This is a genomic window from Rhodococcus sp. As11 (assembly GCF_048957735.1).
Taxonomy (GTDB): Bacteria; Actinomycetota; Actinomycetes; order Mycobacteriales; family Mycobacteriaceae; genus Rhodococcus; species Rhodococcus gordoniae.
On the sequence record NZ_JARDJE010000003.1, the window covers coordinates 1 to 113,351 of the forward strand.

The window sequence follows — 113,351 nt, forward strand, 5'->3', positions numbered from 1 at the left end:
GCGCGTTTGCCGGTGCGGGTCCGTCCAACAGGGATGTCGATCATTGGTGTGTTCCGATCCCCACGCTGGTTGCCAGGTGTCTCACGAACATCCTGACAACCAGCGAATTGCTGTGGCGGATGGTCGAAGTCGTAGCGGATCGGGCATGTGTGAACAATTTGTTGACAACAGATTGTTCACACGTCATCCTGGGATCATGTCCGAGGAAGGTTTCATCCCGCCCGATCCGAGTCGCGAACGCGCCCACCGTGAGTACGCGGGGCTGTTCCGGATCGCCGAACGGCACGGCAGCACTCCCGAGCAACGGGCACGGCAGTCGCACCCCGAGATGCTCGACCCGCTCGGCGCCATCCGTCTCGTCGCTGCACTGGCGGGCGGCGTGCACAGTCCCGGTCCCGACGAACCCGACGTCGACGATGCCGACGTCGTCGCCGCGCTGGGCCTCGTCCCCAAGGCGCGCGCCGAGATGGACCAACTCGAGGCGCTGATCCTCCGCATCGCGCGCGAGCGTGGGATGACCTGGCAGGAGATTGCGTTCGGCCTCGGCCTGGGAAGCATTCAGGCTGCCCGGCAGCGCTACGAGCGCCTCGTCAAACGCGTCGACGCGTAACGACGACACCGACGTGGTGTGCGATTTCCCGGAAGATTTCGCGCACGACGTCGGTCTCGACTGGGGCCGTCAGGCCATGAGTGCGGTGAACCGCCAATCCAGGACCGGTGCCGGTTCGGCACCGCCGCGGTCACCATTCGCGGCACCGCCGCGGTCGCCATTCGCGGCACCGCCGCGGTGCGCGTAGACGAGCGACCGCAGGTTCAACACGCCACCACCCTCGGCGAGGGGTTCGGCGGATTCGACGTGCAGGTCGCTGGTGAGGGTGTCGCCCTCCTGTACCGGCCCGGTGTGGTCGCACGACTTCCAGCCCAACACCGTCACGAGATTCGGCAGGGCGCGGGTCGCCTGGGAGAACGCCAGTCCTATGGTGTGTCCGCCGTACACGAGACGACCCGACGCGCCGACCCGCTCGTCGTGGTGCGTTGCCGCGATGTTGAGGCTCAGGCGCGCGAGTTCCGGTGCGCTCGAGACGACGTCGCCGCTGGACTGCAGCACCGCGCCGGCGAGGGCCTTGTCGAAGTGCTCGCCCGGCACCTTCGACCGGTAGACGCCCAGATCCCAGTCGGCGGGTGCCGACCACTGCGGCTCGTCCTGGGGTCCGATGGCCGACAGATCGTCGGAGTACACGACGCGGTCGGGGTCGGGATTCTCGCTCAGCGGCAGCATCGCGCAGCGGTAGAAGTCGAGGACGGTGTTGCCGTCCTGGTCGACGGTGTTCATGCGCAGCGCCGCAAGACCGGTGGGCTTCCGGCCGGGCTTCGCCGAATTCTCCTTCAGGCCCACGACTTCCGTGGTCGTGTAGAGGGTGTCGCCGATGTGGGGGAAGCGATGGAAACGCAGGCCGCGGTAGAAGAGATTGGCCTTGACGTGGTGCGTGACGAGCGTGGACTGGCCGATCGCGATGTCGGTGACGAAGCCGGCATGGGCGACCGGTCCGCCCGCGACGGCAGCGGACAGGTGCTTGTCGAGCGGAAGGCGCAGGCGGTCACCGAGAATGCTCTGGTGCGCGGCGGCGAGACCGTCGGTGAGTGTCACGGCGGGGGCGGTGTCGAAGACCTGTCCGACGGTCAGTTCGTCGAAACAGGGTCCGCCGACGTACGAAGTGGTCATGGTTGTCAGGCTCCGATCTTCGACAGGGTGCGGCGGGCGGCGACGGCGACGGCCTCGTCGAGCATCCGGCCGTCGAGCCGAGCGGCTCCGGCGCCGCGGTTCTCGGCTTCCTCGAGTGCGGCGAGGACCTTGCGGGCGGCGTCGACCTGATCGTCGGTGGGGGTGAAGGCCGCTGCGGCGGAGGTGATCTGCGCCGGATGAATGACCCACTTGCCGTCGAATCCGAGATCGGCGACCCACTGCGCCGAACGACGGAAGGCGTCGTCGTCGGCGATGCCGAGGAACGGTCCGTCGATGGCCTGGACGCCGGCGGCCCGCGCGGCGTGCAACACGCGGTCCTGCACGTACAGCCAGTGCTCGGGCGCGGCGGTACGGGCGCGGCCCAGGGAGGCGCCGAGGTCGGCGTAGCCGATGATCACGCCGGTTACCCGGGGTCCGGCGACGATCTCGTCGATGCGCTGGACGCCGGCGGGTGTCTCGATGAGGGCCTGCACCGGGACGGCCGAATCGGTCCCGAGGATGCGGTCGGCCTCGGCGAGATCGTCGGCGCTCTCGATCTTGGGGATCACGATCGAGGAGAGGGCGTCGCCGAGCGCGGCGCAGGCGCGCAGATCGTCCTCGAACCAGGGGGTGCCGCGACCGTTGACGCGGACGGAGACGGTGCGCGCGGCACCGTGTTCGCGGACCAGTGGAGCCACGAGTTCGCGGGCGGCGTCCTTCTGTGCGGTGGTGACGGCGTCCTCGAGGTCGAGGACGACCTCGTCTGCGGCGGAGGCGAGGGCCTTACCGGCTTTGCGTTCGTCGGAGCCGGGGGCGACGAGAACGGCGCGCCGGCGGAGGTGTTGCTCGGAAGACACGGGGACCTCGGGGAAGTTCGGTCGGCAATGACGGCGCTAAATGTACGGCCATTGTTGATGACATGCCACCCCTCGGGAGGGTGTGGTCATAGGAAGGTGCAGTCGTTCGTATCACCGAAAACTCTGCAATCACGGCGTCGAATGGCGGTGTTCGCGTTGACAACACCGGAACCTCGTCCACAAAATGGCCGTACAAAGTTTCCCGGGTCCGCGTGGCCCGTCCCCAGCGAAGGATCGCCCGTGAGCTACCTGAACGACGAAGAGACCTTTCTGGTCGAGACAGTCCGCGACTTCATCGACCGGGAGGTCAAGCCGTCGGTGCAGGAGGTCGAGCACGCAGGCGAGTACCCCGAGAAGTGGATCGAACAGATGAAGCAGATCGGCATCTACGGGCTCGCCGTGCCGGAGGAATACGGCGGATCACCGGTGTCGATGCCCTGCTACGTGCAGGTCACCGAGGAACTCGCCCGGGGCTGGATGTCGCTGTCGGGTGCGATGGGCGGACACACCGTCGTCGCGAAACTGCTGACGCTGTTCGGTACCGAGGAACAGAAGCGCAAGTACCTGCCCCGGCTCGCCACCGGCGAGATCCGCGCGACGATGGCGCTCACGGAGCCCGGCGGCGGTTCGGACCTGCAGGCGATGACCACCACCGCCAAGCGGGACGGCGACGAACTGGTGATCAACGGTGCGAAGACGTGGATCACCAATGCGCGTCGCTCGGGGCTGATCGCGTTGCTGTGCAAGACCGACCCGACCGCGCAGCCGCGCCACAAGGGTATCTCCGTCGTGCTCGTCGAGCACGGTCCGGGATTGATCGTCTCGCGCGATTTGCCCAAGCTCGGCTACAAGGGCGTCGAATCGTGCGAGTTGAGCTTCGACAACTACCGCATCTCCGCCGACGCGATCCTCGGTGGTGAGCCCGGCAGGGGCTTCGCGCACATGATGAAGGGTCTCGAGACCGGCCGCCTGCAGGTCGCCTCACGGGCACTCGGTGTCGCGACCGCCGCGTTCGAGGATTCGCTCGCCTACGCGCAGCAGCGCGAGAGCTTCGGCCGGCCCATCTGGAAGCACCAGTCCATCGGCAACTACCTGGCGGAGATGGCCACCAAGCTCACCGCGGCCCGGCAGCTGGCGCGCTACGCGGCGGAGAAGTACGACAGCGGTGAGCGGTGCGACATGGAGGCCGGCATGGCCAAGCTGTACTGCTCGGAGATCGCGATGGAGATCGCCCTGAACGCGGTGCGTATCCACGGCGGTTACGGCTACTCCACCGAGTACGACGTCGAGCGTTACTTCCGCGACGCACCGCTGATGATCGTCGGTGAGGGCACCAACGAGATCCAGCGCAATGTCATCGCGAGCCAGCTCGTAGCACGCGGCGGACTGTGACGACCGGCCGCTAGGATCGGTCCGTCATGGACTACAAGGTGCGGGAAACGGAACCGGCCTACGCGCAACTCGCGCGCCTGCTCCGGGAGGCCGTGGAGGCGGGACGGTACAGCGACGGCACTCGGCTGCCCACGGAAGCCGAACTCGCCGAGGAACACGGGGTGAGCCGGCAGACGGTGCGCCGCGCCTTCCAGGATCTCGTCGCCGACGGCATCGTCTACCGCGTGCCCGGACGCGGCACCTTCGCGAACGAGTCGGGCCGGCGCTATCGGCGCCAGCTCGGCTCGATCGAGGATCTGCTCGCTCTGTCGGCCGATACGGTCATGCAGATCGTCTCGCCGTTGCGGCGCGGGGTCGACATCGATGCGGCGAGCCGGCTCCGCCTCGACACCGACGTGCTGTACACCGCGGTGTTCAAGCGTCTGCACGACGGAACCCCGTTCGTCCTCACCACCGTTCATCTGCCCGAGCACGTCGCGGCACATGTGCTCGATTCGCCCGAGCTGCAAGCGGGCGCGTCGAGCCGGAACACGATGATCGGCCTGCTCGAACCCCATCTCGACAGTCCCATCGTCGAAGCCGCACAGTCCATCACGGTCGCCCTCGCCACCGAACAGGTGGCGACGGAATTGAACTGTGCCGTGGGGCATCCGCTGCTGCGCGTCGACCGGTTGTACTCGGACGACGCCGGAGCCCTCACCGAGCTGTCGGTGAGTTACTTTCTGCCCGAGCACTACACCTACCGCGTCACCCTCCGGCGAGCCGGTCTCTGATCGTCGCCGCAACCACACAGGAGCAACCATGCGGGTCATCAACGGAATCGACGAGGTCGAGAAGGCCGTCGGTGAACACCTCGGCTACAGCGACTGGCTCGAGATCGACCAGAAGCGGATCGACCTGTTCGCCGAGGCCACCGGCGACCACCAGTGGATCCACGTCGATCCGGAGCGTGCCGAGGACGGCCCGTACGGCAGGACCATCGCCCACGGCTACCTGACCCTGTCGCTGCTGCCGGTCCTCGGCACCCAGATCTTCTCGCTCGAAGGGCTGAAGATGAAGGTCAACTACGGCAGCAACAAGGTTCGTTATCCCGCGCCGGTCCCCGTCGGTTCGCGGATTCGTGCCGGTGCGGAGTTCACGTCGCTCGAGCGCACCACCAAGGGCGCGAACCTCGTGGTCGGATACACCATCGAGATCGAGGGAGGGGAGCGTCCGGCGCTGGTCGCCGAGACGGTGGTCGTTCTCGTTCCCTGATCGTCAGGGAATGTCGATCCGGAGGATGCGATCGTCGTCGTCGGCCGGGCTGCCGCGACCGTCCCGGTTGGACGTCGTCAGCCACAGAGAACCGTCCGGCGCGGCGACGACGGTCCGCAGCCTCCCGTATTCACCGCGGAGAAGGCTGGTGACGGTCTCTGCCCCGTCGTCTCCGACGCCGATCCGCCACAACCGTTCTCCCCGCAGACCCGCCATCCACAGACTGCCGTCGAACCACGCCAGCCCGGACGGGGATGCTTCCGAGACCGGCCAAGTGAGTACCGGGTCGACGAATTCGTCGGAGCCACCCGTTCCCTCGATCTCGGGCCAGCCGTAGTTCGCTCCGGCCGTCACGAGATTCAACTCGTCGACGTCGTTCTGCCCGAACTCCGACGCCCACAACCGTCCCCGGTCGTCGAACGCGAGTCCCTGCACGTTGCGGTGGCCGAGCGAGTACACCGGCGACGCCGGATCGGGGTTGCCGGGTGCCGGCTCGCCGTCGCCGGTGATGCGAAGAATCTTGCCGCCCAGCGATTCCGGATCCTGGGCGAGTTCGCGCTCGCCCGCTTCGCCGGTGGCGACGTACAGCATCCCGTCGGGGCCGAAGATCATCCGCCCGCCGTCGTGGATCCGGCCGGCCGGGATGCCGTCGAGGATCACCTCCGGTTCCGCGAGGGCGGTGCCGTCGAAGGTGGTGCGCAGTACCCGGTTGTCGCTGTCTGTGGTGACATACAGGTACACGAATCGGTCGTTGCCGAAGGCCGGGGAGACCGCGATCCCCAGCAGTCCCGATTCGCCCTGTGCGAGCGTGTCGTCGATGCGGCCCACCTCGCGGGTCGCGCCCTCGCTGATCTCGACGATCCGGCCGGTGTTGCGCTCGGTCACCAGTGCAGAACCACCGGGAAGAAAAGCAACTCCCCACGGAGTGTCGAGACCGGACGCGACGGTGCCGGTCACGCGCGGAGTACCCGTCCCGGGCGTCGAGGGCTCGGTGACGGTACGGCTCACCCGGGCGGTGCCCTCGTCGACGGACGGACTCGACGGGGACGCGCATGCCCCGAGATGCACGGCTGTTGCTGCGGCGACCAAGCTCGCGAGAAGTGTCCGTGGCATGGGTCGATCCTCTCTTGCCGAGGTCCGTTCCGCCGGCGAATTCCCGGTGCTCGGCGTCAGGACGAGAACGTGAGCCGGACCTGGGTCCTGCCGAGCACCCGCCTGTCGTCGACGGATACCGTGATATCGATGCGTGCGGTGCGCTCCGCCTCGTCGAGGTGGCCGACCTTCGCAGACACCGACAGGACGGCACCGTGCATCGGGTCGACCACCACGGGGCGCGTGAACCGTGTCTCGTAGGAGACGACCGCGGTGGGATCCCCGAGCCACTCCGTGACGGTCTGCAGGGCGAGGGCTGCGGTGAGCATTCCCTGACAGAGCACGCCGGGGAGCCCCTCACCGGCAGCGACGGCGTCGTCGTAGTGGATCGGGTTGAAGTCGCCCGAGGCTCCGGCGTAGCGAACCAGGTCGTTGCGGGTCACCGTCAGCTCGGTCTTCGCGATGATCGCACCGGCCTCGAGCTCGTCGAATCGTCGTGCGGTGCCGAGTGTCATGCGTCGTCTCCTCGGTGAAGCAATGTCGAAGTGACCACCGCGACCGGATCGCCCGTATGGTCCCGGATCTCGCAGACCGTGGACAGGATGTGGCTGCCGGCGCGTTCGGTGACCTCCGTGATGGTGAGCGTCGTGGTGAGATCGTCGCCGGCCACGATCGGGCGCCGGTGCTCGACCTTCTCCGATCCGTGCACCACCCGGTGCAGCTCGAGACCGGTACCCGGCGACTCCAGAAGCTGCGTCACCGAAGGGCTCTGGACGACGGTGGTGAAGGTCGTGGGAGCCACGACATCGGTGAAGCCGGCGGCTCGGGCTGCCTCCGGGTCGAGATGAATCGGATGCGTCGATCGGACGGCGCGGGCGAATTCCCGGATCTTCTCCCGGCCGACGAGATAGGACGTCGGCGGAAAAATGCGTCCGGCGAGGTCGGCGTTCAGCGGCATCAACGCAGCCTAACGGCGTGCGAGGCGGATCGGTGTCGTGTTCGTGACCTACACGAGGTGATCGTGTGGGGACCGCCCCGGAATCACGTGTTGCACCCTCGTGCCGCGACCTTCCATCGCTCGACCACCGTGCCACCGGAGACCGTGATCAACTCGTCCGCGAGATTGACGGCATTGCACACGTGATTGGGAATCACCTGCACCCTCTGCCCGAGATCAGGGCGGGTGGACGGGTTCGGCCACTGCACCGTCGCGTGATGCTCCGACAACGCGGTGATCCGGGCCTCGGGCTCGCCGAGGATGCGTCCGTACCCGGTGGCCCAGGCGGCCCGATCGGCGCCGAGCACCTTCGAACCCGCATCGAGGACGACGATCTCGTCGCGAGCCGAGACGACGGTGGCAAGGACGGTCAGCGCGATGTCCGTTTCGCTCACCGCCCCGAGTTCGAGTTGCTGCGCATCACCGAAGACGTACACGCCGGGGCGCAATTCGGTTGCGACCGTGGGTACCTCGAGTAGCGCCGTAGGGGAGGAGCCACCGCTGATCACGGACGGCTCGATTCCGGCAGCGCGGAGCGACGCGGCGGCGGTTGCCAGTGCGCCGGCCTCCTCCCGGGCGGCGCTGCCCGGCGCGTCGGGTGCGTACGAGTGGCCGGGGAAGGTGAAGACACCGCGTACGTCGAGACCCGCCTCGTGAGCCGCCTGTGCCACGGTTCCGGTCTGCTCGGGCAGCACGCCCGTGCGGTGGTGACCGCTGTCGATCTCGATCAGTACCCCGATCGTCGTGCCGGCGTGTTCTACGAGCTGCCGGGCGCCGGTCTCGGAGTCGATCCCGACGGTGAGCCGCACCCGACCGGCCAGCGCGTGCAAGCGGGCACCGCGAGCCGCGTCGACCCACAGCGGATACGCGACGAACAGATCGTCGAAACCCGCATCTGCGAAGACTTCGGCCTCGGAGACGGTCGCGACGGTCAGGCCGCGGGCTCCGGCATCGAGTTGGCGACGCGCGATCTCGACGCACTTGTGCGTCTTCGCATGCGGTCGCAGCGACAGGCCCCTGGCGCGGGCGGATTCGGCCATGCGCGCGAGGTTGCGATCGAGGATGTCGCGGTCGACGAGCAGTGTCGGAGTGGTGTCGAGATCCATGGCCGAACCGTAGACGTTCGGGACCGGACATTTGGAGAGTGCACGACCTCTTTTTCGTGTTACCCTCCCCCCATGAGTGGTGTGGGTCACAATCCTGGGGATTTCGACGTCATCGTCCGGGGTGGTCTCTGGTTCGACGGGACGGGTGCGCCGGGCATCATCCGTAACCTCGGCATCCGCGACGGTGTCGTCGTCACCGCGACTCCCGACGACCTGCAGGCCGGACCGGACACCGAGGTGATCGACGCGCACGGACGCTGGGTGATGCCCGGCTTCGTCGACACCCACACCCACTACGACGCCGAAGTGCTCGTGGGTCCGGGCTTGCCCGAATCGGTGCGGCACGGTGTCACGACCGTGCTCATGGGCAACTGCTCGATCTCGACGGTGTTCGTGCCGCCGGTCGACGCCGCCGACCTGTTCAGCCGCGTCGAAGCGCTCCCGCGCGAGCACGTCCTCTCGGCACTCGAGAAGTCCCGGACCTGGAGGACGCCCCGCGAGTACATCGAGGCGCTGAACACGTTGCCGCTCGGGCCGAACGTGACCGCCTTCGTCGGGCATTCGGATATCCGGGCGTCGGTGATGGGACTCGGGCGCTCCACGGAGGCGGCGAACCGGCCGACCCGCGCCGAACTCGCCGACATCGACGCGCGGGTCGAGGACGCCCTCGACGCGGGCTTCCTCGGCGTGTCCACGATGACGAACCCGTGGGACAAGATGGACGGCGACCGCTACCGTTCGCGCACCCTGCCGTCGACCCATGCGTCGTGGTCGGAATTCCGCCGCCTGCACAAGATTCTGCGTCGGCGCGGTCGCACCCTGCAGGCCGTGCCGAACCTGAACACCAAGTACGACGTCGCCTTCTTCGCCCTCGCCAGCACCGGCGTCGGACGCAAGCCGATGAAAACGTCGGTGCTCGCAGCGGCCGATACCAAGGCCGAACGGTGGGTCAACCGCATCTTCGGGCCGATCGCGTTCGCGGCCAACCGGATCGGCAAGGGTGCCTTCCGCTGGCAGCACCTGCCCACGACCTTCGAGGTGTACTCCGACGGTATCGACCTCGTCGTCTTCGAGGAGTTCGGATCGGGCCGTGCCGCACTGCATCTGCAGGACGAACTCGCCCGCAACGACCTGCTGAGCGACGAGGCCTACCGTCGCTGGTTCCGGCAGGACTTCGAGAAGAAGTTCTCACCCCGGGTGTGGCACCGCGACTTCGACGACACCCGGATCGTCGAATGCCCCGACGCCTCGCTCGTCGGCCGGTCGATCGGCGACGTCGCGCGCGAGAGGAGACTGCACCCGGTCGACACCTTCCTCGACCTCGTCGTCGAGTACGGACGGAAGTTCCGGTGGCACACCGTGATCGCCAACGACCGCGCGAAAGTTGCGGACCGGCTCATCCGTACGCCCGGTGTCACGGTCGGATTCTCGGATGCCGGCGCCCACCTGCGGAACATGGCCTTCTACAACTTCGCGATCTGCCTGCTCCGCCGCGTCCACGACGCGGAGAAGAAGGGCGTCCACGACGCCGGGAAGAAGGGCAGGCCGTTCCTGACGCTGCCCGAGGCCGTCCGCAAACTCACCGGCGAACTGGGCGACTTCTACGGAATCGACGCCGGTTACCTGCGGGTGGGGGATCGTGCCGACTTCGTCGTCGTCGATCCTGCCGGACTGAACGCCGACGTCGATGCCTATCACGAGTCGCCGCTCGCGGAGTTCGGCGGAATCCGTCGCATGGTCAACCGCAACGATCGCGCGGTGGCGGCGACGGCGGTCGCCGGCCGGGTGGTCTTCCGTGACGGCAGGTTCGTGCCCGGTTACGGACGCACCGTCGGCACCGGCCGGTTCCTGCGCGCAGGGGTGGAAGAGCGGGGACCCGCGCCGATCCGCACCCCGGCGGGCGAGCCCGTCGCGTGAGTGCACCCGCCGTACGCCGTACCCAGCAGGAGCGCAGGGAGCAGACGATCGGTCGCATCCTCGACGCGACCATCGCCTCTCTCGCCGAGCTCGGCTACACCGCGACCACGATCGGCGAGGTGTGCCGGCGCTCGGGGGTGTCGTCCGGTGGGGTGTTCCGGCATTTCCCGACCCGGCTGGACCTGATGATCGCGGCGGCCGACGCCGTCCGGGAACGACAGTTCGCGAACTTCCAGGCGGGACTCGCGGCGCTCGGTGACGAGCGGGCGGACGCCGTCGAATCGGTGCGGGTGTGCCTCGAACTGCTGCGCACCGCGTGCCGGGCACCGATGAACGCCGCCTGGTACGAACTGCTCGGTGCTGCACGCACCGATGCGGCGCTGCGCGACCACCTGGCACCGATGGCGGAGCGATACCACGCCCAGATCGTGGATTTCGGCAGGTCGCTGCCGGTCGCGGCACGGTTCCCGTCCGACGTCTTCGACACCCTCCTGCTCTCGCTCGTCCACATGTTCGACGGCGAGGCACTCGCGTCGACGGTGCATCCGCAGCCGGAACTCGAGGAGCGACGGATCGACCTCGTGGCCCGAATGTTGACGCTCGTCACATCTGACATAGGTTCGGATGATGAGCACTAATGGATCTGCTCCCCGGTGGTTCGTCGACGCCCTCGCTGCGCCCGTCGAGACGGGGAAGGTCGAGGTAGCCGGTGCGGCCATCGCCTACCGGGCGTGGGGCGAATCCGGCCGGGAAGGCGTCGTGCTGGTGCACGGCGGTATGGCGCATTCGGGATGGTGGGACCATATCGGCCCGCAGCTCGCGGCCGGTCGGCGCGTCGTCGCACTCGACCTGAGCGGTCACGGCGACAGCGACCACCGCGAGCACTACACCCTGGAAGCGTGGACCGAGGAGGTCCTCGCGGCGGCCGAAGCCGGCGGGATCAGCGGCCCGCCGGTCCTGATCGGCCACAGCATGGGTGGGATCGTGTCGTTCGCGGCCTCGCACCTGTACGGCGACAGGCTCACGGGCGTGGTGATCATCGACTCGCCGATCCGCGACATGACGCCCGAGGAACTCGAGATGCGTGCGAAGGCCGTCGCGAGCGCGAGGCCGCCGAAGGTGTACGCCGCGGTGGAGGACGCCGTCGCGAGGTTCCGTCTCGTGCCGCCGCAGGACGACGCCGAACCCTACGTGCTCGAGCACATCGCCCGCGGGGCACTGAAGCAGGTGGACGGGGGCTGGTCGTGGAAATTCGACAATCTCCGGATGGGCCGCGAGGGACGCCGTAGCCTCGAGGTGATGAACCCGGGATGTGCTGTCGCCTACTTCCGTTGCGAACGCGGCATCATCGACGATGCGCTCTACGGGCGGATCGTCGACAATCTGGGCCCGGATGCACTTCTGATCGATCTTCCGGCCTCGGGGCACCATCCGATGATCGATCAACCGCTCGCCGTCGTCGCTGCAGCACGCACGCTGCTGGGATCCTGGGGGAGATAGCCGCATGAATCTGCTCCGACCGGTCGCTGTCCGTATCGGAGCGTTGCCGTGGTTGCCACGGTATTCACGGCCGATCATCGGGGTGGACAAGACCATCCAGCGCGTCACCCGCGGCAGGGTGACACTGCTCGCGATCGCGGGATTGCCGTCTCTCGTCCTCACCGTGAAAGGCCGCAAGACCGGCGAACCGCGTTCCACCCCCCTGTTGTGTGTGCCGCACGAGGAGAAATGGCTCGTGGTGGGGTCGAACTGGGGGCACCCGAAAGCGCCGGCCTGGGCGGTCAACCTGCGCGCGGCCGACCGGGCCGAGGTGCTGTACGACGGGCACGAACATGCGGTGTCGGTGCGGGTCGCGGAAGGTGAGGAACGCGAGCGGCTGTGGCAGGTGCTGCTGCGGACGTGGCCGAACTACGCGCTGTACGCGAAGCGCACCGACCGGGTGCTCCCCGTGTTCGTTCTGACGCCGTTCGGATCCTGATCCGGGATCAGAAGGGGCGGTCGGCTTCCTCCACGCTCACCGGTCTGCGCCGTTCGCGCAACAGGTGCCGCGCCGCCCAGTCGAGCCAGAAACCGAGGAAACCGATCACGACGATCACGGCCATGACCTGGTCGTAGGCGAGCTGGTCGCGGGCGTTGAGGATCTGATAGCCCAGACCGGAACGCACACCGAGCATCTCGGCGGGGACGAGCACGACCCAGGCGATGCCGAGACCGACCCGCAGACCGGTCTGCACTTGCGCGCGGATGGCGGGCAGCACGACGGTGGTGAGCAGTTCGAGACGCGTCGCGCCGAACGAGCGGGCGACCATCGGATAACCCTGGTCGATGCCGTGCACGCCGGCCGCCGTGTTGATGACGATCGGCCAGATCGCCGCGGCGGCGATGAGGAAGAAGACCGGCTGGTGCCCGATACCGAACAGCGCCACCGCGATCGGCGCCCAGGACAGCGGCGAGATCATCCGCAGGAACTGCATGATGGGCATCGTTGCGCGCTCGACCAGCGGGTTGAGTCCCATCAACAGCCCGAGCGGAATGCCGAGCGTGGCGGCGATCAGCAGACCCACCAGCAGGCGCCACAGGCTCGCGAGAGCGTCGGGCAGCAGGACACCGCGCGCGAGCAGATCCACGATCGCCGGGAAGACGTACTGCGGGGCGAACTCCCGCACGAGCGAATCCGGTGCGACGAGCACCGTCGTGACGAACCACCACAGAGCGACGGCGATGACGATGGCGACGGCCTGGGGGACGAACGGCAACCGCCGGGCGGTGCGGGCGGCTTCCGGCGCCGTGCGGGTCGGGGCGCTCACGAAGGATCGACCTCCTCGGTGCGGGTGAGATCGGTGGGAAGGCCGAAGGCATCGGTGCCGTCGACGCGGGTGAGGGACGTGCGGACGAACCGGTCGTCGACGAGATCGCCGTGCACGGTCGCAGGATCGAGACGCGACAGGAAACGCGTGTCGCCGTCGACGACGGTGTCGTGCATCGCCTCGATCAGCGCCGCGGTGAAACTCGGGAACGGGAACGGTTGGTACCCGATACGCTGCGGCTGCCACTGCGGGTGCACAGTGCCGGCCTCGCGATCGGGATAGGTGAGCGCCTCGGTGATCGCGGGCAGCGGCTGCGGCAGATAACCGGAGGACAGCATCGCGGCGGCGGCCCGACGGTCGGCACCGATCTGCACCTGGGCGGAGACCACCGAGTCGGTGAGGGCCTGGACGGCGACGGGGTCGCGTTCGATCAGATCCTCGTGCACGAGCAGAGCGCAGCACGCATGGTCGCGCCAGACGTCGCCGAGGAACCGATGGATCCGGCCCACCCCGCGGACCTCGGCGGCGGCGTTGAACGGATCGGCGACGGTGAACGCGGCGATGGACCCGTTCGCCAGGGCCGGGATCATGTCGGACGGTCCCATGACGACGAGTCCGACGGTGCGGGCGGACTTCGACGGCGCCTCCCGCACGACCGGTGTCAATCCGTGCGCCCGCAACAGCTGCTGCAGGGCGATGTTGTGGATCGACCACCAGAACGGGATCGCCACCTGCTGCCCGGCGAGATCGCTGAGGTCGGTGATGTGCGGCGCGACCGTCAGCGCCGAGCCGTTGGTGTGGTTCCAGCCGAGGATCCGCACGGAACTGCCCAGGCTGTACCGCAACTGGACCGCCATGGGCATGAGCAGGTGCACGACGTCGACGCGGCGGCTGACGAACGCCTCGGCGAGCGACGCCCAGCTGCGGAAGAGCACCGGCTTCGCCGCATCGACCACACCGGCGGGATACAGGCTCGACCCGTGCGCGACGAGCAGCGGTGCGGCGTCGGTGATCGGGAGGTAGCCGATGCGCAGCCGTCCCGTGCGGTTGGTGCGGTCGGCGGTCGCGGTGCGCGCGAGGTCGACGACCCCCGCGACACCACCGGCAGCCGCAAGCCCGAGCGCACCGCGCATCAGGGTGCGACGGCTGAACAGACCCGGATCGGTCATGTCGTGGACAGCGACGAATCGCGGTAGTGCGCAAGGATCGCCGGGCGCAGAGCATCGCGGTCGAGTGCCGACATGTCGCCGAGCGTCCATTCCTGTTGCACCACACCCGAACTCCCGAACAGTGCGATGCGGTCGGCGAGTTCGAGCGCCTCGTCGATGTCGTGGGTGACGAGGACCGTCGTGAAACCGAGATCGCGCGCGAGTTCGCCGAGCCACGACCGCAGGTCGGATCGGGTGGCCGGGTCGAGGGCACTGAACGGCTCGTCGAGCAACAGGAGCCGCGGACGCACCGCGACGGCGCGGATGACGGCGATGCGCTGGGCCTGACCTCCGGACAGCTGATCGGGGTAGTAGCCGGCGAGCGAGGAGAGACCGAAGCGTTCGAGGAGCGAATCGGCGTAGGTGGTGTCGAACCGCTCGCGGTGAGCGGCGAACCGCCCGCCGAAGGCGATGTTCTCGCGAACGGTCAGCCACGGCATCAGGAAGGGCTGCTGGAAGACCATTCCCGTGTGCGGACGATTGTCGCCCTCGGTGTCGGGCCAGTCGACGGAGCCGCGGTCGAGGTGATCGAGACCCGCGACGATCCGCAGCAGCGTCGACTTGCCGCTCCCGCTGCTGCCGAGCACGACGAGGAACTCGCCGGTCGCGATGTCCAGATCCACTCCCTGGAGGACCGGGGCGCGGCGACCGGCGAAGCTCTTGTACCCGTTAGTTATTCGTACTGCGACAGTTCCCACCGCAGCTGTCCTTCCGACGGCGATTGAATGGGCAGGAAGGCCGCCTCACGGAATCGGCGGTTGGTGGCGCTCGCCGTCGCGTATCCGGCACCGCCGCGCAGCGTCGCCTCGAGGCGGGTCGCGGCGACCGCGACGACCGAACCGTCGAGGCGCAGACGGATGAACTCTGCGGGAGCGATCGCGCCGGGGTCGGTGGCGAAGCGGTACAGCCGTTCGCGCAGCGAGTCGTATCGGGCCGAGAGTTCTTCGTACTCACCGGTGAATTGTTCGCCGAGTCCGTGCAGGCGGCCTGCGGCCTCGGTGAGCGACGCGCGTGCGATGCCCACGCAGAACGAGGTCTGCAGCATCATGAAAGTGGGCCGGATCGAGCCGCAGAAGCCGGCGAGGTTCTCGGTGAGGATGTGCGACCGAGGTATCCGCACACCGTCGAACTTCAGGGAGGTCGACGCCGTGGCACCCAACGCGAGCAGTTCGGGTGAATCCGCGATGGTGATGCCGTCGGTGTCGGCGCGGACCACGGCGACGAGGCGATCCCCGTCCGCCGTGCGGGCCGGGAAGACGATCACCGAATCGGGAAAGACGTTGGACGCCCAATGGATCGGTCCGGTGACGGTGATCCCGTCGTCGGTCCGCTCGGCGGCGAGGGGAAGTTCGCCGAGTCCGGCGAGGTGCTTGAGGGCCGCGGCCATGGCGGTGACGCCGATCGTGCGGCCGGACGCGAGATCGTCCCGATACCGGTCGCGCAGGAACTGCGGTGCGCGATCGATGTATTCGAGTGCCATGCGTTGTGCCCACAGCGAGAAGCCGACGGTGAGCGATGCGGCGGCGACCTCGTCGATGACCGCGACCATCTCGGAGAGACACTCCCCATCCAGCCCCTTGTGGAGCAGGCCCAGCTCGCCCGTGCGGGCGATGTCGGTGCGGATGTCGGTTTCTCCGCGATCGAGAGCAGCGGCGCGATCGCGTACGAATTCTGCGATCGCCGCGCGCTGGTGCTCGCTCGTTCGGTCAATGGCCGCGGTCATCGGGTGCTTATCCTTCGAGGGAGTGGAGACGGTCGATGGGGGTGCTGACGACCTCGCGGGCGCGGACGACCGCGGCCTCGTCGGGGGCGTTGTAGAAGCACAGGCACTTGTCCATGTCCTCGCGGACGTAGGTGCGCAGGAAGCTCACCTCGGGGACGTCGGCGTACTTCGGCGAGTTCGCCTTCTTGCGGGCGAGGTAGGTCTCCATGTCGATCGTGTCGGGGATGTCCCATTCGACGAGGTAACCGGCCTCGGGTCGGGTGGCCTTGATCTGATCGAGCTCGGCGCCGACGAGACGGACCTCGTTCGGCCCGACGATCTCCGCGACGTCGAGGGAGGCGGACTCGAGCTGGGCGGGGCGGCACGCGTCGAACTCGGCGATCGCGAACACGCGCGTGCCACCGGTGGTGACCTGCGATTCGATCAGTTCGCCGCCGGCGGCGACGACAGCCTCGCCGAAGGCCTTGATGGCGGCCTCGGCCCGGCCTTCGGTGGGGACGAGTTCGTAGAGATACAGCGACATGAGGTCACCTTCCGGGAAGTGGAATCGGAACTGTGACCGGTCCGGGCACGGCGGGTCGCCGTTCCGTCTTCGGACGAGGGGGCGACTACGGCATGCGGCACACGCGGGCGAGGCCGGTCAGAAAGGGGAGTGACAACACGCAGCAGTCGACACCCGCACGAGATCCACGTGCAGGCGTCGAGTCAGAAGGCTGTGTGTCACGTGCTCCACCGTACTGTGAATAGAACGGTCTGTCTATCGCGCCGTGTCCGTTACTCTGGGCTCGTGCGTACGTTTGCCGAGGATCGAGCGACCGGCACTCCGAAGGGAGCGGCCGAGCGAGCACCGTCCAAGCCCTCGCCCGCCACCCGTCTGCTCGACACCGCGAGCGCGCTCTTCGCCGAGCACGGTATCCGCGCGGTGGGGATCGACCGCATCCTCGCCGAGGCAGGCGTCGCCCGTGCGAGCCTCTACTCGTCGTTCGGGTCGAAGGACGCACTGGTGCTGGCGTATCTGGACGACCTCGACCGGCGCGACCGGCGGCGATGGCACGCCGCCGTCGAACCGCTCGACGATCCGATCACGAAGATCCTCACCTTCTTCGATCTCGCGATGCAGTCGGCACCGAAGAAGAACTTCCGCGGATGCCAGTACGCCAACGCCGCGACGGAGTTTCCGCAAGAACTTCTCGAACCCGTACTCGCACACCGGGAATGGCTGAATTCGACGCTCGTCGACCTGCTGAATCTCGCCGGGGCGACCGAATCCGAGGTGGTGGCCGGGCGCGTGCAACTGATCTACGACGGTGCCTTGTCCGGCAGCAAGTTCGAGCACTCCGTCGAACCGATCCGGCTCGGCCGCGACATGGCTGCAGCGATCATCGAGACGCACCTCCCCCGCTGACCCGGGGTCCGCGTCGACCCGTGGACTCAGCCTGCCGAGTTGCTCCGCTGCTGTGTGCGGCGCTCCGTGGTCGCGGAGATTGCCGGCCGCGGCACGAGAGCGCGGAAACACACGCTCGCCAACACGAAGGTGCCGAGCGCTCCCAGCACCGCGGCAATGCCCGTCGAACCGGGCCGGCCGTCGATCGTGTAGTCGGCGAGCGCGCTGTCGGCGAGCCGGTGTTCCTCGACCTCCCGTGCCATGCAGTCGCCCGAGAGGGCCTCGGCGAGCGCGTCGATCTCGCAACCGCGCGTGGTGGCCACCTCGAGAGCGCCGGGAGTGTCGACGGCGAGCGGCGCCAGGATCCCGGCCACGACGAGCGTGGTGAATGCCAGCCCCACGAACAGCGTCCCGCGAGCGCGCGGATGCGGCGGTGGGGGCGGCGAGGCATTCGCGTCGAAAGGATCGACCGGCAGCCGCGTCAGATGGACCGATTCCGGGGAGACCCGCGCGACGGCGAGCACGACGGCGGCCGTCACCAGCCCTTCGACAACCCCGACCGGAACGTGGGTCGCATACAGGAATCCGATGTTCGACACCGGCACCGTGGAGGTGCCACCGAGTGCGTATTCGACGACGAAGCCCGTCACGGCGGCGAGGACCGAGACGAACCCGCCGACGAACGAGACCAGGCCGAGCGTGACGAACGGTCGAACGCCGCGGTGTTCACACAGTGCGCGCAGTGCCGTGGCGGTGAGAAAACCGGCGGCGACCGCGACGAGCACCATGTTGGTGACATTGGCGCCCAACGCCGACAGGCCGCCGTCGGCGAAGACGAAGGCCTGCACCACCAGGACGATCGTCAGCGCGACCGCGCCCACGAACGGGCCGAGCAGAATCGCCGCGAGTGCGCCCCCCACGACATGCCCGCTGACCGCGGGCAGGACGGGTACGTCGACCACCTGCAGGGCGAACAGCAGGGCGCAGACCGCCGCTGCCGTCGGCACCGTCCGCTTGGTCAGATCGTTGCGCGCGTACCAGGCGGCGATGCTGATCCCGATCACGGCGATGACGAAGAACCACGCGGATGCGCGGCCGGCGATCAGGCCGTCGCCCATGTGCAGGGCGAGGACGTCCGTGCCGGCGAACCCACTCGTATCGACCATCTCCGATGTCCCTCCCACCGACGGAGTGCTCTGCGGCGAAGGCTAGTACCGGCATCGGGGGAGGCGGAGCGTTTTCGAGAGCTCGGCGGGACGGGAGCCTGGGCAAAAAGTGAAACCCGTTCTATATTTGCGTCATGTACGAGTGGTCCGACACAGACCTCATGTTCCGCGATGCGCTTCGCGGTTTCATCGAGAAGGAAATCCGCCCGCACGTCGACAGTCTCGAATCGGGAGAACTGCCGCCGTACGACATCATCCGGAAGTTGTACGCGACTTTCGGCATCGACGAGATGGCCCGGGAGTCGCTCGACCATGCCCTCGCGAAAGAGGAACGCGGAGAGAAGTCTTCGGGATCGTCCGGTGGAACCGGCGGGTCGCCGGGGATGGCGGCGTTGCTCAATATCGAGATCGCCGGGGTGAGTCTCGGGCTCATCGCCTCGCTCGGCGTCAGCCTCGGCCTGACCGCGGGCACGATCCGCAGCCGCGGAACCCTCGCGCAGAAGAAGCGGTGGTTGCCGGAGTTGGTGACCTTCGAGAAGGTCGGCGCATGGGCTATCACCGAACCCGATTCGGGCTCCGATGCGTTCGGTGGGATGAAGACGACGGTGCGCCGCGACGGGGAGGATTACATCCTCAACGGGCAGAAGACCTTCATCACCAACGGTCCGTACGCCGATGTGATCATCGTGTACGCGAAACTCGACGAGGGGGATCCCTCGATCGATCGCCGCGACCGCAAAGTGCTCGCATTCGTGCTGGACAAGGGCATGGAGGGACTCATCCAGAGCCCGCCGTTCAAGAAGATGGGCATGAATTCCTCGCCGACGGGCGAATTGTTCTTCGACAATGTGCGCCTGACCCGCGACCGGTTGCTGGGGGAGACCGAGGAGGGTGGCCGCAGCGACGGCAAGGACAGCGCGCGGGAGTCGTTCGCCGCCGAGCGCATCGGTATCGCCTATCTGGCCCTGGGCATCATCGAGCAGTGCCTGAAGCTGTGTACCGAATATGCGAAGTCGCGGAAGCTGTGGGGCAAGGAGATCGCGCAGTTCCAGTTGATCCAGCTCAAGCTCGCCGAGATGGAGATCGCGCGGGTGAACGTCCGCAACATGGTCTTCAGTGCCATCGAACGCGCGCAGGCGGGAAAGCCGGTGGGTCTGTCGGAGGCCTCCGCGATGAAGCTGTACTCGTCGCGGGCGGCGACCGAGGTGGCGATGGAGGCCGTGCAGTTGTTCGGCGGGAACGGATACATGGCCGAATATCGCGTCGAACAACTCGCCCGGGATGCGAAATCACTGATGATCTACGCCGGTAGTAACGAAATTCAGGTAACACATATCGCGAAGGGATTGCTGGCGCAGTAACCTCCGGATGCAACCGCTCGAAATACGCAAAAAGGACAAATCTCGAGCGGGGGATGACAATTCACCCGATGTGTCGACTATTGTTCGCCATGAGCAAAGTTATGCCGGTCGCCGACGAGGGGAGCGACCGGTTCCAGAGGGGAATCCGAGCGGAAATCGGGGGAGCGATGTACGCGGAACGAAAGGGCGGCGAAAAGCCGTCGGTGACAACGGACGGCCGGAGCGCTCGTGCAGAGCGTACCCGGCAGGCCGTCATAGAGGCTCATATCGCGCTCATCCGAGCGGGAGAGCTCAAACCCACAGGGGCGCAGATCGCGTCGCGGGCCGGGGTGTCCCTGCGATCGTTGTGGGGACACTTCGGCGATCTCGAGACGTTGTTCGCCGCAACCGGAACCGAACTGATGCGGCGCCAGGACGACGCCTACGAGCCGATCGATCCGGCGCTGCCGCTCGACGAACGGATCGATGCCTACTGCAGGCAGCGGGCAGAACTGCTCGAGTACATCGCGCCGTTCGCGCGGTCGTCCGAGATTCGCGCCCCGTTCTCGCGCGAGCTGCAACGCAACCGCATGCGCTATCTCGACAGGGCGCGATACGAGATCAGGGCGCTGTTCGCCGACCAGCTCGAGGGCGTCGACGACGCCGTCCGCGCCGACATCGAGAACCTGCTGGGCGTGTCCACGACGTGGCCGACCTGGGTCTCGCTGCGGGACGTGCTGCGACTGTCCGTGCCGGAAGCCGTCGAGGTCATGAAACGGGCGGTGTCGGCGCTGTTGATGGAGGCCTCCGGCGCCGCCCGGCAGCAGACGGTCGCCCGCGCTGCGCAGGAGAAGGCCGCGATGGCGGTGCACCGGATCGCTCCGCAGTCCCGGACTGCCGCGACGATGGCGCCGCGCGAACAGGTCGTCGTCCCGGCCTGACCGGGCAACGCGCCGGTCAGCTCCGGCGGGCGTGTGCCGAGAGGAAGGTCTCGACCGCAGGTAGTGCGGCCGAGACCGTCTCGGCATGATCCACCCCACGCAGGATCGCGAGTCGCGCACCGGGCACGGTGCGCGACAACGCGCGGGTGTCCTCCACCCGCAGGCGATCGTCCGACCCGACGACGGCGAGGACGGGCACGTCGATACCGGCGAGTGTGTCGTCGTCGATCCCCGGTTCCCGATCCGACCGGCGGAAGTAGGCGGCGAGGGCACGCGCGTCGTTCTTCAGGAACGCCGAGCGTGTCGCGGGATCGACAGGCCTGCGACGTCGTTCCTCCCAGACACGGACGAAACCGTCCATGCCGTCGCGTTCGAGCACGTCGACGGTGCCGGGGAAGAACATCGCGTCCATCGACCCCTCCTGGGGCCGGGCACTCCCACCGAGCAGGGTCAGGCTCGCGAGCCGCTCCGGCGCTGCGACGGCCAGTGCGAGACCCGCACGGGCACCGAAGGAATAGCCGACGTAGTGCGCCCGGTGGGCTCCTGCTGCGTCCAGGACGGCGAGCAGATCCCCGACGATCGCGTCCATCGCGTAGGCGTCCTCGTCGTGAGGGGTGTCGCTGCGGCCGTGCCCACGCAGATCGGGCATGACCAGCCGGAAATCTCTACCGAGCGCCGTCACGTAGCCGAATGCGCGCCATACCGCCGACGACAGGGCACTGCCGTGGACGAGCAGAACCGCCGGTGAATCCTCGGCGCCCGCCGTGGTGAACCGGATCCGGGTGCCGTCGGCGGGGTTCGTCGCGTGGCTCATCCCAGCAGTATGTCCGAACGGCTCATCCCAGCAGTATGTCCGAACGGCTCACCCGCCGAGTTCGACCGACCGATCCACCTGCACCTCTTCGAGGAATCGCTCGTCGTGCGAGACCACCACGAGCGCACCGTTGTAGGCGCGCAGGGCCTGGGTCAGATGCGCGAGGCCGGCCAGGTCGAGGTTGTTGGTGGGTTCGTCCAGCAGGAGCAACTGCGGGGCGGGATCGGCCGCGAGCACGATCGCGAGCGCCGCCCGCAACCGTTCGCCGCCCGACAGCGCGCCCACGGGCACCTCGGCGTGACGGCCGCGGAACAGGAAGCGCGCCAGCCGTGCCCGCACCTGTTGCGGAGTCAGGTGCGGAGCACGGTCCTCGGCGTTCTCCGCGACCGAACGGTCGTCGTCGAAGATGTCGAGGCGCTGTGGGAGCACTGCGAAGGGAACGAGCGGGCCCGCGTCGACGATGCGGTGGAGCAGGGTCGTCTTGCCCGACCCGTTGGGGCCGCGCAGTGCGATCCGCTCCGGTCCGACGATCTCGAGCGGTGCGTCCGCCACCCGCCGGCCGGGTGGGACCGCCGTTCCGGGCAGGTCGATGCGGATCTGCGGGTCGTCGCGTACGGCGTCCTGCGCCCGATCGAGGTTCTCCCGCGCCGTACCGAGATCCTCCTCGTGCTCGCGGCGGAAGCGTCCGGCGGATTCCTGCGCCTGCCGCTTGCGCGCACCCATGACGATCTTGGGTTCGCGCTTCTGCTCGTACATCTTCTGCCCGTAGCGTTGCCGTCGGGCGATCGTGACGTGCGCCGCCGCCAGTTCGCGTGCCTGGCGCCGCACGTCGTTGCGGGCGTCCCGCACCGCGGCCCGCGCCGCCTCCTGTTCCTCCGCGACGATCCGTTCGTACTCGCCGAAACCACCGCCGAACAGGCGCAACGACCCGTTGCGCAGTTCGGCGATCGAATCCGTCCCCTCGAGCAGTTCCCGGTCGTGTCCGGCGACCAGCACCGTACCGGGGAACCGGTCGAGCGCGTCCTGCAGTCGCGTACGGCCGTCGGCGTCGAGATTGTTCGTCGGCTCGTCGAGCAGCAGCACGTCCGGTTCGTCGAGCAGGCGTGCGGTGAAGGCGAGCAGCACGGTCTCTCCGCCGGAGAGCTGACCGACGGTGCGATCGAAATCGCCGGTACCGTAAAGGATCCGGTCGAGACCCACGCGATGCATGAGCGCGAGCGCGCGGTCCTCGATGTCCCACCGGTCGCCGACGATCTCGAAGTCCCGATCGTCGATCGATCCGGATTCGATGCGTCGCAGTGACTTTCGGATCTCGCCGATGCCGAGGACGGAATCGACCGGAACCGCCGGATCGAGCGTGACGTCCTGGGGGAGGTAGGCGACCCGCCCCCGTACGGTCGACGAACCCGAGGTCGGGCGGAGTTCGCCCGCGATCAACCGGAGCAGAGTGGTCTTCCCGCTTCCGTTACGGCCCACCAGGCCGATCCGCCCGGCCGGGACGACGGCATCGAGATCCTGTACGGCGGAGGTGCCGTCCGGATGGACGTAGGAAAGTGCGGACAGCGTGATACCGGATGAAGACATGGTGGCTCCCGAAGGGTGAGGGTCGGCTGCGCGAATGCGCGGGGACGGAACCGCTCACAGGAGCAACGGACTTCTCCGATCGACGGGTACGGGATGCGGACACCATGGTGGATCCTGCACCGTCCGGGATGCAACCGAATATTTCACCCCGGCGCCTACCTGCGGTAACAGGCACGGGACCGAAAGTGCGGGCATGATCGGGACCGTGCGGATCCGACTGCTGACCCTGGGTGTCGCGACAGCGACGGTGCTGTCGCTGCCTGCGTGCGCGACCGGCCCCGATCAGCCGGAGACGATCGCGGAGGAATTCGCGGCCGCTCTCGACGTGGGCGACGTCGCGGGGGCGGCCGCGCTGACCACCGACCCGGCGGCGGCAGAAACCGCCATCGGCGCCCTCTTCGAGGGGCTCGGCAACGACGATCCCTCCGTGAGTGTCGCGGGGACGGGCGACGGCGACACCTTCGACCTCGACGTGAGGTGGACCTTCGGGGAGGGCCGCGACTGGTCGTACCGGACCACCGGCAGCGCGACGGAGGATCCGGCGGCCGACGCGTGGCGTGTCCGCTGGGATCCCGCCGTGCTCTCGCCGGAACTGGCGGGCGGCGCATCGCTGCAGTACCTGACCACGGCCGGTGCCCCGCCGACGATCTTCGACCGGGCAGGGCAGCCGCTCATGGGGGAGCAGGTCGTCACCGTCGTGAACCTCGACGCCACCGCCGACCCGGCGGCGGTCGCGCCCGTGCTGGCCACGGTCGTCCCGACCATCACGGCGGAGAGCCTCACCGAGCAGGTCGCGGCGGCCGGTGGCGGTGCCGCGGGGGTCATCACCCTGCGTGAGGACGACCTCGCACCCATCGAGGAGCGCCTCGCTGCGCTGCCCGGCGTGACGCTCGTGCCGCAGACCCGTCTGCTCACCACCGAACGTGCTCTCGCCTCGCCCGTGTGGTCCGGTCTCGCCGAACTCTGGCAGGAGGGACAGGACGCCTCGGCGGGCTGGGTGGTCCGGCGGGTCGCGGCGGACGGTGCCACCACTCGGGTCTCAGGTGAGTCGGGACCGGAGGCCCCCGACCTGACCAGCACGATCGATCTCGGCCTGCAGCGACGGGCCGAGGAGGTCCTTGCGACCTTCGACACTCCCGCGGTGATCGTCGGGATCGAGCCCGCGACGGGCGCGATCCGCACGATGGCCCAGAACGAGGCGGCCGACGCCGAGGGCCCGGTGGCCGCGACGGGTCTCTACCCGCCGGGTTCGACATTCAAGGTGGTGACGACGGCGGCAGCGCTCGGTGCCGGTCTCGCCGAACCGGGCACCGTGCTGCCCTGCCCGGGGGTCGCCTCGATCGGCTCGCGCACGATTCCGAACGACGAGAACTTCGACCTCGGGCCCGTGCCGCTGCACACCGCGTTCGCGTTCTCGTGCAATACGACCATGGGGCGGCTCGCCCTGGATCTGCCTCCCGACGCGTTACGCGCGACGGCCGAACGGCTCGGTCTCGGCATCGATTACGTCACGCCCGGTCTCGTCACGGTCACGGGTGATGTGCCGGTCACCGACACCGATGCGGCCCGCGTGGAAGCAGCGATCGGGCAGGGAGAGGTGACGGCGTCGCCGTTCGGGATGGCGCTGGTCGCGGCCTCGGTCGCGAACGGCCGGACACCGGCTCCGATGCTCGTCGAAGGGCAGCCGGCCACGCCGGATCGGGACGCCGAAGCGGTGCCGGAGAACGTGCTCGCGGCACTGCGAGAGATGATGCGCGAGACTGTGATCGAGGGTACAGCCGGTACGTTGCGCGACATTCCCGATCTGACGGGGAAGACGGGGACGGCGGAGTACGGTGACAACGTCGGGGCGCACGGCTGGTTTATCGGCTCACAGGATAATCTTGCCTTCGCGGTGTTCGTGGCAGGGGCGGACGGCTCGGCCCCCGCAGTCGAAGCGGCGGGGCGATGGCTGAGGGGGTAGGGCGCGTGGCGCAATTGTGATTGGTTCGTGCACAACGCGTGCTGGTATCTCGTGTGACTGAAGTGAAGGTTGTTACATATGAGATTTCGTGAGTGGCGGGGGAAACGAGGGCGTATCGTCGCGCTCGCCGTATGCCTCGTCGTGGCTGTCGTCGCTCTGACGACAGTTGTGTTCTCGGATTCTCGAAGCGAGGCGCAACGCCTCGTCGACGACTTCGTCGCCGCTCTCGACGATCGGGATGCAGCCACAGCGGCTGCCCTGACCTCCTACCCGAACGCGGCGGAGGAAACGATCGCGCAGATGTACGACGGCCTGTCCGACGGCACCGTCGACTACGACGTCACCCAGCTCGTCGAACTCAACGACGAGTCGGGATACTTCACCCTCTCCGCCGGATGGAACTTCGGCGAAGGTAAGGACTGGTCGTACCAGGTCACCGGAGCGGTACGGAAGCTCGCCGTCGGCTGGCGCGTGTCCTGGGACCCGGAGGTCGTCGTACCCGACCTGTCGGGCGGGCGCACCGTCCACCACGTGCGCACCGACGCCGCGCCGCCGAAGATCTTCGACCGCACCGGCCGTCTCCTCATGGAGGAACAGACCATCAACGCCGTGGTGCTCGATCCCGCGGCGATGCCCGATCCCGCCGACACCACCAACCGCCTCGCCGCGGTTCTCGCGCCGGTCGCACCCGTCGTCACCGCCCAGCTGATGCAGGAGCGGATGGACGAGAACCCCGGCAACCGGGTCACCGCGGTCAAGCTCCGCGACCAGGACTACCAGTTCCTCCAGGACGACATCGTGTCCATCCCGGGTGTCGAGGTGCTCACCACCCCCACCCTGATCAGCGCCGATCGCCGGATCTCCACACCCTTGCTCGATTCGCTGCGTTCGGCCTGGCAGCTCGAACGCGACCGGACGGCAGGCTGGGCGGTCACGCTCGAGGATCCCGAGAGCGGCCCCATCCAGGTGGCCGGTTTCCAGGGCCCGCCGCCTCCGGATCTGCAGGCGACCGTCGACTCCCAGGTGCAGCTCGCCGCGAAGGAAGCGGTCGTCACCGCGGGTACGCCGGCCGCGGTGGTCGCCATTCAGCCGTCGACCGGCGGCATCCTCGCCGCCGACGTCAACAACTGGGCCATGGAACTCGGCCCGGTGCTCACCCACGGTCTCTACCCCGCCGGAGGTGTCCTCGATCCGCTCCGGCTGGCAGCCGGTCTCGAGCGCGGAGTCGACCCGAACGACGTGAGCTCGGACGACATCGCCACGACGGCCCGCAGCCTCGGGCTCGGCGTCGACTACGAGGTACCGGGCTTCGAATTCGAGACCGCGCAGATCGGGCACAATCCCTCCGGAGTGGTCCAGTTCGCCGGATCGGACTCCGACGAGAACCTGATCACCCCCCTCGGGGCCGCGGTGCTGGCCGCCTCGGTCGCTCGGGGCAGCGCCGCTGTCCCCACGATCGTCCAGGGGCAGGAGACCGTCGTCCACGACGCCCCCGAGGCGCTGCCCGCCTCTGTGATCGACGCTCTGCGCGGCATGATGATCGACAACGTGCAGAACGGTCCCGCGTCCTACCTCCGCGGCCACGCCGGTCTCGCGGGTATCGCCGCGGCGAGCGGCGACGACCGGTGGTTCTTCGGTTACACCGGTGGCGACCTGGCCTTCGCGGTCTTCGTCGCCGATGCGGACGGTGGCGACCGCGCGATCAAGATGGCCGACACGTTCCTGCGCAAGCTGAGCGAACCGCTCGTCGGAGACTGATCCGCCGCGCTCGGTACACCGAGGGCGATCGGGACCGCCCCCGGCCGCGTGGCCGAGGGCGGGTGCCCGAGTCGGTGTCTACTGCACGCCGTGCATGAGCTTCTTGATGCGCGGCGAGAACAGGGCGAGCACGACACCCACCGCGATCGACGCTCCACCGATCCACAGGTAGTACGGCACCTCGTCGGTCTCGTCGTAGAACCCGGCGAGAGTACCGGCCATGGCCGTGCCGCAGGCGACGGACAGGTAGAACAAGGCGACCATCTGCGTGTGGAAGTTCTTCGGCGCGAGTTTCGTCGACAGCGACAGTCCGACAGGGGACAGGAACAACTCGGCGAAGGTGAACAGCAACAGGATGAAGACCAGCCCGAGCAGGGGAGCGCTGTTGGCACCGCCACCGGCCATGGGGATGAAGCACAGGAATGCGATGCCCATGATGATCGTGCCGGCCGCGAACTTGATGGGCGACGACGGCTGGCGCGGTCCGAGCTTCGTCCACACGGCGGCGAAGACACCCGCGAACAGGATGATGAAGACGGGGTTGATCGACTGCACCCAGGACGGGGGGAACTCCCACCCGAACAGGTCGCGGTTCAGGCGCGTGTCGGCGTAGACGGCGACCATCGTGAACTGCTGCTGGAAGAGCGACCAGAAGACGGCGCTCGCGATGAACATCGGGATGAACGAGAGTACCCGGCTGCGCTCGATCGACGTGATCTGCTTGCTCGTCAGCATGATGACGAAGTAGGAGACGGTCGCGACGAGCGTCAGGACGACGACGATGTCGGACATGTTGCTCGTCGTGACGAGGCCGGTGAGCGCGGCGACCGCGATGAGGACCACGGCGATCAGGCCGATTCCGGCCGCCTTGGTGCGTGTCTCCGCCGGCAGGGGATGCGGCGGCACCTTGCCGATCTCGCCGAGGTGCTTGCGGTAGATCGTGTACTGCAGCAGACCGAGGAACATACCGACTGCGGCGAGACCGAAGCCCCAGTGGAAGCCGTGGCGATCGGCCAGGAAGCCCGTGAGCAACGGGCCGACGAGCGCGCCGAGGTTCACACCCATGTAGAAGATGGAGAAACCGGCGTCGCGTCGAGGATCCTGCTCGTCGTAGAGATCGCCGACGATCGACGTCGCCGTGGCCTTGAGACCACCGCTACCGAAGGCGACCAGCACCAGGCCTACCCCGACCCCGACGAAACCGGGCAGGACGGCGAGCGCGATATGGCCGAACATGATGAGCACGGCACTGTAGAACAGGGTGCGTTCGGAACCGAGCAACCGGTCGGCGATCCATGCCCCGAGAATCGTCGACAGATAGACCGTGCCGCCGTAGGCACCGACGATGGAGGTCGCGGCCACCTGGCTGATCCCCAACCCACCCTCGGATGCCGAGTAGTACAGGTAGTAGATCAGGATGCCCTGCATGCCGTAGAAGGAGAATCGCTCCCACATCTCGACACCGAACAGATTGGCCAGGGGCAGGGGCTGGCCGAAGAACCGATGGTCGGATCGGGACCCGGTCAGGGTGGGTGGTTCCAGCGTGGACATGATCTCCACTGTTGCACCGCGCAGGGCGCGAGCGCGAAATATTCGCATATCCCGCGGTCGCATTTCACACTTCGGGTGCGAGTGTGAGACCCGAGACCCGGAGAGACGTTATGCGTCGACCTTGCGGCGCTGGAGGAGTCCGACGACGAGACGCCAGCCCACCAGGAAGAGACCGAGGAAGATCGTGGCGACGATGATGAAGGCGGTCGCGGTGCCCTGGCCGGTGACGGCGCGCAGCAGCATGCCGACCACGAGGGTGCTCACCCACACCAGCAGACCGGTGGGGACGGCGGCGAAGGCGTCGAACTTGTCGCGGTAGAGCCATGCGGTGAGGAACCATCCGACGGTGAGACCACCGAGGAACGGCCACGCCGTTCCTGCGAGCCCCACGAGATCGAGCACTTCGTCGTGACTGGAACGACCGAGCACGGCGAATACGACGACGAGCACGACGTCGGCCACCAACGCCGGGATGTACTTCTTCACGGCTCCAGAGTAGCGGCGACGTGGAAGGAGCAGGAACGCCCGACGCGTGCTCTCGAGCACGATCCGGGCCGGTAGAGCCCGGAACGCCCCTCCCGGAGGAGGGGCGTTCCGCGTGTGAGGGGGCTCAGGCCTGCAGGCCGGCCTCGATCTCGAGAGTGATGGTGATCTTGTCGCCGACGACGGCTCCGCCACCTTCGAGCGGCATCTCGATGCTGATGCCGAAATCCTTGCGGTTGATGACGGTGGTGGCCTCGAAGCCGGCGACCGGACCCTGGCCCATGCCGGGGTTGACGCCGTTGAACTCGAGCTTCAGCTCGACCGGGCGGGTGACGCCGTGGAGGGTGAAGTCGCCCGTGACGATGTAGTCCTCGCCGTCGGCACGGATGCCGGTGGAGGCGAAGGTGGCGACGGGGAACTGCTCGGCGTCGAAGAAGTCGGCGGAGCGGACGTGCGCGTCGCGGTCGGCGTTCTTGGTGTTGATCGACTTCACGTCGATCTCGGCGTTCACCGATGCGGTGCCGTCCTCGGCGACGGTGATGGCGCCGGAGAAGTTCTCGAAGGTGCCGCGAACCTTGCTGACGACGAGGTGCCGGACGGTGAAGCCCACGTTGGAGTGGACGGGGTCGATGGCCCAGGTGCCGGTGGTCAGGCCGGGGAAGGTGGTGGTGGCGGTCGTCATGGTGGTCCTCCTCGATGATTCAACTTTCAACTTCTTGCCTGCAACCATGCCACCGAATAGTTGCTTGCGCAACTACATTGTGATGTGAATCACGCAGGTTCCGGATTCTCGACCGGACGACGTCGCCGTTCCAGGGTGCTGCGCTCGTGTTCTGCGCGCTCGGCGATCGGGTCGATCTCGTCGCTGCCGTTGCCCCGGTACATCGCGGCGACCGTACTCCAGCCCGCCAGCGCGACGAACGCGAAGCTCACCATCCGGTACACGAAGACCGCGGCCAGCGACTGCGAGGCGCTCAACCCCGCAGCGGTGAGCGTCGCGATGAGGGTGCCGTCCACGAATCCCAGGCCGCCGGGTGCGAGGGGCACGCTCCCCACGGCCTTCGCCGCAGCGAACGCGATGAACAGGCCGGCCACGGACGGAGAGCCGCCCACTGCCCAGCACGCCAGTCCGAGGCACGCCACATCGGCCGCGCGGTGCACTGCCGACCACGCCACAGCGGCCACGCCGTCGCGACGTGCGAGTTCGACCGCCTCGAGTTGCGCGAGGGTGCGTTCGAAGACGTCGAAGCCGGTGCCCCTCGGCTTCCTCGTGACGCGATTGACCCGGTGGAGAACCCACGCGCCCGCCGACTCGATCGACGTGGGATTCTTCGCGACGTATCGCAGCCCGAACACCAACGCGACCGCCCCGGCGAGCGACAACACGAGGGTCACGGGGCTGATCCGGCTACCGACGGCGAACGCACCGATCATGCCCACCGACGCGAGCGTCGCCGCCGCGATGACGCCGGAGACGGCGAGCTGCCACGACGCGACCACAGGCGTCGCGCCCCACTTGCGCGTCTGCTTGTAGGTGAACGCGGTGGAGAAGACCGGCCCTGCCGGCAGGGTGACCGCCATGGCGGTGCTGCCGTAGATCACCGACGCCGAGCGCCAGTGCCCGACGCGTACTCCGCCCGCCCGGAGCAACCGTTGCTGCACCCCGGCGAAACCGCTGAGGGAAATCATCTGGGCCAGCACGCACGCGGCGAACCAGCCCCAGTGCATCTCGGTGACAGCGCGCCACGAGTCGCTCATCGTCGGCCACAGGTAGATCGCCTCGACGGTCAGCAGGGCGACGAGCGCGACTGCCGACACCCACTTGAGCCACCGGAACGAGCCCCGGCGCGGCGTGGCGTCGGGGCATGGAGGATCGTCGTGCGGCTGCGCCACGCTGTTCACCGTAACCGACCGCAGGGTCGCGGAGAGGGTGCCAGGGGCGTTCCGCCTCGTCGGCAGCTCCCGCGGAACGGGCCGTCACTCGTCCGTCGAACCCTCCGATTCGTCCGTCCGGTTCGCTCCTCCGGGAACACCGGGATAGCGAACCGGCCACGCGAGATGGGTCATCCGCCGCCTGCCGCGCAGCTGCACCTCGTCGCCGAGTTCCCAATGGCTGCGTTCCTCGTCGTCCGCGAAATACAGCGCGCTCGACGACGCGAGAACCCTGCTCGGACGCAGTTTCGCCAACTCGGTCAGACGCGAGGCCTCGTTGACGGGATCGCCGATCACCGTGTACTCGAAGCGCTCGGACGCACCGATGTTACCGGCCACGGCGAGTCCCGCGGACACACCGATTCCCACGTCGAGCCCGGTGATCTCGTCGAGCGCGAAACGAAGTTCGCGTGCGGCCGCGAGAGCCGCCGTGGGGGCGTCCGGCCGGTCCAGGGGAGCGCCGAAGATCACCAGAGCGGCGTCGCCCATGAACTTGTTGACGAAGCCGTGGTGCCTGTCCACCACCTCCACGACGACACGGAAGAATTCGTTGAGCAGCTCGACGACCTCGTTCGGTGGTCGCTCGGCAGCCGTCGCCGTCGACCCCACCATGTCGACGAACAGCACCGCGACGTATCGGGTCTCGCCGCCGAGTTCGGTGCCGTACTGCAGGGCGCGGCGCGCGACGTCCTCACCGACGTGCTGACCGAACAACTCGCGCAGGCGCCGGCGCTCGTCGGACTCGGCCATCATCCGGTTGAAGCCGACCTGCAGGCGGCCGATCTCGCTGCCGTCGAACACCTCGACCCGCACCCCCGAAGCACCGCGCTGCACGCGTTCGATCGCCCAGCGCAACTGCTTGATGGGGTCGGAGATCTGCGCCGACGTGAGCAGCGACAGCACGAGGGCGAGGCCGATCGACGTCACGGCGAGCGCGAGGACGGACAGGGCCAGAGCGTCGGCGTCGAAGTCGGTGTTCGCGCTCAGCTGGGTCACGCACAGCAGCACGATCCCGGCGACCGGCATGAGCGTGCCCAGCCCCCAGGTCATGGCCAGGCGCGTGCCCACGCCCGGAGCCATCGTCCGGTCGAAGTTGCCCTCGCTCAGCGCCCGCGCGGCGACCGGCCGCAGGATGCGTTCGCCGAGCATGTAGGTGAAACCGAAGGTGCTGGTCGCGGCCATCGCGACGGTGACCGAGACCGCCACTGCGAGCGACGGCATCTCCTCGGCGGTGAGGAAGACGAACAGCACGCCGCCGAGCAGCCACAGTCCGAGGTGGACGATCGCCTGTCGCAGCGGGGCGTGCAGGGCCGCCATCTGTTCCGCCCGAGTGGGCGGGCCGCCGCGGAGCTGCCACCGCACGACAGAGCGCAGCGTGATCGCTGCGGCGCCGAGGCTCACGATGCCGGCGAAGACCAGGTACACCGCGAAGACCGCGAAGTTGCGGACGCGATCGGCGACGATCGCCTCGGTCTCGCCGATAGGGATCCCGTAGCGGACGAAGGCGAACACGAGCAGCGCGCCGAACAGATTCGAGGCGCCCATCGAGGCCATGTAGAGCGGCCAACGACTCCGCAGAGTGGCGGCGACAGCTCGGTACGACCTCAGCACGACTTCAAATCAAACCACTGTGCGGACGGTCACAGTGTGGGGCGGTCACCGTAGGGGGTGCGGAGTGGTTGGATTCACTCGCCACCTACCGAGACGAAAGGTGCGAAACGTACAGATGAGATCGTCTCCGACCGGTCCCGATGCGGATGCACCCTTGTGGCGGGCCGCCCAGGTGTTCCGGCTCGTGACCGTCGTATACGCCGTGGGATCGCAGTTCTCGACCGTCGTGAACTACACCCGTCCGGGTCTGTCGTGGTTCTTCGTCGGGGTACTCGTGGCGTGGTCGATCGTCTCGGCGATGCTGCTCTCCCACCGGGTACGTCTGCGCCGGACGGTCACCGCGGTGGACCAGATCCTCGCCGTGGCCCTGATGGCGGCCACCAGGCTGGTCGCCGACCACGACTGGTACAGCAACCACCAGACCATGCCGACCACGTTGTGGGTCGCCAACGCCGTGCTGTCGGCGGCGATTCTCGGCGGTCCTCTCACCGGCATCGGATCGGCGCTGCTGATGTCCGTCGTCAGCGCGGTCGTGCGCGACCAGATCACTCTGGATCTGTGGCGGGACGCGACGGCGCCCGTGCTCGTCGCGTGCGGCGTGGCGATGGGATTCGCGACCACCGCCGCGCGCAGCGCGCACCGGCAGCTCGAACAGGCCGTGCGGGTCGCAGCCGCCACCGAGGAACGGGACCGGCTCGCCCGTCAGGTGCACGACGGAGTGCTGCAGGTGCTCGCCCTCGTGCAACGGCGCGGACTCGAGCTGGGCGGGGGCGCGACGGAACTCGCGGAGCTGGCACGGGAGCAGGAGGCCGCGCTGCGGCAGCTGATCTCCGAACAGGACACGCATGTCGACCGCGGTGGCGAGGACGCCGACCTCACAGCCCTCGTGCGGGCCCGCGCCGGTACCGCCGCGACCGTGTCCGCGCCGGCCGATCCGATCATGATCCCCCGCGACCGGGCCGAGGAACTCGCGGCGCTCACGACCGCGGCCCTGTCCAACACGCACTTGCACGCCGGTGCCGGAGCCGCCACGTACATCCTTCTCGAAGATCTCGGCGACGAGCTCGTCCTCAGCATCCGGGACGACGGTGTCGGGATCGGGCCGGGCCGACTCGACGAAGCTCGCGACCAGGGACGCATGGGGGTGTCCAAGTCGATCGTCGGGCGCGCGGAATGGCTGGGCGGCGTCGCGCTGCTCGACAGCGCCGCAGGCGAAGGAACCGAATGGGAGATCCGGGTGCCGAAGGGGGAAACGAATGGCGGAGATCAACACGGAAGCACACGAGAACACCGCACACGAACGTCGTGCCGTCAGCGTGATGGTGGTCGACGACCATCCCATCTGGCGCAACGCCGTCGGACGTGACCTCGAGGAGGCCGGGTTCGTCGTGGTCGCCGAGGCCGACGGTGTCGCGAGCGCCGCGCGACGCGCCGCGGTCGTCCGCCCCGACGTCGTGCTCATGGACATGGCGATGCCCGACGGCACCGGTACCGAGGCGACCCGCGCGGTCCTCGAGGTCTCCCCGGACAGTCGGGTGCTCGTCCTGTCGGCGTCCTCCGAACGGGACGACGTCCTCGGTGCGGTCAAAGCCGGGGCGTCCGGCTATCTCGTGAAGAGCGCCTCGGTGCACGAACTCGTCGACGCGGTCCTCGCCACCGCGCGGGGCCGGGCCGTCTTCACCCCCGGGCTGGCCGGGTTGGTGCTCGGTGAGTACCGCCGCATGTCGAACGACGTCGGCGACAGGCTCCCGCCGCCCACCCTGACCGGGCGCGAAACGGAGGTGTTGCGGCTGGTCGCGAAGGGTATGTCGGCGAAACAGATCGCCGCGCGGTTGACACTCAGCCACCGCACGGTGGAGAACCATGTCCAGGCGACGCTACGCAAACTGCAACTCGCCAATCGGGTCGAACTCACCCGGTACGTCATCGAGCAGGGTCTCGAGTGACTGCTGAGGCATACCGAGTGTCCCGTTAAGCTCGTGGGCATGGAACCGAGGGATCTGCGGGTGTCGGACGCCGAGCGCGAGCACGTCGGCGAACTTCTCCAGCGGGCGGTCGGGCAGGGAATGCTCTCGCTCGGCGAGTTCACCGAACGGATGGACACCGTCCTCGCCGCCAAGACCCGAGGCGATCTGAACCAGGTGCTCGTCGACCTGCCGGGCATCCAGATCCGTCCCGAGTTCCAGGAACAGAATCTTCCGGGGATATCGCAGGCGTCCTACCCCGCGCCGACCGCAGCGGCGTTCCCCGCGCCCGGCCAGGCTGCTCCTCTGGTGATCAAGGGGCGTGTCTCCAGCGTCGAACGGAAGGGCCGCTGGCACGTGCCGCCCGCCATCGCCCTGGACACCGTCGCGTCCTCGGTGACCCTCGATCTCACCGAGGCGGTGATGCAGACGCAGGTGGTGCGGATCGATGTGAGCGACTATCTCAGTTCGATCAGCATCGTGCTGCCCGCCGAGGCCACGGCAGACGTCAACGGCGTCGAGAATGTCGCGTCGAGTGTGTCGTCCAAGGTGCGTGGCGGGGCGCCGTACGGACCGCTGCACGTCGTGGTGACCGGCAAGGTTCGCGGTGGAAGCCTCAACGTGACGCATCCGCTGTCCACGAGACTGCGCAAGTTCTTCAACGGCAACTGAAGTCCGACAACACCCGAGGCGACCCGCGAGCGGGTCGCCTCGAGTCGTTTCGGATCGTCAGTCGCGACGCTGCCGGGCGATCAGTTCGCTGACGCTGATCGAGCGGCCACCGTCGGGACCGTGGCGTCCGCGGCTGCGTGAATCCGCGTCGTTCTGTTCCTGCTGCGAGTCGTCCGCTCGTTGTTCCGGTCGCTCGGCACCCCCGGAGCGGGGCGGTTGCTCAGGACCCCGGGACCGCGAGGGCAGAGGCGGACGAGGGGTGCTCTGCGTGGGCGGCTGCATGCCCTGGGTGGGCGGCTGCTGCGTTCCCGGCACGGGCGGCCGGGCCGGTCCCTGTGCCGGCAATCGCGGTCCTTCAGGCCTCGGCGGACGCTGTGCCTCCGGGACGGAAGGTCGCTGGGGTTCCGGCGCCGGGGAACGCTGCGCTTCGCGTGCCGGCGGACGCGGTCCGTCCTGTGCGGGCCGCCGCCGCGGCGCGGGAGGCTCCCCGCCGGGCGAGGTGCGGCGCAACTGCGACAACCAGTTCTCGATCGCCTGCGGGTCCCGTCCCCGGCCGGTGCCGGACTCGCTCGGACGCGACGCCGGGGCACCGGGCAGAGGCTCCGAATCGCCCGGGACAACAGGTGGCCGGACGAAGGACTGCGGCAGCGGCGGCGGAACCTCCCCGCGCTGACGGCGGGGGAGCGGCGGCACGGCCGACGTCGGCGACGGTTCGGATGCCCGGCTTCCGGGTGTCTCGGACGCACCGCGCTGTGTGGGATCGAGCGCACCGCGCTGCGTGGGATCGAGCGCACCGCGCTGTGGCAGCGACATGCCGTTCCGCTCGTCCACCTGCGTCCGATCCTCCGCGCGACGTCGCGGTTCCGGTACCGGCCGCGACGGACGTCCCGGACCTGCAGCGGGCGGCGCCGGACGGCTCGCCGGCGTGGGACGGCCGGTCGCGGGTGGCACCCGCTCGCCGTTCCGAGGTGCGGGGGGACGACCCGCAGCGGGCGCTGCGGGACGGACAGGGGGACGACCGGGCGTCTGGCGGCGCACCGGCGGCGGCGTGAGATCTCGGAGTTTGCGCTGTTCGGAAGCCGGACGCGGCGGAGCGATCTTCGGCAGCGGCTGCGTGAGGTCGGAGCCACCCTCGAAGGCGCCCGGGAAGCGATGCGCACCTGTGGCCGCGACCGTCGCCGGACCGAACATGCCGACGGTGATCAGCTCGGGAACGTCCTGGGGCATCAGTTCGTCGGCGAGGATGGGTTCGCCCAGGCCGATCTTCTCCTGGATGCGTTTCATCCATGCCGGAGCCCACCAGCAGTCGTCCCCGAGCAGCTTCATCACGGCGGGCACGAGGAACATGCGGATGACGGTGGCGTCGATGATCAGCGCGGCGATCATGCCGAACGCGATGTACTTCATCATCACCAGTTCGGAGAACCCGAAGGCGCCGGTGACGACGATGAGGATCAGGGCTGCCGCCGTGATGATGCGGCCGGTGTGGGCGGTACCGATGCGGATGGACTCGGTGGTGCTCGCCCCCATCGATCTCGCCTCCACCATTCTGGAGAGCAGGAACACCTCGTAGTCGGTCGACAGGCCGTACACGATCGCGATGATCAGCACGAGCACCGGCGACATGATCGGTCCCGGCGTGAAGTTGAGCAGCCCGGCGCCGTGGCCGTCGATGAAGATCCAGGTGAGGATGCCGAGGGTCGAACCGAGACCCAGGGCGCTCATCAACACCGCCTTGACCGGCAGCACGAGCGAGCCGAACGCCAGGAACATCAGCAGTGTCGTCAGCAGGACGACCACCACGACCATCAACGGCAGGGTGTCGAGGAGGGCTGCGATCGAGTCCTGTTCGATCGCCGGTGTGCCACCGACGAGCACTTCGACACCCTCGGGCCATTCGGCCGCGTGCAGATACTCGATGGTGTCGGCGGACTCGTTGCGGTCGGTCAGGCCGGCCTTGAGTACGCGGACGCCGTCCTTCGCCGGGCCGGTGATCGTGAATTTCTCGACGAGGCCGGGAGCCTCGCTGGCCGTGGTGATGATCTTGTTGAGGTCGCCGCCCTCGGCGCCGCGGACGACGAGCTTGACCGGTTCGGCGCGCTGGCCGGGGAACAGTTCGTCGAAGGTCTCCTGCGCGACACGCGTGGGGTGCTCGGGCGGCAGGTAGGTCTCGTTGATGCCGCCGAACTTGATGCCGGTCAGCGGCATGATCAGCAGCAGCAGGCCGATGACCGTCGGGATGGTCACCTTCATCGGGTTGACCATCACCCAGCGGCACAGGCGGCCGAGGAAGCTGTTCTCGACCTGCTCGTTCGACTGGATCTGCCCGAAGCGCTTCATGCCGAACTTGTCGATGCGCTTGCCGAGGATGCTCAGGATGGCGGGCAGGATCGTGATGGACAGCAGGGCGGCCAGCGACACCGCCGAGATCGCGCCGTAGGCGACCGACTTGAGGAAGCCCTGGGGGAACAGCACGAGACCACCGAGGCTCGTGACGACCATGGTCGCCGAGAACACCACCGTGCGACCTGCGGTCACGACGGTGCGCCGCACCGCTGCGCGTGTGTCGTAGCCCTCGGCGAGTTCTTCGCGGAATCTCGACACCATGAACAGGCCGTAGTCGATCGCCAGGCCCAGGCCGATGAGCGAGACGACCGGCGCGACGAACGAGTTGACCTCGGTGAAGTTGGTGATCAACCGGACGATGCCGTTCGCCGCGACGATCGTCAGGCCGCCGGTGATCAACGGCAGCGCGGCTGCGACGACACCGCCGAAGACGAAGAACAGCAGGATGCCGACCGCGGGGATCGCGAGGATCTCCATGCGCTTGATGTCGTTGGCCATCGTGTCGTTGAGCGCGCCGGAGATCGGTTGCAGGCCGGCGAGCTGCACGTCGATACCGTCGACGGCGAACTCGTCCTTGACCTCGCGGAAATTGCCGGTCAGTTCCGTGTCGTCCTCGCCGGCGATCGCGACCGACGCGATCGCGTGCTGACGCGACGGATCGGCCAGCGACGGCAGCGACGGCGCGTCGTCGGTCGGCCAGTACGCACCGTTGATCTTGAGAATTTCGTCGGGATGCTCGGCGACCAGTGAGTTCAGGCTGTCCGTGACCTTCGCCGCGAACTCGGGATCGTCGACCGTCCTGCCCTCGGGCGCCGTGTAGAGCACCAGGACGTCGCCCGCGGTGTCGCGGCCGAAGGTGCCGTCGGCGAGCTTGGCAGCGGCGACGGACTCCGAGCCGGGATCGTCCCAGCCGCTCTGGCTGAGATGATCGTTCAGGCTCAGCCCGTACCCGGCGAGCGCGAGCAACCCCGCGACCATCACCGCGATGACGGTGAAGCGCGCGCGGTAGACGAGCTCTCCCCAACGGTCGAACACGTGAGTCTCCTATTCGGCGACGCTCTTGCGCCCCACCAGGAGAGCAGAAAGCGGTCGGAACGGCTGCAGCCAGGCACCCTCGTCGGGCAGCGATTCCAGGCTGACGCGGGGCAGCGGTTCGCGGAACACACCGGGAATGTCCTCGAGATCGAGGAACTCGATGATCTCGGAGGTCACCGCCCAGCTGGCGTGCTCGCGGAAACCGAGCACCGTGGTGGCGATGCCCTGCTGCGCGAGCAGCTCGAGGGGTTCACGGAAGGCCTGCCCGTCGGCGGAGGCCACCATCACACCGGCGAGACCCTCCCGGTGCCTCAGCTCGATGTGGTGCAGCATGTCGGAGTCGACATCGCTGTCCTCGTCGATCTTCGGCTTGGCGAACACCGCGAAGCCCACATTACGCAGGGCCTCGACCCAGGGGCGGACGACGTCCGCGCTGCCCGGTGCGATGTTGGTGAACACCGTGGCCTCGGGCTCGAGGGTGGCGGAGTGCTGACGCGACAGTTCGGCGGTGCGCCCGAGCAGCCACCGGCCGAGAGCGTCGAAGCGCGGGCGGTAGGCGGCGGTGGGCCGTCCCCCGAGGATCGCGCCGAGGCCCATGTCGAGGTTGGGTGCGTCCCAGACGAGCAGGACCTTACGGACCGGCTCGACGCCGTCGATCGCGGAGGAATCGGTCACGCCGGGAAGCTCTTCATGGACACTCATGCTCCGATCTTCCCCCAGACGAACTCGTTGATCGCGCTCCCCACCTGGTGCGCCTTGTCCTCGAACTTCGTGACGGGTCGCTCGAGGCCGATCGGGGCGGTACCGGAGAACCGGGCGAGTCGAGGTTCGGCGTCGCCCACCTCGGCGATCGCTTCGGCGTAGTCGGCGTGGTCGGTGGCCACGTGCAGCACTCCGCCGGGCTTCAGCCGGTCGGCGATCAGCGCGAACGTCGGGGCCTGCAGGAGCCGGCGCTTGTGGTGGCGGGCCTTGGGCCACGGATCCGGGAAGAAGACCCGCACCCCGGTGAGCGACTCGGTGGTGAGCATCTTCTCGAGCACCTCGACGGCGTCGCCCCGCAGGATCCGCAGATTCTCGATCGGCGCGTCGCTGTCGTAGCTGCGCTCGATGCCCTGCAGCGTCTGGGCGATGCCGGGCTTGTAGACCTCCACGGCGATGAGGTTCACCTCGGGCTCGGCCCCTGCCATGGCGAGGGCAGCGGTTCCCGTTCCGGATCCGATCTCGAGGACGAGCGGTGCGGAACGGCCGAACCACGCTTCGACGTCGAGCGGATCGTCGCCGACCTCCTTGCCGAGTTCGGGCCAACGACGGTCCCAGCACTGCTGTTGAGGGTCGGTCAGCGATCCACGGCGGGACCGGAAACTCGTCACCCTGGGGTACAGGCGGTTCCCGCGGGTCGGGCGCTCGTCGAGCGTCTCGGTGGTGTGCTGATCGGCTTCGTTCACCCGTCCATTGTCGCGTATCTCGGGAGTGTGTGGCGGGAGTGACCTGAGGGACCACAGTGTTTTCTCAGGGAAGCATTCGTTCCGCTGCCCACCGGCGGTCTCTCTGCCACAATCTCCGGCGACGATCGGGGGATCATGACGGGGGAGTTGTGGCATCACCTCGCCGCGCAGGTCGAGCAACTCGACGCGCAGGCCGGGCGGGTCCTGCGCAGCGCGCTGGCCCGGCACGCGGCCGCGCTGCGGGTGCAGGTGGCGGGCCGCGCAGGGACCGGCCGCGCGGTGGTCGAGGCGCGGGTCCGGGAGTCGCTGCCGCACGATGCGGCCGCGGGCACGATCGTCGTCGGAGTGGCAGTGGACACACCGGGCGGTCCCGATCCGGTGCTCGACGCCGACCTCGTCGTCCACGTGGTGCCGCGTCGCCTCGACCCGGCCGTCGCGCACCCTGCCGACCGTGCCGCACTCGCGACCGTCGATCCTCGTCGCGTCGTCCTCGTGGTCTCGGGTGGGGCGGATGCCGCGGAGTGCGCCGTCGTCGCCTGTGCGACCGGCGTGGCCCCAGGGCAGGTGGTCGCGGTTCGCGAGGAGGAGCTGTTCGCAGAACTGATCGCCGCGCGTGCGGCCGTCGCCCGGGGGCTCCGCGACGAGGAGCTGGCCCGGGTCGCTGCGGGAATCCCCGCGGCTCCGCAGGTGCGGGAACTCGTCGAACACGCCCTGGATCTGGTGTCGGCGGGATCGCGGTGAATGCAGCCGACGACGTCCTGCGCCGATGGAACCCGCGCGGATGGATGCAACTGCACGAACCACCCGCGACCGGCGTACGGGTCGTCGGAGTGCCCGGTTCCGGCGCCGGCACGCTGGCATCGGAACTGCGGCACCTCGGCGGTGTGGACATCGTGGACGACGGCAGGGCTGCTGCCCAGGGGCCCTCGGATCGGGCCGCGGTCACCCTCGTGGTGTTCGACCCCTCGGCCGTGATCGGACGGACCGAACTCGCACTCGTGCGCGCGGCAGCCGCCGAGTCGATCGAGGTGGTCTGTGCCCTGACGGGCATCGACCGTTACCCCGACCGCCGGGCGGTGCGCGACGCCGACGTCGAGATCCTGCACCGGCACGCACCCTGGCTGCCGCGCGTCGTGGTGCTGCCCGTCTCCGCCGAGGCCGCGCGGCGGGCCCGCGAGCACGATGCGAGCGAGGCCCTTCGGCAGACCGCGTTCGCCGGCTCGGGGATCGTCGAACTGCGGGACGTCCTGGCCGCCGCCGTCCGGTCGTCGCACGACCCGCGACGGGTGCGCACAGCGGTCGTCGCCGCCACACGCCCGATGATCGAGGAGGAGATGGAGCGTCTGAGGACGGAGGACGACGGAGCGGACCTCCGCGCCGAACGCTCCCGCCTCACCACCGCTGCACCACCCGCGACCTCCGGTCCCGACCTGCGCCGACTGCAGGTGATGCTGCTGCACGAGGTCGCGGTGCGGGTGCGGGCGGCATCCACCGATGCGGTCGAGGTGCTCGAGACCGCAGACGGGGACGCGGTGGTCGCGACGATCGACGCCCACCTCGACGATCTGTGCGCGTGGCTCACCGACGAGACGACCCGGATCGCACCGGGCACACCCGGCCCGGAAGCCACCCGCACGTCCCGCCCGCCCGGGACCGCGCGGTCGCTGGAGGACACGCTGACGGTGGTGTTCGGCGCGTCGGCGGGGGCGGGCCTCGGCAGGCTGCTCGTCACTCCGTTCGGGAATCTGCCGGGCTGGATGTCGCTGGTGGTCGCGATCGCGTGCGCGGTCCCGGCGGCGGGCTGGTTGATGCGGGTCCGCAGGCGTATCGCGTACCGGGAACGGATGCGCCGCTGGATCGCCGACGAGCTGGCCACCGTGCGCGCGGAGCTCGACAGCCGGATCCGGACCCGCATCCACGAGACGGAACTGCAGTCCACCGCGCTCGCGATCGCCGCGCGCGACCGGCACGCGACCCGCGTGCGCGAGCGCATCGCGGCGATCGACGAGGAGATCACTCGTCGCCGCGGGGAACGGCGCGCCCGCATCGCGGCGTGCGAACGCGACCTCGCGGCGCTCGGACACGACCCGGAACCGCGGGATGCCGGCGTGCGTCGAACCGGATAGAAGCGATCCGGCGACCGCCGGGTCGGAAAGGAAACGATGGCCGAACTCGCCGGCGGATCGGGCGGACCGCCCCATCCGTTCACCGATCCGTTCGATCCTTCCGTGTTCGACCCCTCCGAGGTGGCTGCCTGGGCCGATGCCCTCGATCCGGCCACCGACCTCGACGGCGACGGTGTTGCCGAGACGGTGGTCGCCGACAGTGAGCGCTGGGGAGACGGCGGCGACCGGGGCGACGGTCTCGTGGTCGCCACCGACACCGATCTGGACGGCAGCAGCGACCGTCTGTCGGTGATCGCGGACGACGGACGCTACGGAGTGTGGGAATACTGTCGCGAGCTGGACGGATCGGGTCGCTGGAGTCGTCTCGACACAGGTAGCCTGGAATACGACGTACACCACGGAGAAGGGTCGAAGTGATTCATCTCCGGCTGCGTAGCAGGGGGAGGGGACGGTATTGTGCGCACGCTCTGAATCGTTTCTGTGAGATTTCCGACCGGCCCCGAGTGACGCCGGTCGGTCTTCCGACGTTAACCTCTATGAAAAGGACATCCGGCGCCTACTTCGCCGTTCGGCCACGGACGAAGTAGGTGGTACCCCTGCCGAGAGGGGAAAGCCCGGATCTGCCATCGTCTGCACCGACAAAGTGCAGGTCGGCGGCGGGATCCGGTTCCGGGCACACCCCAGGAGAGTTTTGATGACCTCAGCGACCATTCCCGGTTTGAACGGTACCGACGACAAGCTTCCGACCCAGCATGCCGAGTTGCTTGCCTGGGTCCAGGAGATTGCCGAGCTCACCCAGCCCGATCGCGTCGTATGGGCCGACGGCTCCGATGAGGAATGGGACCGTCTGACTTCTCTGCTGGTGGAGGCCGGCACCTTCACACGTCTGAACGACGAGAAGAAGCCGAACTCCTTCCTCGCGAACTCGGATCCGTCCGATGTCGCCCGTGTCGAGTCGCGCACGTTCATCTGCTCGGAGAACGAGATCGACGCCGGCCCCACCAACAACTGGATGGCGCCCGACGAGATGCGCGCCACGATGACCGAGCTGTACCGCGGCTGCATGCGCGGACGCACCCTGTACGTCGTTCCGTTCTGCATGGGCCCGCTCGGTGCCGACGACCCGAAGCTCGGCGTCGAGCTCACCGACTCGGAGTACGTCGTCGTCTCGATGCGCATCATGACCCGCATGGGCACCGCGGCTCTCGAGAAGCTCGGCACCGACCGTCCGTTCGTCAAGGCGCTGCACTCGGTGGGTGCGCCGCTCGAGGCCGGTCAGCAGGATGTCCCGTGGCCGTGCAACGACACCAAGTACATCACCCACTTCCCCGAGACCCGTGAGATCTGGAGCTTCGGCTCCGGTTACGGCGGCAACGCCCTGCTCGGCAAGAAGTGCTACTCGCTGCGTATCGCGTCGGCGATGGCCCACGACGAGGGCTGGCTCGCCGAGCACATGCTGATCCTCAAGCTCATCTCCCCCGAGGACAAGGCGTACTACGTCGCCGCGGCGTTCCCGTCGGCGTGCGGCAAGACCAACCTCGCGATGATCCAGCCGACCATCCCCGGCTGGCGCGCCGAGACCCTCGGCGACGACATCGCGTGGATGCGCTTCGGTAAGGACGGCCGTCTCTACGCCGTCAACCCGGAGTTCGGCTTCTTCGGCGTCGCTCCGGGCACCAGCGCGGATTCGAACCCGAACGCGATGGCCACCATCGAGGCCGGCAACACCATCTACACCAACGTCGCGAAGACCGACGACGGCGACATCTGGTGGGAGGGCATCGGCGGCGAGACCCCGGCGCACCTCACCGACTGGCTGGGCAACGACTGGACCCCCGAGTCCGGCACCAACGCCGCGCACCCGAACTCGCGTTACTGCACCCCGATGTCGCAGTGCCCGATCCTCGCTCCCGAGTGGGACGACCCGCAGGGTGTGCCGATCTCGGCGATCCTGTTCGGCGGACGCCGCAAGACGACGGTGCCCCTCGTGAGCCAGTCCTTCGACTGGCAGCACGGCACCTTCCTCGGCGCGACCCTGTCGTCCGAGCAGACCGCCGCGGCCGAGGGCAAGGTCGGTAGCGTCCGTCGCGACCCGATGGCGATGCTGCCGTTCCTCGGCTACAACGCCGGCGACTACCTGAACCACTGGATCACGCTCGGCAAGAACGCCGACGAGGACAAGCTGCCGAAGATCTTCTACGTCAACTGGTTCCGTCGTGGCGACGACGGCCGCTTCCTGTGGCCCGGCTTCGGCGAGAACTCGCGCGTGCTCAAGTGGATCGTCGACCGTATCGAGAACAAGGCCGGCGCGCAGTCCACGCCGATCGGCTACGTTCCCACCGCCGCCGACCTCACGCTCGACGGTCTCGATGTCGAGCCCGCCGACGTCGACGAGGCCCTGAAGGTCGATGTCGACGAGTGGAAGGCCGAGATCGACGGCATCGCCGAGTGGTTCGACTTCCTCGGCGAGAAGGTGCCCGCGGGCATCCGCGACGAGTTCGAGGCACTGAAGCAGCGCCTGGGCTGATTCGATCCTGTTACGGCAGATGCCCGCTTCCGGTACCTCCGGAAGCGGGCATCGTCGTCCTTCACGAGTTCTGCTGCGCCACCCACTCGTCGAGTCGTCGCTGCGCCTCTTCGGCCGGAACGTTCTCGACCCGCGTCATCACGGCCCAGCGGTGACCGAAGGGATCGAGGATCGAGGCGAACCGGTCGCCGGTCACGAAGGTCGACGGCTCCTCGAACACCCGGGAACCGAGGGTGACGGCTCGCGCGAACACGGCGTCGACGTCCGTGCAGTACAGCACGTACGAATGGTCGACGTCGTTCGTTCCGGCGGGCGTGTGCAGACCCATCTCGGGATGCGGATCGCTCAATTGCATTCGGCCGTTGCCGAAGTCGAGTTCGGCATGCACGACCTTCCCGTCGGGGCCGTCCATCCGGTCGACGACGGTCGCTCCGAACGCCTCGCAGTAGAAGTCGATCGCGCGTCCTCCGTCGTGGACGACGAGGAAGGGGGTGAGGGAGGTGTATCCCTCGGGGACCGGATTCACCGAATTCGTCATGGTGCCAGTGTCGGACGGCGACCGTGCGCTCGTATTGTAGAAATCCGACCGGTGAGGATCCGGCTCACGGACGGAAGACCGCGCGCAGGCAGTCGTCCTCCTTGTTCTCGAACATCTCGTATCCGCGTACCGCCTCGGTGAGCGGAAGGTCGTGCGTCATGAGCCAACTCGGGTCCAGCCTGTTCTCGAGGACGTGCTCGAACAGGGTGGGCATGTACCGCTGGCCGTGTTGCTGTGCCGTCCGCAACGTGAGGCTCTTGTTCGTCAGGACGGCCATCGGGAACTTGTCGGTGACACCGTAGATGCCGAGCACCGACACCACACCGCCCTTGCCGCAGGACAGGATCGCCTCCCGCAGGGAGGTCGCGCGGTCGCTCTCCATCCGCAGTGCCTGCTTGACCTTGTCGTAGGCCTGCATGACGCCGGTGCCGTGGCCTTCCATGCCCACCGCGTCGATACACGCGTCCGGTCCGCGCCCACCGGTGCTCTCGCGTAGCGTCTCGTAGACGCTGTCGACCTCGGTGTAATCCACCGTCTCGGCGCCGACCTTCTTCGTGGCGCGGTCGAGGCGATCGCGGAAACGGTCGATCACGATCACCCTGTCGGCACCCATGATCCTCGCGCTCGCCGCGGCCATGAGACCGACAGCGCCGGCGCCCCAGACCGCCACGGTGTCACCCGGGGAGATGTCGCAGAAATCGGCACCCATATATCCCGTCGGCACCGCGTCCGACAGGAACAGGGCCTGTTCGTCACCGACACCCTCGGGGATCCGGAAGCAGTTGACGTCGCCGAAGGGCACGCGGATGTATTCGGCGTGCGAACCCTGATACCCGCCGAAAGGATGGGTGTACCCGTAGATGCCGCCGGTGGGATAGCCGAGCAGAGGCTGCTGCATGGCGGCGTTCGGATTGGTGGTGTCGCACGCGGCGTGCAGTCCGTCGGCACAGTACGGGCACGTCCCGCATCCGATGAACGACGGCACGACCACCCGGTCGCCGACGTGCACCGAGGTCACCTCCGGGCCGGTTTCGACGATCTCGCCCATGAACTCGTGGCCGATCACGTCGCCCTCGCGCATCCCCGGTAGGTAACCGCCGAGAAAGTGCAGATCGGAACCGCAGGTCGTGGTGAGGCGGACCTTCACGATCACGTCGTGCGGATTGACCAGTCCGGGATCGTCTACCGTCTCGACCGACAACTCGTTCACGCCCATCCAGCACAGGGCTCGCATCAGGCGTCTCCTTCCGATTCGCGGGCACTCGGACTGCTCTGCAGGGTGGGGATCTCGCCGGTCTGCATGAGGGCGCGCGCACGGTAGAGGGCGGTGAAGGTCCACGCGCCGGTGACCAGGTCGGGAGCGGGAACCTGGGCGCGCAGCGTCATCGCGGTACTGCCGCGCGGTGCGTCGGACACCGCGAGGACCACTCGGGGGCCCGGCGTGTCCGCGTCGTCCTCTCCGACGAATGCGAGCCCCTCCGAGGTGACATCGACCCGGGTGTCCCAGATCGTGGACCTGCCGGCGACGTCCCAGGTCCAGCGCAGACGGTTCGCCTCGACCGTCTCGACCCGCACGTGGTCGCCGAACACTCTGCTCAGGTTCTCGGGATCCCGCCAGAACTGCATGACCTGCGCCCGCAGAGCCGTCACGGTCACCGTCTGCGGTTTCCGCGCGTCGACGGGCCGGTCCCCGGCGCGCCGGACGAGTCCACCGACCGTGTGGCCGGCATGGTTCACCGCCCTGCCCGCGTTGTCGACGACTCTGCTCGCGTTCTCCGCGACCTTGCTCGCGTTCTGCACGACTCTGCCGAAATCGACCACCGTCGTCTCCTCACCGGTACGGACGGACAGGGACCGCCGGTCGCCGGATCGGAGGACGAACGCCACAGTGGGCGTCGGGAAGATCGAGGCGGCCGCTGACGTTGAGTACCCGTGTACGCCGGACCGACACACCGTCGCCGCACTGTGCCCGCGCATGCGCGTGACCGGGGCGGGTGCACGGCTCCCCGGCTGCACAGCACGTATCAGCGAATGATGCAATGGTGTGACGGAAACGACCCGGTCGTCGCTACGACCGCTAGGAGGGATCGGCCCATATGAGCGGTATCTACAACAATGTCACCGAGCTGGTCGGGCGCACCCCGATCGTCAAGCTCAACCGTCTGACCGAGGGGTCCGGCGCGACGGTCGCCGTGAAGCTCGAGTTCTACAACCCGGCGAACAGCGTCAAGGACCGTATCGGCGTCGCGATCATCGACGCGGCCGAGAAGTCCGGTGAGCTGAAGCCCGGCGGCACGATCGTCGAGGGCACCTCCGGCAACACCGGCATCGCGCTCGCGATGGTCGGCGCTGCACGCGGCTACAAGGTCATCCTCACGATGCCCGAGACGATGTCCACCGAGCGTCGCGTCATGCTTCGCGCCTACGGCGCCGAGATCGTCCTCACCCCCGGCTCCGAGGGCATGAAGGGTGCCGTCGCGAAGGCCGAGGAGATCGTCGCGAACACCGAGAACGCGATCCTCGCCCGCCAGTTCGGCAACCCCGCGAACCCGGAGATCCACTACAACACCACCGGTGAGGAGATCTGGAAGGACACCGCCGGTGAGGTCGACATCTTCGTGGCCGGCATCGGTACGGGCGGCACCATCACGGGCGCGGGCCGCAGGCTCAAGGAGTACAAGCCGGACGTGAAGGTCGTCGGTGTCGAGCCGGTCGACTCGCCGATCCTCAACGGTGGCGAGCCCGGACCGCACAAGATCCAGGGCATCGGCGCGAACTTCGTGCCCGACGTGCTCGACCGCGAGGTCTACGACGAGATCGTCGACGTCTCGTTCGAGGATTCGATTCGTATCGCGCGCGATCTGGGCACCCAGGAAGGCATTCTCGGCGGCATCTCGTCGGGTGCGATCGTCTGGGCGGCCCTCGAGCTGGCGAAGCGTCCCGAGAACGCCGGCAAGCTGATCGTCGCCGTCGTCTGCGACTTCGGTGAGCGGTACATCTCCACCCCGCTGTTCGAACACATCCGGGACTGATCGCCGTCGTGGGTATCCTGCACACTCTGCGGGAGGATCTGCAGTCTGCGCGCGGCCACGATCCGGCCGCGCGCAGCGACGCGGAGAACGCCGTCGTCTACTCGGGGCTGCACGCGATCTGGTCGCACCGCATCGCGCACCGGATGTGGCAGGTGCCCGCGCTGAAGGGACCTGCGCGGATCCTCGCGCAGTTCACCCGATTCCTCACCGGCATCGAGATCCATCCCGGCGCGACCATCGGGCGGCGTTTCTTCATCGACCACGGTATGGGCGTGGTCATCGGCGAGACGGCCGAGATCGGCGACGACGTGATGCTCTACCACGGCGTGACGCTCGGCGGCCGGTCGCTGGCGAAGGAGAAGCGTCATCCGACGCTGGGCAACCGGGTCACCGTCGGAGCAGGGGCGAAGGTCCTCGGCCCGGTCGTGATCGGGGACGACAGCGCGATCGGTGCCAACGCCGTGGTCACCCACGACGTGCCGGCGGATTCGATCGCCACGGGCATTCCCGCGACCGTCCGATCCCGCAAGAAGCACGAACCGCTCGTGGATCCGACGACCTACATCGATCCCGCCATGTACATCTGAGGTCGTGCCCTGTCGAGGGGGAGGGTACGTGGGTTCTCGTCGGAGAACTCGCACATACCCTCCCCCTCGACGTACGGGATCAACCCTCGTAGCCGGGCGGGTAGAGCACGGACTTCAGCTCGCAGAACGCCTCGAGTCCTTCGGGGCCGTTCTCGCGTCCGATGCCGGAATTCTTGAATCCACCGAACGGTGAACCGGGATCGAAGGCGTACCAGTTGATTCCGTAGGTACCGGTGCGCACGCGCGACGCGATCTCGAGGCCCTTCTCGACGTCGGTGGTGTACACGGAACCGGCGAGGCCGTAATCGGAGTCGTTGGCGATCTTCACCGCTTCGTCGACGCTGTCGTAGGGCAGCACGCACAGCACCGGGCCGAAGATCTCCTCGCGGGCGATGGTCATCGAGTTGTCGACGTCGGCGAAGATCGTCGGCTCGACGAAGTAGCCCTTGTCGAGGTGCGCCGGACGGCCACCGCCGATCACGATGCGGGCGCCCTCCTCCGTGCCCTTGGCGATGTAGCCCTCGACGCGGTCGCGCTGCTTGGCGGAGATCAGCGGACCGATCTGTGCGGCCTCGTCGCCGGGAGGCCCGACGGGGAAGAACGCGGTTGCGCCGGCGACCTTCTCGACGACCTCGTCGTAGCGGGAACGGGGAGCCAGGATGCGCGTCTGGCCGACACAGGCCTGGCCGGTGTTGATCAGCCCCGACATCACCAGCATGGCGACGGTGGAGTCGAGGTCGGCGTCCTCGAGGATGATGGCCGCGGACTTGCCGCCGAGTTCGAGCGAGCAGCGCTTGAGATTGCGCGCCGCGATCTCGCCGATGTGCTTGCCCACCGCGGTCGACCCGGTGAAGGTGATCTTGTCGATGTCCGGATGGGACACGAGGCTCTCGCCGGTGTCCGCGCCGCCCGGAACCACCGACAGCACGCCTTCGGGAAGACCGGCCTCGGTGAAGATCTCGGCGAGGAGGTTCACGGCCAGCGGGGCCTCGGGGGCAGGCTTGAGCACCACGGTGCATCCGGCGAGCAGTGCGGGTGCGATCTTGTTCGCGCACAGGAACAGCGGCACGTTCCACGCGATGACGGCGGCGACGACGCCGACGGGTTCGCGGGTGACGCGGGTGCGGCCGAACGAGCCGACCCGTTCCTCGACCCAGTTGAACGAATCGGCCAGTCCGGCATAGAAATTCAGCGTCCCGAGGGCCGGCGTCATCTGCACCATCTGGACGGAGGGGCCCGGCTGGCCGAGTTCGGAACCGAGGACGGCGGCGATCTCGTCGTTGCGTTCCTCGATGAGCGCGACGGCTCTGGCGAGCACCTGCGCGCGTTCGGCCGGCGACGTGCGCGGCCACGGTCCGTCGTCGAAGGCGCGCCGGGCGGCGGCGACCGCGGCGTCGACGTCCTTCGGTCCTGCGACCGGCACGGAGCCGACCCGCTCCTCGGTGGCGGGGGAGAACACCTCGAGTCTCTCGTCGGTCGACGGTGCCACCCATTCGCCGCCGATGAACAACTTGTCGTAGTCGGTCATGTCTTCCTCATCCGTTGCTGTGTGCTCACGTCTCGGATCTCGCGGCCGTCGGGCGCGCCGCGGTGCTGTGACCCCGAACACTAGAACACGTTACAGCCTGAGGCCAGGGGGTCACCAGATCCGATGGGACCGGACGGCCTCACTCCCCGAGGTGGCAGCGCCGGTGCAGCAGGCGGATCTCCTGTTCGAGTTCGGGAGCGGGCCCGTCGACGACAGCATCCGGCACGACCTCACGGATCGGCAGCGGACGGACCGGGGCCGGAGCCACGCCCATCTCGTCGAGCCACCGGACGAGTTGCTCGGAGGACGTCGCGTAGACGATCCGCCCCAGGCCGACCCAGCCGTGCGCGGCCGCGCACATCGGGCAGTGCTCACCGGAGGTGTAGACGGTGGCGATGGCGCGCCGGTCGGGCTCGAGATGTTCGGCCGCCCACCGCGCGAGCTCGAACTCGGGGTGCCGGGTGCTGTCGCCGCCTGCGACGCGGTTGCGGTCCTCGGCCAGGACCTCGCCGTCCGCGTCGACCAGCACCGACCCGAACGGCTCGTCACCGGTCGAGACCGCCTCCTCCGCGAGTTCGACGCACCGCCGCAGATACTGCAGATCCGTGTCGTTCACCATGGATGTCTCCTTCCTCCCTCGGCTGCACAGTAGAGCGGGGGAGGAGCCGGGTGGCGCGAATCGGCGACCGTCACCACACTGGAGGGTGCCCAACGGTCAGGAGACACGACATGGCGGAGAACAATCCGTTCGGATTCGACCCCGAAGATCTCGACCGCGTGGTGCGGGAGGCCGGAGAGGAACTGCGGGAGCTGAAGGACCGCATCTTCTCGTTCCTCGAGCCACCTGCGGCGCCGACGCGCACGCAGCCACGGCCCGAGACCACCGGTGAGAAGGGCGACGGGGTCTGGGTCGTCTACACCACCGACGACGACGGCGTCGCCCGCGTCGACCAGGTTCATCGCACCGAACTGGACGCGCTGCGCACACTCAAGGGCAACACCGATCCGCGACGCTCGGTGCGGTTCCTGCCCTACGGGATGAGCGTGAGCATCCTCGACCGCCCGAGCGTCACCGAGGACGGGGCCGGCCAGGACGGTGCCACCGAGGACGCTGCTCCCGGCGACGACGCGACCGGCGAGAACTGACCCGGAGGTTCACCCACCGTCGTGGATGTACGAGGCGAGCTGGTCGCGCTCGGTCTGTAGCTCGTCGATGCGGCTCTTGACCACGTCGCCGATACTGACGATCCCGACCAGCCGAGCGTCGACCACGACCGGCAGGTGCCGGATCCGTTGTTCGGTCATGGTCTCGGCGAGACTGTCGACCGAATCGCTGGGCAGGCAGGTCGTCACCGTCCGGGACATCAGTTCGTGTGCCGGTGCCGCAAGGATCGACGGGCCGCGTTCGTGCAGGGCGCGTACGACGTCGCGTTCGGTGACGATGCCGGCGACGGTCTTACCCTCGCACACCACCATCGCGCCGATGTTGAACCGCGCGAAATCGCCGATGAGTTCGCACACCGTGGTGCCGGGCGCGACCGTGTGCACCGCCGAGCCCTTGTTCCGCAAAATGTCAGCAATCCGCATCCGGTACCGCCGATCCGCTCGCAGAGCATCCCGGCGGACCGCCACAGTTTCCGCCGGGACTCCGATGTGGTCCTCAGAGTAGGCCGGAAAGCACGGCGTGCCCGGTCAGGTTATCCAGTCGTGACCTGCAGCGACGATCGCGGCGCCGGTGAGAGTGCCCACGGCGCCGAGTTCGGCGGGGACGATCCGCAGGTCCTGCACGAACCTCAAGCGGGCGTGCCGGGCTGCCGACGCGAGCATGGGCCGCCACAGGTGACCGCCCGACTGCGCGAAGCCCCCGCCGACGACCACTCGTCCCACGTCCACCAGTGCGGCCGCCGACGCGATGGCCTGGCCCAGCGCCGTCCCGGCTCGTTCGAGTGCCGCTGCGGCGACGCCGACTCCGGCCTCGGCGTCCGCAGCGAGCGCAACGCCGTCGGGCCCTTGCCAGCCGTGGGCACGGGCCCAGCGCACCGCCGACGGGCCGCTCGCCACCGTCTCGATGCAGCCGACGCCCCCGCACGCGCACACCGTCGTACCGTAGGGCGAGACCACGTGCCCGATATGGCCGGCATTGCCGGTGCGGCCACGCACGATCCGGCCACCGAGTACCAGACCTCCACCGATACCGGTGCCCAGCACGACGCCGAGCAGGTCGGCGACGTCGCGTCCGGCCCCGAAGCGCTGCTCGGCCAGGGTCGCTGCGGCGCCGTCCATCACCAGGTCCACCCGGGCGCCGGGGAACAGGCCGCGCACGGCGTCGACGAGTGCGAAGCCGGAACTCCACTCGGAGATGTTGATCGGGCCGATCGTGCCGGTCGTCGTGTCTACCGGCCCTGCCGCGGCAATTCCCACGGCGGTCACCGGCCCGGCGCCGATCTCTTCGACCTGCCGTAGCAGTCCCGCGCACGCGCCCCACACGTCGTTCGAGGGGACCGGCACGGACCGGGCTTCGAGCGGGGTGCCGTCGTCGGCGGCGACGGCCGCGGCGAGCTTGGTGCCGCCGACGTCCAGGGCCAATGCGGTCATGGCCACGACATTAAGCGACCGGTCAGCGACGCCGCAGGACCAGTACCAGGTTGCTGACGAGGAACTCCCGGACGCCGGGCACGTGCACGAGCCACCACGCCCACCTCGGGTGATAGCGGGGAAACGCCGCGAGCAGTTCGCCGTCCGGTGTCGAGCGTGCCCAGCGCAGGCCGTCGTCGGCGCCGACGTCGAACAGCGACACCCCGTACCGGTTCTTCGGTTCCCGGCCGTGCTTGCGGGCGTAACGCCTGGCCGCGTACTCGCCTCCGAAGGCGTGCCACGGACCGGTCTCGTGCCCACCGAACGGACCCCACCACAGGGTGTACGACAGCACCATCAGCCCGCCGGGGCGCGTGACGCGCAGCATCTCGTCGGCCATCGCCCACGGCGTCGCGACGTGTTCGGCGACGTTCGACGAGAAGCACACGTCGACCGCTCCGGTCCGCAGCGGCAACGCCAGCCCGGAGCCGCGGATCGCGCCGCCCACCTGCAGACCGGCGGCGTGCATCTCCGACGGGTCGGGCTCGATCGGAACGTACCGGGATCCCACTTCGGTGAATGCGTCGGCGAAGTATCCGGGACCACCACCGACGTCGACGACCGTGGTTCCCGTCAGATCCGTGCCGGTCAGACCCGTGTAGAGGTCGCCGATCAGATCGACGGTGTCGCGGGCGAGACCGCCGTAGAACTTCTCCGGTGCCGTCTGCTCGAACCGGAAGCTGCCGAGCAACCCCGCGGAACGGCGCAGTGTGGCGCGGCGGGCGAACAGCCGGGTCACGTCGGTGCGGGGTGGTGTCGTCGAAGGCACGTCCAGTCACCTTAGTGCTGCGCTTGTACTCGTCCCTCACCTGTCGCCGACGGGCACCCGCTACTGTGTCCCTGTCATCGTCCGAGTCACATCTGCCCGGCCGGGTGGTCGAGTCGACACCGGCAGGCTGGTCGAGTCACTACAGGGGGTCGCCGCGTGCGGGAGGTTCTGCTGCTCTGCTGGCGCGACAGCGGGCATCCGCAGGGGGGCGGCAGCGAGCGGTATCTCGAACAGGTCGGAGCGCAGCTCGCGGCGCGCGGCGTCCGGGTCGTCCTGCGAACCGCCGCATACCCCGGCGCCGCGAAGCGCGACCGCATCGACGGCATCACCGTCAGCCGCGGCGGAGGACGGCTCACCGTCTATCCGCGCGCACTCGCCGCGATCCTCGCAGGCAGGTGCGGTGTCGGTCCCCTCGCCGGTGTCCGCCCCGACGCCGTGATCGACACCCAGAACGGCATCCCCTTCTTCGCGCGGCTCGTCGCCGGCGCGCCGGTCACGGTGCTCGTGCACCACTGCCATCGTGAGCAGTGGCCGGTCGCGGGCAGACTGATGGCCACGCTCGGCTGGTGGATCGAGTCGTCGCTGTCGCCGCGCGTGCACCGCCGCAACCAGTACCTCACCGTCTCGCTCCCGTCCGCCGACGAGCTGCGCGCTCTCGGTGTCGACCGGGAGCGGATCGCGGTGGTCCGCAACGGCGTCGACGCCGTCCCCGCCGGTGTCGCGGCGGGTGGCGACGACACGCGAACGGCCCATCCCAGCATGTGCGTCCTCTCGCGGCTGGTGCCGCACAAGCAGATCGAGGATGCCCTCGCCGCGGTCGCGGCGCTGCGCGGCACCGTTCCGGGCCTGCACCTCGACGTCATCGGCGGCGGCTGGTGGGAACAGAACCTCCGCGATGCGGCCGCCGAACTCGGTATCGGCGACGCCGTCACCTTCCACGGCCACGTCGACGAAGAGCGGAAACACGAATTGCTCTCGCGCTCATGGGTTCACGTGATGCCCTCGCGTAAGGAGGGGTGGGGACTCGCGGTGGTCGAAGCCGCCCAGCACGGCGTGCCCACCATCGGCTACCGCAGCTCCAGAGGACTCACCGACTCGATCATCGACGGCGTCACCGGTCTGCTCGTCGACTCGCCCGCCGAACTGACCGCCGCCGTCGCCGATCTGCTCGCCGACGCGGACCGTCGTCGTCAGCTCGGCAACAAGGCCCGCATCCGTGCCGGCGAATTCTCGTGGGAGGCCACGGGTGAGGGTGTCCACGAGGTCCTGTCCGTCACGACCTTCGGGCACACCGTCTCAGGACTGTTCCCGCGCGCCGACGAGCCGTCGTCTCTCACCGATCCGCTGCCCGAGCGCACATCCAGCGCCGCCGGCCAGTACCAGTAGCCACATCACGTGCGCCCCGACCGCCGGCGCCCGGTGGGGTGACGGCGGCGAGGTGACCCCTTCCACCCGGTACAGGCTCAGATCCTCGTCGCGGTAGGCAGTGCCGAGAGCTCCGAGCGTGCTCTGCGCGTCGCCGAGAGCTCCGAGCGTGCTCTGCGCGTCGCCGAGTTCGCCCGGCGTGCCGTGCTCGACGAGCACCCAGCCCACCCCGCGGGCGGCGAGCGCACCCGGGTCCGCACCGGACGACAACAGGGCCTCGACGTCCGCCGCGCGGCGACCCTCACCGTCGACGCTGCCGTCGGCGACGACGAGAGTTCCGGTCTGCAGGACGTCGGCGCGCAGCATCCGCGGGGACGGATCGAGAACCGGCACCGGGCCGGAGAAGTCGAAGACCCGGAACATGCCCGCGGGCAGAACGGCCACATCGCCGTCGCCGGCCGTCACGAGCTGCGACACCCGCTCCCAGCCCGCCGGATACCGCACGGGCCGTAATTGCCCGCCGACACCCCACACCAGGTCGGGGAGCGCGACCAGCACGGTGACGATCGCGGCCGCCGCCCACACCGGTTCGGGCGCCGCGAAGCGCCGCGCGAGGGCCGTCGTGCCGGCGGCCGCGGCGAGCGCGTAGGCGGGCATCGCCCACGCGACCCACTTCTGGGTGTCGCGCAGCAGTCCGGCGCCGGGAACGTGCACCATCGCCCATTCGCCGAGGGCGAGTCCCGGGCCGGTCGCGGCGAGCGCGACGACGAGCACCGCGAGGACGGCCGGCGCGACGAGCGCGACGATCACGGGATTGCCGCGCCGGCGCCACAGTGCCGGCACACCGCACGCCACCACTGCGAGCAGCAGCAGGGTGCCCACCGGCGCCCATCCCGTCGTGCGCGAGGCGGGGACGGCATCGGCGTTCCAGATCCCACCGAGCCCCGCCACCGAACCGATCGTGCCGAGAAGGGGTTCGGCCCGCGCGGCGAACGCACGCACACCGGCGGGATCTGCTTCGGTGCCGCCCCCGGCGAGCGCCGTCGCCACCAGCCACGGCAGCGACACCGTGACACCCAGGGCGAGCGCGGTGCCCACCCGCGGCAGCACCCGCGTCCGTCCACCGGGGGCGGCGAGGACAGCGCATGCCGTCACGATCGCCAGCAGCGCGCCGGTCGGGGTCAGGCCTGCGGCAGCCAGGCAGACTGCCGTCGATGCCCACCCGCCGCGTCGGCGTCGCCGGATCGCGACGGCCGCACAGATCGTCCACGGCAGCGCGGCATACCCGGCGAGCAGACTCCAGTGCCCCTGCAACAACCGCTCGGCGACGTACGGATTCCAGATCGCCACCGTCGCCGCCACGAGCCGGGCACCGGTGCCACTCGTGGGCAGCACCACCGCGACCAGCCGTGCCGCCCCCCATCCCGCGGCCCACAACGACGCGGCCAGAAGTGCCGTGACCGCGACACCGCCGTCGACGACGGTGCTCACCCACGCCAGCAGGGCGTCCTGCGGCACCGCGCGGGCCGCGGCGTCGGACAGTCCGAGTGCGGAATCGGTCGGGAACGACCGGGGAGTGCTCACCGCGTCGCGGAAGAGCAGGTAGCCGGGGGAGACGAGGAACGGACCGAGCACCGCGACGGTCAGCGCCAGCGACCACACCGCGGGCGCTGCCGCCGGCAGTGCCGCCCGGATGGGCATGCGGGACGACTCCGGGCGTGGCATGGCGGCAGAATACGGTGTCGTTCCGGATGGGAGGATGAGCGGATGCCGCGAACACCCCGACGCGCGTCGGAGGGCGCCGAGACCACCCGTGGTTCGACGACGGGTACCGCCGTCACGGGCATGACGTTGGTGACGGTCGGCGCGATGACCGCGAACCTCGCGTCGTATCTGCTGCACCTGCCGGCGGGACGCTGGCTCGGGCCCGCCGGATACGGCGAGTTCGCGAGCCTGCTCGCCGCACAACTCGTCCTCGCCGTGCCGGCCCTGGCGTTGCAGACGGTCGTCGCCCGGGAGGCCGTGCACGGCACGGGTACCGCCGCTCTGCGCCGTCTCGGTTACCGCTGCGCCGTGCTGGCCTTCGTCGTCGCGATGCTCCTCGTGCCCGTCGTGGCGTGGGCGCTCGACACGAGCGTCGGGGGAGCGTTCGGATCGCTCCTCACCGCACCGCTGCTCGTCCTGCTCGCCGCCGAACAGGGTCTGCTCCAGGGGCGGGGCAGGTTCGCTGCGCTCAGTGTCGTCCTGGCCGCCGCAGGCATCGCGAAGGTGGTGCCGGCGGTCGCTGTGCTCGCCGTCGGAGGCGGTCCCGGCGCCGCGCTGTTCGCCGGTGCGATCGGGACAGGTGTGGTCGCGCTGGCCGCGCGCGCGCTGGTGGGCCGGACGTCCGGTGGCGGGCAGGAGCCGGCCCCGACCGCGGGGGCGGTTCTGCGTGCCTCCCAGGTGCAGCTGGCCCTCATCGCGCTCACCTCGCTCGACCTGCTGCTCGCCCGCACGCTGCTCGACCCCGATTCCGCCGGCCTGTACGCCCTGGGAGCGGTCGCCACGAAGGTCGCCTTCTGGCTGCCGCAGGCGGTCGGGGTGGTGCTCTATCCGCGGATGGCGAACCCTGCGCAGTCGGCGGCCGCGGTGCGCTCGGCCCTCACGGTCCTCGTCGCGATCGGCGCAGTGCTCGTCGCCGGGGCCGCGATCTGCGGGCCGCTCGTCCCGATGCTCGTCGGCGACGCCTACGGCCCTGTGCAGTCGCTGCTGTGGCTGTTCGCGCTGCAGGGCGCCTGTCTCGCGGTGCTCCAGGGCGCGCTGCTGTCGGCGATCGCCGGGGAGCGCACCCATCTCGCGCTCGTCGCGTGGGCGGGTCTCGCCCTCGAGGCGGTGCTGATGTTCACGGTGGCGTCGACCCTGCGGCAGTTCGTCGGCGTCGCCGTCGGGGTGGCCGCCGCGACCGCCGCGGTGGTCGCGGTACTCGCTCTGCGCGGTGCTGCAGTGGCCCAGTCGTCCACGGACGACGCAGCGACCCGGTCGCACGCGAACGACACCGCCCCCCACCGGGATCGGTGAGGGGCGGCTCGGTTCGTCTACCGGACGATCACTCCTGCGTCGGAGGCTTGCGCAGATCGGTGCGCGGGATCTCCTGCGTTCGATCGGTCGTCCAATCGCGCTGTTGCGCGTTCGGATCGGTCTGGCGCGGGATGACCTCGGTGCGGTCCTCGGTGTGATCGCGCTGCGCGCCGCCCGAATGCGCCGGGCCGACCGTGGTCGTGGCCGGACCTGCCGGGGCGGGACCGCCGGTCGCGGTGGCCGGACGACGGTTGCCGCCACCGCGGATGCCGAGCACGAAGCCGACGATCAGCAGGATGACGCCGAGGATGCCGAGGATGATCGGCAGGGTGCGGCCGAACAGCGAGATGGTGTCCTGGCCGTCCTTGGCCTGGCCGATCTGGTACTCGATCGTCTCCTCGTCGAACGGCAGCGTCACGTTGAGGACCGTCACCTCGGGCTTGTCGGCCTCGCGGGCGTAGTACTGGTCCTGCTGCTCCTGGCCCTTGACGACGACACCGGTGACCGGGTCGACCCACAGGTCGCGGATGTTGTTGTACCAGCGGGTCATCGTGATCGGCTCGTCGCCCTCACCGACACCCCAGGTGGAGGCGGGCAGGCTGAGCTTGTAGGTCGGGACCTCGGGGTCGGCCTTCGAGAGGTCGACCGGCCCGATCTCCTGGCTGAAGTGGTAGACCTTCATGCCGTTGATCTCCTCCTCACCGACGAAGTCGATGGGGAAGTTCTCGCGAGCGTTGATGTCGTAGTACGGGTACGACTCCTGCTGGACGTCGAACGGGAACTTGTACTGCAGTCCGGCGCGGTTGTCGATCTCCACCGGCGGCTTGTCGGCGCTCACCTGGATCGTGCTCACGCGCTCCGGGAACTCCTCCTCCGAGACGGGCATGGAGGTCTTCCGGTCGATCGTGAGACGGTCGACGACGGCCGAGACCAGGCCCGTGTCCCCTTGCATGTCGAGTCGTCGCACGGTCTGGCCTGCCTGCAGCGTCATGACCTCGGCGTTCGAGGGATCCTCGACGGTGACGAAGCGCTGCGCGACGATCGGCACGTCGCGATCGACCTGCGCGTTGCCGGCGAGCAGCTGACGGGAATTGAGGATGTCGCCCGTGCCCTCGGCGACCGTGGTCACCTCGAGATCGAGCGGTGTCGTTCTCAATTTCCCGAGCGTGTACGTCGGCACGAGAATCGCGATCACCAGGAGGAAGGCCCCCAGGCCCACCAGAATCATTGCCAGTATCCGGCCGGAGCTCGAACGCTCAGCCATGCTTTCTCCTCACTCAACGGTCGTCATCGAGTACCCCCACCGGCAGCAGCAGGGCTGCACGGATCGCCTGGCATCCGGCCCGCGAACACCACGTGAGCTCAGACACTAACAGCCCGGTATGGCAATATGCGCGTCCGCTCGCCGCCGGGACGCACAGACAGTCGATCTTCGTCGCCTGCCGGGATCGTCCCGTTCCACGTGATCCTGCTCTGTCCGACTCCGCCCCGGCACGGCACACTGATGCCCGATGACCATCACCACCGACCGGAACCGCAGCGTGAGCGGATTCCTTCCGGCACTCGAAGGGATGCGCGGGTTCGCCGCAGTGGGCGTGTTGATCACGCATGTCGCGTTCCAGACCGGCGCAGTGCACGACCCGCTGATCGGGCGGGTCTGGGCACGTCTCGACCTCGCAGTCGCCCTGTTCTTCGCCCTGTCCGGCTTCCTGCTGTGGCGTCCGCATGCTGCGGCGGCCCGCGGGCTCGGGCCGACTCCCTCGGCCGCTCGCTACTTCCTCTCCCGAGCGACCCGCATCCTCCCCGCCTACTGGACCGTCGTGGTCCTGGTGTTGTGGCTGCTGCCCGGCGCGGGAGGCGGAATCACGGTGTGGTGGTCGAATCTCGCGCTCGCGCAAGTGTTCGTCCCACTCACCCTCACCGAGGGCCTCACCCAGATGTGGAGTCTGTCGGTGGAGGTGGCCTTCTATCTGGTTCTGCCCCTGCTGGCCGTGGCGGTGAGCGGACTGCGCGGGGACGCCGCCCGCTACCGTGTCCCGCTGCTGCTCGCGGTGAGCGGACTGTCGCTGTTGTGGGCGTGGGTGCCGGTCGGCACTCCCGATCACATCAACCACACCAACTGGCTGCCGGGCTTCCTGCCCTGGTTCGCGGCGGGCATGATCCTCGCCGAGCTCGTCTCCGGACCCGAGACGTGGATGCACCGGCTCGCGGCGCGGCGCGCGGCGATGGGACTGCTCGCCGTCGCCGCCTTCGCGGCTGCGGCCACCCCGCTGGCAGGACCGGAGACGCTGACCGACCTCGCACCGGCCGAGTACCTCGCCAAGATCGCCCTGGGGGCGATCATGAGCTTCGCGCTGCTCGCCCCGCTGACCCTCGCGCCGCGCCGGCATCACCGCGTCCTGGCGAGCCCGGCCGCGCTGGCGGTCGGCCGCTGGTCGTACGGCGTGTTCATCTGGCACCTCGCGGTGCTGTCGATCGTCTTCCCCGTGTTCGGGATCCCGGCCTTCGCGGGCCACTTCTGGTTCGTGCTCACGGTGACGATCGTGCTGAGCCTGGCCGTCGCCTCCGTCAGCTACGCGCTCGTCGAGGAGCCGGTGCGGGCCGCCTTCCACCGCTGGGACAGGGCCCGGCGCGGCACCGCTGCCAGACCGACCGCGACCACACCGACGAGCGCCGCGAACTGAATCAGGAACGAATGCCCGACGTATCCGTCGGGTGATCGCCACGGTCCGGTGGACAACAGCGCCATCGCCAGCATCGTCGCGCCGCCGGCGGTGCCCACGAGCACGCGCGACACGAGAGTGGGGCCGCGACGCAGCGCGAGCGCACCGATCCCCACCGCGCCCACCGCCGCGACGACGGCACCGACCCATCCCGCAAGGAGCGTCGCGGCGGCCAGCACACCGGCCAGCGCGACGGTCGACGAACCCCAGGTGCGCGGCATCGGGCCCGGGTCCTCGGTGCGCCGACGGGGCCACAGTGCCGCCGCGAACAGCGGGAGGAGCAACAGCAGTCCGCCGAAGATCCCGAGGCGGTACCAGCGGTCGGTCGCGAACTCGAGGGTCAGCACCTGTTCCGGTCCGGCCGGCACGATCCAGCCCTGTTGCCAGCCGTCCACGACGACCGGCGTGGCCACGGTGCCGTCCGGAGTGCGCGCCACCCAGCCGACATTGGTGCTCTCGGGCACCACCACGAGCCGATCCTCGTCGCCTTCGGGAACCGTCACCTCACGCAGGTTCTCCGTCCAGCGACCCTTCTGCAGTTCGGTCGGCTCCGCAACGGGCGCGTCGGAACCGGGGACGGTGAGCCGCAGGCTCGAGACGACGAAGGCCGCACCGGGCTCGACGTCGATGTCGACGCGGCCGGGGTTCATGCCGACGACGTCGGTGTCGCACAGCGTCGCAGGAACCTCGAGGCCCGCGGCGAGGTCGGCGACGCTCGCGGTGACGGACGTGCGGTAGCTCCGGCCCTCGATGTCGACGACGGGTCCGCTCTCGCAATCGACGGTCACCGTCTCGTCGTAGACGGACTGCTGCGCCCCGATCGGCCCGTCGTCACCGAGCACCGACACCTCCGCGAGCCCGGGCGGGGTGAGCTTCGAGAAACCCAGCACGGTGCGATCGAGGGTGTCGCGCCACCGCACCACCGTCAGCTCGACCCGGTCCGTGACGTGCGGGGTCAGGTCGACGACCGTGTCGTCGTCGCCGAGCTCGCGCACCTGCGGGCCGTTGCCGAGATTCACCGCGACCGTCGACGGTGCGACCGGCAGCGCTCCCAGTGCCGACCTGATGTCCAGCCCGGTCACGCGGTGCTCGCCGGGCAGTTCCAGGGTGAGCGACGGCCGCGGGGCACCCCGTTCGAGCGAGCTCTCCTCGGCGGTCCACGACGTCCGCGGGTCGCCGTCGGTGAGCGCGAAGGCCGACCCCTGCATGTCGACGACGTCGGCATCCCCGCGCGCGACGACCCGATCGGACCGGTCCACGAGCTCCTCGAGCGCCGGCCCGGGGCGCGCACGCAGGAACAGCTCCGGACGCACCCACGTCTCCTGCGGCACGGTCGGGCTTCGCGTGAACGTTCCGGGTTCCTCCGCGGAGGTGGCGAGCCCGCGCGCGCAGCGCACGCGGTCGCCGGTGTCGACGCAGCTGCCGCGGCCGGGGAACTCCTGGCCGAGCTGCCATCCGCGCACCGTGGTGTCCTCGGCCGGGCCCGGCACCACGATGCGGCGACGGATGTCGATCGGGCGCGGTTCGTTCCGGTCGGTGAAATCCTCGACGACCACCTCGGTGAGACCGAACTGGTTGCCGACCGTGCCGCGTTCGGTGTGCACGGACGTGATGCGGATCCACGACGTCGTTCCCAGCGGGAGTGCCACGGTCTGCTCGCGTCCCGGCTCGCCGACGCGCACCGCCGTGCTGCCCCGGTCGGTGGACACCTCGAGCCACTCGACGGGATCGCCGAGGGCTCCGGAGCTCGTCGTCAGGTGCAGCAGACCCGCGTCGATCGGCCGGTCGAGGTCGAGCTGCAGCCACTGGCCGATCGCCGATTCGAGACCGTTGCTGTGCCAGCCGGTCGTGGGGTCGCCGTCGACCACCGCAGCGGGGCCGCTGGCCACCGAGGTGCCGCCGAGCTGGGTGGCGTCCGATGCCGCGCTCGACACGCTGATGCGGGCGCCTTCCCATTCGGCCCGGACGAGTTCGGTGTCGGGCACCGGATAGTCGGGAACGGCGTTGTGGGTGCGGCGCGGGTCGTCGGCCGCCCGGATCGTCGACGAATGGTGATCGACCTGCCCGTAGTCCGTCTCGCGGTCCGTCGGGGTGTCGGTGATCGTCACCCCGTCGACGGGAAGACCGGCGCGGGCCGCGTCGGCGGCGAGGAGCGTGGGCCCGACGAAATCGGGGTGCGCGGTGTTGCGGCGCAGCAGCGCCTCGGGGCCACCCTGCACGACCGGCACGTCCGCGACGTCCACGGCGTAGGGACCGAAGGGCGCCCCGGCGGGCTCGGCGACCCGGTAGATCTCCACTGCCGGGTAGACCGGTCGCAGGTCGGCGTCGGTGACGAAGTCGTCGGGGTTGTCGAACACGATGTCGTCGCCGAACCCGGCGACCTTCTCGATGCCCGGCGAGCCCTCGAGCGCCCGGTGCACGAGTGCCGGTCGCGCGGCGGGGGAGGTGTCGGGATCGAGGTCGTTGCGCACCACCAGGAAGCCGATGCCCTGGCCGCGCAGGGTCGCGGCGAGGCCGTCGGACGGACGACCGTCGGCGATGTCGCGCTGCACGGCGTCGAGGGCCCGGATCGCTCCGGGGGGCACGAGCGGGACGGCGTCGCGGACGGCCCACGGCGTCGACGCGAGGGCCTGGAGCGGTTCGTCGCGGGTGAGGCCCCACAGTTGGCTGCCGAACGGTGCGCCGGGAACGATGAGGGCGCGTTCGCCGCGGTCGGTCGTGTTCTCCTCGAGCCACGCCGCCGTGGCATGCCAGTATCCGGGGACCTCGTCGTACGCACCGCGCGGCGCGAGCCGGCCGGTCCACGCGAGCGACGTCGCGAGCGTCGTCGCGACGAGGATCAGCGTCGTCACCGCGACCATCGGATTGCGTTCGGGATGCGCGAAGGCGTTCCGGGCGCGGGACCACGGCACCGACCCCGGCAGGGGCACGGCGCGCAGCAGGTGCGCGAGCCCGAGCACCACCGGCAGCCGCACGAGGGGTTCGAGTTTGTGCACGTTGCGCAACGGCGCGCCGGTGCTGTCGAGGAACGACCGGACCTGCTCGGCGAACAGCGAGTCGAGCTGACCGATGTAGCCGACGCCCATACCGACGAGACCCACCGCGAGGATCAGGGTGAGGCGACCGCGCGCGGGCATCGAGCGCATCGCGAGACCGGCGAGCCCGGCCGCGGCCAGGGCGCCGGTGACGAGGACGGCGGCGGGCTGCGTGACGAGGACGGCACCCGCGATGCGTTCGGGGGAGACGAACGGTGTCCAGCTGCTGGTGCCGCGCAGCACCTCGGCGAGCGACGTCCACTCGGTGGTGACACCGGACGATTCGATGAAGTCGAGGAAGGGCGGGCTGACGCGGCCGAGCAGCAGCAGCGGCACCATCCACCACGTCACCGCGACGACGCACAGCGGCAGCCACCACAGGGTGAAGCGCCACCAGCGCCGGTTCGGGCGGTGCGCGGCCCACCACAGGCCCGCGACGAGACACGCCGCGGCGGTCGCGACGGCGTTGATCGCGCCCATGAGGGCGACGGCCATCGCGGATTGCGCGGCGAGCCGGCGGGCCGAGCCGGGATCCGGCGTGTTCAGGTAGCGCACCAGCGGCAGCAGCACCCACGGCGCCACCATCATCGGATGTGCTTCCGACGAGATGGAACCGAGCGTGGTGAGGACGCGGGGGGACAGCACGAACACCGTCGCCGCGATCAGGCGGGAGCTACGGCTCCCGATGCCGAGCGCTTCGGCGAGGCGGACGAGACCCCAGAATCCGGCGACGAGCAGCAGCACCCACCACACCCGCTGGGTGATCCACGGAGGGATGTGCAGCAGTTGTCCCGCGGCGAAGAACGTGCCGTGCGGGAAGAAATAGCCGTACGCCTGGTTCTGCACCTGCCCGAGCGGCGCCACGCTGCTCCACTGGTGAGCGGCGCGCGTGAGGAAGCCGATCGGGTTCTGCGTCAGGTCGTACTTGGTGTCGGCGACGACCAGGCCGGGAACCTGGGCGAAGGACAGGACCACCGCCACCGCGGTGACTGCGTACAGCCACCGCCGGGACAGCGGTTCGGCGGACGGGAGCTCCGTCTCGTCTCGGTACGTGCGTGAACTCGAAGCGTTGCCGGCGCCGTCAGCGGCTGCCGTACTCAACCTGGTTCAGGAGGGACGAATCGGCGTTGCCACTGCGATCGATCTGAGGGCGCGAATTCTCCTGTACGGCGGCCGTCACGCCGAAGACCGCCACGGCGCCGAGTACGGCACCGACGACCACGCTACCCAGGCCCGGTCCCAGGAACTTCCCCATTCCGTCTCCCCATCTCCAGTGACGCAGGCAGTCATCGCCGGACGCCACGCTGTCTATCGGTCCGCGCCAAACTATCACCCCGCACGGCGTTCGCGGACGGTGCGAGCCTCCGAGGTGATCTTCGCGCTCGGCGGGGCGCTCTACACGCCCAGCACACCGAGCAGCGTACGCAGTTTCGCGGTGGTCTCGTCGAGTTCGGCGAGAGGGTCGGAATCGGCGACGATGCCGCCTCCGGCCCAGGCCACGGCACGCCGGCCGTCGGAGCTCAGCTCCGCACACCGGATGGCGACGAACCAGTCGCCGTCGCCCTGCTCGTCGCACCAGCCCACCGCGCCGCCGTAGAAGCGACGGTCGCCCTCGACCCCAGAGATCACGTCCAGCGCGGCCTCGGTGGGGGTGCCCGCCACGGCCGGGGTCGGATGCAGCACGTGGGCGAGGGTGAGCGCGTCGGTTCCGGGGTCGCGGAGGGTGCCCGTGATCGGGGTGGCGAGATGCCAGACATCGGGTGTCGCGGTGAGTTCGGGCTTGTCGGGGATGTCGAGGTCGCTGCACAGCGGCGCCAGCCGTTCGCGGATCCGGTCGACGACGTAACCGTGCTCCGCGAGGTTCTTGCTCGACATCAGCAGTTCCTCACCGGCACGACGGTCCTCGTCCGGGTCGGCCCGGCGCGCGGCGGTGCCGGCGAGCGGACGGCACGTGACGGTCTCACCGTGGCGGCTCACGAGCAGTTCGGGGGTCGCGCCGACCAGTGTGTGCCCCCAATAACGTTCACCCGCCGCACTCAGGTCCAGTGCGTAGGTCGTCGCATCGGGGTGACGTTCGATCATGCGCGCGGCGAGAGCGAGCGGGTCGAGAGGTTCGTCCGCCTCGAGCGCGACCCGCCGGGCGGCGACCACCTTCTCCAATTCTCCGAGCGACAACCGCTCCACGAGCCGGCGCACCCGTTCGACGTGCACCCGGGGCAGGGGGAGTTCGGCGGACACCCGCACCGGAGGCAGTTCCGGCAGGTCGGGCGGGGCCTGCCACGGACCCTCGGTGATCTCCACGTCGTCGGGCTGCGCGAGGGCCACCGGACGGTGCGGCGAGAACGGCAGTGCACCGACGACGAGGGTCGCCTTACCGCTCCGGAGTGCGCGCGTGGCGGAGTGGACGTCGTCGAAGAACCGGCGGGTGCCGGTGGCGTGCACCGAGCGTTCGGCGCGCGAGAGCAGGAATCCGTCCATGGTGGATCGACAATATCCCTGCCTGCACCCGGCGCCGGTGACCCGGTGCGGGGCGTCAGCGCCCCGGCGGCACGATCAGGACCGGCCGGTGACTGTGCCGGAGCACGTGGTCGGCCACCGACGATTGCAGCAGCGAACGCAGGCCGGTGGTGCCGCGGGTGCCGGTGACGATGATGTCGACGTCCAGTTCGTCGGCGGTCTCGATGATCGCCGACCACACCGCGTTGACGACCTCGACGGTGCGGCCCTCGGCGTGCAGACCCGTCGAGCGGGCCAACTCGAGACCCTCGTCGTTGGTCATGCGCGCGTCGGACAGTGCCACGTCCTCGCTGTCCTCGTCGGGCACCCAGTCGGGCTGCATGACACCGGACAGGCCCGACATGCGGGCGGCCTGCCGGACCATCGGTTCCCAGGCGGTGACGACGACGGCACGGCAGGATTCGAGGAAGCGGCCCGCATACTGCACGGCACGCTTCGAGTTCTCGGAACCGTCGTAGGCGATGAGGATCAGATCTGCGCCCACCGCGTACCCCCTGGATCGGATTCGGATGTTCGGGTGCACCTTAACCTGCCGGGACGTCCGTGGGGGAGGTTCGAGCTGTGGGTCCTCGAGGTTCGTCCGCTACCGTCGGCACCATGCGGATCCGTCACACTGTCGCCGCCGTGCTCGCGGTCGCCCTCACCACCGCGGGATGCGGTTCGTCCGACTCGGGCGACGACCCGGGCGAGGCGACGTCGAGCTCGGCGACGGCCTCGTCCACGACTACCGCGACCACCACCGAGGCGACCGCGGCCGCGACGTCGGCGACCTGCGGCGACGAGTTGCTCGCCCGGCTGACCCTGCGGCAGAAGCTCGCCCAGCTGCTCAACGTCGGGGTCACCGGGGCGGCCGACGCGCAGGCGATCGTCGAGTCCGAGCAGATCGGCGGCATCTTCATCGGCAGCTGGACCGACGCGTCGATGCTCTCCGAGCGTCTCGTGCCGCAGGTGGCCGCGCAGAGTGCGTTGCCGCTCATGGTCACGATCGACGAGGAGGGTGGCCGCGTGTCGCGCGTGGGCGCGCTGTTCGGTCCCGATCCGTCCGCGCGGGAGACGGCGCAGACGATGACGGTCGACGAGACCTACCGGATGGCATTCGAACGCGGACAGGAACTGAAGTCGCTGGGTATCACGGTCGACTTCGCGCCGGACGTCGACGTGAGCAGTCAGCCCGACGACTCCGTCATCGGCGACCGGTCGTTCTCCGACGATCCCGAGATCGTCACGCAGTACGCCGGTGCCTACGCGCGGGGACTGCTCGACGCCGGAATCATGCCGGTGCTCAAGCACTTTCCGGGTCACGGCTCCGCCTCCGGGGATTCGCACACCGGTGCGGTGACCACCCCGCCGATCGAGCAGCTCCAGCAGAGCGACCTCGTGCCGTACCGCAGCCTGGTCTCGCCCGAGGTGGGCGTCATGCTCGGGCACCTCGCCGTGCCGGGGCTGACCGACGGGCTGCCCGCGAGCATCAGCCCGGCCGCGGTGGACCTGCTCCGCTCGGGTGCTTACGGCGGCCCCGCCTTCGACGGCGTGATCTTCACCGACGACCTGTCGGGAATGCGTGCGATCACCGACACCTACGACATCACCCAGGCCGTCGAGGCCGCGATGGTGGCGGGTGTGAACCAGGCGCTGTGGTTGACCACCGCCGAGGTGCCCGCCGTGCTCGACCACCTGGAGCAGGTCGTGGCGGACGGCACCCTCTCGCCCGAATGGGTCGACGAATCGGTGCGGACGGTGACACGCGCGAAAGGCGCTCTGGACTGCTGAAACAGTCGGGTTGCTTCGGCGGCAGGCTTCCTACCGTAGAGTCAGAACTTCATTCGAGGAGTCCGGGAGGAGTCATGGCGGGCGGAACCAAGCGGCTGCCGCGTGCAGTGCGCGAGCAACAGATGCTGGATGCCGCCGTCGAGGTGTTCTCCGAACACGGTTTCCACAACACGTCCATGGACGCGATCGCAGGGCGGGCATCGATCTCCAAGCCGATGCTCTATCTGTACTACGGGTCGAAGGACGAGTTGTTCGCGGCGTGCATCGCCCGCGAGGGGCAGCGGTTCGTCGAGGCATTGACCCCGGCGGGCGATCCCACGCTCGCGCCGCGCGAACAACTGCGGGTCGCGCTCGAGTCGTTCCTCGGCTTCGTCGACGAGCACCGGCCGTCGTGGATGGTTCTGTACCGCCAGGCGCTGTCGCAGCAGGCCTTCGCGCCGCAGGTGCAGGGCAGCCGCGACCGGCTGATCGAACTCACCGCGCACCTGCTCGAATCGAGCACGCGCGATCCGGAACCCGGCACGAACTACACGATCATGGCCGTCGCGCTCGTCGGGGCCGGTGAGGCGGTCGCCGATCGCATCGCCGGCGGTGAGATCGACGTGCAGCAGGCCGCGGATCTGCTCGAGAATCTCGCCTGGCGCGGACTCGCGGGCCGCAAGCGTTCCGACCGGTTGCACTGATCTTTCCGGGCGAAACACGTTCGTGTACTGAAGGATTCGGGCGGGACGGAACGCCCCCATCGCGTCCCGCCCCACCCGAAATCTCGGTGCTTTCCCGTCCTACCGCACGGTGGCGGTCAGATGCGGGTAGTGCTTCTTCGGATGCCGCAGCGCGAGATCCCATCCGCCCGCGGCGTACTGCGCGTACAGGCTCAGCGACGACGGCAGCAGGACGGGCTTACCGAAACGCACGGTGTAGGTGACCTTCTCGGGGATGCGTCCCTCGACGGCCGACAGGGCCGCCGCAGCACTCCACATGCCGTGGGCGATGGACGTGGGAAATCCGAATGCCTTGGCGCCCAACGTCGAGACGTGGATCGGGTTGCGGTCGCCGGAGACCGCCGCGTAGCGGTCGATGATCTTCCGATCGACCCGCAGCGTGGAGGTGGGGACCGGTGGGATCTCCTCCTCCTTCGGCTCCGGCTTGGGCTGACCCGACAGCGACGTGCGCTGCTGGTGCAGGAAGGTCGACGTCTGCCGCCATACGAGTTCGCGCCCGACGTTCACCTCGCTGACGAGATCGGCCAGCAGGCCCTTGCGGTGTTCGCGCATGTTCTCCGCGTGCACCGCGATGTCGAGCGGTTCGGTGACCGAGACCGGCCGGAACTGTTCGATCACGTTCTCGGCGTGGACGGAACCCACGGCCGCGAACGGGAAGCCCTTGGACACCATCAGTTTCATCACGAGCGGGAACGTGAGGACGAACGGATAGGTCACCGGCAGCGTGTCGCCGAAACGCAGCCCGCACACCTTGGTGTACTCGGCGAGATTGTCGGGATCGACCTTCAGCGAGCGCAGTACCAGGACGTCGTCGGGCAGGCTGTCGCCCGACGCACCCACCACGGGCAGTGCTCCGAGCACGGCCCGGCTGTAGATGTCGAAGGTCGACGGCAGCGAGGACAGTTCGATCCGTGCCATCTAGGCCCCCAGCATGGACTGGCCGCACACGCGTACGACCTGCCCGGTCACGGCGCTCGACGCCGGGTTCGCGAACCACGCGACGGTCTCGGCGACGTCGACGGTCTCACCGCCCTGCTGCAACGAGCTCATCAGGCGGCCGGCCTCGCGGGTGGCGACCGGGATGGCAGCCGTCATGGCGGTCTCGATGAAACCGGGGGCGACGGCGTTGACGGTGATCTTCTTGTCGGCGAGGACCTCGGAGGTGGCCTGGACGAGGCCGATGACACCGGCCTTGGACGCGCCGTAGTTGGTCTGGCCGCGGTTACCGGCGATACCCGCGATCGAGGACACGTCGATCACCCGTCCGCCTTCCTTCAGCGCACCCTTCTCGACGAGCACCTCGGTGATCTTCTGCGGGGCGATGAGGTTGACGGCCATCACGGCGTTCCAGCGGGCGGCGTCCATGTTCACCAGCAACTTGTCGCGGGTGATGCCGGCGTTGTGGACGATGATGTCGGCGCCGCCGTGCCGCTCGAGCAGGTGCGCGGCGAGCTTGTCGCCGGCGTCGGGTGCGGTGACGTCGAGTGCGAAGGCGGTACCGCCGACCTTGTTGGCGGTCTGCGTCAAGGCGTCGCCGGCTGCCGGGACGTCGGCGACGACCACGGTCGCGCCGTCGCGGGCGAGCACCTCGGCGATCGTCGCGCCGATACCGCGGGCCGCGCCGGTGACGACGGCGACCTTGCCGGCGAGTGGACGCTCCCAGGACTCGGGGGCGGTGGCGTCGCCCTCGCCGATACGGATCACCTGGGCGTCGACGAAGGCCGACTTCGCCGAGAGCAGGAAGCGCAGCGTCGACTCCACCCCGGCCAGGCCGGTGGCCGCCTCGGGGGAGACGTAGACGAGCTGCGCGGTCGCGCCGCGACGCAGTTCCTTGCCGACGCTGCGCGTGAAGCCCTCGAGGGCGCGCTGGGCGATGCGCTCGTCGACCGATCCGGCTTCCTCGGGCGTGGTACCCAGCACGACGACGCGGCCGCTCGGGGCGACATTGCGCAGGGCGGGCTGGAAGAACGTGAAGAGCTGTTCGAGGCCCGCGGGATCGGTGATGCCGGTAGCGTCGAACACGAGAGCGCCGAACTTCGTGTCGGACGGCTCGGCGAACGTGTAGTCGCTCAGGAGGGTGCGGATCGGTTCGACCAGGCGGCCGTTGCCGCCGAGCAGCACAGGGCCGGGCAGCGCGGGCTCACCGGGCTGGTAGCGCCGGAGCTTCTCGGGCTGTGGCAGACCGAACTGCTTGGCGAGGAATGCTCCGGGTGCGGACGAGATGAGCTGGGCGTAGAGCTTGGGTGCGCCCTTGGCTTCGGCCACGATTCCACCTTCTTCGATTCGGTCGTCGGTGCAGTGTTCGACAGCAAGCGTGTTCGACAACAAACTTACCCGTGAGTAAGAATAGTAGCCAGAATTCGAATCCGTCCGAAACCGGGAGACACCAGTGACCACCAAAGCCCGTTCCACGCAGCAGCGCCGTGTCGCCGTTCTCGGAGGCAACCGGATCCCGTTCGCCCGGTCCGACCGCACGTACGCGCGCGCGTCCAACCAGGACATGTTCACCGCCACCCTCGACGGCCTCGTCGGCCGTTTCAATCTCCAGGGCGAGCGGCTCGGCGCCGTCGTCGGCGGTGCGGTCCTCAAGCACGCCCGCGACTTCAACCTCGTGCGCGAGAGCGTGCTCGGCAGCGCGCTGAGTCCCTATACCCCGGCCTGGGATCTCCAGCAGGCATGCGGCACCGGTCTGCAGTCGATCATCGCGGTCGGCGACGCCATCGCCGCGGGACGGATCGAGGCCGGTATCGGCGGCGGCGTCGACACCACCTCCGACGCCCCGATCGCCGTGAACAACCAGCTGCGTGAGTTCCTGCTGTCCCTGAACCGGGCCCGCTCCACGGCCGACCGGGTCAAGCTGCTCGGCAACGTCCGCCCGTCGATGCTCGGCATCGAGATCCCGCGCAACGGCGAGCCGCGCACCGGCCTGTCGATGGGGGAGCACGCCGCGATCACCGCGAAGGAGTTCGGCATCGCCCGCGAGGCGCAGGACGAACTGGCCGTCGCGAGCCACCGCAACATGGCTGCCGCCTACGACCGCGGCTTCTTCGACGACCTCGTCACCCCGTTCCTCGGGCTGACCCGCGACGACAACCTGCGTCCCGATTCGTCGGTGGAGAAGCTGTCGACGCTGAAGCCGGTCTTCGGCAACAAGCTCGGCGACGCCACCATGACGGCCGGCAATTCGACGCCGCTCACCGACGGCGCGTCGGCTGCGCTGCTGTCGAGCGAGGAGTGGGCCGCCGAGCGCAAGCTGCCGGTGCTCGCCTACCTCGTGGACTCCGAGACCGCCGCGGTCGACTACATCCACGGCGGCGACGGTCTGCTCATGGCCCCCACCTACGCCATCCCGCGTCTACTGCAGCGCAACGGCCTGACCCTGCAGGACTTCGATTTCTACGAGATCCACGAGGCGTTCGCCTCCGTGGTGCTCGCCACGCTCCAGGCGTTCGAGTCGGAGGAGTACTGCAAGGGCAAGCTGGGTCTCGACGCACCGCTGGGATCGATCGACCGCAGCAAGCTCAACGTCAACGGCTCGTCGCTGGCGGCCGGCCACCCGTTCGCCGCGACCGGCGGCCGCATCGTCGCCTCGCTGGCGAAGATGCTGCACGAGAAGAAGCAGGAGACCGGAAAGCCCGTCCGCGGCCTGATCTCCATCTGCGCCGCAGGCGGACAGGGTGTGACGGCGATTCTGGAGGCCTGATCGACCCCCTCGGAGATCGTTGAGCAAAAAAGTTCCGTTCGGTGTGTAACGCTCTGCGACGGACCGCGATAGACCCAGCGACCCCGCGCTGCTGCCTGACCCCCGACCTGGTAGCAACGCGGGGTCTTCGCATTCCGGCCGCAGCCGTGCCGAACAGGCGCACTACCCTTGACAGCAGGTAGTTCGGCGCGCGGATTCGACGGCGCGCCCGACTTTGCGAAAGGATCTGGGTGAGCGGCAGCAACGGGACCGACGACTCCCATCACGAGCACGACGACGCACGAACCGAGAATCTCGGTCCGTCGTCGGAGTCCGCTCGTGAGGACGGGGGTGCGTCGGCCCCTACCGAGCGTTTCGAAGCGGTCGATCCTCACCGGCAGGTGGCCGAGCCGACGGCGAGTGATGGCACGGAGCCGACGGCGAGCGATGTTCCGGAACCGACGGCGAGCGATGTTCCGGAACCGACGGCGAGCAGTGTTCCGGAGCCGAAGGCGAGCAGTGTTCCGGACCCGACGGCGAGTGATGTTCCGGAACCGACGGCGAGCGATGTTCCGGAGCCGACGGCAGAAGCTGAGGCACAGCAACAAGCTTCCGGCGACTCCCGGAGCGAGAACGAGAATGCGGATCAGGCCCGCACCGACGTTGCAGACGGACCCGCGACCGAGAACGTCCCTCCTTCGGAGGCGCCCACCGCGGTCATTCCCGTCGTCGCGCCCGCGAACCGGGCACCGGGTGACGGATCGTCCGCCGCCACCGAGCGCGTCCACCGCTCGCCGGCGGAGCAGAGCCAGGGACAAGGACACCCGCCGCAGGGCGATCAGCCGACCCGGCAGGTGCAGGCGGGACCGCCGCCACAGGGTCCGCCTCCCGTCACTCCTCCGCCCACGGGTGGTCCGGGAGGGTCCGGGGACGGGGACGAGCCGAGCACGCGGGGGTCGAATCTGCCCCGGCGGACGATCGCACTGGTCGTCGGCGGGGTCGTCGCGCTGCTCGCCGTGCTGTACGTGGCCGATCTCGCGATGTCGTCGGGCAAGGTCCCGCGTGGGGTCACCGTCGCGGGGGTCGAGATCGGCGGGATGTCGCTCGACGCGGCCGAGGTGGAGCTCACCGAACAACTGACGCCGCGGCTCGACGCTCCTGTGGACGTCACCGCCGGCGACACTCGGGGACAGCTCGTGCCGTCGGAGGCCGGCATCGGTATCGATTGGCCGGCGACCCTCGACAATGTGGGTGCGCAGCCGCTCAATCCGTTCACGCGATTGGCGTCCTTCTTCGGGAACGACGAGGTAGGCGTGGTCTCCACGCGCGACGAGGCCGCCCTCTCGGCGGCCATCGAGAAGGCAGCCGCCGCCGCTGCGCACGAACCGCGCGAGGGCAACATCGTCTTCGAGGACGGCACACCCGTCCCGGTGACGCCGCAGCCCGGTCAGCAACTCGACGTCGCTGTCGCGGGCGACGTCTTCGCCGAGCGCTGGCCGTCCGGCAACGTGTCGCTGCCCGTCGAGAGCGTCGATGTCACCGTCACCCGCGAGGGCCTCGACCGGGCGCTCGCGGAGGTCGCCGTCCCGGCTGTGGCGCAGGACCTGGTCGTCCGGGGACTCGACGGGGCCATCGGTGTGCTGCCGCGTGATGCGGTGGGCGCCGTCCTGTCGTTCGTGCCCGACGGGTCGGGGGGACTCGAACCGCAGTACGACACCGAGGCCGCGGTCGGCATCCTCGCACCGCAGCTCGCGCCGTCGGAGACCGAACCGAAGGATGCGCGGATCGTCCTCGACGGCGGTCGTCCGACGATCGTGCCCAGCGAGACCGGTGAGATGGTCGACTGGCCCGTCACTCTGGAGAAACTGCCCGACCTGCTGAAGCAGGAGGGCGACCGCAGCATCGACGCGGTGTACAAGAAGGCCGAGCCGAAACTCACCACCGAAGGTGCCGAGAAGCTCGGCATCAAGGAAGTGGTCGCGGAGTACACCACCGGTGGGTTCGAGTACGCGTCCGGTGTGAACATCCGCTTGGCGGCGCAGGAGATCAACGGCGCCATCGTCGAGCCCGGGGAGACCTTCTCCTTCAACGATTACACCGGACCACGTGGTGCGGCGCAGGGTTACATCGAGTCGGGCATCATCGAGGCCGGACGTCCCGGCAAGGCCGTGGGCGGCGGCATCAGCCAGCTCGCGACCACCCTCTACAACGCGACCTATTTCGCCGGCATGGAGGACGTCGAGCACACCGAGCACAGCTACTACATCTCCCGGTACCCGGCCGCGCGTGAGGCCACGATCTACGACGGCGCGATCGACCTGAAGTTCCGCAACCCGTTCGACACGGGTGTGCTGATCCAGACGATCGGCACCAGCTCCGACATCACGGTGCGCATCTGGGGAACGAAGACGGTCGACGTCCAGTCCGTCACCGGCAACCGCACGAACTACACCTCGCCCAACACCATCACGCTGCCCGCCGGCCCCTCGTGCATTCCTTCGAGCGGCGCGCAGGGCTTCACGGTCACCGATACCCGGATCGTCACCGATGCCCGGACGGGCGCGCAGATTTCGAACACGACGCGCACGGTGCGTTACGACCCGGTCCCGGTGGTCAAGTGCGTCAGCCCCGAGCCGGAGCCGAGCGACGAACCCTCGGGCGGTGAAGACGCTGCGGCTTCCGGCGACGCCGAGGCGGATGCACCCGCGCCGGCACCGCAATCGCCTGCGGCCGGGGAACCCGCGACGGGCGGCCCCGAGGAGGAATAGCGGACGTCCTCGAAATGTGGGGAGGTTGTGTGCGGTTCCGGTGAAGAACTCGCACACAACCTCCCCTTTTTTTCGTCACTCGGGGAGCTGCGCCGCGTCGGGGTTCTCGCTCTTCCCGAACCCCACTCGGGCTTCTACTCTGGGTGCACGACAACCGTGCGACGGATTGTGGAGACCACGATGTCCCGGTCGGCTGAAAACGTTCCGCCACCTCGACCACGCTCGGACCCGGCCGAGGCGGATCACGATGCTGTGACTCCGCCACCTGCTCGCCGAGCCGCCCCGCGAGTGCTCGAGAGCGCCGTCGGCATGGTTCGTCTGCTTCGCGCACGACGGCTGCACAATCCCCGTAGGAATGTGGGGCAGCGGGTGCGGTTCGCCGACGGCAGTAGCGCTGTGGTGTATCGCGAGACCCGAGTGGACGACGGCAGAGCAGACGACCCGGCCCTACTGGTGGTCGGATTCGTCCTGCGCGGCATCCGCGGTCCCGGTCATCGCGCCTTTCGGCTGGAGAGCTGGCTGAACATTCCGATGTTCGTCGGGTCCCCGGGATTCCGCTCGAAGCTGTGGATGACGCACGACGAGCACGGCTGCTATCGGGGCATCTACGAATGGGACGGCGCCGAGCGGGCCGCTTCCTACGTGCGCGCTTTGAGTTGGGTACTCGGGTTGGTCAGTGTCACCGGCTCGATCAGGGCGCACATCGTGCCGGGAGTGCACCGCGACGAGGCACTGAGCCGCCCGGAACTGTTATCGGGTTCGCACGCAGAGAAGACGAAGACGTGGTGGCAGCCCACGGCCCCGGTCGGCCTGCGCTGAACCGAGTCGACATCCTGGTCGTCGGTGCCGGTCCCGTCGGTGCCGCGGTGGCGCTGCATGCCCACAGGCACGGTGCCGGCGTCTGCGTGGCGGAGCGTCGCACCGAGTTGCAGCGGCCCTCCCGCTCGATGCTGTTGTGGTCGCGCACGCTGGAATCACTGCACCGGCTGGGGGTCGTCCACGAACTCGAATCGCGGTCCCTTGCGCGACTGCGCACACAGCTGCACCTCGGCGAGCGGACGGTCGACGTCGCGCTCGCCGATTTCGCGGTACCGGATCGGTTCCGGCAACCGCTGATGGTTCGGCAGGCGTTCCTCGAATCGGCACTGCACAGGGCAGTGGACGACGGTGGAGTTCCCTTGCTGACGGGCGCCGAGCTCGACGGATTGTGGAACGACCGGGACGGGGTTCTCGCCCGGTTGCGTACCCGTGGCGGGCACCGATACGTGCATTGCCGGTTCCTGGTCGGTTGCGACGGGGCGGACAGCACGGTGCGCCGCTCGATTCGGATCCCGTGGCACGGTCACACCTATCGCGAGGAGGCGGTACTCGCGGATCTGGACCTCGAGGATCTGTCCCCGACCACGGCTCACATCGGGGCGGGCCCTGCCGGCATCGGCTTCCTCTTCCCGGAAGGGGAGCACGAAGCGCGCTGGCGGCTCGTCGCCACCCGGGCCGCGACCGGAGACGACGTCCCGCCGGGACGCGACGGGCCGCCGGTCTCCGTGTCCGAGATCCGAACCGTGCTCGAGGGAGCGAATCTTCCGGGGCGAGTGGGCGCGGCAGCGTGGTCGACACGCGTACGGTTGCAGCGCGCTCGGGCGGCCCGATTCCGGTCGGGTCCGGTATTTCTTGCAGGGGACGCGGCCCACGTGTTCTCACCTGCCGGCGCGCAGGGAGTGAACACCGGGCTGCAGGATGCCGCCAATCTGGGATGGAAGCTTGCTGTCGCGTGCGGCGGTTCGACCGATCCGGAGCGTCTGCTCGCATCGTACGACGCGGAGCGACGGCCTGTCGCCGACAAGGTCGGCACCCTTACCGAGCTGATCCTGCACGCGGAAGGGGATTCGCGACTGCCGTTCCGGTTCCTCCGTACCGCCGTGCTGCCGGCGGTGGCCCCGGCCGTGCCCACCCTCTTGCGGCTTCATCTGCTCACCGCGACGGCGGGCGCGACGCTGTCGCAGGACTGGGTTTCGTACCGCGCCGGCCCGATCACCGAAGGACATCGGTGCCGCGGGGCCGGCCGACTGCAGGCGGGCGACCCGCTTCCGGACATCGAGGTGGTCACCCGAGGACGAGCGAGCCGGGTGCACGACCTGACCTGCTCACCGGGTATGCACGTACTGCACGGCCCGGCAACACTTCTGCACCCGGTATCCGGGACGTTGCCGGTGACCTGTCATCCGATCGACACATGGCCGCCGCGCCGGATTCTCGCCGTCAGACCGGACGGATACATCGGCTACCGCGACGACTCCGGTGATCCGTCCAGCCTGGATCGGTGGCTGCGCACGGTAACGGGTACGGCCGAGCCTGCCGGGGCAGGGCGGCCCGGCCGATGACGACGGCCGCTGCGACCCTCTTGCCGAGAGTCGCAACGGCCGTTCGCGCTACCGCGGTGAGCGGTTCGATCAGAACGCGGCTTCGTCGAGTTCCATGATGTCGAGGTCGACGTCGGTGATGATCTGACGCGCGACGCTCAGCTCGGGCAGCACGTTCTTGGCGAAGAAGGACGCTGCCGCGACCTTGCCCTCGTAGAACGCCTTGTCCGCGGCGTCGGTGCCGGCATCGAGCGCACCGAGGGCGATCTCGGCGTGCTCGAGCAGCAGCCAGCCGATCATCAGGTCGCCGAATGCCTCGAGGAAACGGACGGAGCCGAGGCCGACCTTGTACAGCTCGGTGGGCTGTTCCTGCGCACCCATGAGGTACTGGGTGAGCGTCGCGACCATCGTCTGGGTCTCGCCGAGCGCGGTGGCCAGGAGCGTGCGCTCCTTCTTCAGACGCTGGTCGGCGTCGTCGCGCTCGACGAACTTCTTGATCTCACCGGCGATGTGGGCGAGCGCCACGCCACGGTCGCGAGCGATCTTGCGGAAGAAGAAGTCCTGCGCCTGGATGGCCGTGGTGCCCTCGTACAGCGAGTCGATCTTCGAGTCGCGGATGTACTGCTCGATCGGGTAGTCCTGCAGGAAGCCCGAACCGCCGAGGGTCTGGAGCGAATCCTTCAGGTACTGGTAGGCCCGCTCGGAGCCGCAACCCTTGACGACCGGCAGCAGCAGGTCGTTGATGCGGTGCGCGAGAGCGGCGTCGGCACCCGAGACCTGCTCGGCGACGACGTCGTCCTGGTGCGCCGCGGTGTACAGGTACACGGCGCGCAGGCCCTCGGAGTAGGCCTTCTGCATCGCCAGCGAACGCCGCACGTCGGGGTGGTGCATGATCGACACGCGCGGCGCGGTCTTGTCGGACATCTGTGTGAGGTCGGCGCCCTGGATGCGCTCCTTGGCGTAGTCGAGGGCATTGAGGTAGCCGGTCGACAGGGTCGCGATGGCCTTCGTGCCGACCATCATGCGGGCGTGCTCGATGACGTCGAACATCTGCGCGATGCCGTTGTGGACCTCGCCGACCAGCCAGCCCTGAGCCGGAACGCCGTGGCCACCGAAGGTGACCTCGCAGGTCGCGGAGGCATTGAGACCCATCTTGTGTTCGACGTTGGTGACGAACACGCCGTTGCGCTCGCCCATCTCGTCCTTCTCGAAGTCGAAGTGGAACTTCGGGACGAAGAACAGCGACAGGCCCTTGGTGCCGGGGCCGGCACCCTCGGGGCGGGCGAGGACGAGGTGGAAGATGTTCTCGAACAGGTCGTCGGAGTCGGCCGAGGTGATGAACCGCTTGACGCCCTCGATGTGCCAGGAGCCGTCGTCCTGCTTGATCGCCTTGGTGCGACCGGCGCCGACGTCGGAACCGGCGTCGGGCTCGGTGAGGACCATGGTGGCGCCCCAGCCGCGCTCGACGCAGGTGGCGGCCCACTTCTTCTGCTCATCGGTGCCGTTGTCGTAGAGCACGCCTGCGAAGGCAGGGCCGGCCGCGTACATGAAGGCCGCGGGCTGGGCGCCGAGCATCATCTCGTTGACGGCCCACAGGAGGCTGCGCGGTGAGTCGGTGCCGCCGAGCTCCTCGGGGATGCCCATGGACCAGTAACCGGCGTCCCACCAGGCGCGGAACGACTTCTTGAACGGCTCGGGAAGCGACACCGAATGGGTCTCGGGATCGAAGACCGGCGGGTTGCGGTCGGCGTCGGCGAAGCCTTCGGCCGCCGGCCCCTCGGTCAGTGCCTTGACCTCGGCGAGGATGCCGCGCGCGGTGTCCTCGTCCAGGTCGCCGAACTTGCCTGCTTCGAGGACCTTCTGAATCTTCAGGAACTCGAACAGATTGAACTCGAGGTCGCGGAGGTTGCTCTTGTAGTGGCCCATGTCGTCCGTGTCTCCCAGTGTGGTGCGGTCCAGCCGGCTTCAAGTACCGCCCAAGTTATTACTCGTCGGTAACATCTCTATGTTACTCGTCAGGCAACTAACTGCCAAGGGGCGGTTTCCGTGCCACGACGAGCGCGTCGATCGCCGTTCCCGCGTCGGTTTCCCGATAGCGCCGTTCGGCAATCATGATGTCCAGTCCTCCGTCGATTTCGTCGACGAGATCCGTTGGTGTGTAGAGAATTTCCTTGTCCTGCGGTCCGCCCACGCCGTCGTCGGGATTTGTTGCGTCGTGCCCGAGAAATATGAGCATTCCTTCAGGTTTCAGCGCATCGACGGCGCGGTCGAGAAGTGCCTTCCGCTGTGGCGGAGGGAAATGAAGGAAGACCGAGAGAATCAAGTCATATTCGCCGTCGAACGAGTCGGCCGTCACATCACCCCGGACGTAGTGGAGCCGGTCGCGCGAGCGGGACGGTGCCTGTGCGGCGATCCGGCGGGCCTTGTCGAGGGCGACCTCGGAGAAGTCGACACCCACGACTTCCCAGCCGCGCGTCGCCAACCACAAGGAGTGGCGGCCTTCGCCGCAGCCGAGGTCGAGGGCCCTCCCGTGCGGTAGTGACGCCACGTGTTCGACGATCACCGGATTGGGCGGCGTGCCCCAGATCATGTCCGACGTCGCGTACTTCTCGTTCCATGCCTGTGCATCCATGCCCGCGACGCTAGCCCCGCGTCGTGAACGGGACCCCTACTTGCGGTGAGGGTCACGGAAGCACATCGTCGGGGTAGCGCTGTGACGAAATCGTGACCTGCGATATCGTGGACCGGATGCGATGTGCCGACACGCGGTGCGTCGAGGAGGAGGAGTTCGTCTGATGGGTGCACAGATCGCTGTCCCCGCCCCGCTGAGGAACAGCGTGCTGCTCGGTCTGGGTGTGCACCGCCCCGAGCGCATCGTCACCAACGACGAGATCTGCGAGCAGATCGACTCGAGCGACGAATGGATCCAGTCGCGCTCCGGCATCAAGGAGCGCCGCTTCGCCGAGCAGCATCCGAAGGAATCGGTCGTCGACATGGCGACGAGCTCCGCCGAGCAGGCCCTCGCGGCTGCCGGCCTCACCGCTGCGCAGATCGACACGGTGATCGTCGCGACCTCCACCTACCCCTACCAGACCCCGCAGGCCGCGGCGCTCGTCGCCGACCGCATCGGCACCGGCGGTGCCGCGGCGCTCGACATCCAGGCCGGCTGCGCGGGCTTCTGCTACGCCCTCGGCGTCGCTTCCGATCTCGTGCGCGCCGGAACGGCCGAGCACGTGCTCGTCGTCGGTGTCGAGCGCATGAGCGACACCACCGAGCCCACCGATCGCTCCGTGCGCTTCATCTTCGGCGACGGTGCCGGTGCCGTGGTCGTCGGCCCGTCCGACGAGGTCGGTGTCGGCCCCACCGTCTGGGGCTCCGACGGCTCCCAGGCCAACGCGATCCGGCAGGAACCCGACTGGGTCGACTTCGCCACCAACCCGAACCAGAAGCGTCCCTGGATCATCATGGAGGGCACCGCGGTCTTCCGCTGGGCCGCCTTCGAGATGAGCAAGTACGCCCGGCAGATCGCCGACAAGGCCGGCGTGGCCCTCGAGGACCTCGACGCGTTCGTCCCGCACCAGGCCAACCTGCGCATCAACGACGTCATCGTCAAGCAGCTCGAACTGCCCGAGACCGTCGCGGTCGCCGACGACATCATCGAGACCGGCAACACCTCCGCCGCGTCCATCCCGCTGGCGATGGAGAAGATGCTGCGCACCGGCCAGGTCGAGGTCGGATCCACCGCGCTGCTCCTCGCGTTCGGTGCCGGCCTGTCCTATGCGGGCCAGGTCGTGAAGATGCCCCCGCTCGCGAAGTAGGAAGCAGCGGTAGCAGTACGACTCGGTAGCAGTATCGACATATGGCGAGTATTCGCACGTCGTCCGTTCCCCGTTGGGTCTGGATCCTGTGCTTCATCGTGGTCTCCGTGGCCGTCGTCCTCCTCGAACCGATGGGGGACGACGAGCCGGGCGGTACCGGCGGGGGCACGGTCGAGAACCCCTCCGAAGCCCTCGAGGCGCTGGCGGCACTGCCCGTCCGGCCCGCCGAATCGCAGAGTGGCTACGACCGCTCACTGTTCGGCTCGGCCTGGACCGACGAGGTGACCGTCGACCTGGGGCGCAACGGCTGCGACACTCGTAACGACATTCTCCGGCGCGACCTCGTCGACGTCTCCTTCGAGTCCGGGAAGAAGCAGTGCACCGTCACCGCCGGCACCCTCGAGGACCCGTACACGGGGAAGACGATCTCCTTCCGTCGCGGGATCGACACCTCGTCCGCCGTGCAGATCGACCACGTCGTCGCCCTGTCCGATGCGTGGAAGAAGGGCGCCCGCCATCTGGACGATCAGGAGAAGCGGAATCTCGCGAACGATCCGCGCAACCTGATCGCCGTCGACGGCCCCACCAACCAGGGCAAGGGCGACTCCGACGCGTCGGAGTGGCTGCCGCCGAACACCGCCTTCCACTGCGAGTACGTCGTGCGGCAGATCGAGGTGAAGACCGCCTACGAACTGTGGGTCACCCAGGCGGAACACGACGCGATGGCGCGGATCCTTGCCTCCTGTTGATCCCGCCTCCTGCTGATCACCCCTGACGCAGTGCCGCGACGATGTCGTCCTCCGACATCAGTACATGCGCGGCCGCGGGGCCGAGCGGTACGTAGCTGTCCCGGGAGGTGACCCGGGTGATTCTGCCCGGCCACTCATCGTCGACGAGCGCCGCGACGACCGCTTCGGCCACACCTCCGCTGCGACGTGTCTCGTCGGCGACCACCACCCGCTCGAAGCGACGGACGTGTTCGAGCAGCGCGGTCGTCGGCAGCGGCGACAACCATTGCAGGTCGAGGACGGTCGCCGCGACTCCCGCGCGACGGACGGCACGCAGACTCATCGGCACCCCGTTCCCGAAGGTCACCACCAGCACGTCGCGCCCGTTGCCGTAGGTGCACACCGATCCCGGTGGGAGCCCGGCGGTGTCGGGAACCTGCTGCCACAGTCCGTCGCCGTCGTCGTACAGGTCGCGCCCGTGGTACAGCGCGATCGGCTCCAGGTACACGCACACCCGGCCCTCCTGACGGGCCAGCTCGACGCACGTACGCAGCAGGGTGCCGGCCGTGGCGGGTGAGCTCGGCACGGCCAGCACCAGACCCGGGATGTCGCGGAGGACGGCGACGGAATCGTCGTTGTGGAAGTGCCCGCCGAAGCCGCGCTGGTAGGGCAGGCCCGCGATGCGCACGACCATCGGATTGCGGTACCGCCCGTCGGAGAAGAACGCCAGACTCGCCGCTTCGCCGCGCAGTTGGTCCTCGGCGTTGTGCAGATAGGCCAGGTACTGGATCTCCGGGATCGGCAACATGCCCGCGACGGCGAAGCCCAGTGCGGTGCCGAGGATCGTCTGCTCGTCGAGCAGGGTGTCGAACACGCGCAGGCGTCCGAAGCGCTCCTGCAGTCCTCGGGTGACGCCGTAGACCCCGCCCTTGGCGCCGACGTCCTCCCCGAACACGCAGGCGTGGGGGTCCTCCTCGAGGAGCTGCCCGAGCGTGCGGGTCACGGCCCGGGCGAGGGTGAGCGGTTCACCGGTGGGATGCGGGTCGTCGTCGACGTGCACGAGCTCGGATTCCAGCGGGCGCATCACCTCGGCGGCGGTCGCCAGTCGCGGCGGCCTGCTCAGTGAGTCCGCGACGGAGTCGACCTCGGCCCGCATCCGTTCGTACCGGTCGAGAACCCCTGCAGCATCGAGCACTCCACGCGCGACGAGTTCGCGGGCCGTACCCACCAGCGGGTCCCGTTCGTGATCGGCGGCGAGATCCGACGGGCTGCGGTAGGCCGACTCGACATCGGAACCGGCATGACCGAGGAAACGCACCGCCCGCACGTGCAGCAGGAGCGGAGCCCGGGTCGTACGCACCGTCTCCACGGCATCGGTTGCGGCAGTGAGCATCCCCACCGGATCTGCTCCGTCCGCCGATCGGTACTCGATCCCCGGATACGACGACAGCGACCGCTCGAGCCAACCGGGCGGGGTGGGCACGCTGATGCCGAGTCCGTTGTCCTCGCACACCAGCAGCAACGGCAACGGCAACCCGCGATGACGGCAGTAGGCGGCCGCGTTCAGAGCGCCGACGGCCGTCGAATGGTTCGCCGAGGCGTCGCCGAAACTGCACACCACCACCGAATCCCACGGCCAGGCCGCGTCGAGCCCGAGACGCCGCATCCGCGGCAATGCGAGAGCCAGGCCCACGGCGCGCGGCAGGTGCGAGGCGATCGTCGACGTCTGCGGCAGGATGTTCAGCGCGGCGTTGCCGAACACCTTGTGCCGACCGGCGGAGATCGGATCGAGCGTGGACGCCGCGCATCCGGCGAGCACGTCGCGGATCGGGGTGCTGCCCTCGGCGAGCGACGCGCGAGCCGCGTAGAAACCGCCCGAACGGTAGTGCAGCAGAGCGGGATCCGTCACCCGCGTGCGCAATCCCAGTGCGGCATTCGATTCGTGGCCCGCCGACGCGATGGTGTAGAAACCTTCGCCACGTCCTTGCAGGGTGCGGGCCGCGGCATCGAGGTGCCGCGACTGCACCTGGGCGTCGAAGTACCGCACCAGCAGGTCGTCGCCGACCCGCCGGTCGGCCGGCCGTGATGGCGGTGCGTGCCCGGGCGGAGCGCGCACCGCGGTGACGAAACGGTCGTCGAGTTCGTCGGCGGCGGTCACCCCTTCTTTCTACGCCCCGATCACCTCGGAAGGAGGTGGATCGGACCCCCGTCGTTCGGGAACGGCAACGACGTGAAGTTCATCGGCGCGACGTAGTCGGCCGGCACGTGCCAGCGGAAACGCAGCAGCAGATGGTGCAGCACCGTCTTGATCTCAACTCCCGAGAAGTGCATGCCCAGGCACCGGTGCGCGCCGCCGCCGAAGGGCGCCCACGCGTACTTGTGCACCTTGTCCTCGCGGCGCTCCGGCGAGAAACGTTCGGGATCGAAACGTTCCGGATCGGGCCACAATTCGGGCATGTGATGGGAGAAGTGCATACCGAGATCGAGGAGGGTTCCCTTCGGGACGAAGTGGCCGAGGATCTCGGTGTCCTTCGCCGCGCGTCGCACGACACCCGGCACCGGGGTCACCAGCCGCTGGCACTCCTTGATCACCAGGTCCAGCGAGGTCGGTTCGTCGAGTCGGTCGACACCCGGCGTGGTGGTGCCGAGCGCGTCGGATTCCTCGCGGCAGCGTTGCTGCCATTCGGGGAACTGGCCGAGATACTGCATCGCCGTCGACAGGGTGATCGTCGAGGTGTCGTGGGCCGCCATCATCAGGAAGATCATGTGGTCGACCACGTCGTCGTCCGAGAACCGTTCGCCTTCTTCGGATTCGACATGACAGAGCACCGAGAAGATGTCGTCGCCGTTCCCCGCGCGACGCGCGGGGAGATAGTGCCGGAAGAACTTCTCGAGGCGCGCCCTGCCCACGATGCCGCGACGCCACCGCGTGCCCGGCAGCGGGTAGCGCACGATGGCGGTGGCCGCCTGCACACAGCCGATGAAAGCCCGGTTCACTTCCTCCATTTCGTGATCGGACGAGCCTTCGGCGCCGCCCATGAAGATCTCCGTCGCGAGCCCGAGGGTCAGTTCCTTGAGCGCCGGGTACGCGCGGAAACCCTCGCGCGGGATCCAGCCGTCGAGGGTCCGTTCGATCGACGGGTGCATGCGGTCGGTGTAGAGGGCGAGGCGGTCGCGGGTGAACGCCTGCGACATGATGCGGCGGTGCGCGGTGTGCTCGTCGCCGTCGAGCAGCATGAGTCCGCGGTCGAAGAACGGCCCGATCAGGGCGCGCCAGCCCGGTCCGTTGAGCAGTGCGCGGTCGCGGTTCTGCAGGGCCGCGCCGACGGCGTCGGGTCCGAGCAGGACCACCCACGGCCGTCCGGCGAAGCGGAACCACGACACCGGGCCGTGCTCGCGGTAGCGATGTGTATATGCCGCAACGGGATCGCGCATGTACTTCAGCGCGTATCCGACGTAGGGGAGGCCGCTGTCGCCCGGCACGGGAGCGAGGCCGGGAGGTGGGGGAGCAAGCATCTTCGTCACGGGCACATCTCCGGGTGGTCGGATCCGACGCCGGCTGTAGTCGGATTCCAATGTAGCGTGCATCACATCTCGGTTGCATCGATTCGTCCCACGGGACGGACGCTGGTCGGGCGTGCGGGTGCGTGCCATGCTGGCGCCATGGACGTCGAACGCCCGAAACTCGAAGGCACCGTCGCGGTCGGGGAGGGCCGGCGGCTCGGTTTCGCCGAGTTCGGTTCGGCGCAAGGCCGGACGGTGTTCTGGCTGCACGGCACGCCCGGCGCGCGCCGGCAGGTGCCCATCGAGGCCCGCGCCTTCGCCGAACGGAACCACCTCCGCCTCATCGGGATCGATCGCCCCGGGATCGGCTCGTCGACGCCGCACATCTACGAGAACGTCCTCGCGTTCAGCGACGACCTGCGCATCGTCGCCGACACCCTCGGTGTCGACCGCATGGCCCTCGTCGGCCTGTCCGGCGGCGGGCCGTACACCCTCGCCGCGGCCTACGCGTTGCGCGAACGAGTCGTCGCGGCCGCGGTCCTCGGCGGTGTGGCACCGGTCGTCGGTCCCGAGGCGATCGGCAGCAACCTGATGAAGCTGGGCACCTTCGTCGCGCCGGCGCTGCAGACCGCGAGCGTCCCGATCGGCGTGGCGGTGAGCGCGGCGATCCGCGTGGTGCGCCCGTTCGCGTCGCCGATCATCGACCTGTACGGGCGGCTGTCACCCGAGGCCGACCGTCGGCTGCTCGCCCGCCCCGAGTTCAAGGCGATGTTCCTCGACGACCTGCTCAACGGCAGCCGACGTCAGATCTCCGCGCCGTTCTCCGACATCGTCGTGTTCACCCGCGACTGGGGTTTCCGCGTCTCCGACGTGAAGGTGCCCGTGCGGTGGTGGCACGGCGACACCGACCACATCATCCCGATCGAGCACGGTCTGCACGTGGTGGATCTGCTGCCCGACGCACAGTTCCACCACCTGCCCGGAGAAAGCCATCTCGGTGGTCTCGGTGCGTCGGAGGAGATCCTCACTACTGTTCTGGAGTTGTGGGGCGACTGACGCTGCGAGGTAGGTGGCCGTCGGGGGCGACCACGAGTACGGGCACCGCACAATGGCCGCTCAGGTGTTCGGCGACGCTGCCCAGGATCCTGGTGGACATGCCACGACCGCGCCGCCCGACGACGAGGACGTCGGCTCGGCGCTCCTCGGCGAACCAGCGAAGGGATTCGCCCGCCGGGCCGGCCAGAACCGCCATGCCCGCCGGGACGTCCTCCGCGGCGTCGGCAGCGCCCGTGAGTCGCTGCCTCGCCACGTGGAGAGCTTCCGACTCGTCCGTGCCGCCGTCGTCGTACGACACCACCGCGACGAGTTCGAGCACGCCCCCGCCGGGGCCGAACAGTCGACGCGCGACGCGCAGTGCATGGTCGGACTCCGCCGATCCGTCGATGCCGACCATGACGCGGAGATTGCCGGTTTCCGGCGGTTCGGTTCCCCACATCGCGATCGGCGCGGAGGCCACCGACCGGGGTCGACGCTCGACGCGCTCGTAGGCGACCGGAACGAACAAGGGTCCGAGGATCACGGCGATCAGCGTCCACCGCGGGTCGTGGCCCCGCCGCGCCATCCACACCCCGGTTGCCAGCCCGATCAGCACCCACGCGGTGATGAAGACGGCGAAGATCGTCCAGTTCACATTGCCCTCCTGGCAGACGGTGACGAGGCGCGGTCGGCGAGACGCGCAGCGATGACGGTGATCAGCAGCGACCGAACCCGAGGTGTTGCCGGTACCCCGGTCCGGATCGTCACGATCTCCGGTCCTGAAAGACGTCGGGGATACCGTCACCGTCCTCGTCGATCTGCTCGCGCGCGGCGATACGGCGGTACGCACGGTTGCGGGTGGTGAGGACGATCGACGCGAGGACCGCGCTGAGCAGGGATCCGCACAGCACTGCGACCTTCACGTGATCGGCGGCGACTGTGCCGGCTCCGTAGGCCAGGTCGCCGATCAGCAGCGAGACCGTGAATCCGATGCCGCCGAGCAGCGCGACACCGAGTACGTCCGTCCAGCTCAGATCCTCGTCCAGACGGGCGCCGGTGAACCGCGCGACCAGATACGCGACGCCGAAGATCCCGATCACCTTGCCGGCGACCAGCCCGGCGATCACCCCTGCCGAAATGGGGTCGGTGAGAGCGTTCGCCAACCCGTCGAAGCCACCGACGGTGACGCCCGCGGCGAAGAAGGCGAAGATCGGAACGGCGAGTCCGGCCGAGATCGGCCTGATGCGGTGCTCGATGTGTTCGGCGACGGGAATCCTCTTGCCGGCGACCGTCCGGGAGATCGGCACGAGGAAGCCGAGCAGCACACCGGCGATCGTCGCGTGCACACCCGACTCGTGAACGAGCCACCAGGTGACCGCGGCGAGAGGAAGCAGCAACCACCAGGCGTGCACACCGCGCTGCAGTGCGAATCCGAATGCCATCAGCGGCAGCAACGCGCCGGCGAGGTAGAGCAGGTTCAGATCGTCGGTGTAGAAGACGGCGATCACCGTGACCGCGAGCAGGTCGTCGACCACCGCGAGGGTGAGCAGGAAGGTGCGCAAGCCGGCAGGAAGATGGGTACCGATGACGGCGAGGATCGCCACGGCGAAAGCGATGTCGGTGGCAGTCGGTACCGCCCACCCGTTCAACGCCTCGGCACCGCCGCGCATGTTGACCACCGCGAAGATCAGTGCGGGCACGATCATTCCGCCGAGGGCGGCGGTGACGGGCATCGCGGCGCGGCGCAGGTCACGCAGGTCGCCTTCGATGAATTCGCGTTTGAGTTCGACTCCCACCACGAAGAAGAACACCGCCAGCAGCCCGTCGGCCGCCCACGTGCCCAACGACAGGTCCATGTGTAGCGCGGCGGGACCGATCGTGGTGTCGCGCAGTGCGTGATACGAGTCCGACCACGCGGTGTTGGCCCAGATCAACGCGGCGAGCGCGGCGATCAGGAGCAGGATCCCGCCGACGGTCTCCTTGCGGAGGATGTCGGCCACGCGGCGCGATTCCTCCCAGGAACCTCGGGACAGCAGGGGAAGACCGGAGAAGGGGGTGGGCATCACGGATTCCTCGGGGGCAGAGAGATGCGACCGACGAGGCCGGTGCACACCACGGGACACGACTCGCCGACCAGACTTCCCGGCACACCGCTGCCCACCGTACCGTACGGTGCTCTCGGTGTCGTCCGACGACGCCGCATGTCCGGACCGATGCAACTCGAAGGTGCCTGCGGAAGGAACGCCGAATGGTCGATCCCGTCGAGCCGCAACGGTACTCGCCTGCACAGGCGATACATCTGCAGCCGACCGCGTGGGCAGCCGTCGCGGTCGGCGGGCTCATCGGCACCGCAGCCCGTCACGGGCTCGGCACGGTCTTCCCGGCCGGGAACGGCGCGTGGCCGATGACGACCTTCGCGATCAACGTCGTCGGCGCCCTGCTGCTGGGGATCCTGCTCGAGTCGCTGGTGCGGATGGGTCCGGATACATCCTGGCGTCGTGTCGTCCGGCTCGGCGCAGGCACCGGCGCACTGGGCTCGTTCACCACCTACAGCGCGCTCGCGGTCGACACCGACCTGCTGCTCCGCGACGGTGAGTTCGTCGCCGCGGCGACCTATGCGCTGGGCACGGTGTCGGCCGGCCTCGTCGCGACCGGCATCGGTGTCGCGCTGGGAGCGTGGTTCGGGAACCGTCGGGGTGCACCGCGGTGATCGCGGTGTGGGTGGCGCTGGCCGGCAGCGTCGGTGCCGTGACGCGGTTCGTCGTCGACAGCGCGTTGCGCGCCCGGTTCACCGCCTCGCTGCCGTGGCCGACCGTCCTGATCAACATCACCGGGTCGTTGCTGCTGGGCATCCTGGCCGGCGCCGCGCTGTTCCACGACGCCCCGACCACGATGCTCACGATCGCCGGGACCGGTTTCTGCGGCGGCTACACGACCTTCAGCACGACGAGCGTCGACTCGGTACGCCTGATCGTGCAAGGCCGGTACGCGGGCGCTGCGGCGATCACGTTCGGCACTCTCGCGACCACGATCGCCGCGGCCGCTGCCGGGCTCGGTCTCGCCGCCGTGTGGTGATCAACGCGAGCGGTCGATCAGCTCGAGCACCGAGCGCAGCTCGTCGGCGTCGACCTGGCCCGGCGCCGATGCGGTGCCGACCATCCCGAACGTCGCGGCCGATCCGAAGACCTGACCGGCGATCCGCGACACCACACCGAGACCGCCCATCGACATGGTGATCAACGGGCGGTCGGCGTGGTCCTCGTGCATCGTGCGGGTCGCGTCGAGCAGGGTCAGCACGTCGCCGGCCGAGCGGGGCATGACGGCGATCTTGCAGATGTCGGCGCCGAGATCCTGCATCTGCCGCAGCCGCGCGACGATCTCGTCCTTCGGTGGAGTGGCGTCGAAATCGTGGTTCGACGCCACCACCGCGACACCGCGGGCGTGGGCCGCCGCGACGATCCGCTCGACGGCGGCGCGGTCGCGCCGGTACTCCACATCGACGAGATCCACGCTGCCGCTCTCGGCGAGTGCGACCGTCAGATCGGCGTACGCCTCGTCGTCGATCGCGATCTCGCCGCCCTCGTTGGCGGTGCGGCAGGTCGCGAGCAGGGGGGTGCCCGGCAACTGCTCGGCCAGGGCCCCGGCCTGCGCGATCACCGAGGCGACGTCGTCGACGGTGTGGAAGAAGTCCACGCGCCATTCGACGACGTCGGCCCGGCCGGCGACGGCCGCGATCTGCTCGCGCAACGTCCCGGGGGTCCGGCCGGTGACGGGGACGACGATCGTGGGTGCGCCGTCACCGATCACCACGTCCTTGACGCGAACCGGTGTGATCGTTCGTCCCACGTGCCGTCTCCGTTCCCTCGTCCGCTGGCCGGACCTATTCGATCACGTGCGCTTCGAGCCGCTCTCCGCAGCGTCCTCGGACTCCTCGACGACCACGACGGTGTGGTCCTTCGACGATTTCGCGGGGTCGGCGACCGCCTCGCCGCGCGCCACCATGAGCGCTTCGTCGGAGAGCGGGATCTCCTTGATGAAGCACGCGAGGACGAACGCGATGAGCAGGAACGGGATGAGGTACCAGAACACCGGCGCCAGCGAGTCGGCGTAGGCGTCGATGACACCTTCACGGACGGGATCGGGCAGCAGTCTCATCGCTGCCGGATCGACGGTCGCGGTGGCCTGCCCGGCCTGCTCGGGTGTCGCACCGGCAGCGGTGAAGACCTCGACGAGCTGCTCCGAGAGACGGTTGGTGAAGATCGTGCCGAAGATCGCCACCCCGAGCGCCGCACCGACCTCGCGGAAGTAGTTGTTCGAGCTCGTCGCGGTGCCGATCTCGTCGGCGGGCACGGCGTTCTGCACGATCAGGATCACGACCTGCATGATCAGGCCGAGACCCAGACCGAAGACGAACAGCATCGAGCAGATCACCCACAGCGGGGTGTCGCCCTCGAGGGTGGTCAGCCACAGCATGCCTGCGGCGGTGATCAGCGACCCCGCGATCGGATAGATCTTGTACCGCTGGGTCTTGGTGATGGCCAGACCCGACCCGATCGAGGTGATCATCAGACCGGCCATCATCGGGAGCAGCAGCAGACCCGAGACCGCGGCCGACGTGCCCGACGACATCTGCAGGAAGGTCGGCATGAACGCGATCGCGGCGAACATGCCGAGGCCGAGCACGAAACCGATGGCGGTGGCGTTGACGAAGATCGGGTTGCGGAACAGCGACAGCGGGATGATCGGATCCTGTGCCCGCGACTCGACCAGCACGAACAGGGACACGAACACCACGAGACCGGCGCCGAACGACCAGGTCAGCGGATCGGTCCAGCCGCGGTCGGTGTCGCCGCCGAAGTCGGTGAAGAAGATCAGGCAGGTCGTGGCGAGCGAGAGCGTGACGACACCGAGGATGTCGATCCTCTTGGTCGGACGCTTCGTCGGCAGGCGCAGCGCGAACCAGGTGATGACGAACGCGATGATGCCGACCGGCACGTTGATGTAGAAGCACCACTCCCACGTGAGGTGGTCGACGAAGAAGCCGCCGAGCAAGGGGCCACCGACGGCCGACAGTCCGAAGATCGCACCGAGCGGGCCCATGTACTTACCGCGCTCGCTGGCGGGCACGATGTCGGCGATGATCGCCTGCGACAGGATCATCAGACCGCCACCGCCGAAGCCCTGGATCGCGCGGAAGACCACGAACGTCCAGAAGTCGTCGGTCGTCGAGCACGCCGCGGACGCGAGGGTGAACACGCCGATCGCGATGAGGAACAGGTGCCTGCGCCCGAAGATGTCGCCGAACTTGCCGTAGATCGGCATCACGATGGTCACCGCGAGCAGGTAGGCGGTGGTGATCCACGCCTGGTGCTCGACACCGCCGAGCTGCCCGACGATCGTGGGCATGGCGGTGGAGACGATCGTCTGGTCCAGGCTGGCGAGCATCATGCCCGCGATGAGCGCGGAGAAGATGATCCAGATCCGTCGCTGGGTGAGAACCAGTGGTTCCGAGGTGGTGGTCACGGTGTTCCTGTCGGAATAGGAATATCGAGCTGTTATGTGAAGGTGGCCTGCATACGAGTGAGGCGATCGGGAATTGTTGCACTCGGTAACTTCTGCTGCAAGGCGATTTCCTCCCGGTCACTCGAACCAGGACCGCGCGGGCGGCTTCACCCACATGATCTTCTCGTCCTCGTCGGTGCGGACCGCTGCCGGATGATCGGGGTGCTTCTGCGCCCACACCGTCTTCTCGTCCATCAATCTCGCGGCGAGCTCCCAGGTCTCCATCGTGCGCGGCGGATGCGCGTCCGCAGCCCGGGCCAGCTTGCGCCTCGTCTCGTCGGTCATGGCGAGCAGTTCGGCTCCCGAGATGCCGCGATTCCATGCATACCGGGCCAGGGTCACGGCCTTGTCGCGACGGTTCTTCTCGGCGCGATCGGTGTGGGCGAAGTCGGCGTCGCTCATGCTCCGAAGGTACGCGTCGCCCCTGACCGAGGGTGTCGTCGACGATGTGCCGAGTTTTCGGCAACGACGACGGTGTCGTGTGCCTACCCTCGATGAGGGGGCCTGAGGAGGCGTGATGACGTCCGACGAGATCCCGGAGGGCACACCGGATACGGTCGTGGCGCGTGCCGCCGAACCGCCGAGGGTGCCCGTCGCCGACCCCACCCTCGGCATCGACGTCCCCCGCTCCTTCCGCGGCACACCCCCGCACCGTCTGGTGGCTCTCGGCGACTCCCTGCTGCAGGGCTTCCAGAGCGGCGCGATCTACAACACCGACGTCTCCGTCCCGGCGATCGTCGCCTACGAGCTCGGCACCGGCCTGCGGTATCCGCGCTTCGGCGGGCCGGGCGGGCTGCCGCTGAACGCCGAAGTGCTGTTGCGCCGGATCGAGGAGCGGCACGGGACGACGCTCGACCCGTGGGAACTGCCGGCGGCACTGTTCACGGCGCGCGGCTTCATGGACGAGGTCGAGGACTACTGGGAACGCGGGCCCGGCGCGAGACCACCGCTCGTCGGATATCTCCACAACCTGTCGTGCTTCGGCTGGGATCTGCGCGACGCGCTGCAGAAGACCGCCCGCGACTGCGCGGACCGCATCGGCACACCCCGCGACGACCTCGTGCGGCAACTCGTCGAGAACAACGGGGAACGGGCGGCGCTGTACGTCTATCCGAACGCCGACGAACGACGCCGCGGAATGACCCTGTTCGACGTCGCCCGCGAACTCGGCACCGACCACGGCGACGACACCGGCGAGGGCATCGAGACCCTCGTCGTCTTCCTCGGTTCCAACAACGCACTGCGGACCATCACCGAACTGCGGATCGTCTGGAGCGGCGACGACTTCCGCGACCTCGACGCGAAACAGGCCTACACGATCTGGCAGCCCGAACATTTCGACAGCGAGTTCGCCGAGGTCGTCGCGAAGCTCCGCGACATCGACGCGCGGCACGTGGTGCTGTGCACCGTCCCACACGTCACCATCGCACCCATCGCCCGGGGAATCGGGACGAAGAACGGCTCACCGTACTTCCCGTACTACACCCGGCCCTGGGTGGACGAGCGCCGCTTCGATGCAGCCCGCGACGAACACATCACCGGTGCGCAGGCCCGGATGGTCGATGCTGCGATCGACCTGTTCGACGAGACGATCACCCGGGCCGTCGCCGATGCGCGTCGCGCCGGACTGGACTGGTATCTGCTCGACACCGCCGGCATCCTCGACCGCCTGGCCGCCCGCCGCTACGTCGACGACCTCGAAGCGCGGCCGGCGTGGTGGCAGCCGTATCCCCTGCCGCCGGCGCTCGCCGCACTCGACCCGGTGCCCGACACCCGTTTCCTGTCCGCCGACGGTCACGGTGGTCGTGACCGTGGGGGATTGTTCTCCCTAGACGGCGTGCACCCGACGACCGTCGCCTACGGGATCCTCGCCCAGGAGGTCGTCGACGTGATGGTGCGTGCCGGCGTCGAATTCCGGACGCCGAACGGAACGGTGCGGACCGGCCCCGTCGCCGTGGATTTCGAGCGTCTGATCCGGCACGACACCCTGGTGTGCACGCCACCGCAGAACATCGATTCGACGCTCTCGATCCTGGGCTGGGTCGACGAGGTGCTCGACGTGTTCCGGGTGCAGTTGCGTTTCGGTCTGTGAGAGATCAGGTCAGGTTGACGACGTGTTCGTGCGATGCGACGGCGTCCTGCATCTTCTTACGCGAGAGTGTTCGTGGACCGCACGCGCAGCCCGAGGGGATTTCGTCGTCCTCGAACTGTGTTGCCTCGAGGGTGTCCACGAATTCCGAATTGAGTGATGTGCCGTTGTGCGGTGTGGCTTCCCGGTCGCGGTTGCCGCGTCCACCCGGGCCACTGCGCGAGACCACCACCTGCCCCTCGGAAGTCTTGTACACCGCGGCGAGGGTGTGCCCCTTGGGGCAGCGCACCTTGACGACGGCCTTCTCGGTGCGCTGAGGCCCGAGTTCTTTCACCGCCGCCAGTGCGAGCTTGCGACGTTCGGTCGGGGGTGTCGTGGCGATATCCATTTTCCTATTCCACCTCACAGTGCCGGGGTTCACAGGACTTCGGGAGAACCGATTCCGGGTTTGTTTTCAGATGATCTCGTCGGTGAGCCGATGCGGTGTGCCGAATCTGTGTGCGGTGATCGAGACGGCCTGCTCGGCCAGGAACGGCAGCATTTCGATTCGTCCGGCTGCGGTCACCGGATGGTCGAACACTGCGATGTCGCATCGAGTGTTCCATGCGACGGGCGGCGCTGCGCCGATGAGGCGGACACGTGCCGGTGCCACGTCGACCATCCGTTCCTCCCATTCCGCATCGCTCTCCACACGTACACGGCCGTCGAAACCTGCTGTATTCGAACATCTTACGAGATCGACGGCGAAAGCCGAAGAGATGTCCACCGGTGCGCCCGTCCGGGCGGCCGCGCCGAGCACGCGCACGAGTTCGGCCGGCCGTCCACTCTCCCCGAGACGTACGTGTGTGCGAACGGGCCGGTACCGGAACAAGTTCCGCTCCGCCGACAGGCCGGTGACGTCGTGTGGCACAGCGAATTCCGATGCCCACACCCGCTCGTCGTTCTCGAACACCCGGCGCAACGCATCCTCGGCCGGCGCACTGCCCTCCCAGGACCCGAAACCGAAGAGATAATTCGGGCCGCCCGCCTTGAAACCTGCTCCCACCGACGACTTCTTCCATCCCCCGAACGGCTGCCGTCGCACGATGGCTCCGGTGATACCGCGATTCACGTACAGATTTCCCGCCTCGACGCGATCGAGCCAACGGGCGATCTCGTCGGAGTCGAGCGAATGCAGGCCCGCTGTGAGTCCGTAGTCCACCTCGTTCTGGATCGCGATCGCCTCGTCCAGATCGGCCGCGGTCATCACCCCCAGCACCGGACCGAAGAATTCGACGAGATGTGTGCGCGACCCGCGTCGCACGCCGGTGCGCACGCCGGGGCTCCACAGTCGCCCCTCCTCATCGAGGCGTTGCGGTTCGACGAGCCACGACTCGCCGTCCTCGAGTTCGGTGAGCGCGGTGAGCAGTTTGTCCCGGACCGGTTCGATCAACGGCCCCATGCGGGTTCGCGGGTCGTGCGCGGGACCGACCGGCAGCGAACGCACCGCGTCGACGAGCTGATCCCGGAATCGACGCGACGTCGCCACGGACCCGACGAGGATCACGAGCGACGCCGCCGAGCACTTCTGCCCGGCATGCCCGAAGGCCGACTGCACGACGTCGCGCACCGCCGGATCCGGATCGGCGCTCGGCGTCACGACGATCGCGTTCTTGCCGCTGGTCTCGGCGAGCAGCCGCATACCGGGACGCAGCGAGCGGAACAGCTCTGCGGTCTCGTAGGCGCCGGTGAGCACCACCCGGTCGACGCGGGGGTCGGCAACGAGCGTCGAGCCCAGCGACCGTTCGTCGGCGTGGACGAGATGCAACACATCGCGCGGTACACCCGCATCCCACATCGCCTCGGCGAGCACCGACCCGCACCGCGCCGTGAGTGTCGCGGGTTTGAGGATCACGGCCGAACCGGAGGCCAGTGCCCCGAGCGTCGACCCCGCCGGGATCGCGACCGGGAAGTTCCAGGGCGGCGTCACCACCGTGAGGGTCGACGGCACGAACCGCGCACCGTCGATGGTGTCGAGTTCGCGGGCCCGCCCTGCGTAGAACCGCGCGAAGTCGATTGCTTCCGAGACCTCCGGATCGGACTGGTCGAGAGTCTTGCCGCCCTCGGCCGCCATCACCTCGAGCAGATCGGCGCGGCGCGTTTCGAGTACGTCGGCGACCTGCTCGAGAATTTCCGCGCGCTCGGCGCCGCTGCGGGCACCCCACGAGCGCCCGGCGGCGGCCGCGTCGGCCAGCACGCGCTCGAGCTCGTCCTCGGAGGAGAGCATGTGCGCCCGTACCGTGTCGATGCCGAGTTTCGACGACGGTACCCGTTCGAGGATGTGACGACCCCACTCGCGGTTCTGCGGCAGGGAGGGATCGGTATCCGGCGTATTCGCGAACATTGCCGGCGGCGCTGTCGATGGTGGTGGTTCCTGCCGGTTCTGCGTGCGATGGGGGGAGGGGACCGTCTCGTCGAGCGCCGCCACCGACGCGCGGAATCTCTGTTCCTCCCGTCCGAACAGCGCGGGGTCGTCGGCGAGATCGAACACGGCGGACATGAAATTGTCCTGCCCGGACCCCTCGTCGAGCCTGCGCACCAGATAGGAGATGGCGACGTCGAACTCGTCGGGGCGCACGACGGGTGTGTAGAGCAGCAGGCTGCCGACCTGTCGGCGGATCACCTCGGCCTGACTCTGCGCCATGCCGAGGAGCATCTCGACGTCGATCCCGTGCCGCACTCCCCGGCGACCCGCGAGCACCCACGCGTAGGCGATGTCGAAGAGATTGTGACCGGCGACGCCGATCCGCAGGTTCTCGATCCGCTCGGGGGTGAACGCGTAGTGCAGCAGGCGCTTGTAGTTCGTGTCGGTCTCCTGCTTGGTGTGCCATGTGGCGAGCGGCCAGCCGTGCAGCGCCGCGTCGACCCGCTCCATCGGCAGGTTGGCGCCCTTGACCACCCGCACCTTGATCGCCGCGCCCCCACGTGCGCGTCGCGCCGCCGCCCACTCCTGCAGTCGCATCATCGCGCGCAGCGCGTCGGGGAGATAGGCCTGCAGCACGATTCCGGCCTCGAGATGCAGGAACTCGGGCCGGTCCAGCAGGCTCGTGAACGCCGCGACCGTCACCTCCAGGTCGTGGTACTCCTCCATGTCGAGGTTGACGAACTTCGGTGTCGGCGAGTTCGCGGCGAGCCGATAGAGGGGGGTGAGCCGGTCGACGATGTCCGCGACGGTCTCGTCGAACGCCCACGGCGAGTGCGGCGCGACCGCCGCCGAGACCTTGAGCGAGACGTAGTCGACGTCCTCGCGTGCCAGCAGGGCGAGGGTGCCGTCGAAACGGCGCCGGGCTTCGGCGTCGCCGAGCACGGCCTCGCCCAGCAGGTTGAGGTTGAGCCGGATGCCGGGACGACGCAGTCGTGCGATCGCCCGGCCGAGCGCGGCGTCGTCGGTGTCGACGACGAGGTGGCCCACCATCGCGCGGAGAGCGCGGCGCGCGGTGGGAACGACGAGGTGCGGGAAACGGGGGCCGATCGTTCCGCCCGCCCTCACGGCTGCCCGCAGGTGAACGGGCAGGAAATCCGGTATGTTCCGGGACAATTCGGCCAGGGCATGCGCTGCCACCACCGGGTCCTCGGGGCGGATCACCTCGTCGACGAAGCGGACGGTGAACTCGGGTCCGTGCGGGTCTTTCAGGACGTCGGCCAGGTGGCGGGCCGCACGGTCGGGGGCGACATGCGCCGATTCCTCCGCCCACCGGCGGGCCAGGGCGACGGCATCCTCGACGATCCGCACGATGCGCCTCCGATCGACGGCGTTGACGAACCTGACGCCAATCTACCCATCGGAGGCGGTTCGCGTTTGCGGTCCGCGGTCTCGGGAATACAGCGCGAAGGGGACAGTCCCGACCATCGAGGAGACGAGAGTGAACCGTCAGGCCCCGGCGTCGCACGGCGCGTCGGCATCCGCCGACCGCGTCGCGCAGAACGGCGTGTTCGAGAAGTTCGCCCGTGCCGGCTACGTCGGCAGTGGCATAGTGCACCTGCTCATCGGTTACCTTGCGATCCGGGTCGCGTTCGGCCGCGGTGAGCAGGAGGCCTCGCAGTCCGGTGCGATGGCAGAGCTGGGCGCGCAGCCCGGCGGGAAGATCGCGTTGTGGATCGCCGTCGTCGTGTTCGTGATGATGGGTCTGTGGCGCTTCGCGGAAGCGGCCTTCGGCAAGGCGTCGGAACCGGAACGGCCCGACGCCGACACGAAGGACAAGGTGTTCGATCGGTTCAAGGCGTTCTGCGTCGGCGTGGTCTACCTCGCGTTCGCCTACACCGCGTTCGGGTTCGCCCGCGGCAGCGGCAAGTCCAGCGGTGAACAGAACGCGGGACTCACGGCGAAGCTGTTGCAGTCCGGCGCGGGCAAGTTCGTCCTCGTCGTCGCGGGACTCGTGATCCTCGGGGTGGGTGCCTATCACGTCTACAAGGGGGTGTCGAAGAACTTCGTCGACGACCTGAAGGGTCGTCCCAGTACGCTCGTCGAGCGCCTCGGGGTCGTCGGATACGTCGCGAAGGGACTCGCGATCGGTCTCGTCGGTGTGCTGGTGATCGTCGCGGTCTTCCAGGCCGACCCGCAGAAGGCAGCGGGACTCGACGGGGCGCTGAAGACGTTGGGTTCGCAGCCTTTCGGTGCGGTGCTGCTCGTCCTCATGGGTCTGGGTATCGCGGTCTACGGCCTGTACAGCTTCGTCATGGCGCGCGACGCGAAGATGTGACGTTCAGTCGTCCCCGTCGTCGAACCGGAAGTATTCGGTGGCGACGTAGTGGAGGGTCGGTGGGCCCGGCAGGTCGAACTCGATCGCGCCCACCGGCCGCAACTCCCCGTCGTCGTCCTCGCAACTCGCGGTCGCGACATTGCGTCCGGCGGAGATTCCCGTGAACTCGAGGGTCTGGTAGTTCGCGCCGTAGATCTCCGCGGTTCCGGACTCGCCGGTGCCGAGCGCTGCGACGCAGAGGAAGGGATGGTCCTCGTCCGGTGGGGACGTATAGATCAGTTTCAGCACCACGGTGTCTCCGCGGGTGCTGACCGTCCACATTCCTCGGGTGTCGGTGTCCGCTGCGCCCGCGCCGGGTGCGAATCCGGCGAGCAGTGCCAGTGGTGCGAGCAGCGCGACCGTTGCGCGCAGGGTTCTGCGATGGTGCATGGGATCTCCTCGGGACCGGTGAGCCCCCGACGCATTCATCGTCTCCACAGGCATCGGCAGGAGCGGGTGAATCGGATGGTTGTGAAGAAGACGTGACGGCGCCGAGATCGTCGTACCCGGCCCGTGACCCCCGCGGTCACGAAGTGCTGTTGCCGCCCCGAACTAATTGACAATGCAACTAATCGGAGCGATCCTGGTGGTTGAGAACGCAACTACGCCGGGAAAGGGTGGATCGATGACCACCGACGAGCGCCAACGCTCCGACGAGTTCGAGCGCCGGCGTGCAGTCGTTCGCGACGCACACCTGAAGCCGGCCGAATCACGTCCGCGGTCCTCGGCGCGGGGACTGCACCACACCGCATTGATCAGCAGTGACGTCGAGCGGACCGTGCGCTTCTACCAGGACCTTCTCGAGTTCCCGCTGACGGAGTTGATCGAGAACCGCGACTACCCGGGGTCGTCGCACTTCTTCTTCGACATCGGTAACGGCAACCTGCTGGCCTTCTTCGACTTCCCCGGTCTCGACCTCGGCCCGTATCGAGAGGTCTTCGGCGGACTGCACCACATCGCGATCAGCGTCGCCCTCCCCACCTGGGAACGCCTGCGCACCAAACTGATCGAGGCGGGAGTCGAACTCGCCGAACACAGCGAGGTCTCCCTGTACTTCCGGGACCCCGACGGCGCGCGGCTGGAACTCATCGCCGACCCGCTCGGCGAGATGTACGGCTCGAAGGTCCTGTAGCGATCGAGGGGGAGGCTGTGTGCGTGTTCGTCCGAACGACGCGCACGCAACCTCCCTCTCGCCTATCGTCGTCGCGCAGGAAGTGGCGCTTTCGACACAGGGAGTCCGCATGACCGTGCACGTGAACGTCGACAACTTCGTCCGGGCCGAGACCGATCGGATGTTCACCGATCTGCAACGCGATGCCGGGGGCGTGAATCTGCTGCTGCACAACCGAGAACCGGCGGCGATCGACCGGCAGACCGTGATCCGCCTCAACCGCGACACCCTGTACAGTTTCGCAGTCGTCGACGTCTCGGAGGGCGCGACGCTCACCCTGCCCGAGCACGGCGACCGCTACGTCTCTGCGATGGTCCTCGATCGGGATCATTTCGTCCGCGCCATCCACCACGAGGCCGGCAGTCACCGTCTCGACGCCGAGTCGCCCCATGTGGTCGTCGCGGTTCGCACCCTGGCGGATCCGGCCGACCCCGACGACCTGAAAGCGGCGGCCGCGATCCAGGACGGAATACGCATCGACGCGGCGTCGGCGCGGCCGTTCACCGCACCCGAGTACGACACGGCGAGTCTCGATGCGACCCGCACGGCGCTGCTCCGACTCGCTTCCGGGCTCACCGGTTTCGATTCGACGTTCGGTCGTCCCGACGAGGTCGATCCGGTGAGGCACCTCATCGGCACCGCGGCCGGGTGGGGCGGTCTGCCGAGCAGCGAAGCCTCCTACATCGGCGTCGCACCCCAGCTCCCGTCGGGGAACTACGAGCTGACGCTCGACGACGTTCCCGTCGACGGGTTCTGGTCGGTGTCCGTCTACGACGCGGAAGGTTTCTTCGCACCCAACCCACGCGAGGCGTACAGCGTCAACAACATCACGGGAAAGCCGAACGAGGACGGTTCGGTCACCGTGCGCTTCGGCGATTTCCCCGAAGGCACGCCGAACGCGATTCCGACTCCGGAGGGCTGGAACTTCCTCGTCCGTCTCTACCGGCCCAGGGCGGCGATCATCGACGGCAGCTGGACGCTGCCGGAACTCACGCCCGCACGGTGACCGCCCCGGACACGCTTGCTATTCGACGATCGGGAAGATCGACTCCCCGTCCTCGGGGGCGCCGCTGATCTGACCGCGGTCGACACGCGAATCCTGCACGATCACCCCGTCGACCTCGTCGGCGAGTTTCGAGTCCTCGGGCGCGCCGGTGGTGGCGTCGTCGATCACCTCGTCGACGTCCTCGGTGAGTTCGTCCTCCGGTGTCGCCGCGACGGGCGTGTCCAGCGGTTCGGCGGGTTCGACGTCGGGTTCCTCCTCGGCGAGGCGCTGGTCCAGCGACTCGCCTTCCTGCTCTTCACGCGGGGTCGTTCCGAACTTGTCGGCGCCGCTCCAGCCCTCGGGCGGGTCGACGACCTCGTCACCGTCGTTGTTCCGCACTTCGTCGGCGTCGAGGCCTTCGCTGGGGCTGAGGGTGTCGCCGGGACCGTCTTCGATGCTCATGTCGAGGAGATACCCGGCCGGTCGGGTGCGAAACCGGCGGCGGTTTCACTCCTGCCGGATGAGGCTATGCCGACGGAACACCACATCGAGGGAGTTTCCCATGGACGAGAACGACCTCTTCCAGCACATCGAGAAGCTGGTGGACGAGGAGAAGACGCTGCGCTCACGAACCGGCGCGGACGGTCCGAGCGACGAGGACCTGCAGCGGCTGGCCGCTGTCGAGAAGAGGCTCGACCAGTGCTGGGACCTGCTGCGGCAGCGTCGCGCGAAGGCCGAGTTCGGCGACGATCCGGACGGCGCGCAGGCACGGCCGGTCGACGAGGTCGAGTCCTATCGGCAGTAGGCGTCGGTGGCGCGCGCGGCGGTCCGGCGCACGAGGTCGACGATGGTCTCGGGACAGTCGGACTGCGGTGCGTGGCCGGCCCAGGGGAGCGGTACGAACCGTGCCCCGGGGATCAGCGGTGCGTACAGCACGGTCTGCGCCGCCGCGACCGTGTCGAGGACGCCCTGCGCGAGGGTGACAGGGCACGAGATGCGGCCGAGGCCTGTGGGCACGTCGGTCAGGACGCCATCCCACAGCATCGACCAGAAGCCGTCGGACTCGGCGAAGCCGCCCTTGACCGACAGCGATTCGGTGTGCGACGTCTTCCACGGCATCGCGCGGAGTCCTGCTGTGAGCGCCGTACGGCCCACGACAGTGCGCGCCATCGGTTCGATGAACGGGCTGCGGGCCTTGTTGAGCAGGCGGGCGGTCGTCATGAGCGCGCCCTGGAAGATCCGCTCCGGGGGCAGTCCGAGACCGGAAGGGGACAGGGCCACCACCGAATGAGCACGGTTGCGCACGGCAAGTTCGATCGCGAGCCGGCCGCCGAGCGAGTTGCCCAGCACGTGCACCCGGTCGAGTCCGTGCGCGTCGAGAGTCTCGACGAGGGTGTCGGTGAGGGCCGCGATCGTGGGACGGCCCTTCTGCTTCGGCGACGAACCGTGGCCGGGCAGGTCGACATTCAGCACGTCGAAGTGCTCGGCGAGTCGCGGGACGAGTGTGGAGAAGTCGTCCATCGTGGCGCCGATGCCGTGCAGGAGGAGGAGAGGTTCACCGGATCCGGTGCGGCGGTATGTCGGTCGTGAGTGCATCGGTTCCATTGTCCTCTCGACGGCGGGCCGGAGTGCCCTGTCGTACAGGTTGTGTGTTCTGTCACATTTACGAAGGGCGACATGCGATGAGCTGGTCGAACGATGTTTTATAGCCCTTGCTTATCGAATTTCTAGAAACTATCGATTGGCACAATCAATAGTTCGCGGATAACGTCGGAGTCGTCAACCCCATCGAGATGAGTGAGGTTCTTACATGTCGCTGATCAACAAGAAGATCAAGCCCTTCAAGGCCGAGGCTTTCAAGGACGGCGCCTTCGTGACCGTGTCCGACGAGGACATCAAGGACAAGTGGGCGATCTTCTTCTTCTACCCCGCAGACTTCACCTTCGTCTGCCCGACCGAGCTCGGCGACCTCGCAGACCACTACGAGGAGCTGCAGAAGCTCGGCGTCGAGGTCTTCTCCGTCTCGACCGACACGCACTTCACGCACAAGGCGTGGCACGGCTCGTCCGAGACCATCGGCAAGATCAAGTACGCCATGATCGGTGACCCGACCCTGCAGATCAGCACCGACTTCGAGGTGCTCCGCGAGGAGCAGGGCCTGGCCGACCGCGGCACCTTCCTGGTCGACCCGGACGGCGTCATCCAGTTCACCGAGGTCACCGCCGAGGGCATCGGCCGCAACGCCGCCGAACTCGTCCGCAAGGTCAAGGCCGCTCAGTACGTCCGCAGCCACCCGGGCGAGGTCTGCCCGGCCAAGTGGGAAGAGGGCGACGACACCCTCGCTCCGTCGCTGGAGCTCGTCGGCAAGATCTGATTCGTCGACGGAAACCGTTCCGGTGGCACGGGATCGAATGTCCCGTGCCACCGGGCACCGTCCGGGTCCGCTCGGCTCGAGCTGAGAAGTTCGCCGACTCCCATCTCTTCCGGTCACAGTTCTTCCACCTCTGGAGTAGATCCTCATGCTCGATGCCTCCCTTGCCGCCCAGTTGAAGTCCCTCCTCGAGAAGGTCACCCAGCCGATCGAGCTCGTGTCGTCCCTCGACGACCGACCGAAGTCCACGGAACTCGCCGGCCTCCTCGACCAGATCGCCGGCATGTCCGACCTGGTCACCCATGTACGCGACGGTGAAGCCACCCGTCGCCCCTCCTTCCTGATCCGCCGGGTCGGTACCGACATCGAGGTCGAGTTCGCGGGCATCCCGCTCGGCCACGAGTTCACCTCCCTCGTACTCGCCCTGCTGCAGGTCGGCGGCCACCCGTCGAAGGAGGCCGCGGAGCTGCTCGAGCAGGTGCGCGATCTCGAGGGCGACTTCCACTTCGAGACCTTCTTCTCGCTGTCGTGCCAGAACTGCCCCGACGTGGTGCAGGCCCTGAACGTGATGTGCGTGACCAATCCGCGCATCAAGCACACCGCCATCGAAGGCTCCCTCTTCCAGGACGAGGTCGACGCCCGCCAGGTCATGGCCGTGCCGACCGTCTTCCTCAACGGGGAGCTGTTCGGCTCCGGCCGCATGAACCTCGAGCAGATCGTCGGCAAGCTCGACACCGGCTCCGCCGAGCGCGCCGCCGCCGCGATCAGCGAGAAGGACCCCTTCGACGTCCTCGTCGTCGGCGGTGGACCGGCCGGCGCGACCGCCGCGATCTACGCCTCCCGCAAGGGGATCCGCACCGGCGTTCTCGCCGAGCGCTTCGGCGGCCAGGTGCTCGACACCATGGCCATCGAGAACTTTCCCTCCGTCCCCTACACCGAGGGCCCGAAGTTCGCCGCCGAACTCGAGAACCACGTGCGGCAGTACGACGTCGACATCATGAACGTCCAGAAGGCATCGAAGCTCACCCCCGCCCCCACCGAGGGCGGCCTGGTCGAGGTCGAGCTCGAGAGCGGCGCCCGGTTGCTCTCGCGCAGCGTCATCGTCTCCACCGGTGCTCGCTGGCGCGCGATGAACGTGCCCGGCGAGGACGAGTACCGCAACAAGGGTGTCACCTACTGCCCGCACTGCGACGGCCCGCTGTTCAAGGGCAAGCGCGTCGCGGTCATCGGCGGCGGCAACTCCGGTGTGGAGGCCGCCATCGACCTCGCCGGTGTCGTCGCCCACGTGACCCTCATCGAGTTCGACTCGGTGCTGCGCGCCGACGAGGTGCTGCAGCGCAAGCTCCGCAGCCTGCCCAACGTCGACATCATCGTCAGCGCCCTGACCACCGAGGTCCTCGGCGACGGTGCGAAGGTCACCGGCCTGACCTACACCGACCGCACCACCGACGAGTCGCGCACCCTCGACCTGGACGGCGTGTTCGTCCAGATCGGCTTGCTGCCGAACACCGAATGGCTGTCCGGCACGGTCGAACTCAGCCCGCGCGGCGAGATCGTCGTCGACGACCACGGCCGCACCTCGGTGCCGGGTGTGTTCGCCGCCGGCGACTGCACGACCGTCCCGTACAAGCAGATCATCGTCTCCGCAGGTGCGGGTGCGACGGCCGCGCTCGGCGCGTTCGACCACCTGATCCGCACGAGCGCCCCGGCCGAGGGCGAGGAAACGGTCGCCGCGACCGTCTAGACGTCACCGCAGCCCCGTGGCCGTCACTCCCTTCGGGGGTGGCGGCCATGCTGCTTCGGGTGAACTTCTGAGGTTGGGGTCGAGAATGTCGACGGGAGCGACCACAACCTCCCCGTCGTTACGATGTGGCATGGCCGTTGTGGTGATGGGCGTGAGTGGATGCGGGAAAACGACATTCGCGCGGAAGCTTGCAGACGGGATCGGCGGCGTGTTCATCGATGCGGACGATTACCACAGCGCGTCGTCGATCGAGAAGATGCGCGCCGGCCGGGCGCTCGACGACGAGGATCGTGAGCCGTGGCTGCGCGCCGTCGCGGCGGCCGCCGCCGCAAGTACCGGGACTCCGGTGGTCGCGTGCTCGGCACTGAAGCGGTCGTATCGAGACATTCTGCGTTCCGGCACTCCGAGCGTCTTCCTGCATCTGGACGTGCCCGTGGACGTCGTGAGGTCGAGGATTCGCGAACGCGGCGGCCACTTCTTCTCCGAGACACTGGTGGCTTCGCAGTTCGAGACGCTCGAGCCGCTCGGGGCCGACGAGGACGGCGTCGCCCTGGACGGCACCCTGCCGCTACCCGAGCTCGTCGATACCGCCTGCTCGTATCTCGTGGACCGGCCGGAACCCTGGGGAGCGAAACCTCGGGACGTCGAATCGCTCGAGTCGCGAGCGCACGATGGTCGCCACAGAGGGGGAACAGGGGACAGATAGGGATCGGCACATCTCATGTGCTGTGGAGCCGATGACGGGAATCGAACCCGCGTATTCAGCTTGGGAAGACGGACCGAGCCGGTTCTTGAGATCCGGTGACATCCAGGAAATTGCGTTCTACCTGCGAAATCGATCCATTGCCGTCCGCCTGAATCCGCGGTGATTGTCCGGGCTTAGTGACATCGGTGTGACACCGCGTTGTGGTTACTTCCGGTCGCGGTACGCCTTCTGTCGGCAGGCAGGCGAGCAGTACCGTGCACCAGCCCTGGCTTCAAATGTGTTCCCACAAACGTCACACGTTACGGATGATGGAACACGTTTCGTCTTGTACTGGGACAGTCGGCATCGATCCGAACATGTCACCACCTTCCGGCGCTTGTCCGGCCGCACCACCACCAGCTGACGACAGACCTCACACGTGGCCGTCACACCATCGACGCCGTGGTGCCAAGCAATGAGCTTCCCGTCTGACGACTCGGGATTCCACGACGACCGCGCGCACGACATGCAGATCGGCTCCCGGCGGTAACAGAACCGTTTGCGCAGATCTTCTCGCCTACCCACCTCAGCCGCGACCATCGGAGCGTCGGCCGGCACTTCGGTCGAGCAGATCGGGCACTGACGGAGATGTGTGCTCATATCCGTAACGTTACAGATAAAGGAACACATCTTGCAATGGCTGACGCCCCACACCACCCCGAAGAAAGTCCGTCAGCGTCGATCATGTGGCGCGCTGTATCGCACGCAGAGCGCCGAACACAACCAGGTGCACACTCACCTACCCCGCATCACAGCAGCGGCGACGCCCCTGTGACCATCGCACCCGTCGACCACCCGGCGGGACCTGGTCGAACATCACGGCCCGGCGCACATCCAGGCCGGAGACGATCCGTTCCACCGCACCACCCGGCCAGTCATGCGACCGTGCCCACTCCCGGCGAGCAGTGCGCCACAACTCCACCGCATCCACCAACTCCACCGCCGGCCAATCACCAGGATCGAAACACCACAACTCATGCGGCACCAGATTCGCCGCTTCCCGAGTGCGGCGTCTCATGCCGTGCCCCGAATGCCGTACACACCCCGCGGGGCCCGCACCGGACGAGACCCGTCCTCCTCCGCCGGAATGTTCAAAGCGGCCAGCAGCCGAGCAAGGACGATGCGCTGCTGACGAAGCTCCTGCACCGCCGGATGCACCCGCCTGCCCTGCGGCGACTCCTGCATCGAACCATCCGCCTTCACGATCGCCGCCAGCTCGTCGATCTGATCGATGGTGCGGGCAGCCTGCTGCAAAATCTGCAACTCGTGCTCGGCCAGCTCGTAGTCATCGAGCACCCGAATCCACAGTTTCCGGCCACCCGGTTTCAGCCCGGCCGGCGCTTTCGGTTTCGTCATAGGTCGATCCTTCATAGGTCACAGTGTTTCGGGAGCCGGGGGGATATTGGACGCCTCGCCGTGTTGCGGCCGTTGCCCCCTCGAGGGGGTGGGGCCCGGGGGTGTGGTTGGTGTGTGGGGGCCGGGACCGCCCGTGTGGTGTGTGGGCGGTCCCGGCGGGTGGGCGCTGGTGGTGTCTTCGCTGCACGAAAGGAGGTGTGCGGCTCTTCCGACCATCGTTCCCCTGCGGCGTTGCTGCCGGCTGTCGTCGGGTTCCGAGGGGTGGCGTTGACGCCCACGGTCTGTGGGGGTGGGACTTAGGTGGTCCAGTCGGCGGGCTGGTCTACGGCGTGGGTGCGGGGAGGCCGGCGGTAGACGTTGCCGTCGGGGCGGATGATGACTTCGGCTCGGGTGTCGAGGTTGAAGTATCGGGTGTGGGGTTGTCCGTCGATGTCGATGGTGTCGACGTCCACTCGTCCTCCTCCAGCCCTGACCTGTTCGACGGGGTCTTGTTCGGCGGCGCGTTCGTCGCGTTCGTTGATCACTCGGAGTTCAGCGATCCGTGTGTCATCGGCGATGAGTGCAGTGATCTGCTGTTCGCGTTCTGTTCGCTGCTGCTGCTCGTGTTGTGCTGCTTGCTTGTCGACGACCTGCGCGATCGGTCGAGCGAGGAAGTCAGCACTGAGCTGTCCGTTATCCCAGTGGCCGATGCTGACGAGCGGTTCGGTGCGGTTGTGCACGGGCAGTCCGAGGATGGTGCGTGCCTGGTCTTCGCGTTCGGCTGTCAGTCGTTTCTGCCGGCGTGCTGTGGCGACGTTGAGCAGGGCAGCGATCCAGGGTTGTTCGGCGAGGATCGTCTCGAATGCTGTCTGGGCTTCACGTTCGGCTTTGGCTGCGGCTGTACGTTCGGCGGGCAGCTGGTGACGGAGGTAGTGCCGCGCCCATACCTGTTCGGGGGTGTCGGGCTGGTCGGGGGTGGTCACTTGCGGCCCTCCTGCCGGTCGAGGTCGTCGAACGCTGCGGCGAGGCGGGCCTGGGTGCCCCGCACATACTCGGCGCGGGATTCGGTGGTGCCCGCCTGGGGCGGGGGCGCCCCTCGGGATTCGATGACGAGTTTCTGGTATTCGGCGGGGTCGAGAGCGGCGAGGTAGTCGACGATCTCTCGCCGGTCAGGTGGGGTCATGCTGCCTGTCCTTCCTGGTGTTCGGTGACGGCGCGCCGGTCCAGTAGCCAGCGGCCGCCGGTGAGCCGGCCACCGAGTCGGGGGGCGAGTCGGCGGGCCTGCCGGTCGCTGATGCCGAGCATTCGGGCTGCCTCCTCGGTGGTGATCCATTCGGGTTCAGTCTCGAGTGCGGATGCCGGTTCGGTGTCCTGTTGTCCCGCTGCGGAAGCCAGCGCAGCGAGGGCGCGTGACGGTGGTAGTCCGTTGCGTTGTCGTGCACGTTGGGCGACCTGGACCGCGTAGGCGAGGGCTTGCACGGCGTCTCCGGTGAGGAGGAGGACGCCGGGGGCGAGGCGTTGCACGGGAGGTGTCATGGTTCGCTCCGTTCGGCTGCGTCGTGGAGCTGGTCGGCGAGGGCGTGGGCTTCGGTGGGGGTCATGGTGATGCGGAGGCCGGCGAAGCGGAGCACGACGGTGCGGTGGGCGTGCTTGTCGAGGAACACGTCGGGGGTCATGTTGCGGGCGTGAAGTCGCATGACTGCCCCCTTCCGGGCCGGCCGGGCAATCCGTGCACCCGGCCGGCCCAGACACCGAGTGCGCGGTCTTGTTCGAGGCCTGCTGTGCGGCAGGCGGATGCGACGGGGCACTCTCGGCACTGACGGCGAGCCCACGCCAGCCGTGCCGATCTTTGCTCGGTGGTCTCGTCGTCGAGTTCGGCGTCGAACCACGGTGCTCGTCCGGCGCATCGGGCACCGGTCAACCGGGGATCGATGAGGCGCTCGAGCAGCGGCGGGATAGCAGGGATCCGGGAGGTGCTGCGGCGGGTCATCGGAGGCCGGCCAACACGATAAGAGGGAGTTTCTTGGCCTCCTGGTATTCGAGCTCGTGCGGGACGAGCTCCGCGATGCGCCCCCTCGCGATCCTCCGAGACTCGGCCAAGAGTTCAGGGAGGTTGCAGTACTCCCCAGATCGAATTTCGTCGCGGTTCGTGCGATGGGCGTCCAGTCGCCTCCACGCGGAGCATCCATCGTTCGCTACATCGCCAATCCCCGCGCCCCAGCGGAGCGTCCGGCCGTGGGACCCCCCCATCTCGTATGAGCGATGTCCGGGGTGTCGACTTCCGTTCTGATCGTGATACACCCAGTGAACGAAATGTCCGGGAGCCTCCTCGACCCAGCTGTCTCGATGGATAGATGCCCGGGACAGCACTCCTGTGTCGCGATGCCGGCCGACCACGTAGATCCCCGGGCGGCCGTCTTGTTTGTCTCGCACGCGACCGAACGGCTCGATGTCCGCCCACGGGATCGTGTCGAGCTGTCGATACACGCTGAGGGTGACTTGCCGCTTGCCGATCATGACGGCGCGGACTTCAGCGGTGAGTGTTTCGATGGTCGTGGTGATCTGTTCAGCGGTCATGCTGCGTTCTCCCTTGCGGTGTTGTGGTCGTCGTCTCGGACGGCGCAGATGCCGGATTGCTGGGATGCATCTGTGAGAAGTGGCTGCCCGCATACGGTGCAGCCGATAGCCGGATCAGATTCGCCTTCTACCTGCGAATATCCGGATTGAACACCGGATAGCAGGGGGTCTGTTTCTACCCGGTGCACGCGGTTATCACGGTTAATCCGGTGCAAATCCGCACCGGATGCACCGTCTTCGCCGGATGCACCGCGTTGTTTCCGACCTATTCCCAAGCGGTTCCAAACCGGTGCAAGAACCGCCCTCGAGTACCCGCGGGGGCCTCGCCCACCCGGTCTTTGAGACGTCACCTTCGATGCCTGAGACACCAGCGTCCCCAGACGCTTATCCGTCAGCGCCTTGCCGTACGGACTGTTCATCCCCCAGTACTCCGGATTGTGGAGAATCAGGGCCGCGACGAGTTCGGCTGTAGGTACGAAGTCGGTGTCCTTCGGCCACACAGCGTGCAGATCGGACATCATCTGCATACCGGGTGGGATTCGCTGTAAACCGGCTTCACGTTCGGCTAGGGCTTCGTCCAGGTCCCGACGAATCAGCTCGTCGACGATCTCCGGCCAATGCGACCCGGCCGCGACAGCGACCCGCTTCAGTGGACGCCACTTCTCTTTCGCCCGGCCGATACACCCCTTGGGAAGATCGACAGCCAACTTCGGGATGTCGTCTCGGACGGAGTCGGCGAACTCGGCCAGGCGAGCACCGAGCGCCAAAGCGTCATCTTCGATGTACTCCCAATCCGAATCCTCGGCGGTGCCGTCGAGGTCGGGCATCAACAGCACACGGATGGCCCGGGATCGGGTGTCGTCCGGAAGGTGCGGAGAGTTGCCGGCCATCACGACAGGCGCGAACGTCGGCATTTCCTTGACGACCCAGTTACCGCCCTTCGCCGGCACAAGAACGGGACGTGTTGCGCCTCGGCGGTAGCCGCTGTTGATGATGCCGATCAGATCCTCAACACCCGGTTTGTTCGGTGACAGCGACCGGTCTACCTCGTCGATGCAGATGGTTCGGATGCCGTTCTGCAGCAACCGCACCAGCAGCGCCGGTGAGGACAGCGCAGCGGCCTGTACGGGTTGGTAGCAGAGTCGCTGGAAGTGGTCGAGCACCGTGGTCTTGCCGCTACCGGGCAGCGTCGAGTCGAGCAACAACCGCGGGGTCGTGTACGTCTCGAGCGCCAAGTGGGTGCTGGCCGCCCACAGAGCGAGCAGTGCCAGGTCCCGGTCGTCCGGCACCGAGATGAAGCGACCGAACCACTCTTCGAGGTCGTCGAGAACATCGGCACCGGAGCTGACGCGCACAGACTGCGGTTCGTGATCGTTGTCGCTCATGCGGCACTCCCCACGGTGCGCTGCGCCGACCGCAGGCACGTTTCGATCTCCCGTTCGGCGAGACCGACCGCAACGGCCGCGGCCCGAATCTCGTGCACCAATGACTGCTCCCCTCTTTCCAACGCTCGGCAGAACGCCCAGAACGTGACCGCGTTACGTCCCCCCTCGGAGGCTTCGGCAACTTTGCGGACGATGCCGTTGCTTCGCCGTTCGGGGCTGAGCACGGTCGGCTGCGGCGTGTAGGTCGGCGGCTTCACAAGAGGGAGCAGTCTTTGCGGGAGGGGTTTGATCTCGATGTTCCGTTCGATCACGTAGAGGAGTCCGGTGTCGGGGTGAACCGATCCGGGCATGACGGTGTAGCCGGTGCGACCGGATTTGAGGTCGATGCCGGGATAGTCGGCGAGCTTGCCGCGGATCTTCCCGTCGAACTGGAAGTAGGCGTGCTGGCCTCCGGTGCCCGTGCGTACTACGAGGGTGTCGAGTACGTCGGGGCCGATGTCGTCGAGATTCCCACCGTGGCGTGGATCTTCGTCGAAGGCGATCACGCCTATTTTGCGGCCTCCCCAGTTGCATTCGGGGTAGCGGCGAGCGATCTGGTTGAGTTCGTCTCGGCTGGTGGTGAAGGCGTGGAATCCTCCGGGGAGGAATGCCTTCTTGCCTTCGAGGGGTCCGAGCGCGAATCCGCGTTCGAGCATGGTTCGGGGGTGATTGATGCTCATGCTGCGGCCTCACCTTCGATCTCGAGTCCGGTGCGACGCCAGACGCGCGCTGGGGCGTCCCAGTCGCCGTCTGCGGCACGGGGGCCGTATCCGTGGAACTCGATGTAGCCGCGGCGGTTCAGCTCACGCACGAGCACTCCGAGGCGGCACGGCTTGTCGTTCGCGTGCGGCGGCAGATACAGCGCCATCTGCGCGGCGGTGAAGGTCGTCCCGGCCGGTTGATGTGCGATCCACTGCTGCGCCACTGCGAGCAGGTCACGGTGAGCGGCGGCGAGGACATTATCGGTGGGGGAAGGATTAGACTGTGAGTGCATGGGCGCACTCCTTTCGTGGAGGTCGCGGGCCGGGAGGGATTGGACCTACCCGGCCCGCTTCGCTTTTCAGGTTCGTTTGCACCGGGCCTTGAAAAGCAGGCTCAACAGGACGTTTGGACCGGGCCCTTTTGTCGAGCGGGAATGTGTTGTCAGGTGGTCAGGGTCGCCTCCGCATCGAGTTCGTGGCGGCCTCACCGAACCTGTCGTTTCCGACCGTGTGACTGTCGGTGACGTGCGCGACCAGGAGTGCGATGTTCTCAGCGAACAACACGACGACGAGGAACAGTTCGAGAGTCGTCATTTCGCCTCCCGTGCGGCCCAGTACTCGAGCGCGCCGAGCATGTCGTCATGCCCGGTAGCGGCCTGGTATTCCTTGGCGCGCCGAAGGCCGGCCTTCACCCACTCCGGAGGTAGAGCGTCGACGCCGGTGCCTCGGAACTGTGCAAGAGCGCGGACCTGGTCTTCGGAAACACCGAGTAGCAGGGCGAGTCCCTTTGCGCTGACGACCGGTTCGCCGTCGATGTGGCGGTACAACTCGCTCACAGGTCCCCCTCGCTCTCGGCGAGGGCCCGGATCGCGGCCTGCAAGTTGTCGATGATGTCGTGAGCTTCCGACGCGGTGAATGCGCCCTCGGCGTTGACGCAGAGCTGCGGTTCACGGCGGACGATGCGGCCTTCGGTGATCTC

111 protein-coding genes (1 of these 111 running past the window's edge) are annotated in these 113,351 nt (G+C 68.4%); 45 read left to right on the forward strand and 66 right to left on the reverse strand.

The genetic code is table 11. The features are described 5' to 3' along the window. Positions 1-196 precede the first annotated feature (196 nt). Positions 197-610, forward strand: a complete 414-nt coding sequence (locus PV766_RS04400) for a DNA-binding protein (protein WP_421096493.1) — start codon at positions 197-199, stop codon at positions 608-610. 69 nt (positions 611-679) lie between these two features. Here the strand turns inward: PV766_RS04400 and PV766_RS04405 are convergent, their stop codons facing one another. Both PV766_RS04405 and PV766_RS04410 read right to left on the reverse strand, forming a co-directional pair. Continuing rightward, a complete protein-coding gene (locus PV766_RS04405) occupies positions 680-1,723 on the reverse strand; it encodes a MaoC family dehydratase (RefSeq protein ID WP_421096494.1) in 1,044 nt (347 codons plus the stop codon). 5 nt (positions 1,724-1,728) lie between these two features. Then, positions 1,729-2,580, reverse strand: coding sequence for an HpcH/HpaI aldolase/citrate lyase family protein (locus PV766_RS04410; protein ID WP_421096495.1), 852 nt, complete (start codon positions 2,578-2,580; stop codon positions 1,729-1,731). 240 nt (positions 2,581-2,820) lie between these two features. Between PV766_RS04410 and PV766_RS04415 the strand changes: the two genes are divergently transcribed. Genes PV766_RS04415 through PV766_RS04425 form a run of 3 tightly spaced genes read left to right on the forward strand, consistent with a single transcriptional unit; the run spans position 2,821 to position 5,226 of the window. After that, positions 2,821-3,972 carry an acyl-CoA dehydrogenase family protein gene (locus tag PV766_RS04415; RefSeq protein ID WP_421096496.1) on the forward strand — a complete coding sequence of 384 codons (1,152 nt, stop codon included), beginning with the start codon at positions 2,821-2,823 and terminating at the stop codon, positions 3,970-3,972. Positions 3,973-3,998: 26 nt separating this feature from the next. Next, positions 3,999-4,745 carry a GntR family transcriptional regulator gene (locus PV766_RS04420; protein ID WP_129975655.1) on the forward strand — a complete coding sequence of 249 codons (747 nt, stop codon included), beginning with the start codon at positions 3,999-4,001 and terminating at the stop codon, positions 4,743-4,745. A gap of 28 nt (positions 4,746-4,773) precedes the next feature. Next, positions 4,774-5,226, forward strand: a complete 453-nt coding sequence (locus PV766_RS04425) for a MaoC family dehydratase (protein WP_421096497.1) — start codon at positions 4,774-4,776, stop codon at positions 5,224-5,226. 3 nt (positions 5,227-5,229) lie between these two features. Here the strand turns inward: PV766_RS04425 and PV766_RS04430 are convergent, their stop codons facing one another. From PV766_RS04430 to PV766_RS04445, 4 genes are all read right to left on the reverse strand, one after another. Continuing rightward, complete coding sequence (locus tag PV766_RS04430) at positions 5,230-6,339, reverse strand: PQQ-dependent sugar dehydrogenase (protein ID WP_421096498.1); 1,110 nt, start codon at positions 6,337-6,339, stop codon at positions 5,230-5,232. A 56-nt stretch (positions 6,340-6,395) separates the two neighbouring features. Then, positions 6,396-6,833 (reverse strand): MaoC/PaaZ C-terminal domain-containing protein, encoded by a 438-nt coding sequence (locus PV766_RS04435; RefSeq protein WP_129975659.1) that lies wholly within the window; start codon positions 6,831-6,833, stop codon positions 6,396-6,398. Continuing rightward, the gene (locus tag PV766_RS04440; RefSeq protein WP_255161752.1) at positions 6,830-7,276 is read right to left on the reverse strand and encodes an FAS1-like dehydratase domain-containing protein; all 447 of its coding nucleotides are present in this window, start codon (positions 7,274-7,276) and stop codon (positions 6,830-6,832) included. Before PV766_RS04440 ends, PV766_RS04435 begins: the two co-directional genes overlap by 4 nt. A gap of 83 nt (positions 7,277-7,359) precedes the next feature. Continuing rightward, positions 7,360-8,421: a D-TA family PLP-dependent enzyme gene (locus PV766_RS04445; RefSeq protein ID WP_129975663.1), complete on the reverse strand. Its 1,062-nt coding sequence runs from the start codon at positions 8,419-8,421 to the stop codon at positions 7,360-7,362. A gap of 72 nt (positions 8,422-8,493) precedes the next feature. Here PV766_RS04445 and PV766_RS04450 point away from each other — a divergent pair, with 72 nt between their 5' ends. From PV766_RS04450 to PV766_RS04465, 4 genes are read left to right on the forward strand one after another with little or no spacing between them, the layout of a single operon-like run. Next, complete coding sequence (locus PV766_RS04450) at positions 8,494-10,338, forward strand: N-acyl-D-amino-acid deacylase family protein (RefSeq protein WP_421096499.1); 1,845 nt, start codon at positions 8,494-8,496, stop codon at positions 10,336-10,338. Then, positions 10,335-10,976 (forward strand): TetR/AcrR family transcriptional regulator, encoded by a 642-nt coding sequence (locus PV766_RS04455; protein WP_129975667.1) that lies wholly within the window; start codon positions 10,335-10,337, stop codon positions 10,974-10,976. Before PV766_RS04450 ends, PV766_RS04455 begins: the two co-directional genes overlap by 4 nt. Continuing rightward, on the forward strand, positions 10,963-11,838 hold the full coding sequence (locus tag PV766_RS04460; RefSeq protein ID WP_371053806.1) for an alpha/beta fold hydrolase: 876 nt from the start codon (positions 10,963-10,965) through the stop codon (positions 11,836-11,838). Before PV766_RS04455 ends, PV766_RS04460 begins: the two co-directional genes overlap by 14 nt. Positions 11,839-11,842: 4 nt before the next feature. Further along, a complete protein-coding gene (locus tag PV766_RS04465; protein WP_129975671.1) occupies positions 11,843-12,316 on the forward strand; it encodes a nitroreductase family deazaflavin-dependent oxidoreductase in 474 nt (157 codons plus the stop codon). A 7-nt stretch (positions 12,317-12,323) separates the two neighbouring features. Here PV766_RS04465 and PV766_RS04470 read toward each other — a convergent pair whose 3' ends face one another. The 6 genes from PV766_RS04470 to PV766_RS04495 all read right to left on the reverse strand — a co-directional run bounded on the left by PV766_RS04470 (position 12,324) and on the right by PV766_RS04495 (position 16,809). After that, positions 12,324-13,094, reverse strand: coding sequence for an ABC transporter permease (locus tag PV766_RS04470; RefSeq protein WP_421096658.1), 771 nt, complete (start codon positions 13,092-13,094; stop codon positions 12,324-12,326). Positions 13,095-13,141: 47 nt separating this feature from the next. Beyond that, entirely contained in the window at positions 13,142-14,314 is a 1,173-nt protein-coding gene (locus PV766_RS04475) for an ABC transporter substrate-binding protein (RefSeq protein WP_016931599.1), read from the reverse strand. Further along, positions 14,311-15,051 carry an ABC transporter ATP-binding protein gene (locus PV766_RS04480; RefSeq protein WP_207213467.1) on the reverse strand — a complete coding sequence of 247 codons (741 nt, stop codon included), beginning with the start codon at positions 15,049-15,051 and terminating at the stop codon, positions 14,311-14,313. Before PV766_RS04480 ends, PV766_RS04475 begins: the two co-directional genes overlap by 4 nt. After that, positions 15,027-16,076, reverse strand: a complete 1,050-nt coding sequence (locus PV766_RS04485; protein ID WP_421096500.1) for an acyl-CoA dehydrogenase — start codon at positions 16,074-16,076, stop codon at positions 15,027-15,029. The genes PV766_RS04480 and PV766_RS04485 overlap by 25 nt, the downstream gene beginning before the upstream one ends. 7 nt (positions 16,077-16,083) lie before the next feature. Beyond that, entirely contained in the window at positions 16,084-16,599 is a 516-nt protein-coding gene (locus PV766_RS04490; protein ID WP_129975675.1) for a DUF4242 domain-containing protein, read from the reverse strand. Positions 16,600-16,716: 117 nt separating this feature from the next. Continuing rightward, positions 16,717-16,809, reverse strand: coding sequence for a putative leader peptide (locus PV766_RS04495; protein ID WP_371053807.1), 93 nt, complete (start codon positions 16,807-16,809; stop codon positions 16,717-16,719). Positions 16,810-16,863: 54 nt separating this feature from the next. Here PV766_RS04495 and PV766_RS04500 point away from each other — a divergent pair, with 54 nt between their 5' ends. Continuing rightward, a complete protein-coding gene (locus PV766_RS04500; protein WP_016931595.1) occupies positions 16,864-17,481 on the forward strand; it encodes a TetR/AcrR family transcriptional regulator in 618 nt (205 codons plus the stop codon). Between the two features lie 26 nt (positions 17,482-17,507). Here the strand turns inward: PV766_RS04500 and PV766_RS04505 are convergent, their stop codons facing one another. Beyond that, a complete protein-coding gene (locus PV766_RS04505) occupies positions 17,508-18,626 on the reverse strand; it encodes an energy-coupling factor ABC transporter permease (protein ID WP_421096501.1) in 1,119 nt (372 codons plus the stop codon). 134 nt (positions 18,627-18,760) lie between these two features. On the opposite strand from PV766_RS04505, the gene PV766_RS04510 reads away from it, so the two are divergent. Then, the gene (locus PV766_RS04510; RefSeq protein ID WP_129975677.1) at positions 18,761-19,987 is read left to right on the forward strand and encodes an acyl-CoA dehydrogenase family protein; all 1,227 of its coding nucleotides are present in this window, start codon (positions 18,761-18,763) and stop codon (positions 19,985-19,987) included. A gap of 89 nt (positions 19,988-20,076) precedes the next feature. After that, complete coding sequence (locus PV766_RS04515) at positions 20,077-20,907, forward strand: TetR/AcrR family transcriptional regulator (protein WP_242496625.1); 831 nt, start codon at positions 20,077-20,079, stop codon at positions 20,905-20,907. A 16-nt stretch (positions 20,908-20,923) separates the two neighbouring features. Here PV766_RS04515 and PV766_RS04520 read toward each other — a convergent pair whose 3' ends face one another. Both PV766_RS04520 and PV766_RS04525 read right to left on the reverse strand, forming a co-directional pair. Further along, the gene (locus PV766_RS04520; protein ID WP_255161743.1) at positions 20,924-21,721 is read right to left on the reverse strand and encodes an alpha/beta fold hydrolase; all 798 of its coding nucleotides are present in this window, start codon (positions 21,719-21,721) and stop codon (positions 20,924-20,926) included. A 48-nt stretch (positions 21,722-21,769) separates the two neighbouring features. Continuing rightward, entirely contained in the window at positions 21,770-23,305 is a 1,536-nt protein-coding gene (locus PV766_RS04525; RefSeq protein ID WP_129975681.1) for an ABC-F family ATP-binding cassette domain-containing protein, read from the reverse strand. A gap of 193 nt (positions 23,306-23,498) precedes the next feature. Between PV766_RS04525 and PV766_RS04530 the strand changes: the two genes are divergently transcribed. After that, on the forward strand, positions 23,499-25,268 hold the full coding sequence (locus PV766_RS04530; protein ID WP_421096502.1) for a penicillin-binding transpeptidase domain-containing protein: 1,770 nt from the start codon (positions 23,499-23,501) through the stop codon (positions 25,266-25,268). 78 nt (positions 25,269-25,346) lie between these two features. Next, positions 25,347-27,026: an NTF2-like N-terminal transpeptidase domain-containing protein gene (locus PV766_RS04535; RefSeq protein ID WP_421096503.1), complete on the forward strand. Its 1,680-nt coding sequence runs from the start codon at positions 25,347-25,349 to the stop codon at positions 27,024-27,026. A 78-nt stretch (positions 27,027-27,104) separates the two neighbouring features. Here the strand turns inward: PV766_RS04535 and PV766_RS04540 are convergent, their stop codons facing one another. The 5 genes from PV766_RS04540 to PV766_RS04560 all read right to left on the reverse strand — a co-directional run bounded on the left by PV766_RS04540 (position 27,105) and on the right by PV766_RS04560 (position 32,546). Continuing rightward, positions 27,105-28,577, reverse strand: coding sequence for a peptide MFS transporter (locus PV766_RS04540; RefSeq protein WP_129975686.1), 1,473 nt, complete (start codon positions 28,575-28,577; stop codon positions 27,105-27,107). Positions 28,578-28,685: 108 nt separating this feature from the next. Next, the gene (locus PV766_RS04545) at positions 28,686-29,063 is read right to left on the reverse strand and encodes a DUF3054 domain-containing protein (protein WP_016933226.1); all 378 of its coding nucleotides are present in this window, start codon (positions 29,061-29,063) and stop codon (positions 28,686-28,688) included. A gap of 124 nt (positions 29,064-29,187) precedes the next feature. Further along, a complete protein-coding gene (locus PV766_RS04550; RefSeq protein WP_016933225.1) occupies positions 29,188-29,742 on the reverse strand; it encodes a YceI family protein in 555 nt (184 codons plus the stop codon). Between the two features lie 89 nt (positions 29,743-29,831). Then, complete coding sequence (locus tag PV766_RS04555; protein ID WP_016933224.1) at positions 29,832-30,953, reverse strand: lysylphosphatidylglycerol synthase transmembrane domain-containing protein; 1,122 nt, start codon at positions 30,951-30,953, stop codon at positions 29,832-29,834. 84 nt (positions 30,954-31,037) lie between these two features. Further along, positions 31,038-32,546, reverse strand: coding sequence for an adenylate/guanylate cyclase domain-containing protein (locus PV766_RS04560; RefSeq protein WP_129975984.1), 1,509 nt, complete (start codon positions 32,544-32,546; stop codon positions 31,038-31,040). Positions 32,547-32,718: 172 nt separating this feature from the next. On the opposite strand from PV766_RS04560, the gene macS reads away from it, so the two are divergent. The 3 genes from macS to PV766_RS04575 are packed head-to-tail and all read left to right on the forward strand — an operon-like array spanning position 32,719 to position 35,239. Further along, the gene (gene macS, locus PV766_RS04565; RefSeq protein WP_016933222.1) at positions 32,719-33,969 is read left to right on the forward strand and encodes a MacS family sensor histidine kinase; all 1,251 of its coding nucleotides are present in this window, start codon (positions 32,719-32,721) and stop codon (positions 33,967-33,969) included. Beyond that, positions 33,923-34,549: a response regulator gene (locus PV766_RS04570; protein ID WP_016933221.1), complete on the forward strand. Its 627-nt coding sequence runs from the start codon at positions 33,923-33,925 to the stop codon at positions 34,547-34,549. The genes macS and PV766_RS04570 overlap by 47 nt, the downstream gene beginning before the upstream one ends. A 39-nt stretch (positions 34,550-34,588) precedes the next feature. Next, entirely contained in the window at positions 34,589-35,239 is a 651-nt protein-coding gene (locus PV766_RS04575; RefSeq protein WP_016933220.1) for a DUF1707 SHOCT-like domain-containing protein, read from the forward strand. Positions 35,240-35,296: 57 nt separating this feature from the next. On the opposite strand, the gene PV766_RS04580 is transcribed toward PV766_RS04575, so the two are convergent. The 3 genes from PV766_RS04580 to trmB are packed head-to-tail and all read right to left on the reverse strand — an operon-like array spanning position 35,297 to position 40,065. Further along, the gene (locus PV766_RS04580; protein ID WP_421096504.1) at positions 35,297-38,620 is read right to left on the reverse strand and encodes an MMPL family transporter; all 3,324 of its coding nucleotides are present in this window, start codon (positions 38,618-38,620) and stop codon (positions 35,297-35,299) included. Between the two features lie 9 nt (positions 38,621-38,629). Further along, positions 38,630-39,322: an NYN domain-containing protein gene (locus PV766_RS04585; RefSeq protein WP_129975692.1), complete on the reverse strand. Its 693-nt coding sequence runs from the start codon at positions 39,320-39,322 to the stop codon at positions 38,630-38,632. Further along, positions 39,319-40,065, reverse strand: coding sequence for a tRNA (guanosine(46)-N7)-methyltransferase TrmB (gene trmB / locus PV766_RS04590; RefSeq protein ID WP_084421719.1), 747 nt, complete (start codon positions 40,063-40,065; stop codon positions 39,319-39,321). Before trmB ends, PV766_RS04585 begins: the two co-directional genes overlap by 4 nt. A 135-nt stretch (positions 40,066-40,200) precedes the next feature. Here trmB and PV766_RS04595 point away from each other — a divergent pair, with 135 nt between their 5' ends. The 4 genes from PV766_RS04595 (at position 40,201) to PV766_RS04610 (ending at position 44,718) form a co-directional block, all read left to right on the forward strand. Beyond that, positions 40,201-40,806, forward strand: coding sequence for a hypothetical protein (locus tag PV766_RS04595; protein ID WP_421096505.1), 606 nt, complete (start codon positions 40,201-40,203; stop codon positions 40,804-40,806). Then, entirely contained in the window at positions 40,803-42,191 is a 1,389-nt protein-coding gene (locus tag PV766_RS04600) for a hypothetical protein (protein ID WP_421096506.1), read from the forward strand. Before PV766_RS04595 ends, PV766_RS04600 begins: the two co-directional genes overlap by 4 nt. Before the next feature lie 36 nt (positions 42,192-42,227). Beyond that, a complete protein-coding gene (locus PV766_RS04605) occupies positions 42,228-42,608 on the forward strand; it encodes a DUF6802 family protein (protein ID WP_016932534.1) in 381 nt (126 codons plus the stop codon). 277 nt (positions 42,609-42,885) lie between these two features. Continuing rightward, positions 42,886-44,718 (forward strand): phosphoenolpyruvate carboxykinase (GTP), encoded by a 1,833-nt coding sequence (locus tag PV766_RS04610; RefSeq protein WP_064063962.1) that lies wholly within the window; start codon positions 42,886-42,888, stop codon positions 44,716-44,718. 61 nt (positions 44,719-44,779) lie between these two features. Here the strand turns inward: PV766_RS04610 and PV766_RS04615 are convergent, their stop codons facing one another. The 3 genes from PV766_RS04615 to PV766_RS04625 all read right to left on the reverse strand — a co-directional run bounded on the left by PV766_RS04615 (position 44,780) and on the right by PV766_RS04625 (position 47,077). Beyond that, positions 44,780-45,256: a VOC family protein gene (locus PV766_RS04615; RefSeq protein WP_421096507.1), complete on the reverse strand. Its 477-nt coding sequence runs from the start codon at positions 45,254-45,256 to the stop codon at positions 44,780-44,782. 64 nt (positions 45,257-45,320) lie between these two features. Next, complete coding sequence (locus PV766_RS04620) at positions 45,321-46,490, reverse strand: zinc-dependent alcohol dehydrogenase (RefSeq protein WP_421096508.1); 1,170 nt, start codon at positions 46,488-46,490, stop codon at positions 45,321-45,323. After that, positions 46,490-47,077 carry a hypothetical protein gene (locus PV766_RS04625; RefSeq protein ID WP_421096509.1) on the reverse strand — a complete coding sequence of 196 codons (588 nt, stop codon included), beginning with the start codon at positions 47,075-47,077 and terminating at the stop codon, positions 46,490-46,492. Before PV766_RS04625 ends, PV766_RS04620 begins: the two co-directional genes overlap by 1 nt. 275 nt (positions 47,078-47,352) lie before the next feature. Here PV766_RS04625 and cysK point away from each other — a divergent pair, with 275 nt between their 5' ends. Then, a complete protein-coding gene (gene cysK / locus PV766_RS04630) occupies positions 47,353-48,288 on the forward strand; it encodes a cysteine synthase A (protein WP_016932539.1) in 936 nt (311 codons plus the stop codon). 8 nt (positions 48,289-48,296) lie between these two features. Continuing rightward, positions 48,297-48,875: a serine O-acetyltransferase EpsC gene (epsC, locus tag PV766_RS04635; protein WP_016932540.1), complete on the forward strand. Its 579-nt coding sequence runs from the start codon at positions 48,297-48,299 to the stop codon at positions 48,873-48,875. A 79-nt stretch (positions 48,876-48,954) separates the two neighbouring features. On the opposite strand, the gene PV766_RS04640 is transcribed toward epsC, so the two are convergent. Together PV766_RS04640 and PV766_RS04645 are read right to left on the reverse strand one after the other, a co-directional pair. Then, entirely contained in the window at positions 48,955-50,403 is a 1,449-nt protein-coding gene (locus tag PV766_RS04640; protein WP_129975704.1) for an aldehyde dehydrogenase, read from the reverse strand. A gap of 139 nt (positions 50,404-50,542) precedes the next feature. Next, positions 50,543-51,022 (reverse strand): nucleoside deaminase, encoded by a 480-nt coding sequence (locus tag PV766_RS04645; protein WP_421096510.1) that lies wholly within the window; start codon positions 51,020-51,022, stop codon positions 50,543-50,545. A gap of 110 nt (positions 51,023-51,132) precedes the next feature. Between PV766_RS04645 and PV766_RS04650 the strand changes: the two genes are divergently transcribed. Continuing rightward, positions 51,133-51,549, forward strand: a complete 417-nt coding sequence (locus PV766_RS04650; protein ID WP_064063965.1) for a hypothetical protein — start codon at positions 51,133-51,135, stop codon at positions 51,547-51,549. 9 nt (positions 51,550-51,558) lie between these two features. Here PV766_RS04650 and PV766_RS04655 read toward each other — a convergent pair whose 3' ends face one another. The 3 genes from PV766_RS04655 to PV766_RS04665 all read right to left on the reverse strand — a co-directional run bounded on the left by PV766_RS04655 (position 51,559) and on the right by PV766_RS04665 (position 53,776). Further along, a complete protein-coding gene (locus tag PV766_RS04655; protein WP_026002933.1) occupies positions 51,559-51,990 on the reverse strand; it encodes a CBS domain-containing protein in 432 nt (143 codons plus the stop codon). 105 nt (positions 51,991-52,095) lie between these two features. Further along, entirely contained in the window at positions 52,096-52,998 is a 903-nt protein-coding gene (locus PV766_RS04660) for an ROK family protein (RefSeq protein ID WP_255161731.1), read from the reverse strand. Positions 52,999-53,020: 22 nt separating this feature from the next. Continuing rightward, positions 53,021-53,776, reverse strand: coding sequence for a class I SAM-dependent methyltransferase (locus PV766_RS04665; RefSeq protein WP_064063967.1), 756 nt, complete (start codon positions 53,774-53,776; stop codon positions 53,021-53,023). 186 nt (positions 53,777-53,962) lie between these two features. Between PV766_RS04665 and PV766_RS04670 the strand changes: the two genes are divergently transcribed. Then, complete coding sequence (locus PV766_RS04670) at positions 53,963-55,192, forward strand: glycosyltransferase family 4 protein (RefSeq protein ID WP_064063968.1); 1,230 nt, start codon at positions 53,963-53,965, stop codon at positions 55,190-55,192. Here the strand turns inward: PV766_RS04670 and PV766_RS04675 are convergent. Continuing rightward, the gene (locus tag PV766_RS04675; protein ID WP_421096511.1) at positions 55,103-56,896 is read right to left on the reverse strand and encodes a hypothetical protein; all 1,794 of its coding nucleotides are present in this window, start codon (positions 56,894-56,896) and stop codon (positions 55,103-55,105) included. The two genes, PV766_RS04670 and PV766_RS04675, sit on opposite strands and share 90 nt — an antisense overlap. A 42-nt stretch (positions 56,897-56,938) precedes the next feature. Between PV766_RS04675 and PV766_RS04680 the strand changes: the two genes are divergently transcribed. Next, entirely contained in the window at positions 56,939-58,228 is a 1,290-nt protein-coding gene (locus PV766_RS04680; protein WP_421096512.1) for a polysaccharide biosynthesis protein, read from the forward strand. Between the two features lie 28 nt (positions 58,229-58,256). Here PV766_RS04680 and PV766_RS04685 read toward each other — a convergent pair whose 3' ends face one another. Further along, positions 58,257-59,492, reverse strand: coding sequence for a DUF3068 domain-containing protein (locus PV766_RS04685; protein WP_072740554.1), 1,236 nt, complete (start codon positions 59,490-59,492; stop codon positions 58,257-58,259). 247 nt (positions 59,493-59,739) lie between these two features. Between PV766_RS04685 and PV766_RS04690 the strand changes: the two genes are divergently transcribed. Beyond that, the gene (locus PV766_RS04690) at positions 59,740-60,912 is read left to right on the forward strand and encodes an acyltransferase family protein (RefSeq protein ID WP_255161727.1); all 1,173 of its coding nucleotides are present in this window, start codon (positions 59,740-59,742) and stop codon (positions 60,910-60,912) included. On the opposite strand, the gene PV766_RS04695 is transcribed toward PV766_RS04690, so the two are convergent. The 4 genes from PV766_RS04695 to PV766_RS04710 all read right to left on the reverse strand — a co-directional run bounded on the left by PV766_RS04695 (position 60,801) and on the right by PV766_RS04710 (position 66,987). After that, a complete protein-coding gene (locus PV766_RS04695; protein WP_421096513.1) occupies positions 60,801-65,087 on the reverse strand; it encodes an alpha-(1->3)-arabinofuranosyltransferase in 4,287 nt (1,428 codons plus the stop codon). The two genes, PV766_RS04690 and PV766_RS04695, sit on opposite strands and share 112 nt — an antisense overlap. Then, the gene (locus tag PV766_RS04700; RefSeq protein ID WP_006552672.1) at positions 65,068-65,241 is read right to left on the reverse strand and encodes a DUF2613 domain-containing protein; all 174 of its coding nucleotides are present in this window, start codon (positions 65,239-65,241) and stop codon (positions 65,068-65,070) included. Before PV766_RS04700 ends, PV766_RS04695 begins: the two co-directional genes overlap by 20 nt. 140 nt (positions 65,242-65,381) lie before the next feature. After that, positions 65,382-66,464 carry an isochorismate synthase gene (locus tag PV766_RS04705; RefSeq protein ID WP_129975716.1) on the reverse strand — a complete coding sequence of 361 codons (1,083 nt, stop codon included), beginning with the start codon at positions 66,462-66,464 and terminating at the stop codon, positions 65,382-65,384. 55 nt (positions 66,465-66,519) lie between these two features. Next, positions 66,520-66,987 (reverse strand): universal stress protein, encoded by a 468-nt coding sequence (locus PV766_RS04710; RefSeq protein WP_064063504.1) that lies wholly within the window; start codon positions 66,985-66,987, stop codon positions 66,520-66,522. Between the two features lie 113 nt (positions 66,988-67,100). On the opposite strand from PV766_RS04710, the gene PV766_RS04715 reads away from it, so the two are divergent. Further along, the gene (locus PV766_RS04715) at positions 67,101-68,273 is read left to right on the forward strand and encodes a glycoside hydrolase family 3 N-terminal domain-containing protein (RefSeq protein WP_421096514.1); all 1,173 of its coding nucleotides are present in this window, start codon (positions 67,101-67,103) and stop codon (positions 68,271-68,273) included. Positions 68,274-68,347: 74 nt separating this feature from the next. Beyond that, entirely contained in the window at positions 68,348-68,956 is a 609-nt protein-coding gene (locus tag PV766_RS04720) for a TetR/AcrR family transcriptional regulator (RefSeq protein WP_016932524.1), read from the forward strand. 99 nt (positions 68,957-69,055) lie between these two features. Here PV766_RS04720 and PV766_RS04725 read toward each other — a convergent pair whose 3' ends face one another. Both PV766_RS04725 and PV766_RS04730 read right to left on the reverse strand, forming a co-directional pair. Continuing rightward, the gene (locus PV766_RS04725; RefSeq protein WP_129975720.1) at positions 69,056-69,913 is read right to left on the reverse strand and encodes a MaoC/PaaZ C-terminal domain-containing protein; all 858 of its coding nucleotides are present in this window, start codon (positions 69,911-69,913) and stop codon (positions 69,056-69,058) included. Next, positions 69,914-71,260: a 3-oxoacyl-ACP reductase gene (locus tag PV766_RS04730; protein WP_064063574.1), complete on the reverse strand. Its 1,347-nt coding sequence runs from the start codon at positions 71,258-71,260 to the stop codon at positions 69,914-69,916. Between the two features lie 124 nt (positions 71,261-71,384). Between PV766_RS04730 and PV766_RS04735 the strand changes: the two genes are divergently transcribed. The 4 genes from PV766_RS04735 to PV766_RS04750 all read left to right on the forward strand — a co-directional run bounded on the left by PV766_RS04735 (position 71,385) and on the right by PV766_RS04750 (position 77,826). Continuing rightward, on the forward strand, positions 71,385-72,698 hold the full coding sequence (locus PV766_RS04735; protein WP_129975722.1) for an acetyl-CoA C-acetyltransferase: 1,314 nt from the start codon (positions 71,385-71,387) through the stop codon (positions 72,696-72,698). Positions 72,699-72,928: 230 nt separating this feature from the next. Beyond that, positions 72,929-75,445: a VanW family protein gene (locus PV766_RS04740; RefSeq protein WP_421096515.1), complete on the forward strand. Its 2,517-nt coding sequence runs from the start codon at positions 72,929-72,931 to the stop codon at positions 75,443-75,445. Positions 75,446-75,754: 309 nt separating this feature from the next. Beyond that, positions 75,755-76,264, forward strand: a complete 510-nt coding sequence (locus tag PV766_RS04745; protein WP_421096516.1) for a hypothetical protein — start codon at positions 75,755-75,757, stop codon at positions 76,262-76,264. Then, on the forward strand, positions 76,228-77,826 hold the full coding sequence (locus PV766_RS04750; RefSeq protein ID WP_421096517.1) for an FAD-dependent monooxygenase: 1,599 nt from the start codon (positions 76,228-76,230) through the stop codon (positions 77,824-77,826). The genes PV766_RS04745 and PV766_RS04750 overlap by 37 nt, the downstream gene beginning before the upstream one ends. A gap of 69 nt (positions 77,827-77,895) precedes the next feature. On the opposite strand, the gene PV766_RS04755 is transcribed toward PV766_RS04750, so the two are convergent. Both PV766_RS04755 and PV766_RS04760 read right to left on the reverse strand, forming a co-directional pair. Continuing rightward, positions 77,896-79,731: an acyl-CoA dehydrogenase gene (locus PV766_RS04755; RefSeq protein ID WP_016932654.1), complete on the reverse strand. Its 1,836-nt coding sequence runs from the start codon at positions 79,729-79,731 to the stop codon at positions 77,896-77,898. A 97-nt stretch (positions 79,732-79,828) separates the two neighbouring features. Next, positions 79,829-80,437, reverse strand: a complete 609-nt coding sequence (locus tag PV766_RS04760) for a class I SAM-dependent methyltransferase (RefSeq protein WP_064063510.1) — start codon at positions 80,435-80,437, stop codon at positions 79,829-79,831. Between the two features lie 163 nt (positions 80,438-80,600). Here PV766_RS04760 and PV766_RS04765 point away from each other — a divergent pair, with 163 nt between their 5' ends. Next, the gene (locus PV766_RS04765) at positions 80,601-81,623 is read left to right on the forward strand and encodes a beta-ketoacyl-ACP synthase III (protein WP_129975726.1); all 1,023 of its coding nucleotides are present in this window, start codon (positions 80,601-80,603) and stop codon (positions 81,621-81,623) included. Positions 81,624-81,664: 41 nt separating this feature from the next. After that, entirely contained in the window at positions 81,665-82,372 is a 708-nt protein-coding gene (locus tag PV766_RS04770; RefSeq protein ID WP_129975728.1) for an HNH endonuclease family protein, read from the forward strand. Positions 82,373-82,388: 16 nt separating this feature from the next. On the opposite strand, the gene PV766_RS04775 is transcribed toward PV766_RS04770, so the two are convergent. After that, entirely contained in the window at positions 82,389-84,509 is a 2,121-nt protein-coding gene (locus tag PV766_RS04775; protein WP_421096518.1) for a thiamine pyrophosphate-dependent enzyme, read from the reverse strand. Positions 84,510-84,529: 20 nt separating this feature from the next. After that, entirely contained in the window at positions 84,530-85,876 is a 1,347-nt protein-coding gene (locus PV766_RS04780) for a cytochrome P450 (RefSeq protein WP_255161714.1), read from the reverse strand. Between the two features lie 138 nt (positions 85,877-86,014). Here PV766_RS04780 and PV766_RS04785 point away from each other — a divergent pair, with 138 nt between their 5' ends. Then, on the forward strand, positions 86,015-86,911 hold the full coding sequence (locus PV766_RS04785; protein ID WP_064063513.1) for an alpha/beta fold hydrolase: 897 nt from the start codon (positions 86,015-86,017) through the stop codon (positions 86,909-86,911). On the opposite strand, the gene PV766_RS04790 is transcribed toward PV766_RS04785, so the two are convergent. Both PV766_RS04790 and nhaA read right to left on the reverse strand, forming a co-directional pair. Next, entirely contained in the window at positions 86,883-87,545 is a 663-nt protein-coding gene (locus PV766_RS04790; protein WP_129975734.1) for a universal stress protein, read from the reverse strand. The genes PV766_RS04785 and PV766_RS04790 overlap by 29 nt on opposite strands. Positions 87,546-87,654: 109 nt before the next feature. Then, complete coding sequence (gene nhaA / locus PV766_RS04795) at positions 87,655-88,953, reverse strand: Na+/H+ antiporter NhaA (RefSeq protein ID WP_084421612.1); 1,299 nt, start codon at positions 88,951-88,953, stop codon at positions 87,655-87,657. A 185-nt stretch (positions 88,954-89,138) separates the two neighbouring features. Here nhaA and PV766_RS04800 point away from each other — a divergent pair, with 185 nt between their 5' ends. Together PV766_RS04800 and PV766_RS04805 are read left to right on the forward strand one after the other, a co-directional pair. Then, positions 89,139-89,600 carry a fluoride efflux transporter FluC gene (locus PV766_RS04800; RefSeq protein WP_255161712.1) on the forward strand — a complete coding sequence of 154 codons (462 nt, stop codon included), beginning with the start codon at positions 89,139-89,141 and terminating at the stop codon, positions 89,598-89,600. After that, positions 89,597-89,965 (forward strand): fluoride efflux transporter FluC, encoded by a 369-nt coding sequence (locus PV766_RS04805; protein ID WP_255161710.1) that lies wholly within the window; start codon positions 89,597-89,599, stop codon positions 89,963-89,965. The genes PV766_RS04800 and PV766_RS04805 overlap by 4 nt, the downstream gene beginning before the upstream one ends. Here the strand turns inward: PV766_RS04805 and aroD are convergent, their stop codons facing one another. The 3 genes from aroD to PV766_RS04820 form a co-directional block, all read right to left on the reverse strand. Further along, positions 89,966-90,736, reverse strand: a complete 771-nt coding sequence (gene aroD, locus PV766_RS04810) for a type I 3-dehydroquinate dehydratase (protein WP_421096519.1) — start codon at positions 90,734-90,736, stop codon at positions 89,966-89,968. It abuts the gene before it with no gap. Positions 90,737-90,778: 42 nt separating this feature from the next. Beyond that, positions 90,779-92,413 (reverse strand): MDR family MFS transporter, encoded by a 1,635-nt coding sequence (locus PV766_RS04815; RefSeq protein WP_371053819.1) that lies wholly within the window; start codon positions 92,411-92,413, stop codon positions 90,779-90,781. A gap of 117 nt (positions 92,414-92,530) precedes the next feature. Next, on the reverse strand, positions 92,531-92,854 hold the full coding sequence (locus PV766_RS04820) for a hypothetical protein (RefSeq protein WP_064063518.1): 324 nt from the start codon (positions 92,852-92,854) through the stop codon (positions 92,531-92,533). Between the two features lie 115 nt (positions 92,855-92,969). On the opposite strand from PV766_RS04820, the gene PV766_RS04825 reads away from it, so the two are divergent. After that, a complete protein-coding gene (locus PV766_RS04825; protein ID WP_421096520.1) occupies positions 92,970-94,544 on the forward strand; it encodes a hypothetical protein in 1,575 nt (524 codons plus the stop codon). Between the two features lie 4 nt (positions 94,545-94,548). Here PV766_RS04825 and PV766_RS04830 read toward each other — a convergent pair whose 3' ends face one another. After that, positions 94,549-94,929 (reverse strand): hypothetical protein, encoded by a 381-nt coding sequence (locus PV766_RS04830; protein ID WP_064063520.1) that lies wholly within the window; start codon positions 94,927-94,929, stop codon positions 94,549-94,551. A 66-nt stretch (positions 94,930-94,995) separates the two neighbouring features. Next, positions 94,996-98,313 (reverse strand): proline dehydrogenase family protein, encoded by a 3,318-nt coding sequence (locus PV766_RS04835; RefSeq protein WP_421096521.1) that lies wholly within the window; start codon positions 98,311-98,313, stop codon positions 94,996-94,998. A 130-nt stretch (positions 98,314-98,443) separates the two neighbouring features. Between PV766_RS04835 and PV766_RS04840 the strand changes: the two genes are divergently transcribed. Continuing rightward, a complete protein-coding gene (locus PV766_RS04840) occupies positions 98,444-99,280 on the forward strand; it encodes a DUF1206 domain-containing protein (RefSeq protein ID WP_255161708.1) in 837 nt (278 codons plus the stop codon). A gap of 3 nt (positions 99,281-99,283) precedes the next feature. Here PV766_RS04840 and PV766_RS04845 read toward each other — a convergent pair whose 3' ends face one another. Next, positions 99,284-99,709, reverse strand: coding sequence for a hypothetical protein (locus tag PV766_RS04845; protein WP_064063523.1), 426 nt, complete (start codon positions 99,707-99,709; stop codon positions 99,284-99,286). A gap of 235 nt (positions 99,710-99,944) precedes the next feature. On the opposite strand from PV766_RS04845, the gene PV766_RS04850 reads away from it, so the two are divergent. Continuing rightward, positions 99,945-100,451: a VOC family protein gene (locus tag PV766_RS04850; RefSeq protein ID WP_255161707.1), complete on the forward strand. Its 507-nt coding sequence runs from the start codon at positions 99,945-99,947 to the stop codon at positions 100,449-100,451. 109 nt (positions 100,452-100,560) lie between these two features. Beyond that, complete coding sequence (locus tag PV766_RS04855; RefSeq protein WP_421096522.1) at positions 100,561-101,496, forward strand: DUF1214 domain-containing protein; 936 nt, start codon at positions 100,561-100,563, stop codon at positions 101,494-101,496. Positions 101,497-101,514: 18 nt separating this feature from the next. Here the strand turns inward: PV766_RS04855 and PV766_RS04860 are convergent, their stop codons facing one another. Continuing rightward, positions 101,515-101,937: a hypothetical protein gene (locus tag PV766_RS04860; RefSeq protein ID WP_064063526.1), complete on the reverse strand. Its 423-nt coding sequence runs from the start codon at positions 101,935-101,937 to the stop codon at positions 101,515-101,517. A gap of 100 nt (positions 101,938-102,037) precedes the next feature. Between PV766_RS04860 and PV766_RS04865 the strand changes: the two genes are divergently transcribed. Then, positions 102,038-102,280: a DUF2630 family protein gene (locus PV766_RS04865; protein WP_064063527.1), complete on the forward strand. Its 243-nt coding sequence runs from the start codon at positions 102,038-102,040 to the stop codon at positions 102,278-102,280. On the opposite strand, the gene PV766_RS04870 is transcribed toward PV766_RS04865, so the two are convergent. Beyond that, positions 102,268-103,071 carry an alpha/beta fold hydrolase gene (locus PV766_RS04870; protein WP_421096523.1) on the reverse strand — a complete coding sequence of 268 codons (804 nt, stop codon included), beginning with the start codon at positions 103,069-103,071 and terminating at the stop codon, positions 102,268-102,270. The two genes, PV766_RS04865 and PV766_RS04870, sit on opposite strands and share 13 nt — an antisense overlap. 214 nt (positions 103,072-103,285) lie before the next feature. Between PV766_RS04870 and ahpC the strand changes: the two genes are divergently transcribed. The 3 genes from ahpC to PV766_RS04885 all read left to right on the forward strand — a co-directional run bounded on the left by ahpC (position 103,286) and on the right by PV766_RS04885 (position 106,296). Continuing rightward, positions 103,286-103,849 (forward strand): alkyl hydroperoxide reductase subunit C, encoded by a 564-nt coding sequence (ahpC, locus tag PV766_RS04875; protein WP_016933943.1) that lies wholly within the window; start codon positions 103,286-103,288, stop codon positions 103,847-103,849. A gap of 145 nt (positions 103,850-103,994) precedes the next feature. Next, on the forward strand, positions 103,995-105,590 hold the full coding sequence (gene ahpF / locus PV766_RS04880) for an alkyl hydroperoxide reductase subunit F (protein WP_421096524.1): 1,596 nt from the start codon (positions 103,995-103,997) through the stop codon (positions 105,588-105,590). 130 nt (positions 105,591-105,720) lie between these two features. Beyond that, on the forward strand, positions 105,721-106,296 hold the full coding sequence (locus tag PV766_RS04885) for a gluconokinase (RefSeq protein ID WP_421096525.1): 576 nt from the start codon (positions 105,721-105,723) through the stop codon (positions 106,294-106,296). A 1,053-nt stretch (positions 106,297-107,349) separates the two neighbouring features. Here PV766_RS04885 and PV766_RS04890 read toward each other — a convergent pair. The 13 genes from PV766_RS04890 to PV766_RS04950 form a co-directional block, all read right to left on the reverse strand. Further along, entirely contained in the window at positions 107,350-107,691 is a 342-nt protein-coding gene (locus PV766_RS04890; protein WP_421096526.1) for a hypothetical protein, read from the reverse strand. Positions 107,692-107,987: 296 nt separating this feature from the next. Further along, positions 107,988-108,653, reverse strand: a complete 666-nt coding sequence (locus PV766_RS04895; RefSeq protein ID WP_421096527.1) for a hypothetical protein — start codon at positions 108,651-108,653, stop codon at positions 107,988-107,990. Further along, a complete protein-coding gene (locus PV766_RS04900) occupies positions 108,650-108,853 on the reverse strand; it encodes a hypothetical protein (RefSeq protein ID WP_421096528.1) in 204 nt (67 codons plus the stop codon). The genes PV766_RS04895 and PV766_RS04900 overlap by 4 nt, the downstream gene beginning before the upstream one ends. Further along, positions 108,850-109,206: a helix-turn-helix domain-containing protein gene (locus tag PV766_RS04905; protein ID WP_421096529.1), complete on the reverse strand. Its 357-nt coding sequence runs from the start codon at positions 109,204-109,206 to the stop codon at positions 108,850-108,852. Before PV766_RS04905 ends, PV766_RS04900 begins: the two co-directional genes overlap by 4 nt. Then, complete coding sequence (locus tag PV766_RS04910; protein ID WP_421096530.1) at positions 109,203-109,367, reverse strand: hypothetical protein; 165 nt, start codon at positions 109,365-109,367, stop codon at positions 109,203-109,205. Before PV766_RS04910 ends, PV766_RS04905 begins: the two co-directional genes overlap by 4 nt. After that, complete coding sequence (locus PV766_RS04915) at positions 109,343-109,660, reverse strand: WhiB family transcriptional regulator (protein ID WP_421096531.1); 318 nt, start codon at positions 109,658-109,660, stop codon at positions 109,343-109,345. The genes PV766_RS04910 and PV766_RS04915 overlap by 25 nt, the downstream gene beginning before the upstream one ends. Continuing rightward, entirely contained in the window at positions 109,657-110,247 is a 591-nt protein-coding gene (locus PV766_RS04920; protein WP_421096532.1) for a hypothetical protein, read from the reverse strand. The genes PV766_RS04915 and PV766_RS04920 overlap by 4 nt, the downstream gene beginning before the upstream one ends. Beyond that, positions 110,244-111,632, reverse strand: a complete 1,389-nt coding sequence (locus PV766_RS04925) for a DUF3631 domain-containing protein (protein WP_421096533.1) — start codon at positions 111,630-111,632, stop codon at positions 110,244-110,246. Before PV766_RS04925 ends, PV766_RS04920 begins: the two co-directional genes overlap by 4 nt. Beyond that, positions 111,629-112,351 carry a bifunctional DNA primase/polymerase gene (locus tag PV766_RS04930; RefSeq protein ID WP_421096534.1) on the reverse strand — a complete coding sequence of 241 codons (723 nt, stop codon included), beginning with the start codon at positions 112,349-112,351 and terminating at the stop codon, positions 111,629-111,631. The genes PV766_RS04925 and PV766_RS04930 overlap by 4 nt, the downstream gene beginning before the upstream one ends. Beyond that, positions 112,348-112,665 carry a hypothetical protein gene (locus PV766_RS04935; RefSeq protein WP_421096535.1) on the reverse strand — a complete coding sequence of 106 codons (318 nt, stop codon included), beginning with the start codon at positions 112,663-112,665 and terminating at the stop codon, positions 112,348-112,350. Before PV766_RS04935 ends, PV766_RS04930 begins: the two co-directional genes overlap by 4 nt. Positions 112,666-112,822: 157 nt before the next feature. Further along, complete coding sequence (locus PV766_RS04940) at positions 112,823-112,966, reverse strand: hypothetical protein (protein WP_421096536.1); 144 nt, start codon at positions 112,964-112,966, stop codon at positions 112,823-112,825. Further along, a complete protein-coding gene (locus PV766_RS04945) occupies positions 112,963-113,208 on the reverse strand; it encodes a hypothetical protein (protein ID WP_421096537.1) in 246 nt (81 codons plus the stop codon). The genes PV766_RS04940 and PV766_RS04945 overlap by 4 nt, the downstream gene beginning before the upstream one ends. Next, positions 113,205-113,351, reverse strand: the 3' portion of a protein-coding gene (locus tag PV766_RS04950) for a hypothetical protein (RefSeq protein WP_421096538.1). Its footprint extends 354 nt past the window's final position; 147 of the gene's 501 nt are visible here — the last part of the coding sequence; its start codon lies off the right edge, out of view — the gene reads right to left on this strand; the stop codon is at positions 113,205-113,207. Before PV766_RS04950 ends, PV766_RS04945 begins: the two co-directional genes overlap by 4 nt.

What these genes read in the sequence shown, in the direction of transcription:
- PV766_RS04400 (WP_421096493.1), top strand. Translation starts at nt 197, where the DNA reads ATGTCCGAGGAAGGTTTCATCCCGCCCGATCCGAGTCGCGAACGCGCC.
- PV766_RS04405 (WP_421096494.1), bottom strand. Translation starts at nt 1,723, where the DNA reads ATGACCACTTCGTACGTCGGCGGACCCTGTTTCGACGAACTGACCGTC.
- PV766_RS04420 (WP_129975655.1), top strand. Translation starts at nt 3,999, where the DNA reads ATGGACTACAAGGTGCGGGAAACGGAACCGGCCTACGCGCAACTCGCG.
- PV766_RS04425 (WP_421096497.1), top strand. Translation starts at nt 4,774, where the DNA reads ATGCGGGTCATCAACGGAATCGACGAGGTCGAGAAGGCCGTCGGTGAA.
- PV766_RS04430 (WP_421096498.1), bottom strand. Translation starts at nt 6,339, where the DNA reads ATGCCACGGACACTTCTCGCGAGCTTGGTCGCCGCAGCAACAGCCGTG.
- PV766_RS04435 (WP_129975659.1), bottom strand. Translation starts at nt 6,833, where the DNA reads ATGACACTCGGCACCGCACGACGATTCGACGAGCTCGAGGCCGGTGCG.
- PV766_RS04440 (WP_255161752.1), bottom strand. Translation starts at nt 7,276, where the DNA reads ATGCCGCTGAACGCCGACCTCGCCGGACGCATTTTTCCGCCGACGTCC.
- PV766_RS04445 (WP_129975663.1), bottom strand. Translation starts at nt 8,421, where the DNA reads ATGGATCTCGACACCACTCCGACACTGCTCGTCGACCGCGACATCCTC.
- PV766_RS04450 (WP_421096499.1), top strand. Translation starts at nt 8,494, where the DNA reads ATGAGTGGTGTGGGTCACAATCCTGGGGATTTCGACGTCATCGTCCGG.
- PV766_RS04460 (WP_371053806.1), top strand. Translation starts at nt 10,963, where the DNA reads ATGATGAGCACTAATGGATCTGCTCCCCGGTGGTTCGTCGACGCCCTC.
- PV766_RS04465 (WP_129975671.1), top strand. Translation starts at nt 11,843, where the DNA reads ATGAATCTGCTCCGACCGGTCGCTGTCCGTATCGGAGCGTTGCCGTGG.
- PV766_RS04475 (WP_016931599.1), bottom strand. Translation starts at nt 14,314, where the DNA reads ATGACCGATCCGGGTCTGTTCAGCCGTCGCACCCTGATGCGCGGTGCG.
- PV766_RS04485 (WP_421096500.1), bottom strand. Translation starts at nt 16,076, where the DNA reads ATGACCGCGGCCATTGACCGAACGAGCGAGCACCAGCGCGCGGCGATC.
- PV766_RS04490 (WP_129975675.1), bottom strand. Translation starts at nt 16,599, where the DNA reads ATGTCGCTGTATCTCTACGAACTCGTCCCCACCGAAGGCCGGGCCGAG.
- PV766_RS04505 (WP_421096501.1), bottom strand. Translation starts at nt 18,626, where the DNA reads ATGGTCGATACGAGTGGGTTCGCCGGCACGGACGTCCTCGCCCTGCAC.
- PV766_RS04510 (WP_129975677.1), top strand. Translation starts at nt 18,761, where the DNA reads ATGTACGAGTGGTCCGACACAGACCTCATGTTCCGCGATGCGCTTCGC.
- PV766_RS04515 (WP_242496625.1), top strand. Translation starts at nt 20,077, where the DNA reads ATGAGCAAAGTTATGCCGGTCGCCGACGAGGGGAGCGACCGGTTCCAG.
- PV766_RS04520 (WP_255161743.1), bottom strand. Translation starts at nt 21,721, where the DNA reads ATGAGCCACGCGACGAACCCCGCCGACGGCACCCGGATCCGGTTCACC.
- PV766_RS04525 (WP_129975681.1), bottom strand. Translation starts at nt 23,305, where the DNA reads ATGTCTTCATCCGGTATCACGCTGTCCGCACTTTCCTACGTCCATCCG.
- PV766_RS04530 (WP_421096502.1), top strand. Translation starts at nt 23,499, where the DNA reads ATGATCGGGACCGTGCGGATCCGACTGCTGACCCTGGGTGTCGCGACA.
- PV766_RS04535 (WP_421096503.1), top strand. Translation starts at nt 25,347, where the DNA reads ATGAGATTTCGTGAGTGGCGGGGGAAACGAGGGCGTATCGTCGCGCTC.
- PV766_RS04540 (WP_129975686.1), bottom strand. Translation starts at nt 28,577, where the DNA reads ATGTCCACGCTGGAACCACCCACCCTGACCGGGTCCCGATCCGACCAT.
- PV766_RS04550 (WP_016933225.1), bottom strand. Translation starts at nt 29,742, where the DNA reads ATGACGACCGCCACCACCACCTTCCCCGGCCTGACCACCGGCACCTGG.
- PV766_RS04560 (WP_129975984.1), bottom strand. Translation starts at nt 32,546, where the DNA reads ATGGCCTCGATGGGCGCCTCGAATCTGTTCGGCGCGCTGCTCGTGTTC.
- macS (WP_016933222.1), top strand. Translation starts at nt 32,719, where the DNA reads ATGAGATCGTCTCCGACCGGTCCCGATGCGGATGCACCCTTGTGGCGG.
- PV766_RS04570 (WP_016933221.1), top strand. Translation starts at nt 33,923, where the DNA reads ATGGTGGTCGACGACCATCCCATCTGGCGCAACGCCGTCGGACGTGAC.
- PV766_RS04575 (WP_016933220.1), top strand. Translation starts at nt 34,589, where the DNA reads ATGGAACCGAGGGATCTGCGGGTGTCGGACGCCGAGCGCGAGCACGTC.
- PV766_RS04585 (WP_129975692.1), bottom strand. Translation starts at nt 39,322, where the DNA reads ATGAGTGTCCATGAAGAGCTTCCCGGCGTGACCGATTCCTCCGCGATC.
- PV766_RS04595 (WP_421096505.1), top strand. Translation starts at nt 40,201, where the DNA reads ATGACGGGGGAGTTGTGGCATCACCTCGCCGCGCAGGTCGAGCAACTC.
- PV766_RS04605 (WP_016932534.1), top strand. Translation starts at nt 42,228, where the DNA reads ATGGCCGAACTCGCCGGCGGATCGGGCGGACCGCCCCATCCGTTCACC.
- PV766_RS04610 (WP_064063962.1), top strand. Translation starts at nt 42,886, where the DNA reads ATGACCTCAGCGACCATTCCCGGTTTGAACGGTACCGACGACAAGCTT.
- PV766_RS04615 (WP_421096507.1), bottom strand. Translation starts at nt 45,256, where the DNA reads ATGACGAATTCGGTGAATCCGGTCCCCGAGGGATACACCTCCCTCACC.
- PV766_RS04620 (WP_421096508.1), bottom strand. Translation starts at nt 46,490, where the DNA reads ATGCGAGCCCTGTGCTGGATGGGCGTGAACGAGTTGTCGGTCGAGACG.
- cysK (WP_016932539.1), top strand. Translation starts at nt 47,353, where the DNA reads ATGAGCGGTATCTACAACAATGTCACCGAGCTGGTCGGGCGCACCCCG.
- PV766_RS04640 (WP_129975704.1), bottom strand. Translation starts at nt 50,403, where the DNA reads ATGACCGACTACGACAAGTTGTTCATCGGCGGCGAATGGGTGGCACCG.
- PV766_RS04645 (WP_421096510.1), bottom strand. Translation starts at nt 51,022, where the DNA reads ATGGTGAACGACACGGATCTGCAGTATCTGCGGCGGTGCGTCGAACTC.
- PV766_RS04650 (WP_064063965.1), top strand. Translation starts at nt 51,133, where the DNA reads ATGGCGGAGAACAATCCGTTCGGATTCGACCCCGAAGATCTCGACCGC.
- PV766_RS04655 (WP_026002933.1), bottom strand. Translation starts at nt 51,990, where the DNA reads ATGCGGATTGCTGACATTTTGCGGAACAAGGGCTCGGCGGTGCACACG.
- PV766_RS04660 (WP_255161731.1), bottom strand. Translation starts at nt 52,998, where the DNA reads ATGACCGCATTGGCCCTGGACGTCGGCGGCACCAAGCTCGCCGCGGCC.
- PV766_RS04675 (WP_421096511.1), bottom strand. Translation starts at nt 56,896, where the DNA reads ATGCCACGCCCGGAGTCGTCCCGCATGCCCATCCGGGCGGCACTGCCG.
- PV766_RS04680 (WP_421096512.1), top strand. Translation starts at nt 56,939, where the DNA reads ATGCCGCGAACACCCCGACGCGCGTCGGAGGGCGCCGAGACCACCCGT.
- PV766_RS04685 (WP_072740554.1), bottom strand. Translation starts at nt 59,492, where the DNA reads ATGGCTGAGCGTTCGAGCTCCGGCCGGATACTGGCAATGATTCTGGTG.
- PV766_RS04690 (WP_255161727.1), top strand. Translation starts at nt 59,740, where the DNA reads ATGACCATCACCACCGACCGGAACCGCAGCGTGAGCGGATTCCTTCCG.
- PV766_RS04700 (WP_006552672.1), bottom strand. Translation starts at nt 65,241, where the DNA reads ATGGGGAAGTTCCTGGGACCGGGCCTGGGTAGCGTGGTCGTCGGTGCC.
- PV766_RS04705 (WP_129975716.1), bottom strand. Translation starts at nt 66,464, where the DNA reads ATGGACGGATTCCTGCTCTCGCGCGCCGAACGCTCGGTGCACGCCACC.
- PV766_RS04715 (WP_421096514.1), top strand. Translation starts at nt 67,101, where the DNA reads ATGCGGATCCGTCACACTGTCGCCGCCGTGCTCGCGGTCGCCCTCACC.
- PV766_RS04720 (WP_016932524.1), top strand. Translation starts at nt 68,348, where the DNA reads ATGGCGGGCGGAACCAAGCGGCTGCCGCGTGCAGTGCGCGAGCAACAG.
- PV766_RS04725 (WP_129975720.1), bottom strand. Translation starts at nt 69,913, where the DNA reads ATGGCACGGATCGAACTGTCCTCGCTGCCGTCGACCTTCGACATCTAC.
- PV766_RS04745 (WP_421096516.1), top strand. Translation starts at nt 75,755, where the DNA reads ATGGTTCGTCTGCTTCGCGCACGACGGCTGCACAATCCCCGTAGGAAT.
- PV766_RS04755 (WP_016932654.1), bottom strand. Translation starts at nt 79,731, where the DNA reads ATGGGCCACTACAAGAGCAACCTCCGCGACCTCGAGTTCAATCTGTTC.
- PV766_RS04760 (WP_064063510.1), bottom strand. Translation starts at nt 80,437, where the DNA reads ATGGATGCACAGGCATGGAACGAGAAGTACGCGACGTCGGACATGATC.
- PV766_RS04765 (WP_129975726.1), top strand. Translation starts at nt 80,601, where the DNA reads ATGGGTGCACAGATCGCTGTCCCCGCCCCGCTGAGGAACAGCGTGCTG.
- PV766_RS04770 (WP_129975728.1), top strand. Translation starts at nt 81,665, where the DNA reads ATGGCGAGTATTCGCACGTCGTCCGTTCCCCGTTGGGTCTGGATCCTG.
- PV766_RS04785 (WP_064063513.1), top strand. Translation starts at nt 86,015, where the DNA reads ATGGACGTCGAACGCCCGAAACTCGAAGGCACCGTCGCGGTCGGGGAG.
- nhaA (WP_084421612.1), bottom strand. Translation starts at nt 88,953, where the DNA reads ATGCCCACCCCCTTCTCCGGTCTTCCCCTGCTGTCCCGAGGTTCCTGG.
- PV766_RS04800 (WP_255161712.1), top strand. Translation starts at nt 89,139, where the DNA reads ATGGTCGATCCCGTCGAGCCGCAACGGTACTCGCCTGCACAGGCGATA.
- PV766_RS04820 (WP_064063518.1), bottom strand. Translation starts at nt 92,854, where the DNA reads ATGAGCGACGCCGACTTCGCCCACACCGATCGCGCCGAGAAGAACCGT.
- PV766_RS04825 (WP_421096520.1), top strand. Translation starts at nt 92,970, where the DNA reads ATGACGTCCGACGAGATCCCGGAGGGCACACCGGATACGGTCGTGGCG.
- PV766_RS04830 (WP_064063520.1), bottom strand. Translation starts at nt 94,929, where the DNA reads ATGGATATCGCCACGACACCCCCGACCGAACGTCGCAAGCTCGCACTG.
- PV766_RS04845 (WP_064063523.1), bottom strand. Translation starts at nt 99,709, where the DNA reads ATGCACCATCGCAGAACCCTGCGCGCAACGGTCGCGCTGCTCGCACCA.
- PV766_RS04850 (WP_255161707.1), top strand. Translation starts at nt 99,945, where the DNA reads ATGACCACCGACGAGCGCCAACGCTCCGACGAGTTCGAGCGCCGGCGT.
- PV766_RS04855 (WP_421096522.1), top strand. Translation starts at nt 100,561, where the DNA reads ATGACCGTGCACGTGAACGTCGACAACTTCGTCCGGGCCGAGACCGAT.
- PV766_RS04860 (WP_064063526.1), bottom strand. Translation starts at nt 101,937, where the DNA reads ATGAGCATCGAAGACGGTCCCGGCGACACCCTCAGCCCCAGCGAAGGC.
- PV766_RS04865 (WP_064063527.1), top strand. Translation starts at nt 102,038, where the DNA reads ATGGACGAGAACGACCTCTTCCAGCACATCGAGAAGCTGGTGGACGAG.
- PV766_RS04870 (WP_421096523.1), bottom strand. Translation starts at nt 103,071, where the DNA reads ATGCACTCACGACCGACATACCGCCGCACCGGATCCGGTGAACCTCTC.
- ahpC (WP_016933943.1), top strand. Translation starts at nt 103,286, where the DNA reads ATGTCGCTGATCAACAAGAAGATCAAGCCCTTCAAGGCCGAGGCTTTC.
- ahpF (WP_421096524.1), top strand. Translation starts at nt 103,995, where the DNA reads ATGCTCGATGCCTCCCTTGCCGCCCAGTTGAAGTCCCTCCTCGAGAAG.
- PV766_RS04885 (WP_421096525.1), top strand. Translation starts at nt 105,721, where the DNA reads ATGGCCGTTGTGGTGATGGGCGTGAGTGGATGCGGGAAAACGACATTC.
- PV766_RS04890 (WP_421096526.1), bottom strand. Translation starts at nt 107,691, where the DNA reads ATGACGAAACCGAAAGCGCCGGCCGGGCTGAAACCGGGTGGCCGGAAA.
- PV766_RS04900 (WP_421096528.1), bottom strand. Translation starts at nt 108,853, where the DNA reads ATGACCCCACCTGACCGGCGAGAGATCGTCGACTACCTCGCCGCTCTC.
- PV766_RS04905 (WP_421096529.1), bottom strand. Translation starts at nt 109,206, where the DNA reads ATGACACCTCCCGTGCAACGCCTCGCCCCCGGCGTCCTCCTCCTCACC.
- PV766_RS04910 (WP_421096530.1), bottom strand. Translation starts at nt 109,367, where the DNA reads ATGCGACTTCACGCCCGCAACATGACCCCCGACGTGTTCCTCGACAAG.
- PV766_RS04915 (WP_421096531.1), bottom strand. Translation starts at nt 109,660, where the DNA reads ATGACCCGCCGCAGCACCTCCCGGATCCCTGCTATCCCGCCGCTGCTC.
- PV766_RS04920 (WP_421096532.1), bottom strand. Translation starts at nt 110,247, where the DNA reads ATGACCGCTGAACAGATCACCACGACCATCGAAACACTCACCGCTGAA.
- PV766_RS04925 (WP_421096533.1), bottom strand. Translation starts at nt 111,632, where the DNA reads ATGAGCGACAACGATCACGAACCGCAGTCTGTGCGCGTCAGCTCCGGT.
- PV766_RS04930 (WP_421096534.1), bottom strand. Translation starts at nt 112,351, where the DNA reads ATGAGCATCAATCACCCCCGAACCATGCTCGAACGCGGATTCGCGCTC.
- PV766_RS04935 (WP_421096535.1), bottom strand. Translation starts at nt 112,665, where the DNA reads ATGCACTCACAGTCTAATCCTTCCCCCACCGATAATGTCCTCGCCGCC.
- PV766_RS04940 (WP_421096536.1), bottom strand. Translation starts at nt 112,966, where the DNA reads ATGACGACTCTCGAACTGTTCCTCGTCGTCGTGTTGTTCGCTGAGAAC.